85 protein-coding genes, 1 tRNA gene and 4 pseudogenes are annotated in these 113,204 nt (G+C 57.1%); 25 read left to right on the top strand and 65 right to left on the bottom strand.

All coding sequences use genetic code 11. The features are described 5' to 3' along the window. The 3 genes from DJ82_RS07035 to DJ82_RS07025 all read left to right on the top strand — a co-directional run. Positions 1 to 1,471, top strand: a 1,471-nt coding sequence (locus DJ82_RS07035; RefSeq protein ID WP_143420521.1) for a BGTF surface domain-containing protein, incomplete at its 5' end; no start/stop codon positions are given. 1,957 nt (positions 1,472 to 3,428) lie between these two features. Further along, the gene (locus DJ82_RS07030) at positions 3,429 to 6,698 is read left to right on the top strand and encodes a carboxypeptidase-like regulatory domain-containing protein (RefSeq protein ID WP_094581431.1); all 3,270 of its coding nucleotides are present in this window, start codon (positions 3,429 to 3,431) and stop codon (positions 6,696 to 6,698) included. 389 nt (positions 6,699 to 7,087) lie between these two features. Then, positions 7,088 to 9,631 (top strand): BGTF surface domain-containing protein, encoded by a 2,544-nt coding sequence (locus tag DJ82_RS07025; protein ID WP_094581430.1) that lies wholly within the window; start codon positions 7,088 to 7,090, stop codon positions 9,629 to 9,631. 186 nt (positions 9,632 to 9,817) lie between these two features. Here the strand turns inward: DJ82_RS07025 and DJ82_RS07020 are convergent, their stop codons facing one another. Beyond that, positions 9,818 to 10,087 carry a hypothetical protein gene (locus DJ82_RS07020; RefSeq protein ID WP_094581429.1) on the bottom strand — a complete coding sequence of 90 codons (270 nt, stop codon included), beginning with the start codon at positions 10,085 to 10,087 and terminating at the stop codon, positions 9,818 to 9,820. Positions 10,088 to 10,202: 115 nt separating this feature from the next. Here DJ82_RS07020 and DJ82_RS07015 point away from each other — a divergent pair, with 115 nt between their 5' ends. Beyond that, entirely contained in the window at positions 10,203 to 10,697 is a 495-nt protein-coding gene (locus tag DJ82_RS07015; RefSeq protein ID WP_094581428.1) for an HPP family protein, read from the top strand. A 62-nt stretch (positions 10,698 to 10,759) separates the two neighbouring features. After that, positions 10,760 to 11,227, top strand: a complete 468-nt coding sequence (locus tag DJ82_RS07010) for an OsmC family protein (protein WP_094581427.1) — start codon at positions 10,760 to 10,762, stop codon at positions 11,225 to 11,227. Between the two features lie 16 nt (positions 11,228 to 11,243). Here the strand turns inward: DJ82_RS07010 and DJ82_RS07005 are convergent, their stop codons facing one another. After that, positions 11,244 to 12,386: a zinc-dependent metalloprotease gene (locus DJ82_RS07005; protein ID WP_094557340.1), complete on the bottom strand. Its 1,143-nt coding sequence runs from the start codon at positions 12,384 to 12,386 to the stop codon at positions 11,244 to 11,246. A 117-nt stretch (positions 12,387 to 12,503) separates the two neighbouring features. Continuing rightward, positions 12,504 to 12,806, bottom strand: a complete 303-nt coding sequence (locus tag DJ82_RS07000; protein WP_141211973.1) for a hypothetical protein — start codon at positions 12,804 to 12,806, stop codon at positions 12,504 to 12,506. Between the two features lie 147 nt (positions 12,807 to 12,953). Between DJ82_RS07000 and DJ82_RS06995 the strand changes: the two genes are divergently transcribed. The 3 genes from DJ82_RS06995 (at position 12,954) to DJ82_RS06985 (ending at position 15,585) form a co-directional block, all read left to right on the top strand. Then, entirely contained in the window at positions 12,954 to 14,018 is a 1,065-nt protein-coding gene (locus DJ82_RS06995) for a M20/M25/M40 family metallo-hydrolase (protein WP_094522946.1), read from the top strand. 145 nt (positions 14,019 to 14,163) lie between these two features. Next, positions 14,164 to 14,238 (top strand) — tRNA-Glu (locus DJ82_RS06990). A 219-nt stretch (positions 14,239 to 14,457) separates the two neighbouring features. After that, complete coding sequence (locus DJ82_RS06985) at positions 14,458 to 15,585, top strand: site-specific integrase (RefSeq protein WP_094581426.1); 1,128 nt, start codon at positions 14,458 to 14,460, stop codon at positions 15,583 to 15,585. A 16-nt stretch (positions 15,586 to 15,601) separates the two neighbouring features. Here DJ82_RS06985 and DJ82_RS06980 read toward each other — a convergent pair whose 3' ends face one another. The 3 genes from DJ82_RS06980 to DJ82_RS06970 all read right to left on the bottom strand — a co-directional run bounded on the left by DJ82_RS06980 (position 15,602) and on the right by DJ82_RS06970 (position 18,259). Continuing rightward, complete coding sequence (locus DJ82_RS06980) at positions 15,602 to 16,984, bottom strand: site-specific integrase (RefSeq protein WP_094581425.1); 1,383 nt, start codon at positions 16,982 to 16,984, stop codon at positions 15,602 to 15,604. Positions 16,985 to 17,161: 177 nt separating this feature from the next. Further along, complete coding sequence (locus DJ82_RS06975) at positions 17,162 to 17,614, bottom strand: hypothetical protein (protein ID WP_094581424.1); 453 nt, start codon at positions 17,612 to 17,614, stop codon at positions 17,162 to 17,164. Between the two features lie 117 nt (positions 17,615 to 17,731). Further along, the gene (locus DJ82_RS06970; RefSeq protein WP_094581423.1) at positions 17,732 to 18,259 is read right to left on the bottom strand and encodes a sugar-specific transcriptional regulator TrmB; all 528 of its coding nucleotides are present in this window, start codon (positions 18,257 to 18,259) and stop codon (positions 17,732 to 17,734) included. A gap of 477 nt (positions 18,260 to 18,736) precedes the next feature. Between DJ82_RS06970 and DJ82_RS06965 the strand changes: the two genes are divergently transcribed. After that, on the top strand, positions 18,737 to 18,952 hold the full coding sequence (locus DJ82_RS06965) for a hypothetical protein (protein ID WP_094581422.1): 216 nt from the start codon (positions 18,737 to 18,739) through the stop codon (positions 18,950 to 18,952). Between the two features lie 149 nt (positions 18,953 to 19,101). On the opposite strand, the gene DJ82_RS06960 is transcribed toward DJ82_RS06965, so the two are convergent. Together DJ82_RS06960 and DJ82_RS06955 are read right to left on the bottom strand one after the other, a co-directional pair. Further along, positions 19,102 to 19,371: a hypothetical protein gene (locus DJ82_RS06960; RefSeq protein ID WP_094581421.1), complete on the bottom strand. Its 270-nt coding sequence runs from the start codon at positions 19,369 to 19,371 to the stop codon at positions 19,102 to 19,104. A gap of 54 nt (positions 19,372 to 19,425) precedes the next feature. Further along, positions 19,426 to 19,782 carry a hypothetical protein gene (locus tag DJ82_RS06955; protein WP_094581420.1) on the bottom strand — a complete coding sequence of 119 codons (357 nt, stop codon included), beginning with the start codon at positions 19,780 to 19,782 and terminating at the stop codon, positions 19,426 to 19,428. Positions 19,783 to 19,901: 119 nt separating this feature from the next. Here DJ82_RS06955 and DJ82_RS06950 point away from each other — a divergent pair. Further along, positions 19,902 to 20,102, top strand: a pseudogene (locus DJ82_RS06950) (CBS domain-containing protein); the annotation flags it as partial. 43 nt (positions 20,103 to 20,145) lie between these two features. Here the strand turns inward: DJ82_RS06950 and DJ82_RS06945 are convergent. Continuing rightward, on the bottom strand, positions 20,146 to 21,636 hold the full coding sequence (locus tag DJ82_RS06945) for an aldehyde dehydrogenase (RefSeq protein WP_198948030.1): 1,491 nt from the start codon (positions 21,634 to 21,636) through the stop codon (positions 20,146 to 20,148). A 177-nt stretch (positions 21,637 to 21,813) separates the two neighbouring features. Here DJ82_RS06945 and DJ82_RS06940 point away from each other — a divergent pair, with 177 nt between their 5' ends. From DJ82_RS06940 to DJ82_RS06925, 4 genes are all read left to right on the top strand, one after another. Then, complete coding sequence (locus DJ82_RS06940) at positions 21,814 to 22,953, top strand: substrate-binding domain-containing protein (protein WP_094581419.1); 1,140 nt, start codon at positions 21,814 to 21,816, stop codon at positions 22,951 to 22,953. Positions 22,954 to 22,994: 41 nt separating this feature from the next. Then, positions 22,995 to 23,990 carry an ABC transporter permease gene (locus tag DJ82_RS06935; protein ID WP_198948029.1) on the top strand — a complete coding sequence of 332 codons (996 nt, stop codon included), beginning with the start codon at positions 22,995 to 22,997 and terminating at the stop codon, positions 23,988 to 23,990. A 118-nt stretch (positions 23,991 to 24,108) separates the two neighbouring features. Further along, complete coding sequence (locus DJ82_RS06930; protein WP_158217286.1) at positions 24,109 to 24,783, top strand: ATP-binding cassette domain-containing protein; 675 nt, start codon at positions 24,109 to 24,111, stop codon at positions 24,781 to 24,783. Positions 24,784 to 25,094: 311 nt separating this feature from the next. After that, positions 25,095 to 25,898 carry a creatininase family protein gene (locus DJ82_RS06925; protein WP_094581416.1) on the top strand — a complete coding sequence of 268 codons (804 nt, stop codon included), beginning with the start codon at positions 25,095 to 25,097 and terminating at the stop codon, positions 25,896 to 25,898. Positions 25,899 to 25,932: 34 nt separating this feature from the next. On the opposite strand, the gene DJ82_RS06920 is transcribed toward DJ82_RS06925, so the two are convergent. From DJ82_RS06920 to DJ82_RS06835, 18 genes are all read right to left on the bottom strand, one after another. After that, positions 25,933 to 26,334: a PIN domain-containing protein gene (locus tag DJ82_RS06920; RefSeq protein ID WP_094581415.1), complete on the bottom strand. Its 402-nt coding sequence runs from the start codon at positions 26,332 to 26,334 to the stop codon at positions 25,933 to 25,935. Then, positions 26,331 to 26,588: a hypothetical protein gene (locus tag DJ82_RS06915; protein ID WP_094581414.1), complete on the bottom strand. Its 258-nt coding sequence runs from the start codon at positions 26,586 to 26,588 to the stop codon at positions 26,331 to 26,333. The genes DJ82_RS06920 and DJ82_RS06915 overlap by 4 nt, the downstream gene beginning before the upstream one ends. A gap of 69 nt (positions 26,589 to 26,657) precedes the next feature. Continuing rightward, positions 26,658 to 27,833, bottom strand: coding sequence for a PLP-dependent aspartate aminotransferase family protein (locus DJ82_RS06910; protein ID WP_094581413.1), 1,176 nt, complete (start codon positions 27,831 to 27,833; stop codon positions 26,658 to 26,660). Continuing rightward, on the bottom strand, positions 27,817 to 28,983 hold the full coding sequence (locus DJ82_RS06905) for an acyl-CoA dehydrogenase family protein (protein WP_094581412.1): 1,167 nt from the start codon (positions 28,981 to 28,983) through the stop codon (positions 27,817 to 27,819). The genes DJ82_RS06910 and DJ82_RS06905 overlap by 17 nt, the downstream gene beginning before the upstream one ends. A gap of 87 nt (positions 28,984 to 29,070) precedes the next feature. Further along, complete coding sequence (locus DJ82_RS06900) at positions 29,071 to 29,544, bottom strand: cupin domain-containing protein (RefSeq protein ID WP_241881451.1); 474 nt, start codon at positions 29,542 to 29,544, stop codon at positions 29,071 to 29,073. 428 nt (positions 29,545 to 29,972) lie between these two features. Further along, positions 29,973 to 30,356: a helix-turn-helix domain-containing protein gene (locus tag DJ82_RS06895; protein ID WP_094581410.1), complete on the bottom strand. Its 384-nt coding sequence runs from the start codon at positions 30,354 to 30,356 to the stop codon at positions 29,973 to 29,975. Positions 30,357 to 30,358: 2 nt separating this feature from the next. Beyond that, a complete protein-coding gene (locus DJ82_RS06890; RefSeq protein WP_094581409.1) occupies positions 30,359 to 30,943 on the bottom strand; it encodes an NADPH-dependent FMN reductase in 585 nt (194 codons plus the stop codon). A gap of 154 nt (positions 30,944 to 31,097) precedes the next feature. Continuing rightward, positions 31,098 to 31,898, bottom strand: coding sequence for an aldo/keto reductase (locus tag DJ82_RS06885; protein ID WP_094581408.1), 801 nt, complete (start codon positions 31,896 to 31,898; stop codon positions 31,098 to 31,100). A gap of 37 nt (positions 31,899 to 31,935) precedes the next feature. Next, positions 31,936 to 32,829 (bottom strand): RimK family alpha-L-glutamate ligase, encoded by an 894-nt coding sequence (locus DJ82_RS06880; RefSeq protein ID WP_241881450.1) that lies wholly within the window; start codon positions 32,827 to 32,829, stop codon positions 31,936 to 31,938. Between the two features lie 132 nt (positions 32,830 to 32,961). Then, on the bottom strand, positions 32,962 to 33,888 hold the full coding sequence (locus DJ82_RS06875) for a winged helix-turn-helix domain-containing protein (protein WP_094581406.1): 927 nt from the start codon (positions 33,886 to 33,888) through the stop codon (positions 32,962 to 32,964). 42 nt (positions 33,889 to 33,930) lie between these two features. Continuing rightward, positions 33,931 to 35,118: an MFS transporter gene (locus tag DJ82_RS06870; protein ID WP_094581405.1), complete on the bottom strand. Its 1,188-nt coding sequence runs from the start codon at positions 35,116 to 35,118 to the stop codon at positions 33,931 to 33,933. A 21-nt stretch (positions 35,119 to 35,139) separates the two neighbouring features. Next, positions 35,140 to 35,556, bottom strand: coding sequence for a DoxX family protein (locus DJ82_RS06865; RefSeq protein ID WP_094581404.1), 417 nt, complete (start codon positions 35,554 to 35,556; stop codon positions 35,140 to 35,142). A 607-nt stretch (positions 35,557 to 36,163) separates the two neighbouring features. Beyond that, on the bottom strand, positions 36,164 to 36,484 hold the full coding sequence (locus DJ82_RS06860) for an AzlD family protein (protein ID WP_094581403.1): 321 nt from the start codon (positions 36,482 to 36,484) through the stop codon (positions 36,164 to 36,166). Further along, positions 36,474 to 37,235 carry an AzlC family ABC transporter permease gene (locus DJ82_RS06855; protein WP_094581402.1) on the bottom strand — a complete coding sequence of 254 codons (762 nt, stop codon included), beginning with the start codon at positions 37,233 to 37,235 and terminating at the stop codon, positions 36,474 to 36,476. Before DJ82_RS06855 ends, DJ82_RS06860 begins: the two co-directional genes overlap by 11 nt. Positions 37,236 to 37,252: 17 nt before the next feature. Next, a complete protein-coding gene (locus DJ82_RS06850; protein ID WP_094581401.1) occupies positions 37,253 to 38,383 on the bottom strand; it encodes a citrate synthase/methylcitrate synthase in 1,131 nt (376 codons plus the stop codon). Next, a complete protein-coding gene (locus tag DJ82_RS06845) occupies positions 38,380 to 39,357 on the bottom strand; it encodes a glutathione S-transferase family protein (protein WP_094581400.1) in 978 nt (325 codons plus the stop codon). Before DJ82_RS06845 ends, DJ82_RS06850 begins: the two co-directional genes overlap by 4 nt. Then, positions 39,357 to 40,202 carry a DsbA family protein gene (locus DJ82_RS06840; protein WP_094581399.1) on the bottom strand — a complete coding sequence of 282 codons (846 nt, stop codon included), beginning with the start codon at positions 40,200 to 40,202 and terminating at the stop codon, positions 39,357 to 39,359. The genes DJ82_RS06845 and DJ82_RS06840 overlap by 1 nt, the downstream gene beginning before the upstream one ends. 153 nt (positions 40,203 to 40,355) lie before the next feature. Continuing rightward, positions 40,356 to 41,246 carry a helix-turn-helix transcriptional regulator gene (locus DJ82_RS06835; RefSeq protein ID WP_094581398.1) on the bottom strand — a complete coding sequence of 297 codons (891 nt, stop codon included), beginning with the start codon at positions 41,244 to 41,246 and terminating at the stop codon, positions 40,356 to 40,358. A gap of 887 nt (positions 41,247 to 42,133) precedes the next feature. Here DJ82_RS06835 and DJ82_RS06830 point away from each other — a divergent pair. The 3 genes from DJ82_RS06830 to DJ82_RS06820 all read left to right on the top strand — a co-directional run bounded on the left by DJ82_RS06830 (position 42,134) and on the right by DJ82_RS06820 (position 44,892). Continuing rightward, a complete protein-coding gene (locus DJ82_RS06830; RefSeq protein WP_094581397.1) occupies positions 42,134 to 43,552 on the top strand; it encodes an MATE family efflux transporter in 1,419 nt (472 codons plus the stop codon). 193 nt (positions 43,553 to 43,745) lie between these two features. Next, positions 43,746 to 44,399: a CPBP family intramembrane glutamic endopeptidase gene (locus DJ82_RS06825; protein ID WP_158217284.1), complete on the top strand. Its 654-nt coding sequence runs from the start codon at positions 43,746 to 43,748 to the stop codon at positions 44,397 to 44,399. A 220-nt stretch (positions 44,400 to 44,619) separates the two neighbouring features. Then, positions 44,620 to 44,892, top strand: a complete 273-nt coding sequence (locus DJ82_RS06820; protein ID WP_094581395.1) for a hypothetical protein — start codon at positions 44,620 to 44,622, stop codon at positions 44,890 to 44,892. Between the two features lie 19 nt (positions 44,893 to 44,911). Here DJ82_RS06820 and DJ82_RS06815 read toward each other — a convergent pair whose 3' ends face one another. From DJ82_RS06815 to DJ82_RS06730, 20 genes and pseudogenes are all read right to left on the bottom strand, one after another. Then, complete coding sequence (locus tag DJ82_RS06815) at positions 44,912 to 46,303, bottom strand: ATP-binding protein (RefSeq protein WP_094581394.1); 1,392 nt, start codon at positions 46,301 to 46,303, stop codon at positions 44,912 to 44,914. Between the two features lie 342 nt (positions 46,304 to 46,645). Then, on the bottom strand, positions 46,646 to 47,779 hold the full coding sequence (locus DJ82_RS06810; protein ID WP_094581393.1) for a serine hydrolase: 1,134 nt from the start codon (positions 47,777 to 47,779) through the stop codon (positions 46,646 to 46,648). Positions 47,780 to 48,229: 450 nt separating this feature from the next. After that, complete coding sequence (locus DJ82_RS15700; RefSeq protein ID WP_094581392.1) at positions 48,230 to 48,556, bottom strand: DUF5615 family PIN-like protein; 327 nt, start codon at positions 48,554 to 48,556, stop codon at positions 48,230 to 48,232. Further along, the gene (locus DJ82_RS06800) at positions 48,553 to 48,783 is read right to left on the bottom strand and encodes a DUF433 domain-containing protein (RefSeq protein WP_094581391.1); all 231 of its coding nucleotides are present in this window, start codon (positions 48,781 to 48,783) and stop codon (positions 48,553 to 48,555) included. Before DJ82_RS06800 ends, DJ82_RS15700 begins: the two co-directional genes overlap by 4 nt. A gap of 188 nt (positions 48,784 to 48,971) precedes the next feature. Continuing rightward, the gene (locus tag DJ82_RS06795) at positions 48,972 to 49,577 is read right to left on the bottom strand and encodes a hypothetical protein (RefSeq protein ID WP_241881449.1); all 606 of its coding nucleotides are present in this window, start codon (positions 49,575 to 49,577) and stop codon (positions 48,972 to 48,974) included. A gap of 60 nt (positions 49,578 to 49,637) precedes the next feature. Continuing rightward, positions 49,638 to 49,793: pseudogene (locus tag DJ82_RS15695) on the bottom strand (HNH endonuclease); the annotation flags it as partial. A 206-nt stretch (positions 49,794 to 49,999) separates the two neighbouring features. Further along, complete coding sequence (locus DJ82_RS06790) at positions 50,000 to 50,671, bottom strand: hypothetical protein (protein ID WP_094581389.1); 672 nt, start codon at positions 50,669 to 50,671, stop codon at positions 50,000 to 50,002. Then, positions 50,668 to 51,606: a hypothetical protein gene (locus DJ82_RS06785; protein WP_094581388.1), complete on the bottom strand. Its 939-nt coding sequence runs from the start codon at positions 51,604 to 51,606 to the stop codon at positions 50,668 to 50,670. Before DJ82_RS06785 ends, DJ82_RS06790 begins: the two co-directional genes overlap by 4 nt. 518 nt (positions 51,607 to 52,124) lie before the next feature. Then, positions 52,125 to 52,964, bottom strand: coding sequence for a hypothetical protein (locus tag DJ82_RS06780; RefSeq protein WP_241881448.1), 840 nt, complete (start codon positions 52,962 to 52,964; stop codon positions 52,125 to 52,127). A gap of 277 nt (positions 52,965 to 53,241) precedes the next feature. Next, entirely contained in the window at positions 53,242 to 54,186 is a 945-nt protein-coding gene (locus DJ82_RS06770) for a hypothetical protein (RefSeq protein ID WP_094581386.1), read from the bottom strand. Then, the gene (locus DJ82_RS14500) at positions 54,186 to 54,683 is read right to left on the bottom strand and encodes a hypothetical protein (protein WP_143420518.1); all 498 of its coding nucleotides are present in this window, start codon (positions 54,681 to 54,683) and stop codon (positions 54,186 to 54,188) included. The genes DJ82_RS06770 and DJ82_RS14500 overlap by 1 nt, the downstream gene beginning before the upstream one ends. Before the next feature lie 542 nt (positions 54,684 to 55,225). Then, on the bottom strand, positions 55,226 to 55,888 hold the full coding sequence (locus tag DJ82_RS06760) for a metallophosphoesterase (RefSeq protein ID WP_094581384.1): 663 nt from the start codon (positions 55,886 to 55,888) through the stop codon (positions 55,226 to 55,228). Positions 55,889 to 55,918: 30 nt separating this feature from the next. Then, positions 55,919 to 56,458, bottom strand: coding sequence for a hypothetical protein (locus DJ82_RS14495; protein ID WP_143420517.1), 540 nt, complete (start codon positions 56,456 to 56,458; stop codon positions 55,919 to 55,921). Between the two features lie 61 nt (positions 56,459 to 56,519). Continuing rightward, entirely contained in the window at positions 56,520 to 57,902 is a 1,383-nt protein-coding gene (locus tag DJ82_RS06755) for a hypothetical protein (protein WP_094581383.1), read from the bottom strand. Then, complete coding sequence (locus DJ82_RS06750; protein ID WP_094581382.1) at positions 57,899 to 60,148, bottom strand: AAA family ATPase; 2,250 nt, start codon at positions 60,146 to 60,148, stop codon at positions 57,899 to 57,901. Before DJ82_RS06750 ends, DJ82_RS06755 begins: the two co-directional genes overlap by 4 nt. 19 nt (positions 60,149 to 60,167) lie before the next feature. After that, positions 60,168 to 60,641, bottom strand: a complete 474-nt coding sequence (locus DJ82_RS14490; RefSeq protein WP_143420516.1) for a hypothetical protein — start codon at positions 60,639 to 60,641, stop codon at positions 60,168 to 60,170. Then, positions 60,641 to 62,656, bottom strand: a complete 2,016-nt coding sequence (locus DJ82_RS06740) for an AAA family ATPase (protein ID WP_094581380.1) — start codon at positions 62,654 to 62,656, stop codon at positions 60,641 to 60,643. The genes DJ82_RS14490 and DJ82_RS06740 overlap by 1 nt, the downstream gene beginning before the upstream one ends. Continuing rightward, positions 62,657 to 62,812, bottom strand: coding sequence for a hypothetical protein (locus DJ82_RS14960; protein ID WP_198948028.1), 156 nt, complete (start codon positions 62,810 to 62,812; stop codon positions 62,657 to 62,659). Positions 62,813 to 62,824: 12 nt separating this feature from the next. Next, positions 62,825 to 64,252, bottom strand: a complete 1,428-nt coding sequence (locus DJ82_RS06735; RefSeq protein ID WP_094581379.1) for a DEAD/DEAH box helicase family protein — start codon at positions 64,250 to 64,252, stop codon at positions 62,825 to 62,827. A gap of 185 nt (positions 64,253 to 64,437) precedes the next feature. Further along, the gene (locus tag DJ82_RS06730) at positions 64,438 to 65,304 is read right to left on the bottom strand and encodes a Dam family site-specific DNA-(adenine-N6)-methyltransferase (RefSeq protein ID WP_094581378.1); all 867 of its coding nucleotides are present in this window, start codon (positions 65,302 to 65,304) and stop codon (positions 64,438 to 64,440) included. A 143-nt stretch (positions 65,305 to 65,447) separates the two neighbouring features. Between DJ82_RS06730 and DJ82_RS06725 the strand changes: the two genes are divergently transcribed. Next, positions 65,448 to 65,648, top strand: a complete 201-nt coding sequence (locus DJ82_RS06725) for a hypothetical protein (protein WP_094581377.1) — start codon at positions 65,448 to 65,450, stop codon at positions 65,646 to 65,648. An 8-nt stretch (positions 65,649 to 65,656) separates the two neighbouring features. Here the strand turns inward: DJ82_RS06725 and DJ82_RS06720 are convergent, their stop codons facing one another. The 8 genes from DJ82_RS06720 to DJ82_RS14465 all read right to left on the bottom strand — a co-directional run bounded on the left by DJ82_RS06720 (position 65,657) and on the right by DJ82_RS14465 (position 78,716). Continuing rightward, on the bottom strand, positions 65,657 to 67,201 hold the full coding sequence (locus DJ82_RS06720; RefSeq protein ID WP_094581376.1) for a site-specific DNA-methyltransferase: 1,545 nt from the start codon (positions 67,199 to 67,201) through the stop codon (positions 65,657 to 65,659). Between the two features lie 129 nt (positions 67,202 to 67,330). Next, positions 67,331 to 70,234, bottom strand: a complete 2,904-nt coding sequence (locus DJ82_RS06715) for a DNA methyltransferase (protein WP_094581375.1) — start codon at positions 70,232 to 70,234, stop codon at positions 67,331 to 67,333. Positions 70,235 to 70,383: 149 nt separating this feature from the next. Further along, the gene (locus DJ82_RS14485; protein ID WP_143420515.1) at positions 70,384 to 71,403 is read right to left on the bottom strand and encodes a homing endonuclease associated repeat-containing protein; all 1,020 of its coding nucleotides are present in this window, start codon (positions 71,401 to 71,403) and stop codon (positions 70,384 to 70,386) included. A gap of 390 nt (positions 71,404 to 71,793) precedes the next feature. Beyond that, on the bottom strand, positions 71,794 to 74,730 hold the full coding sequence (locus DJ82_RS06710) for a DEAD/DEAH box helicase (RefSeq protein WP_094581374.1): 2,937 nt from the start codon (positions 74,728 to 74,730) through the stop codon (positions 71,794 to 71,796). A gap of 3 nt (positions 74,731 to 74,733) precedes the next feature. Continuing rightward, complete coding sequence (locus DJ82_RS14480) at positions 74,734 to 75,624, bottom strand: hypothetical protein (RefSeq protein WP_143420514.1); 891 nt, start codon at positions 75,622 to 75,624, stop codon at positions 74,734 to 74,736. Next, a complete protein-coding gene (locus tag DJ82_RS14475) occupies positions 75,621 to 76,625 on the bottom strand; it encodes a hypothetical protein (protein ID WP_143420513.1) in 1,005 nt (334 codons plus the stop codon). The genes DJ82_RS14480 and DJ82_RS14475 overlap by 4 nt, the downstream gene beginning before the upstream one ends. A gap of 318 nt (positions 76,626 to 76,943) precedes the next feature. Continuing rightward, positions 76,944 to 77,228: a hypothetical protein gene (locus DJ82_RS14470; protein WP_143420512.1), complete on the bottom strand. Its 285-nt coding sequence runs from the start codon at positions 77,226 to 77,228 to the stop codon at positions 76,944 to 76,946. 591 nt (positions 77,229 to 77,819) lie between these two features. Further along, positions 77,820 to 78,716 carry a hypothetical protein gene (locus DJ82_RS14465; RefSeq protein ID WP_143420511.1) on the bottom strand — a complete coding sequence of 299 codons (897 nt, stop codon included), beginning with the start codon at positions 78,714 to 78,716 and terminating at the stop codon, positions 77,820 to 77,822. A 746-nt stretch (positions 78,717 to 79,462) separates the two neighbouring features. On the opposite strand from DJ82_RS14465, the gene DJ82_RS14460 reads away from it, so the two are divergent. Beyond that, positions 79,463 to 79,657, top strand: a complete 195-nt coding sequence (locus DJ82_RS14460) for a hypothetical protein (RefSeq protein ID WP_143420510.1) — start codon at positions 79,463 to 79,465, stop codon at positions 79,655 to 79,657. A gap of 279 nt (positions 79,658 to 79,936) precedes the next feature. Next, complete coding sequence (locus DJ82_RS14455) at positions 79,937 to 80,251, top strand: hypothetical protein (protein ID WP_158217283.1); 315 nt, start codon at positions 79,937 to 79,939, stop codon at positions 80,249 to 80,251. A gap of 2,303 nt (positions 80,252 to 82,554) precedes the next feature. Here DJ82_RS14455 and DJ82_RS06695 read toward each other — a convergent pair. Continuing rightward, the gene (locus DJ82_RS06695; RefSeq protein ID WP_094581371.1) at positions 82,555 to 84,333 is read right to left on the bottom strand and encodes a DEAD/DEAH box helicase; all 1,779 of its coding nucleotides are present in this window, start codon (positions 84,331 to 84,333) and stop codon (positions 82,555 to 82,557) included. 509 nt (positions 84,334 to 84,842) lie between these two features. Between DJ82_RS06695 and DJ82_RS15250 the strand changes: the two genes are divergently transcribed. After that, positions 84,843 to 85,448 carry a helix-turn-helix domain-containing protein gene (locus tag DJ82_RS15250; RefSeq protein WP_241881447.1) on the top strand — a complete coding sequence of 202 codons (606 nt, stop codon included), beginning with the start codon at positions 84,843 to 84,845 and terminating at the stop codon, positions 85,446 to 85,448. Between the two features lie 123 nt (positions 85,449 to 85,571). Here DJ82_RS15250 and DJ82_RS06680 read toward each other — a convergent pair whose 3' ends face one another. Beyond that, positions 85,572 to 90,923 (bottom strand): homing endonuclease associated repeat-containing protein, encoded by a 5,352-nt coding sequence (locus DJ82_RS06680; RefSeq protein WP_094581370.1) that lies wholly within the window; start codon positions 90,921 to 90,923, stop codon positions 85,572 to 85,574. A gap of 67 nt (positions 90,924 to 90,990) precedes the next feature. Beyond that, positions 90,991 to 92,835, bottom strand: coding sequence for a helix-hairpin-helix domain-containing protein (locus DJ82_RS06675; protein WP_094581369.1), 1,845 nt, complete (start codon positions 92,833 to 92,835; stop codon positions 90,991 to 90,993). Between the two features lie 217 nt (positions 92,836 to 93,052). On the opposite strand from DJ82_RS06675, the gene DJ82_RS06670 reads away from it, so the two are divergent. Together DJ82_RS06670 and DJ82_RS06665 are read left to right on the top strand one after the other, a co-directional pair. After that, complete coding sequence (locus DJ82_RS06670) at positions 93,053 to 93,931, top strand: hypothetical protein (RefSeq protein ID WP_094581368.1); 879 nt, start codon at positions 93,053 to 93,055, stop codon at positions 93,929 to 93,931. A 155-nt stretch (positions 93,932 to 94,086) separates the two neighbouring features. Continuing rightward, a complete protein-coding gene (locus DJ82_RS06665; protein ID WP_094581367.1) occupies positions 94,087 to 96,381 on the top strand; it encodes a DUF5797 family protein in 2,295 nt (764 codons plus the stop codon). A gap of 42 nt (positions 96,382 to 96,423) precedes the next feature. Here the strand turns inward: DJ82_RS06665 and DJ82_RS06660 are convergent. The 3 genes and pseudogenes from DJ82_RS06660 to DJ82_RS06655 all read right to left on the bottom strand — a co-directional run. Further along, positions 96,424 to 96,597 (bottom strand): annotated as a pseudogene (locus tag DJ82_RS06660) (ADP-ribosylglycohydrolase family protein); the annotation flags it as partial. Between the two features lie 112 nt (positions 96,598 to 96,709). Next, positions 96,710 to 98,299, bottom strand: a complete 1,590-nt coding sequence (locus DJ82_RS14450; RefSeq protein WP_143420508.1) for a hypothetical protein — start codon at positions 98,297 to 98,299, stop codon at positions 96,710 to 96,712. A 112-nt stretch (positions 98,300 to 98,411) separates the two neighbouring features. Next, on the bottom strand, positions 98,412 to 99,455 hold the full coding sequence (locus DJ82_RS06655; RefSeq protein ID WP_094581366.1) for a transcription initiation factor IIB family protein: 1,044 nt from the start codon (positions 99,453 to 99,455) through the stop codon (positions 98,412 to 98,414). A gap of 215 nt (positions 99,456 to 99,670) precedes the next feature. On the opposite strand from DJ82_RS06655, the gene DJ82_RS14445 reads away from it, so the two are divergent. After that, entirely contained in the window at positions 99,671 to 100,570 is a 900-nt protein-coding gene (locus tag DJ82_RS14445) for a DUF5821 family protein (protein WP_143420507.1), read from the top strand. Between the two features lie 547 nt (positions 100,571 to 101,117). Beyond that, on the top strand, positions 101,118 to 102,362 hold the full coding sequence (locus DJ82_RS06645; RefSeq protein ID WP_094581365.1) for a transcription initiation factor IIB family protein: 1,245 nt from the start codon (positions 101,118 to 101,120) through the stop codon (positions 102,360 to 102,362). A 6-nt stretch (positions 102,363 to 102,368) separates the two neighbouring features. Here the strand turns inward: DJ82_RS06645 and DJ82_RS06640 are convergent, their stop codons facing one another. The 4 genes and pseudogenes from DJ82_RS06640 to DJ82_RS14440 all read right to left on the bottom strand — a co-directional run bounded on the left by DJ82_RS06640 (position 102,369) and on the right by DJ82_RS14440 (position 112,320). Then, positions 102,369 to 107,837: a pentapeptide repeat-containing protein gene (locus tag DJ82_RS06640; protein WP_094581364.1), complete on the bottom strand. Its 5,469-nt coding sequence runs from the start codon at positions 107,835 to 107,837 to the stop codon at positions 102,369 to 102,371. Positions 107,838 to 108,892: 1,055 nt separating this feature from the next. Further along, positions 108,893 to 109,537 (bottom strand): hypothetical protein, encoded by a 645-nt coding sequence (locus tag DJ82_RS06635; RefSeq protein ID WP_094581363.1) that lies wholly within the window; start codon positions 109,535 to 109,537, stop codon positions 108,893 to 108,895. A 297-nt stretch (positions 109,538 to 109,834) separates the two neighbouring features. Then, positions 109,835 to 110,046: pseudogene (locus DJ82_RS15570) on the bottom strand (hypothetical protein); the annotation flags it as partial. 1,860 nt (positions 110,047 to 111,906) lie between these two features. Further along, the gene (locus tag DJ82_RS14440; protein ID WP_143420506.1) at positions 111,907 to 112,320 is read right to left on the bottom strand and encodes a hypothetical protein; all 414 of its coding nucleotides are present in this window, start codon (positions 112,318 to 112,320) and stop codon (positions 111,907 to 111,909) included. Positions 112,321 to 113,204: the final 884 nt, after the last annotated feature.

Genomic DNA, 113,204 nt, shown 5'->3' with positions numbered 1-113,204 from the left:
GCGCGGTGACACGTCGCTCGCGCTCTGGCGGACCAGCGAGAGCGTCGAGTCCGACATCGCCGACGAGCTCGACGACGAGAACGAGAGCGCGACGGTCGAGCTGATCAACGGCGCCATCGAAGGCGACCTGGTCACGCAGACCGACACGATCGCCGTCGACGACGACGGCACTCGCAGCGACGTGCTCGTTCACCAGTTCACCGCCCCCGGCCTCGAGGGTCCGCTCGCGAGCGCCAGCGGTGAAAACCTCGGCAGCGTCGAGAGCACCGCCGCGCTCTACCAGCTGCTCCAGCAGGATAACGGCGAGTACGAGAACGGCAACGCCGCGGAGGATGACCAGGACCAGCTCGAACTAGTGTTCGAGCTGGATAACCCCGGTCCGAACGAGCCGACCACGTCCATCGACGCGAACGAACTCGCGAACGACGTCAGTCAGTCCGAGTTCTCGGACGTGTTCACGGTCGTCTACGACGACGAGACGGACACCCACTTCATCGTCACCGACATCGACAATCTGAACAACGCCGTTGACGACGACGTTCAGATGGAAGACGAGGACCAGTACGAGGTCCAGATAAACGTGCAGGACGCCCGTCTCCTCGACATCGTCGATGAGGACGACGAGGACGACTTCGAAGAGGAGTTCCTCGAGAACTCGGCCTCGTTCACGGTCGCAGAGGCTGACGGCGAGTTCGACAACGAGGACGAGATCCAGGTGACGAACGCCGAGGATCAGTCCATCACGGGCACGACCAACGTCGCGCCCGGGACGGAGCTCGACGTGCGCGTCCGCAGTGACGACGACGCCTCGACGAGCTTCATCCAGAACGACGAAGACATCGTCGTGACGCCGAACGGTACCTGGGAGGCGACCTTCGACCTCAGCGACACCGCAGTGAACGACACGTTCGAAGCCACGGTCCGTCAGGCGGCCTTTGAGGCCGAGTCCGACGGTACGGTCGTCGAGCAGGTTCAGGAGCCTGCGGTCTTCGAGGTCTCGGACCTGAGCCCGGCTCAGGCCACCGCGACGGCTGGCGACTCGGTCACGGTTTCGGCCACGATCGAGAACACCGGTGAAGCCGAGGGCACCCAGTCTGTCGCGCTCACGCTTGACGGCGACGAGCTCGACACACAAGAGGTCACCCTCGCTGGTGGCGACAGCCAGACCGTCGAGTTCACGGCCGACACGTCCGGACTCGAGGCCGGTGACTACGAGCACGGTGTCTCCACCGACGACGACGAAGCGACCGGCACGCTCACCATCGAAACCGAAGGCGGCATGGATGGTGACGACGGTACCGACGGCGAGGACGGTACCGACGGTGAAGACGGCACTGACGGCGAAGACGGCGGCGACGGAGAAGACGGTGGCGACGGCGGCACCGACGACTCCACGCCCGGCTTCGGCGCGCTCGTGGCCCTCGTGGCCCTCATCGCTGCTGCGCTCCTCGCTACGCGGCGTACCGAGTAACGCAGCAGCGATTCACCACACTCGCTAACTATCGGCCCTCGCGGGCCGACCCCTCGCGGCACCTCTTTATTACGACGCGCCGCTCGGCGAGCGACGGCTCACGAGGCCGCCGCCGAGACGCCGAACCCGACTACGGCCGACCGAAACGCGAACGACCGCGCGTCGACGCGCAGTGGTCCGGACGTTCGTTTCGACTCCGTGGTCTTTGGCGTCGCGAACCCAAGTAGTGAACCGTCGGTGTCTCCGGCCAGCGCGCGTCTCTCGGCCCGCGGAGTACCACCAGGCGGTTGTCGTGATGCCTGCTACACTTCCAGACACTGCGCGGGCGGCGTACCCACAGGGCCGACTCGGACCCGCCCGCGCTCGGCGTCCAACTGGAGGCGGGCCGGTCCGAGTCGCGAACGAGCTCTGTCGCGCCACCCGGCTCGGTGAAGCTCTTTTATTCGGCTCTCCGACGACGTCGCGAGGAGACCGATGCAGTGGACACGCGAATCTCCCTCTCGTGCAGGCCGATCCAGTTCCCGCGTGGACAGCGTTGACGTGGCCGCTCTGTTCACACGCGGTATCGACCGACGTGGCGCTCGGCGACTGTCGTCGATCGCGTGAGAGCCCGGGCGGCGGTCATCGGACATCGCTCGGCGGACTCGAGCGCGTGCTCGCGACGAAATCGGCGGCGCTTCGGCTCGCGGGGAAAGCTTGTTGACGTAGCATGCAGTAGATTTAGACGCCGTCTCGTCGCGTTATCGGGCCGATGTGCGGAACGCACGGCAACTCACAGACGACGGGGACAGCCTCTACCAAAGAACTAGGTCCCCGTCGCCTGAAGGGCTGGTTCTGCCCGGGCGGATATAGTCATGTCCTAATGTTAGCTGTTTCGGTCGAAAGCAGCCTTCAAACGTCATCTGAATTAATAATGGCGTTCTAATTCCTACGGGAATATCCCTACAAATCCGATCTTAGACGCTTTAGGGCCGTATTAGATTCTTATTACCATTAAGAACTTACAAATACGTATATTCCGCTGCTAAATATCGTTTGCAGTCCTCACGTACGCACGAGACCAAAGCGATACGAGTCGCTCGCTAACTACGTCTGCTCTGATCGGGTTGAGGTCGGTGAGCATTCGCTCCGCGTCGCGGGACAGAATCCGAGAGAGGACAGGTGGTAGGGGCTTGGGGGAGAGGGAGTCCTGTCCTCAGCAGGGACCATTGGTCCCTACATCGTGTTTCCCGTTCGCGCGGTGAAAAAGTTTCGATTCTTCGACAGTATGTCAAGCAGTAGCGACGGTTTCCACGCTCACCGATCGGTCGCGTCGCCATCCGAAACGCCCAGTCCGGCGCGAGGAGTGCGCTCGTGTGGGAGCTACGTCTCATGGCGTATCAGCAGTAGTTCGGCTCGAGAGCGGCGGCACTCTAGCAACATTCGACGAGACGTAACCGGAGGGCGGCAAAGCGAGGGGGTCCGAGTGAGCCCGACGCGACCTGCGCGTGTCGAGTGACCAGCAGGGCACCGCTGTGGTCCCCTATCCAAAAGACTGGCACGATGCCCCACTGCGGGCTCTATTTTATGTACTCGGCGCACCCCAGTAAGGATTTCGGGAGCGGGCTGCTCGGCCCTGTCAGTGACGTTCTCGATGCACCGCTCGTATGCTCGTAAGGTTAGTAATATCATATTTATCGCTGTTTGCAGTTAATTAACTGACAATAATACATATCCGAAATATAGTGTCTGAGGCCCTCTACTACCGTTTGGTAGGACTTAACACGGGGTGAGATAGACACAAAGTATTTACCAAGACCGCCACACGTTCTGAGTGCAGTACCCCTATCCGAGCGTGGGGAGCAAGTAGTCCGCAGCCGAGTCCGGTGGTGCCCTCGATGCGATGTAGGTCGAACGACGATCGGGCGACTGAGGTGAGGAGAAAGCTGCCGACGCGACGCAGACAACACAACACACAATGACAAACGACAATACACGCAAGAAGGCTAGCGCGGTCTTCTTCACAGCAGTCATGGTCATCTCCATGGTTGCAGTCGGCTTTGCGGCAGCGCCGGCGGCAGCTATTCAGGATGACTCTGGCTCCGTCACTGCGGACGACTCGTCCATCGTGGGCGTATCGTCTGCCTACTCGGCGGACTTCACTTCAGATGGTACAGCATTCAGTTATATCTCCGTTGACCTCGGTTCCGAGGCAGATACCAGCGCTGTTGTAAGCAATGATGACGCGACAGTCTCCGTTGCTGGCGGCGCTGCAGCGGTGTCTGGGGTCTCTGCAGACGGTGACACAGTCATCGTCGCATTGAGCAGTCAACAGACGCCGTCCTCTGGCGATAGTGTAGAGGTCACCCTAGGTGGCACCAACCCGGTCGTCAACCCTGACGTTGCCGGCGACTACACCGCTACGATCGGCATCCACGCTGATGACAGTGGTAGCCCCGCGGCCGCCGCTGACACAGAAACCGCTGATTACACGATTGATCCCGTAGACATCAGCGGGACTGTCACTGATACCGCCGGTCCTGATCCTGTTGAGGGTGCGACCGTGACCGTCACCGCGACCGGTGACGAGGCAACCACTAACAGCAACGGTGAGTACACCGTTACGGTAGGCGATATCTCTAATATCGACACTACCTCCAGCACTGAGGTCGAAGCTATTGCGGACGGCTTCCCGGCCGCTACGACCACCGCTGACATCAGTGGTGGGGATGCTAGTGCCGCTGACATCACGCTAGATGCCAGCGCAACCGTTACCCCGTCCTACACGCCCGACTCGGATCTGTACTACGCGGGTCAGGACATCGACGTTGATGGCCTCTACGGTAATTCCGACTACCAGCTCCGTGAGGTCACTGACCGGGACAGCTCCGACGGTTCCATCACCGGGAGCAGCCCCGTTGAGCAGTTCTCCTCGAGTGATGCCGGCGAGTACACCATCGACACTGGTGACCTCGAAACTGGTGACTACTTCCTCCGTGGTCCGGGTATCGACGACGAGGCAGCCACCGAGTTCGAGGTCTCCACCCAAAGCCTCTCGACTGAGTGGGACGAAGACGATGTCGAAGAGGGTGAGGAAGTCGACCTCGAGATCGATTCCAACCGCGGGACCTACTCGCTGAACGTCAGCGCGAGCGGTCTCGACGACACGGAGATCCAGTCGATCTTCACCGACAGCGTTTCGGACATCACCCTCGAAGACGAGGACGAGGAAATCGCGACGCTCAACAACGTCTCTGACGGTGACTACGCGGCTAACTTCACCGACATTGACCAGGGCGAGTACGACTTCGACTTCGAAGTGACCGACACCGAGGCCGCCGACACCGCCTCGATTAACGTCACTGAGGCCGAGGATGGCGAGGGCGACATCGCCGACTCGGTCGTGACTTCGCAGGGTGACGTCGCGGCCATCACCGTCGAACTCGACAACACCGACGAGGGTACCCTCGTGATCGGTAACGAAGAGGACGACGGCTACCAGGCCAACGTCACCGTTGAAGACGACGAGGACGACGAGGTTGTCCTTCTCTTCAACACGTACGCGGCCGGCTCCGGTGCCGACGCGAACGATGTTGTCTACACTGAGGACGACGACGCTAATGTCGAACTCGTCAGTGAGACCGACCTGAACGACATCCTCGACACGGGTACGTACGACGTGTCTGTCGGTCCGTACACCAACGACACGGACGGTCAGCGCTTCGTCGACACGGTCGAGGATCCGGACTCGATCTCCTCGCTCTCGATTGAGGAGCGGTCCGAGACGAGCCTCGCGCTCTGGCGCACCAGCCAGTCCGTCGAGGGCGACATTGCTGACGAGCTGGACGACGAGAACGAGAGCGCGACGGTCTCGCTGATCGAGGGCGCCATCGAAGGCGACCTCGTCACGCAGACTGACACGCTCGCCGTCGACGACGACGGCACCCGCAGCGACGTGCTCGTCCACCAGTTCACTGCCTCCGGTCTCGAGGGTCTCCTCGAGAGCGCTGACAGTGAGGACCTCGGCGCGGGCGACCGCACCGACCAGTTCTACCACCTGCTTCAGCAGACCAACGACTACGACAGCGAGAGCCGTTACTCTGACCTCGCTAACGGTGGCGAGGACCAGCTCGAGATGACTCTCGAGCTTGAGAACCCCGGTCCGAACGAGCCGACCACGTCCATCGACGTGAACGAGGATCTCGATGAGGGCCAGTTCAAGAGCGCCTTCACGGTCGTCTACGACGACCAGACGGACAACTACTACATCGTCGCGAACGCTGACGAGCTGAACAGCGTTGTCGACGAGGATCTTGAGGATGAAGACGAGTACGAGGTCCAGCTGAACGTGCAGGACGCGCGTCTGCTCGACCTCCTCGAAGAGGACGATGAGGACGACTTCGAGGACGCGTTCCTCGACAGCTCGGCTATGTTCTCGGTTGCGGAAGCCGAGGGCGAATACGACAACGAGGACTCGATCCAGGTCGCAGCGGCCGAGGATCAGTCCATCACGGGCACGACTAACGTTGCGCCCGGAACGGAACTCGACGTGCGCGTCCGCAGCGACGATGACGCCTCGACGAGCTTCATCATCAACGACGAAGATCTCGTCGTCACGCCCAACGGTACGTTCGAGGCGACCTTCGACTTCAGCGAGACCTCGGTGAACGACACGTTCACCACTGAGGTCCGCCAGGCTGCCTTCGACGCCGAATCCGACGGGACGGTCGTCGAGCAGGTTCAGGAGCCCGCGACCTTCGAGGTCTCGGACCTGAGCCCGGCTCAGGCCACCGCGACGGCTGGCGACTCGGTCACGGTTTCGGCCACGATCGAGAACACTGGCGGCCGTGAGGCAAGCCAGGACGTCGCGCTCACGCTTGACGGCGACGAGCTCGACACCCAGGAAGTCACGCTCGCACCCGGCGACAGCACCACCGTCGAATTCACGGCCGACACGTCCGGCCTCGACGCTGGTGACTACGAGCACGGTGTCTCCACCGACGACGACGAAGCGACCGGCACGCTCACCATCGAAACCTCCGGCGACGATGGCGGCGATGACGGTGGCGACGGCGACGACGGTGGCGACGGCGACGACGGCGGCGACGGCACTGACGGCGAAGACGGCGGTGACGGAGAAGACGGTGGCGACGGCGGCACCGACGACTCCACGCCCGGCTTCGGCGCGCTCGTCGCGCTCGTTGCCCTCATCGCGGCTGCGCTCCTCGCTACGCGGCGTAGCGAATAACGCAGCAGCGATTCACCACACTCGCTAACCATCGGCCCTCGTGGGCCGACCCCTTGCAGTCCTTCTTTATCGGACTCAGTTCCGGTAGCTGAAGCGTTACGAGTAGTCTCCGGTAGTCGCTACTGAACGATAGTCGCCGGAACGAATTTGTAATTTGTCCCGAATCGGGCGTTTGAAAGGCTGAAATCCTTTTGAAGGGCGTTTCCGTCGATCGATTCCCACAAAGTATTTACAAGAACCGGCCCGTGTTTCGGGCGGCGTACCCCTACCACGCGTTGTACGTGACTACCCGCGCCGAGTCCGGTGTGTACTCGACGCAGTGTCGGGAACGACGATCGGGCACGAGGCGACGGCGAACGCTGCTAACGCGACACGACAACACACCAATAATGACACACGACACGACTTATCGAGGGAAGGCGACTGCGGTCCTCTTCGCGGCGATCATGGTCGTCTCCGCGGTCGCGGTCGGCTTCGCGGTCGCTCCCGCGGCGGCGGCCGCTCCCGACGATGCGGCGACTCCGGTCGCCGCGAGCATTCAGGGCCAAGACGTACCGTTCCAGACCGGCGACGCCGACGATTACGACGTCGACGAGTTCTACACTAACGGCGGCACCGATCTCCAGGGCGACCTCCTCTGGCAGGGCCAGACCGTCGGCGTGACCGGTCTCGACGCCGACGCTGACGTCTCGCTCCGTGAGAGCCGGGACGGTGATACCGATTTCGTCGAAGAGCTCAGAACCGATGGGAGCGGGACGGTCGTCTTCGACACCGAGGACCTCGACGCCGGTGACTACTACCTCGACGGTGCCGGTGCGGACATGTCCCCCTCCGAGACCTTCGAGGTCGCGGTTCAGGACCTCGACACCGCGTTCGACGAGCAGTCGGTGCAGTCCGACGACGACGCCGAGCTCGAGATCGAGTCGAACCGCGGGAGCTACGACGTCAACGTGAGCGCCGACGGCGACCTCGACGACGACGAACTCGAGCAGCTTTTCGAGGGCGAGTTCGACGTCTCGAACGTCGACGACGACGACGAGATCACCCTCGAAGGCGTCACCGACGGCACGTTCGACGCCGAGTTCTCGGACGTCGACGACCTGTCGACGGGCGAGTACGAGTTCAGCTTCGACGTGACCGACACGTCCGCCGCGGACACCGCCTCGATCAGCGTGACCGAAGCGGGCGAGGGCGACCTCTCGCTCGCCGACGGGACGACGACCGTCGCGCAGGGCGACGTCGCCGAGGTCACCGTCGAGCTCGACGATACCGACTCCGGCTCGGTCGTGATCGGCGACTTCGAGGAGAACAACTATCAGGCCAACATCAGCGTCGAGGACGGCAACGACGACGGCGAAGTCACCGTGCTGTTCAACACGTACGCGGCCGGCCGCGACGACGGTACCGTCGTCGAGGCCGACGACGACGATGATGACGTCGACCTCGGCGGCGAGCGGGGCGACCTGGTCGACCTGCTCGACACGGGCGACTACGCCGTCTCCGCGAGCCCGACCGGGCTCGACGACGGCGACGCCGAGGACGCGATCGACGACGTGAGCGACATCGGGACGCTGCTCATCGAGGAGCGCTCCACGGGCGAGATGGTCCTCTGGCGCACCAGCGCCGACGTTCGCGACGACGTCGTCGACGTCCAGAGCGACGACGGCGAGGACGCCGCCGTCGAAGCGATCACCGCCGGCGTCGAGGACGACGTCGTGACGCAGACGGACACGGCCGCCCTCGGCGACCCGAGCGACGTGTTGGTCCACCAGATCGACGCGATCGGTCTCGAAGGCGCGCTCGCCGCACAGGGCGGCAGCAACGCGGAGGCGCTCGAGGAGTTGGCCTCGGCCGACGCCGTGTCGCTGACGTTCACCGAGCAGAACCCCGGCGCGAACCAGGAGGCCGTCGAAGCCGAGCTCGGCGACGAGCTCACCGCCGACGACCTCGACGTCGTGTACGACGACGCGAACGGCGAGTACTACGTCTTCGTCAGCGCCGGCGACGTCGGCGGCGAGGACGGCGACGAGTACGACGTCGACTTCACGATCGAGACGACGCTCCTGACCGACGCCGACGAGGACGACAGCGACGAGGAGATCGAGGACGCGTACGAGTCGGCCGACGCGGCCTTCGACCTCGAGGAGGCCGACGGGTCATTCGATCTCGACCCCGTCCAGGTCACGAACGCCGAAGACCAGAGCGTCTCCTGCGAGATGAACGTCGCGCCCGGCACGGAGCTCGCGCTCCGCGTCCGCAGCGACGATGCGGCGACGGAGTTCATCAAGAACACCGAGGGGGTCGTCGTCCAGCCGGACGGCACGTTCTCCGGTGAGTTCGACTTCAGCGAGCAGACCGTGAACGACACGTTCACCGTTTCGACCCGCAACTCCCCGCTCACCGACGAGCTGGAAGCTGACGGCGAAGTCGTCGAGCAGGTGCAGGAGCCCGCAGTGTTTGAGGTTTCAGACCTAGACCCGACCGAGGCGACCGCGACGGCCGGCGACTCGGTCACGGTCTCGGCCACGATCCGGAACACCGGCGAGCAGGAGGCCACCCAGTCCGTCGCGCTCACGCTCGACGGCGAGGAGATCGACAGCCAAGACGTCACGCTCGCCGGCGGCGAGGACACCACGGTGGAGTTCACCGCGGACACGTCCGATTTCGACGCCGGCGAGTACGAGCACGGTGTGGCCACCGAGGACGACGAAGCGACCGGCACGCTGACCATCGAAGCCTCCGGTGACGGTGGCGACGGCGACGACGGTGGCGACGGCGACGACGGTGGCGACGGTGACGACGGCGAAGACGGTGGCGACGGAGAAGACGGTGGCGACGGCGGCACCGACGACTCCACGCCCGGCTTCGGCGCTCTCGTGGCCCTCGTGGCCCTCATCGCGGCTGCGCTCCTCGCGACGCGGCGTACCGAGTAACGCAGCAGCGATTCACCACGCTCGCTAACCATCGGCCCTCGCGGGCCGACCCCTTGCGGTCTTTCTTTATTGGACTCACGCGCTCAGCGACAGCTAGCGTCGTCGCTCGCGACCGCACTGGCCGGAGAGTGACCGTCCGGGGACCGGCGATGTCGCCGATTCGGTCGCGTCGACCGCCACACTCCCTCAGCGCAGCCTGAGCACCGACAGCGCCGCTAAAATGAGCGGGAACACGGCGAAGAAGGCGAAGACGCCGGCGAACGTCCGCACGGCGATGAGCGTCGCGTCGCGCCAGCCGAGGCCGGCGAGGCGGCCCTCCGAAAAGAGGATCACCGCCGTCACGGAGCAGAACACGAGCGCCCAGAGCACGGCCCCGATCCGCCGGAGCTGCGCGTCGTCGACGCTCGCGGTCGGCCCGGCGAACGGGTCGCCGCCGCGGGGCCGCGAGTCGTCCATACCGACTAACACTCGCGGATTGACATATATCGTTCCGTTTGGTAAGTCGATTGTCATTCGGATTTATCTCTCGGCGGTCGAAACGCCTACGGCCCCCGACTGCGTCGGCGACCGTATGCAAGCGCGTGACCTGATGGAGGCCGAGGTGAAGACGGTCGCCCCCGACGACGACGTCGCCGACGCGTTCAAGAGGTTCGCCCGCTACGAGTTCAGCGGCTTCCCCGTCGTCGACGACGAGGACCGCGTGGTCGGCGTCGTCACCGAGTCGGACCTCGTCGACCTCTTCGAGCCCGACGACGAGACGCTGTGGATCCCGATCGGACTCCCCCCGTTCGTCGACACGCTCACGTATCAGGTGAAGGCCCCGTGGGGAGACCTCGACCTGGGCGTGGACATGGTCCGGAACGCCGACCGCCCGATTTCCGACGTGATGAGCACCGACGTGGCGACGGTGACTCCCGACGCTCCGATCGACGACGTGCTCGACCTGCTCGTCGGCGACGACCCCGACATCAATCGAGTTCCGGTCGTCGACGACGACGGCCGGCTCGTCGGAATCATCGCCCGGCAAGACGTCATCCGGGCGTTCCGCGACAAGCGACTGGCGTAGCCGGTCTCTGGACGTGAGAACGCTCCCCCGCGTTGATATCCGAGCGCCGCGTACCGACGCGTATGAGCGACACGTCCCAGCAGACCGCGACGTTCGACGCCCACACCGAACTGGAGGAGGGGACCCGGGTCCGCGCGGAGACCCGCCACTTCGAGTTCGTGATCGACGAACCGGAATCGCTCGGCGGCACCGACGCCGCCCCCAATCCGGTCGAGTACCTGCTCGGCTCGCTCGGCGGCTGCCTGAGCATCGTCGGCCGCGTCGTCGCGGACGAGATGGCGATCGAAATCGCCGAACTGACCGTCGACCTCGAGGGCGACCTCGACCCGGCGAAGTTCCAGGGCGCCGACGTCGACTCGCGCGCCGGCTTTCAGGAGGTCCGCGCGTCGGTTCAGGCGGAGCTGCGATCGCAAGACGGCGACCCGGTCGACGACGAGACCCGCGAGGAGTGGCTCGCTCGCGTCGAGCAGCGGTGTCCGGTGAGCGACAACCTCGGCGGCGAGACGCCGATAGCGCTCGACCTGTCCTGATCCGCGGCGTCGGCCGTCACGGGTCGACCCGCGTCAGCCACGCCTCGGGGTCGTCGAGCTCGGACGCGGTCGGGAGATGCTCGGGGCGTTCCCAGACGGCGCCCGCGGCCTCGATCCCTCGGGCGTCGGCGACGTGGCGGAAGAAGGCGGCGCCCCGCTCGTACTGGCGGCGCTTCATCCCCAGCCCGAGCAGGCGCTGCGCGAGCTGACGGATCGGCCCGCCGCCCCCGCGGCGCTCGTCGAGCTTGCGCCGCAGGTCGGCGTACTCGTCGTCGAACGCGCGGTCCATCAGCACCTCCGCGTACCCTTCGACCGCCGTCATCGCCGCCTGAAGCTCCGCGAACGCCTCCGTGTCCAGCCCGCCGATAGTCACCTCGCCGGCGGTGAGCCCTTCGACGCCGCGCTCGACGCGCGACTCGAGGTACTCCGGCAGCCACGGCGCCGCGCCGAACTCGGCCGCGTGCGTCACCTCGTGGAAGGCGATCCACCGGCGGAACCGGGGGTAGTCGACGTCGAGCGTCGCCGCGACGCGCACGATGTTCGGGTGGACGAAGTAGAGCCCGTGGTCCGCGTCCGGCTCGTCCGCGAGCAGCAGCGGGTCGTACTGCCCGAGCACGTTCCGCGCGAGGAAGCCGAGCGCGAACGCCATCGTCCCGGTGTTGGCGATCCGCGAGACGTCGCGCGAGAACGCGGCTATCGGACCGCCCGGGCCGCCGAAACCGTCGATTTCACCGGAGCCCCCGGCACCGCCGGCGCTCCCTTGCCCTCCGCCGAACGGATCCGGGACCCGGTCAAGCGGACCCTCGCTCGTCCAGTCGCCCTCTGCGGGCCGCCCGTCGCCGGGAGCGCTCGCCTGCCCCGTCGCCGCCGCCTCGATCGGCGCCATCACGTTCCGGAACGTGTCGACGCTCGCGTCGATCCAGTGGTGACGATTCTGCACCTCGATCTCGTCGGGCACGTCGAACGCGATCCCCGCGACCTCGCCGAGCCGCGTGCGGGCGTCGCGGACGTCGGCGGCGTACCCCTCACGCTCGCCCGGTGTGAGCGCGACCGAGCCGGGGTCCGTGCTCGCCTTCGCGGCCGCCGCGGCCCGGTCCCAGTCGACGACGCCGGTGCCGGACGCCTCGGAGACCGCGCGCAGGCTTCGGAGGATATCCATACGAAGGAGACGGGTGCGCGCCTCAAATCGCTTGCGTCGGTTCGGAGACGAGCGCCCGCGTTGGTTCGGCGACGAGCGCCCGCGTTGGTTCGGCGGCGAGCGCCCGCGTCGCTCCGGTCACTCGTCGCCGGCGATGCCCGACGGGACTTCGTCGTCGCCGCGGAGCTTCACGACGCCGACCGCAATTGCGACGAGCGCGGCGAGCGCGAGCAGGAGACCGGCGACCGATCGCGCCGAAACGCCGCCGTCGGAGTCGTCGTCGGTGGCGTCGGCGTCCGCCTCCGCTTCCGCCTCCGCCTCTGCTTCCGAGTCGGCGTCCGTCGCGGACTCGTCGCCCGCATTGAACAGGTCGAACGGCCCGATCTCGATGTCACCGTCGCCGAGGTGGATCTCCAACAGCGTGACTGACGAATCTGCCATATCCCGTCGTTCGCACGGCAACGATTTAGGCGTGGCGGCGCGGTCGCCGGCGGCCGGTGCGGTCTCGTCGCTCGCCCGCCGGACGAATTCGTTCCGACGAACGCGCGGACCGGCGCTTTCTTGCCCGGCGCCCGGTCACTCGCGTGCATGCACGAGAGCGGCCGGACGTTCCTCGACGACCTGCTCGCGACCGCCAGTCCCTCCGGGTTCGAGACCCCGAGCCAGCGGGTCTGGGCCGACTACGTCCGAGGGTTCGCGGACGACGTCTCCGTCGACGCCTACGGCAACGCCGTCGCCGTCCACCGGGGCGACCCCGACGCGCCGACGGTCGCCCTCGCCGGCCACGCTGACGAGATCGGGTTCATCGTTCGCGACGTTCTGGACGACGGATTTCTCCGGATCTCGCGGATCGGCGGCGCCGATCGCACCGTCTCGAAGGGCCAGCACGTCACGGTCCACGCCGACGAGCCCGTCCAAGGCGTGATCGGCCAGACCGCGATCCACCTCCGGGATCAGTCGGATGAGGAGTACGAGGAGATCGCCGGACAGTTCGTCGACATCGGCGCGACCGATGCCGCCGAGGCCCGCGAGCACGTCGAGGTCGGCGACCCGGTCACCTTCTCGACTGACTGCGAGGAGCTGGTCGGCGACCGGATCGCCGCCCGCGGGATCGACAACCGCACGGGGACGTGGGCGGCCGCCGAGGGGCTCCGCCGCGCGGCCGACCGCAACGCCGACGCGACCGTCTACGCCGTCTCCACGGTCCAAGAGGAGGTCGGTCTCCGAGGCGCTCGGATGGTCGGCGTCGACCTCGAGGACGTCGACGCGTTCGTCGCCGTCGACGTCACCCACGCCACCGACAACCCCGACGTCGACCGCGAACGCCAGGGCCCGGTCGAGCTCGGCGCCGGCCCGGTGATCGGCCGCGGGAGCGCGAACCACCCGTCGCTCGTCGCCCTCGCTCGCGACGCTGCGGAGGACGCCGACGTCCCCGTCCAGCTGCAGGCGGCGGGCTCCCGGACCGGCACCGACGCCGACGCCTTTTACACCGCGCGAGGCGGCGTCCCGTCGCTCAACGTCTCGATCCCGAACCGGTACATGCACACGCCCGTGGAGGTCGTCGATCTCGACGACCTCGACGCCGTCGCCGATCTGCTCGCGGCCGTCGCCGACGGCGCGACCGAGTCGGCTCCGTTCGCCGTCGACGTTTGAGCGCCGCGTCGTCCCGCGTTCTCGGCCCGTCAGTCTCGCCTCGGTCGGGAGACCCCGAGTCACGGTAAACCGGCGCACGGCACCGTCGAAACGGAACTGTTTTACAATATCCAATCGTATCTGAAAATGCGTTAAACAGGCGTGCGCTCTGGTAGTGTAGTCCGGCCAATCATATTGCCCTCTCGAGGCAATGACCGGGGTTCAAATCCCCGCCGGAGCATTTCACCCCGACGCCTTCTCCCGGTTTTCGCCGTGAACTAACCAGAGGTAAACCCATGTTCACGGGCAATTCGATTCGTAAGCCGTACCGAACCCGCCGCCGTCCGGCGATTCCGGGATCCAGTGAGGCATCTGCCCTCACTGGACAAAACCCGCTGCCGTCCGGCGATCGACGAAATCGAGGGGCAATCACCCGGGTTGTCGTCACGAGGGGCAGGCAATGAACGACGCCGACCGGGCAACCGACCCCTTCGACGACATCAACCTCGTTCCCAACACCACTGAGGACCTCCTCAACGAGCGGCAGTACCTGGACTATCGAAGCGAGCGCGAGCACTGCCTGGAGTGGCTGTTGACGTTCGGGAAAGAGCCGGAGAGAGCCGACGGGTACGCGAAAACGACGGTGTCGAACCGGGCGTCCCGGATGGACCAGTTCTACCGGTGGGTGTGGGAGCAAGAAGACGGGTACACGACGAACCTGACGCACGACCACGCCGACGGGTACCTGCGGCACCTAGCCGGCGAGGAGTCGTCGAACGCCCACAAGAACGCGTGCCGGAAGGCCGTCATGATGCTGTACAAGTGGCGGCATCACCGACGCGGAGCCGACGAGTGGGAACCCGAGATCACGTTCTCTCAGAAAAACCAGTCAACGACGCCACGAGACTACCTCACCCGGCAAGAGCGGACCATGATCCGCGACGCGTCGCTCGAATACGGCAGCATTCCGAGTCGAGACAACACGTACGGTGACGAACGCGACAAGTGGAACGCGTACCTCGCACAGCGCTTCCAGAAGCCGAAAGACGAGGTCACCCCGGAAGACTGGGCGCGGGCGAACAGCTGGAAGATCCCGAGTCTGGTCGGAGCCAGCCTCGATGCCGGGCTCCGCCCGATCGAGGTGGAGCGCGCGCGGACGACGTGGGTTGACGCCGAGAACGGCGTCCTCCGCATCCCGAAAGAGCAGTCCTCGAAGAACAGCGAGAACTGGGTCGTCGGGCTGCAAGACCAGACGGTGGAGATGATGGGTCGGTGGCTCGATCAGCGGGCGACGATCGATAAGTACGACGACACCGACGCGCCGTGGTTGACGCGGCAGCGTAACCCGTACCAGTCGGGGTCGCTGCGGAAGATCCTGCATCGACTCAGCGAGATCGCCGGCATCTCAACGGAGAACCGGCAGCTGAGTTGGTACGCGATCCGGCACTCCACCGGGACGTACATGACGCGCGAGGAAGGGCTCGCAGCGGCGCAGACGCAGCTCCGGCACCGGAGCCCGGAGACCACGATGAAGTACGACCAAGTCCCCGTCGAGGACAGGAAGAACGCGTTAGACCGGATGGGGTAACCGCGACGACACCGCGTCAGTCGTCGTCGCCGTTATCGAGGAGTTGCCTGGCGATCTCGGCACGGGCGTTGGTGGTGTCTTCCACCTCGATGTCCGCGTGTAGGGTTCCGCCGTCGGTCGTGGTGACCGCGTTGGCCAACTCGTCGGACTCTCGGGCCGGCTGTTGTGGCGAGGCCGATTGCGATGCGGCGCGACCCGGCTCTGCTTCCTCGTACGGGTTATACTCCGGGTCTGCCGCTGCTCGCTCTGCTTTCTGCCGTGTCGAATTCAGCCGCGCCTGCAATTTCTCAACCGGCGTTTGGTTGTAATCTCTCTGGGTGGTTTCCAAGCTATTGTGTCGCAGTTGGTCGTTTGATTCCGATAACTCGCCTTCCTCCGTTACGTTCCGCCCCATCGTCTTTCGGAGACTATACCACACGACTTTCCGCCCCTCGGTTTTGACACCGGCCGCCTCGCACAGGTTCCGGATGATGTTACAGAGACTCCCCGATTGGTACGGGTTCCCCTCTCTGTTCAGCCAGAGTTTGCTGCTCCCGTCGTACGCTTCGAGGTGCCGTCGTTCCCGCATCCATTCGCTGTTCGCGTCGGCGCTTTCGTCCGATAACGCGACCACTTGTTTCTCCCGCTGTTTACACGCGTACTCGGTCGGGATCGTGAGCGTCTTCGTCTGCGGATCGTACCACGACGTCTCCGCGTTCGCAACCTCAATCGGCGCTAATCCCGCGTCGTACCCGACCGTCACGAGCGAGTGGATCTTCGAGCTCCAATCCGCGTGCAGCCAATCGTTCCGCGTCACGTCCTCTTTCGGAAGCCCGAGCCGCTGTGCGACGAGCCCGTCAACCCGGTCGCGTTCCTCCTCGCTCGCGTCGTAGTACGAGGGGAGTGACCCGTACGACTCCGCCGCCTCCAGAATCAGCCCGAGTTCGCGGTACGTGAATCGGTACGCGGACTCACCGCGCCCGTCACTGAAGTTGATCTTCGGCTTCCACTCGGACGCCCTCGATCCATCGTGGTACCGCCACTGGAAGTACTTCTGTACCGCGTCACTGAACTCCCGTTTCGCCGACTCCCCGTACTCGCCGCCTTCGTCCCCGCTTCGCCGCTTCGTGATCTCGCCGCGGTCAATTCGATGCAGCAGCGTATGCGCGTCACTACCGTCGATCGTCGTGCGATCGCTCGGCTCAAGATACGTGATCGAGAACCGGTGAAACAGGTCGAGCCGGTCCATGTAGTTCCCGGCCGTCCCTTCACTGAGACCGATCTCCCGCCGCGGGTTATTCCCCTTCTCAAGCATCCACTCGTAGAACTCGTCGTACGCTTCTTGCACGGCCGGTGCGGCATCACCGAGCGCCTCTTCCAGTTCCTCGGTAATCGTGCTGGGTTGTTTCGCGTCTGTCATTCCTGGAGCGAAGCGGCATATTACAGGGTTATGTAAAAGCCTCTGCCTCATCCGGGATTTACTTAAAAAACAGTAGTCCGTACGTCCGGTACGCCCGGCTTCATTCGTTCGCGCCGACTCTCGGTCGCCCCTCGAATCGCCTGAGAACAATGAACTCTCCAGAACCGGCGGACAGCCTTACGAAGGCGTGTCCCGGGTCTCCCGTTCGAACCACGTCGCCGGCTCGGGAACGACGCCTGCACCGATGCCGAGCAGCAACGCGAAGTACCCGGTGAGCCCACCGAGCGTCACCGCAAACGCCGTATCGCTGTTACGCCGAGCCGCGAGTAGCGTCCCGACCAGGAGCGCGACCGGTGACCCGACGCGGACACTCGGTCGTCGCCACAAGCGAGCCGCGCGCGCCGGCCACCGCGCGAACACGCATTCGATGACGAACGCGACGATCGCGCCCCCGAGAAACGGCGTCGGGCGGACCAACTCACGCGGCGTCCGACCACTGCTCCGCCCGACACCCCAAACGACGAGCGCAATGACCGCAGCCGAAGTCGCGTCAGTAACACGTGTTGACACGCAGTGCTGTACGTCGTGTCGAACAATATCGGTGTCGGCGGACAGTAACTCGTCCGACATCGAGAGCGGATCGACACCCGACCGCCAGTGACCAACCGCAACGCGGAATACTCTCACGTCAGCATTTCGCACCGACCTACAGCACAAGCCGACTATCGTCACTACCTCGCTTTTCGGCTACCCGGACTCACACTCGCGGTCGTCAGTGGCTTGTCGCAGGGCGCGTTCACACAGGTCGCGCCGTTCCTGCGCGGTCGCCCAGTCACCGAGATCGACGTACACCTCGTCAATCGACCGCTCACTCGCCTCTGCAACGGCGACCGCATTGACTGCGGCCGGCGACGCAGCGTCGTACCGCTCCTCGTACTCGGAGATCCGCGTCGCCAGCTCCCGTACGCGGTCCCGCAGCTCCGCATCAGAGTGCGTCGCCGCCAGTTCATTGACGCGTCGCCAGTCGAAATACGCGTCATTTCGTTCGTACGTGACCAGGTCTCCGTCGTGACGTGTGACGATCCGTAACTCGGCGAACCAGGTCAGGTGTTCCTGCGCAGTCTCCGGATCACAGTCGGCGGCATCGGCGATCGCTTCCACCGACGTCGGCTCACGAGCCTGTAGAATCGTATCGTAGACCCGCTGTTCGATGTCGTCACTCGCGACGACGTCCTCGAACGGCGGCGGCCCATCGGAACCGTCCGTGCCGGACACACCCGGTATTGCGGCGCAACAGACATAATTCCCATTCCGAACGAGCGTCCAGACGGTCCCGTTGCCACCAGTCACCATCGAAGCGCGAATACGGCGCGCGCAGTCCGAGCCTGATTGATCGGCTAATCCAACGCCACTACCGGTGGACAGGCAGTACCCGTCAACAGTCCATCCGTCGCAGTCACACGGTGCATGAGCGCAGATGAATCCACAACGTACTGGTGAACTGCTTCGTACCTCCGCACCTGGTGTTGCCGCGACAAGGAATCTTGAACCGCCCCGGCCTCCCTGTCCGCTAGCAACGATTCAACGTCGTCCAGCGCATCGCCCACGTCATCAAGCCCTCTCACCGAACACCTCGTGTTTCACGACTCTCACACAGGTGTGTCGTGTACCGTACTACTATCAAACAGCCGTCGCAACCGACCTCGGAATCGGAATACAAATAGCCGAATAGCCGTAACGAGATATGTCTAGATGGCAGACCACAGGGGTTCCAACCACGTTCCCAGTCAACCGGTCGTCGTTCACGAGGACACCCATCAGAATGAGATTCCCGAGAACATTGACTCGGAGCTGTACACGACAGATCGCCCGGCGAACTCGTTCCACGAATTCACAATCGAGCCTGATGATGAGCTCGTTGAAGCACTTCGCAACAACGGCTACACGGTAGAATTCAGAGACCGATAACGAACGCGACCTGTTCTTTCAGCGACTACCGATCGCTCTGAAGAATACCGGTTTCCGTGCGCGGACGACGAGCGCTCGGCGACTAATAGGTACCACGCGTAGTTCCCGATGAGTTCACCGGCGTCACGATTTCCGGTCTGCTAAATACGTTACTCTCCCGGCTTCGTGGCTGTCCGTAGATTCTCTCGGTACTCTGCCCATGATTGGTACATCTCCACCCGTTCTTCTTCCGTCATCGCCTCGTGTTCGTCCGCATCGTAGAACGGGAGTTCCTCCTTTTCCGGCATTGCCATCACCTGTCCGAGCGGGTAGAGTTGCTCGTAGTAGTTCTCCAACACCCAGTCTTCCCCGTGTTCGTCGACGGCTTTCTGAATGTACGAGGCGGCTTCCGGGTACTCGTCAGCGAGTGATTCAATCATTGGATGGCAGGTGGTGGAAGGGATGGGTTGGGTCCGTGCGTCCACGGGTACTGGTCAGGCGTCGACGAATTCAGAGAGCGAGTAGTTCCGGCTGTCACTGTTCCATTTCCCGATCTGGATGAGCTCGAACGTCTCGATCGGAGCCTCGATCGCGGCGTCGATCTGCGTTTGAACCGGACCGGGGAGACTATCGACGCGAACCGCGGTCAGCGCGTGCTGCGTGAGGTGGTAACTTGTTGCGAGACTCGTCGGCGCGACGATGATGACGCTCGCCCCGTCGGCACCGTCGAGCGCGAGTTGGGCATCTCGATACTGGAGTACCGTCGCATCCAGCTCGCCGACGGGGAAGAGCCACTTCGCATCCCCGTACCCGACACTCGCTCCCGCCGACGAGAAATGCCCTTTGAGCATAACTAGATTATAATATATGTTTTCTAAGCATCAACCTTGCGGTGAGTGAGGGTGCCGACCGGTCGCTATCACGCGACTGTTCCCGTAATTTCACAACCGCGGTCGACACACACGCTCGTATGCCCCGCGACCGGTACGACTGTACCGCGGCCGAGCTCGCCACGCACTTCGTCGAACACCTCGATCACGACACGCCACCGAGCAGCGCCGCTGCGTGGCTCGCCGAAAACGGGTACGACGCAGCCCCGGTGTACGCCGATGACGATCCTGTCGGATTCATCCACAAAACTGACGTCACTAACGATCCCGGAGGTGATAGTGGATAAGACTGGTAGAGACCAGCTGATAGTCTGATGCAGCCGGTCAACGGGGTGACCGTACGTTTCCGTAGTCGACCGCCACCGTCTTGATCTGCGTCATTTGTTCGATGGTGTACTTGCCGCCGAGGCGTCCCTTTCCGCTTCGCTTGCCTGAGTGACCGCCGAAAGGGGGGTGAATCTCCCAGTACGCGCTGCTGTCGTTGACGTTCACGATCCCGGTCTCGACGTTCTCCGCCATGTAGTGCATGAGGTCCAAGTTGCTGGTGAAGACGCTTGACGTCAGGCCGAGGTCGATATCGTTCGTAATCTCGATCGCCTCGTCGTATTCCTCGAAAGTGATGATCGGAGCGATAGGACCGAACGTTTCCTCCTTGTTAACAACCATTTCAGGGTTCACGTCATCGAGAACCGTCGGTTCGTAGTAGAGATCTGTCCGTTGGTCTTCGGCGCGACGCCCTCCTGTCCTTGCCGTCGCACCGTTTTCGAGCGCATCCGAGACGTGACGGTCCATCTTCGCGGCCACACTCGGATTGTTCAGCGGCCCCATGTCCGTCTCGTCGTCAAAGGGGTCGCCGAGAGTAATAGAGTCCGCGAGTGACTCTAAACGCGCGGTGAACTCCTCGGCGACAGCCTCGTGAACCAGCACCCGCTCGCTTGCTGAGCAAATCTGCCCAGCATTCGAAAAGCACCCGAACGCCGTCGCCTCCGCGGCGGCGTCGAGATCAGCGTCCTCAAGGACGATGACCGGTCCGTTGCCACCGAGTTCTAACAAGCTCGGTTTTGTTCCAGCGGTTTCGGCGATCAGTTCTCCGGTCTCCGGGCTACCCGTGAAGCCGATCGCGTCAGTCCCGTCGTTGGCGACAACCTCGTTACCCACGACCGGACCCTCTCCGGTCACGAGATTCAACGCTCCATCCGGCAGGCTCGTGTCCGCAATGATCTCCGCCAGTTTGACTGCGATGACGGAGGTGCTGGGCGCTGGCACCCAGACAATTGCATTCCCCGTGGCTAACCCCGGAGCGAGGTACTCGGCAGGGATGTTGACGGGATAATTCCACGGGGTGATGACGCCGTACACGCCGTGAGGCTTCCGGATGGTGAATATCTGCTTATCAGGGTCCTCCGAAGGAATCACTTCTGTCTCTGCGCGCTTGACGTCCTCGGCGGCGTTACGGAACTCCTCGGCGCAGAGTTCAACTTCCACTGCGGCTTCGTGCAGCGGCTTGCCTTGGTCTCGGGACAGCCATGACGAGAGTTCGTCCGCACTGCTGTCGATGGCGTCAGCGATTTCGTGGCAGTACTTGGCCCGCTCGAATGCGGTTGTTGCCTCCAGCTCTGGCTGAACCTCGCCCGCAGCGTCAATGGCACGGCGGGCGTCCTCCCGGGACCCATCTGGAACGATACCGATTGGTTCGCCGGTCGCTGGGTTGGTTGCCTTGCGAACGGCGCCTTCAACGCTGCTTTGCCACTCACCGCCGATGAGCATCTCGAATCGCTGATCGTCGTTGTCTCGGGATTCGCTACCGAGGGGCATGGACCAAACTTCAGGGCCTGTAAGTATAAATCCCGACCGATTGAGCGAAGTTGAAGCGTTCCCGTCGTCACTCCCTGTGGCTCGCATCCACGTCCCCCCGACCGGTTTGGTATCAGACTTTAGGAAAGTGTATTTTCCCTAATTATTAATAGGATACGATAACCGTTAGCTCATGCCATGTCAGACCAACGCATGGTTGATCGAACACGGAGACAGTACCTGAAAACGGCCGCTGTGGCCGGGACTCTCGCCTCTCTCGGAGGATGTACAGGAAGCGAGACCAGCCCTTCCTCGCTTCAACTCGGCTTCTCCACGCATTTCACCTCCGGAGCCTGGGTGTCCGCTCTCGTCGACGGCACCGAGTACTACGCTGAACAAAAAGAGTTCGAGTACAACCTGTTCACGACGGGTGGGGAATCCCAGCAGCAGATATCGGACATGCGTCAAATGATAAACCAGGGGTACGACGGCATTATCCTGGTTCCATTCAACACCCAAGAGATCGCAAGCGTCGTCGAAGAGGCAGCTGCCGAGGACATCCCCGTATTTACCCTAGACATCGGGGCGGCAACAGAGGAGACGGCAATGCACGTCTCTTGGAGCGACGAGAACGCAGCGCAGCGGGCCGCCGAGCGACTGATCGAAGAGCTCCGAAACCAGCATCCCAATCGTGACGACTACCAGGTCCTCGAAGTTCGAGCGCCACCCGGACGGGACATCTCCCGACTCAGACACGAACCGTTCGTCCAGCGTATCGCAGAGACCGACGACGTCGAAGTCGCCGGGACCATCGTCGGCGACTGGGCACGCGAGGCCGCTGACCAGAAAGCCCGCGAATGGATTAACGCGAACGAAGCGCCTGACGCCGTCTATTCCGCAAACTTCGCAATGGGACTCGGGGCGATGCGAGCGCTCAACGAGCTCAACCTACGCTACCCGCAAGGACACGAAGACCACGTCGTCGCTGTGCAGCTCGACGGTTCCTCACAAACCCATCAGCTGATCAACGAGGGCTACATCGACGCGGCCATCGACCAGCCCGTCCACTACTACGGGCCGATCGCCATCGAATACTTCGAACGGTACGCCACCGGCGACGGCGCCGAAGAACTCCCGGACGTCGGCTCCGAGGTGACGAGCGACGACCTCACCATCGAACCGGCCGAACGGGACGGAACGATGCTCTGGGACGAGCCCCTCTGGGCGCCGGCGACGATCGGTGAATCCTTCGATCACACTCACTTCGTGGCGAACATGATCGAAATCACCGAAGAGAACGCAGACTCCTCACAGCTGTGGGGCAACAACTGGGGTTGACCCGACTCTCCAGTTTCACATACCTAATGCGTGTTATACCGATGAATACGGAAGAGTTGGATGTCGACGAAACGGTACTCACACTGCTCGACAACATGATTTGGCCGCTCCTCGTCGTGCTGTCGCTGGCCGTCGCAGTTCTCGTTCCACGCACGTTCCGGAACCTCAGATCGATAGAATTCATTCTGCACGGCGCCGTCGGACTCGGGTTCGTCACCCTCGCTGCCGGCATCTGCCTCATCGCCGGGTACTTCGATTTGTCCGTCGGCGCAATCTCCGGATTCGCAGCGATGCTCACGGGACTCGTCGTCGGGGGCGGCGGCTGGAACCTCATCAACAACGCCGCCGTCGGGTTCGCGCTCATCAGCCTGGTCGGCATCGCCGTCGGCGTCTTCAACGGGTACTTGATCGGGAAAGTCGGGATCAACCCGTTCCTCCAAACGCTGGCGATGCTCATCATCCTTGACGGCGCAACCGTCACGCTAAGTACCGTCACAGTCACCGGACTCCCCGCAGCGTACGTGTACCCGGGCAAACAAGCCTGGTCAGCCATCACCCTGCTGCTCATCGCGTTCGCCATCACCGGGACCGTGCTGCGGTACACATCGTTCGGCCAAGCCATATACGCGCTCGGCTCCGACGAGTCATCAGCCCGCGCCGTCGGCATCAGCACAACCCGACTGACTGTCATCGTCTACGGCATTAGCGGGTTCTTTTCCGCGATCGGCGGTCTGATGCTGACAGGGTTCACTGGCGTCGTCGCACCGACACTCGGCGACACGCTTCTGTTCCCCGCGTTCGCCGCCGCCGTCATCGGCGGCATCAGCCTCTTCGGCGGCAGAGGCAGTATCACCGGCGCGCTCGGCGGCGTGTTGCTACTGGGACTGATACAGTCAGCGCTCAACATCAGCGGCGTCCAGCCGGAACAGATACAACTCGCCAACGGCCTCGTGTTATTCACGGCGATCCTCCTGTACAACTCCCGCCGCGAACTCCGACAGCAGGTGCTCTCGACAAACGTATCTTCGGAGGTGTAACATGGGGCAACACGCATCTTCGTCAACCGACAGTGACACGCGGCTTAATGACGAGGACGCTATCGTCACGTTCGACACCGTCTCCAAACGATTCGGACGCGTCACCGCAGTGGATAACGTGTCGCTGAACATCGCCGAAAACGAGATCCTCGCGATCGTGGGCGACAACGGCGCCGGTAAATCGACGCTAATGAACATCCTCGCCGGAATTCACCGCCAAACCAGCGGCACCGTCAAATTCCGCGGCGAAACCGTCACGTTCTCCGACCCCAGCGATGCGCGGACACTCGGCATTGAAACGGTGTATCAAGACCTCGCGTTAATGGACGACTTGGACGTCGCGGCAAACGTGTTCATGGGACGGTTCCCGACCCGGTTTACAGTTGGCCCGTTCGACATCATCGACTGGCCCCGCACCTACGAGCAGGCGGACGACATCCTCCAGCGACTCGGGCAGGACCTTGACGTCCGATCTGAAGTCGAGTTCCTCTCCGGTGGCCAGCGCCAGTTAGTCGCCGTCGCCCGGTCGCTGCTGTTCGACCCCGAAATCATCATTTTCGACGAACCGACGAGCGCACTCTCGATCGCCGGAACCGAACTCGTCCACGACACGATGCACCAACTCCGCGACGAAGGCCACACGCAAGTCGTCATCAGCCACAACGTCGCCGACGTCATCGAACTCGCCGACAGGATCGCAGTCATGTATCAAGGACAACTCGTAGACGTCGTTGACCCGTCCACGGTCGACCGAGACGACCTCGCAACCATGATGCGTACCGGGCACTCGTAACTCACCCCTACGACGGCCGTCCCACTTCCAACTGCAGGATACCTCAGTCACGGTCTCAGCGCCGCCCCCGCAGCATGAACCGTCGGCCGCCACGGGAAAGCCAGCACCAATCACGACCAGCGTCACGGTACCCGTCGACCTCTGACGACAACCACCGACGCGAGCACCCACCCCTATCAATCGAACTCGTGACAGCGATGCCGCGCGGTCACATCAACCAGGAACAGGACACGCAGGTTACGCGGCAGCGAACTGCAGCGATGCCGAACATCACCGTACGCTTTTACCGACTCCCGATCCACCACTCGGCGATGCACTCCCTACTGGACAGCCCCAGCACGTGGGCGTCCCACACGGCCCGCGAAATCCTCGACATCGCCGACTCCGACGGGTCGATCGCCGTCATTCCAGTCGGCAGCACTGAACAACACGGCCACCACCTCCCGGTCGCCACGGACGCACTCCTCGCCGACGCGGTCGCGCACCTCGGTGCCGACCGCGTCACCGGCGATGTCCCGGTGCTCGTAACACCACCTGTGTGGAGCGGCTACTCCCCGCACCACCAGTCCTTCGGCGGCACAATCACACTCGGATTCGAGACGCTGCTAAACATGCTTGAGGACGTCGCCACATCCGTGCTTGACAACGGTTTCGACGCGCTACTCCTGGTGAACGGTCACGGCGGCAACAGCCCCTTGATCTCCGCGGCAACCAGCACCATCGGCGTTGCCCACCCAGACGCAGCGGTGCTCGGCGTCACGTACTTCACACTCGCCGCGCCGTTCATCGACGCGATCCGAGACAGTGACACCGGCGGAATGGCCCACGCCGGCGAGTTCGAAACGTCACTCATGCTGCACCTGTATCCCGACCACGTCAGGACCAACGAGATGGACGCCCGTCCGTTAGAAGAACCGTATGACCACGCACTCAACGACATGTTCGACGACGGGCAACTCTCGGTGTATCGTCCCTTCAACGCGTACACCGATTCGGGCGCAATCGGCGCGCCAGAAGCAGCGTCAGCAGCGAAAGGGCAAGCCCTCTACGAAGCACTCGGTGACGAGATGGAGCACCTGTTACAGCAAATCTACGACCGCCCCGCGCCCGGATAACAGACCTTCACGCGACTGGTGGTGAATCGAACGGTCAGTCGGGAGTGAGCGGCCGACGGTTGAGATCAGACAGTCCGTCGTACGCACGATCGGACCCGATGAGCACGCCGCCGTGGCGCGTCGCGGCGTGTGCCGCGTGAAGCGCGTCGAACGGCGTGAGATCGTGGTCATCGAGATACGTTGCCGTCGCAAGCAGCAGTTCCTCTTCCTCTGATGACGGCAGTGGGACCAAATCGAGCATGTTCGCAACGAGCGGTGTCACCTCGAACTCGAACCCGTCGTCTTCCGTGTACGCGGCGACGAGAAACTCCGCGTACGCAAGCAGCGACGTTTCGACGGATTCCTCGGCGAGGACCGCCTCAACTTCCTCGCTCAGCCAATCGTCAGGTTTCGCCACGGCGAAGAGAAAATCGGTCGCAACGTACGTCGCCGTCACGTATCCGACTCCTCCGCGGTTTCTCGGCGGGCCTCCTCCGCGATCGTCGCCCGCGCATCTTCACGAAGTTCATCAATATCCCCCCCCTCGAACGCCGGGCCCACGCTCTCACGGACCGCCTGTAGCGGATCGTCGTCGACGGGAACGAGCACGATTCGACTTGGCAGATCAACCACGCGGAACCGCTCGCCGTGACGATCCCGGAGATCCTTTGAGAGATAAATCCTCCCTCGATCATCAGTCTCAGTCGCCATACCTCTCCCCACGCGTGGGACAATAATCAAATTTTCCCAATACCACTATCTCCATCCCGTAGGATGTCATTACAACAGAGAAAGAGATTGTTTAATATCCTGAATTAAATCATTACTATCCTCAATACCTACTGGCATTCTGACTAACGAGTCGGAGACTCCCGCAGCACGGCGTTCTTCTGGAGAAATAAATGATGCAGACATCGTCCATGGATGGTCAACGAGGGATTCCACTCCGCCAAGGCTCACAGCTACGGTGAATACGTCTAATCCCTCGATGAAGGCCCTAGTTTCGGCTTCTGAAGCTTCCAATTCGAACGAAACGATTCCCCCGAATCCGTCCATTTGTTGTCTAGCGAGGCCGTGTTGAGGATGCGATTCGAGTCCCGGATAGTGAACTTCCTGTATCTTGGGATGGTCCGCGAGGAACTCCGCGATTGTCTGAGCGTTCGCTTCGTGTTGCTCCATCCTCAGTGGGAGCGTCTTCGCCCCTCGTAGCACGAGGTAGGCGTCGAATGGCGATAATGTGTTCCCGAAGACGTATTCTTGCAGCGTCGAAACCCTGTCTGCTATCGCCGGATCATCCGTGGCGACGGCACCGCCTGTCGAGTCACTGTGACCGTTCAGGTATTTGGTCGTACTATGAACAACCATGTCGGCACCCAGTTCCAGTGGTTGCTGTAAATACGGCGTCGCAAACGTGTTCTCCACGCATAGCGGGATTTCGTGCGCATCAGCGACGTCGGCCAGTTCAGCGATATCACACAGCTTCAACAGCGGATTCGTAGGAGACTCCATCCAGAAGAGGGCCGTATCTGATTTGATGTGCTCCTTGACGGTTTCAGGGCTTCTTGCGTCCACATATTCCACTTCGACTCCCAACACGTCCCCGAATAAGTCATCAAGAAGCAGCCTCGTGCCACCATACACACCGTCGAACGCTATGAGGTGATCGCCCGGGTCACAGAGCGCGAGAGCGGTCGTCGTTATCGCTGCCGTCCCGGAATTAAACGCAATAGCTTCTGATCCACCCGTGAGGTGAGCGAGCCGCGATTCCAATGCGTCCCGGGTCGGATTTCCGAACCGGGCATACTTGTATCCGTTTTTCGGCTCTCCAGGAGCCTCCATTTCGTGGTGTGTAGCCAAGTGAATCGGTGAAACCACGTCCCCCGAGAGATGCTGCTGTTCACCTGCCGTTTCACCTCGATGAACCGCTTCAGTTGCGAATTCAAATGTCTCGATCATGATTCGAATCCCACTTTGGATGATCGTCGTACACAGCCTCAGCGACTGAGTCTTTGTGGCCTTCGTTAGGTCCGCCAGCAATCGTCAGCAGGCGAGCGTCTCGGAGATACCGTTCCACGTGTGTTTCCGTTGTGTAGCCGATGCCGCCGTGAAGTTGCATGGCTTCGTTGGCGTTGTCTACGGCTGCCTGTGTCGCAGACACCTTCGCCATGCTGAACTCTCGGGTCGTGTCATGCCCCTGGTCAGCACGATCCGCTGCACGCAACGTCAGCAGTCGTGCGGTATCTACCCGCTGAGCCATCTCGCCAACTTTCCACTTGACGCCTTGGAAGTCACCGATGGGGTGGTCAAACTGCTCTCGTTGACTTGTGTACGCGACGGTGTCATCGAGTGCGGCGCGTGCGATGCCGACGCCACGAGCGGGCACATTCACTCCCGTCTGGAGCTTCGCGCGCTGGACGTATGCCTCTCCCACCTCTCCGACCCTTTGTCGATCCGGAACGCGAACATCCCTGAGGACCCCTCTCGGTGATTTTACCGTCTGAGAGCCAAGCGTATCCCAGACTTTCTCCACGTCGAACCTATCGGTTGACACGAGGAACGTGGTGATATTGTGTGGACGTTCACTCTCTGGGCCGGTCTTCGCATACGTGAGGACGTAATCGCCGCCTTGAAAGTTGGTGAGCCACTGCTTGTGTCCGTTCAGAACCCACTCGTCGCCTTCCCGCTTGGCGGTCGTCTCCATTTCCAATTTGTTACTCCCGGCGTTCTGCTCACTCATTCCGAGGACACCGACAGTATCGTATGAAGCCATCGACGGCAGGTACGTATCACGTTGTTCGTCGGTTCCAAACCGCTGGATGACCTCTGCCACGCCGAGATGTAAGGCCACTGCACCTGCGACGGGCATGAGTGCCGCAGCGAGTTCCTCGGTCATAAGCGCGAGTTCAATCATCCCTTCACCCATTCCACTGTACGTTTCTGGGATGGTGATCCCAGTGTATCCACGGTCACTTAGCTCATCGAGGATCTCGGTCGGATGTTCCTCAGCTTGGTCCAGTTCAATCGCCTGCGGTCTGATTTCGTCCTGTGCGTACTGGCGGACTTCATCTCGGAGTCGCTGTTGCTCTTCGGTGAGTTGGAATTTCATTGGAATGAATCACCTATCTCCATCGTAATACCGCGTGATTACACTTATTTGACATGGGTAGTACTTCGGGAAGTCATTTTATGGATGTTAGAACGCTGGTTGTTCGACGGTCTCGTTCCAGAATTCATCGCTAAGATATGCCGTATCGACTGCTTCTCGCCCGGTCATTTTGGCGAAGCGACCAAGGGTCCCCCAGAGAAATCGCTGAGCTGAGAACGGAATCGAAGTAATTCGTGTTCTCTCGTGGAGATATTCGGACATCAGAAGGCCCTGGAAGAGATCTGGCTCAGAATACGAATCATCACGTGAAAAAACGCCATCGTGGTCCATTCCGAAGAAAGTGAACTGTACCTCAATTGGACGAATCGAAGGTGTTTCTGTGTAAAAGGCGACGTAGTCGTCGGTGTTATTTCGGAAGTAGTGTGGTTGACCGGGATCTATCGTGATGTCCTCGCCCGGACTGAGATGGTGGCGCTCATCGTCTACGACTAGCGTTACTTCTCCACGTAGTGTGCGGAAGTACTCAGAATCATAGGGGTGAACATGCGGCGGCAGTTCCATACTGTTGGGACTGGCCCAGACGACCATCGCGGGATCTGAGGATCCATCTCGCTCGGGATATTGCGTAATTACGGACCAAAGCTCTGCAGCAGGGCTGGACGCTAATGGATACGGGGACTCTCGAAGTAATCGTGTCGCGGGGCCGTCAGCATCCAATTCTAATGCGGGGGCGTCGGCCAGTTTACCGTCCTTACCAAGCGGTCGGCCAGCTGTGATCGTCATCAAGAGTAACAGCGCTCCATCAAGGATTCGGGGCTGTTCTGTTGCGGAATCCGGTCTCTGACAGCGGTTCCGATAGAGTGGAGTCGTGCTATCAGTCGAATCGATTGGAACATTCCGCTACCCGATAGCGAAACGTCCGGATCGCTCCTGCTGAGGTAGTGTTGAATCCCCAATAGTTGGTTTTGTGTCATTGTGATAAATCTATTTCAAGTCTCGTGGAGACGGCTATTCGGCCCTTCAGGGGCTACTTCGCCCCAATCTTTGGCCCATTCATCCAGCTCCGCTAACACGTCAAAGAGGTCCTCTCCCTTTGTAGTGAGACCGTAGTAGACCGCGACCGGGGCGTCTTCCTCCATTCGTCGGGTGACGATGTCGTTGTCCACCAGTTCGTCGAGCGCATCGGAGAGGGTCTTCGAGCGTGCTCCGGTCGCTCGCTTGAGTTCGTTGAACCGTTTCTCGCCCTCTCTGAGGGCGTAGATGATGTTCATTCGCCAGGGAGTCCCGATCTGGTCGATGGCTTGGATGACTGGGCATGCCGATGCGTTCTGTTTCTCGATCTCGTTCTGTCGGGATTCAGTTTCAGCAGACATTGTTAATCGGCCGTGGGGGCAGTACAGGCAGTGGTTTTCTCGGGGTACGATTCGACGCCCGCGTAATCGACGAGGTCAGCTCCAAGTGTCTCAACTCGCTCAACCAGCGATTCGTCGGTTAACTCTCCGGCTTCGAAGGTGCTGTGAGCATTGGGGATTGCGACCTGATGGGGGAGTACCCAGGCGTTGAGCGTGCGGGCAACCGAGCGGAGGTGCTCCAACGCGGGCGTTGGGAATCCTCCGCCAGCGACAACCAGTAGACCCACTGTCGTTTCCTCAAACTCGTCGAACCCACAGTAATCAAGTGCGGTTTTTAGCACTGAAGAGTACGACCCGTGATATACTGGAGAGCCCAGCAACACGCCATCAGAATTTCTCACGAGTTGGCGGAGCTCTCTCGCATCCCCGGCATCACTCTGATCCGGGTCGAAGGCTGGCAGGTCTAATGTGCTGAGGTCCACGAGTTCGGTCGTGGCACCCTTTGATTCGGCTGCCAATAGCGCTTTTTCGAGCGCGTGACGAGTACGACTTCCGTCGCGCTGACTTCCACATAGGGCGACTATTTGTTTGGTATTAGGTACGTCCATTACCTACTGAATTACACAGTCTAAACCCAGTTAAGCGCTCGGTGGAACCTGTTCCAGTAAAATAAATTATACACAAGCTGCCCTAGCGGTGTCAGCTAACGGGTAATCGATGTAGATTCCGGTGATGTAATTCTGGGACGCCAACCATGGATCCTCAGTTCCACGGAGCCCCGTCGAAATCGACCTGGCGTGCTGTTCTGTCAATCGCGTCGATTCGTGCGATGTCGTCTCCGTCGAGTGTCAAGTGCTGTGCCTCGTAGTTTTCTCGAATGTGCGCCTCCGAGGTGGACTTCGGTATAACGACGATGTTCTCCTTCGACAGTAACCACGCGAGACTGACCTGCGCTGCTGTCGCCCCGTGTTTGTCTGCAATATCGACCAATTCGGGGACGTCAGTCACTTTCCCTTTTGCCAGTGGGGAGTATGCCACGAGATGATGGTCGTGCTTTTGAGCGTACTCCCGAAGTTTCTCCTGTTGTAGCAAGGGGTGGCATTCAACCTCGTGAGCGAAGATCGGAGCGTCAAGGTGTGTGCGTGCCTCATCAAGTAATTCAGTCGTGAAATTCGAGAGGGCAATGTGGCGAATCACGCCACGGTCGTAGAGCTTGTCGAATGCAGAAAGCGTCTCTTCAGAGTCGTATGCACGAATCGGCCAATGGACGTAGAGCAAGTCAAGCTCGTCAACACCAAGTCGGTCGCAACTCGCCCGAGCGTGTTCCAATACGTCGTTGTACCCGAGATTGCGAGAATGAACCTTTGTCGCCACGAACACGTCGTCGCGGCCAACGCTTGCTGAGGTTAAGGCCTCACCGACTGCACACTCGTTCTCGTACATTTCGGCGGTATCGACGTGCCGATAGCCGATATTTAGGGCCGTTTCCACGCTCCTGGCGCAATCTTCCGGTGTAGTATCGTACGTGCCGATGCCGATGTCGGGAATGTCATCAACCACCATTGGTCAAGGGTATGGGTACAGTTTTGAGATCGAGTGATCAGTCGTCGGTTCGCGGTATGCTACGGTCATCCTGGGCTAGAGCGGCCGCGTGCCGGGCTAAACCTGCTTCAATGGCGTCTGCAAACGCAGCGACGGCGTCTTCGCCGGCATCGAGGCTCAGGTATGGCTCAATGAGTTCGAGCTCCATCAGCAGGAATTCGCTCCCTCGTTCGATACCATCGACGCGGGCGTACGTGAAATTGAACGGGCTGATCCCTAGTTCCTTTCCTGCCGCTTCAAGGACGGCTTCGGCCTGCTCCACGATTTTATGCGACGGCTTATACGGTTCTGAGATTCCGCCATAATTCGGGTGAGCGCGGAAATCGTCACTAGATGGGACCTGTTTGGTGGCATGGCTGAAGCTGCCTTCGAAGAAGACGAGCGAGCGTTCGCCGTCGTCAATTTCGGGAGCGAACTGCTGAACGAGAACGTCGCTGTTCGAAACCAGGTCCTCCAACCGTTGCTGGTGGTTTTGGGCTTCGTCGTGAGACGTCCTCCAGATTCCGGCCGAGCTGGTACCGACAGCGGGTTTTACTACGGCTTCTTGCCAGCCATTGTATTCTAACACCGTCCTGAGATCGATTTCGGTGGTCCGTTCAATCCACGTCGTCGGGAGAATGGAAACACCGCTCTGTTCGAGATCGCGGAGATAGAACTTGTGGTGATTCCATCTGATTGTGTCGGCCGAGTTGAGTAGTACGACATCCGCGTTCTCGATACGATCTAGCCAGTTCTGGAAGGCATCCAGTTGGGTATGGTACTCCCAGCAGGAGCGGACGAGTACTGCATCGAAGCTATCCCACTCTACTGTCGAATCCGTCCAGAGAACTGACTCTGCCGAGAGGCCGCGATTGCGTAACTCCGTTTGTAATGCTTGACCATCCTCGGTCAAGTTTGGGGCTGTCTCACCGGTGACGATACCAATTCTGGGCGAGGACCGATATGTCATCGACTCATGAGACACGGTAAAATCACTAAACTTCTCGGTGGAGCCCGTTCCAGTAATTCTGCTTACACCCTATCGTCAATCCTTGGTGGTGACGGTGAACGACTCCTCGATGGTGAACGCCAGCGAGTCCGTTGCATCTGGAACCGACACTTCGACGCACATCGGATCTGTTTGCCGGACCGTGACGGCATCAGAGTCAACGACGAACCCGAGATCCCATAGCGGCGTCTCTTGGACGTCGATATCGGCTTCGTGAAGCTGGCCAGTGACTGCCGGGCGCGTCAGTAGAACAACGCCGACCGGAATGAAGCTGTAGAAACTGCATCGCTCGCAGTCAACCGCCACGACCGCAGGATGGTCGCGGGCGAAGTACTCGTCGTACCGGTCGAGTTGCTCGATAACACCGATGCATGCTCCCTGCTCGTGGACCTGACTGGTCAACTCACGGTCAATTGGGCCAGCGCAGAACGGACAGATGCCGTCGAGAGCGCACGACCAGATGAGTTCCGTTCGCCGGTTAAAGGCTGCAACGATGGCGTCGCTGTCGCGGTCAGCAATGCCACCGGGATCGAACGGCCACTCTAGCGCCCGGTTACCACAATCAGGACAACGAATTCGCGCGATATAATCGGTGTCGTATTCGAAGGTCAGTTGCTCCCCGCACTCCCGGCAGTCATCGTCTAATCCGACCGGCCCGACCGTTACCTGATCGTGAAAGACGCCACTCTGAATTGCATCAAGAACGCGGTGGCCAGGGTACTGTAGTTCGTAGCCGTCGTCGGTCTTAGCGACGAATTGATCCTGTAGCTCCGAGAGGTGGTAGGTGAAACTGCCCGAATCACGTTCACCCACTGTCTTCCGAAGCTCGGAGAAAGATAACGAAAATCCTGGGGCATCCCACAGCGCGAGTAGAATCTCCAATCGAAGATCGTGGCTCAGGGTCATGAACGCCGATTCAGCGTCAGTTGCGACCTGAGTTCTGTCAGACTGTTCACTAGCCATACGTGCCGAATCCTCACAGTCCAATATAAATATTGAGTCCGATCAGAAATCGACTGTGAGGATACTCAGTACTGCAGCCCCCAAGGCAGCTCCAACACTTCCGGAGAGAATCGTTCCCTGGTAGCCGATTGCGCCACCGAAAAGTGTGAACAGTGCCGGGCCAACAGCTTGACTTATCCCGATAGTCGTTGTCTGGAGACTCATCACGCCGCCCCGAACCTCGTCTGGAGCTAGGACACTAATCCTAGCGAATAGCGTGGGAGTGACGAAACCACTCCCAGCACCGAAGACGAGCAGTCCGCCGATTAGCAGCGGGGGAGTACTTGCGAGGGCCACCCCGAGAAACCCGAGTGCGTACAGGGCAAAGCCGGCCGTGAGCAGAGTCGTCGTCGAAGCTCTTGCAGCCAGTTTTCCGTTCTGCGTTGAGACGACAGCTGTAACCAATAAGACAGTGCTGGTAACGAGTCCAACCGTTGTGGGAGTGAAGCCGAACGCATCAGCGAGGTAGAAGGGCAGAGCAGTGTATAGCCCACCGAAGAGGAGGGTAAAAGAGACGAACATGATGCTGTACAGCGTGAGAGCTCCACGGGTCGGAATAAGACTGAGCGCCTCACGGACATAGCCGCGATCACTACTACCAGGTTCCGTCCCGCCATCGTCGAACGCGAATAGAACCAATGCCGCAACCGGCAGCGTGAACGCATACATGAGGAACGGCGCGTTCCAGGCACGGGATGTGAGATATCCTCCAATCACTGGATAGGCTGCCGTCCCGAGAGAGAGCATAGCCGACGTGACGCCCATGACGGAGTCATGCTGCCGGCCAGAGTATCGGTCGCCGACCGCGGTCATCGCAAGTGCAGCGAGGATACTCCCGGCGGCAAACCCCTGAAAGACACGAAGGCCGAGCGCGACTGCGAATTCGTTCGTGAATGCGATGGCGGTGCCAGCGAGTCCGAAGATGGCAAGAGCTCCTGAGAGGACGTACCGCCGACCAATGCGGTCGGCGAGAGCGCCGATGACCGGGGCAAGCAGTATCCCAGGGAGCGCGTACAGCGTGATGAACAGGCCAGCGCGAGACTGGGAGACGCCAAATACGGACTGAATCTCGGGGAGTGCCGAGCTGATTAGCGGCACGTCCATCGGCGTCATCAGTGTAGCCGCGAGGATGGCGACCAAGACCGGAGAACGCCATGGGACACCTACTGATCGCTCAGTACTCGGTGACATCTCGGTTATTCACCTCTATTATCAGAGTCCAACGCCCACTGCGAGAGGCCAGGCAATCGGAGAGAGCGCGAGGAAGACTAACGCGCTCCCGATTAGCCCGATATTTTTCAAGAAGTGAATCTGTTCGTTCTGCCGGTCCTGTCCTTCCATAGTCCAGAAGTCGTGCATGATGACCGTGATCGGGACAAGGAAGGCGATCACTGCCAGTGCGCCGACAGCGGGAAAGATGCCGGTGAGGATTGCGAGCGCGCCGGCGATCAGGCCGAAACTTCCCAGTGGAACGCTGATTGTTGCCAGCGGCACTCCCTTACTTTTGGCGTAGCCGACCGAGGATTCGAGGTCGAGTAAGTTTCCCAGCGCGAGGTAGCCAATGACGAGTGCGAACAGCACCCGACTGGCCAGGAACGCTGTCCCACCCAGTGCCGAGGAGAACACCATCAGGTATCACCTGCCGTACTGGAAGCTCGTGGGTTACTGTTCGTCCATGCGTTTCCAACCGTCGCGGTTCGAATGTCTTCTGCTGACATCGTCGCAAGAGGTGATACAACTGCTTGATAAATATATTTCAGGCAAATTACACTATACCAGGTTTCTCGTGCTAAACCACGGGTGAGTAACGAGATTATAGACTACCTCAGCGACAAGTTGAGACCACTCCAATTCCTTTGATCCTATTGATTTCAGGGGTCTTAAGCCGTAGCGACAGTCAATAGCTGGATACGCCCCCGAACATCTCTGCTATTTTATAAGGAATATGATGGAAAACGCGGGTCCACATATCTGAGGGCCATAGCGCAATTGTCAGGTAGATATAGGCGCTAAGTCAGGACCAATCGTTATCGGTGACACAGATCACGGTCGAGTTGGTACCCACACTGCGGATCACAAACCCAGCGACGTCAACCTCAACCGAGATACACCCGTGATGTTCGGTGTATCCGCACCAGATATGAGCTCTGCCGAAGCACAGGAGCGAATCACATACGCGATGAATGCTGATGATGGCGCCGTCGATACGGCACATGAACTTCCAAGGAAGGATCTACTAAACGGTGACAGCACCACTTCCGCGGATAATGAGAAGCGTGCCAACACCGACGACCATTGCGAGCAGAACGCTCTCCGTCCTGTGAGCGACAACGAGCACAGCGATTCCGGCCATCCATTCACTTGGGCCCCCCTCCAACAATCGAACAACCAGTATTGCAACGAGGATTCCACCAGGAAGGGCGTCGAGCGCATCTCGCACTGACTCGGACGGCTCAACTCGGTCTAGTGCCCAAAATCCGCCAGCCTTGGTCACGTACGTGACGATACTCATCCCAAACACGACTGTGAGCGCGGACACCGACACCTCACCGAACATTACGCGTCACCTCGGTCAGACTCGCGGCAAGTCCGCCCGCCAGAATATACCAGCGACCAGGCAAAACTGCATCAACGCTGAGGGCGACAACGGCAGCTACAATCCACGGGGTGAGGGAACTCCGCCCCTCCCAGAAGCTGACCAGTAACGCGAGGAAAATCGCCGTCAGGACGAAACCCAAGCCGTAGGCTTCCGGGTTACCGATACGACTGCCAGCAGCCGCGCCAATAGCGGTGCAGGCGACCCAGAAAACCCAGATTGCCAATCCACTTCCCAGTAGAAACGCTCCGCGTCCGTTACCATCACGGAGATCCTGAATCGTGAGTGCCCAGTTCTCGTCCGCCATGAAGAAGAGGCTCGTATACGCCTGTCTAGAAGATAGCCGGGTAAACCACGGGCGTAACGACGCCCCCATCAGGAGGTAACGGAGGTTCACCACCAGCGTCGTTCCGACTCCGGCGACGACGGGAATCGGCCAGTCCCACAGACCGACTGCGATGAGTTGTGCCGCCCCTGCCAACACGGTCGCGCTCATTACCACGGCAGTGAGGAGACTCAGACCGGCCTCACGCGCGAGTACTCCAAACACGAGGCCGTAGGCACCGACTCCGAGCGCGACGGGAACGCACGTGACGAAGCCAGCCCGGACACCGTTCCGAGAAAACCCTACCTGTTTGCTCTCAGTCTCCGCTGACATATCCTCATCGCCAGCCGACGAATCTTCACCTGATTCCGTGTTCGTTTGAGCCATATTTGATATTCACCACGTTACCGTTCATCAACTGGTGTCCACGACCGTTGTGTGTCACCGATGTAGTGAGAAGAAGGTCGGATCAGCCGATTGTCATCCAACTGTTCCAGTGCGTGAGCCATCCAGCCACCGACCCGGGAGACAGCGAACGTGGCCGTGAAGAGGTCTTTCGGAATACCGACGCCGTCGAGTAGGATGGCGGTGTAGAACTCTACATTTGTCTCTAACTGCCGATCAGGCATGTGTTCCGATAACAGGTCAGTAGCGATATCCTCGAACTCTTGAGCAGCATCGAAGAAGTCGGCGTCGCCGCCTTCGATGTAGAAGCGCTTCGCAGCTGATTCGAGTACAGCTGCCCTCGGGTCACGTGCGCGATACACGCGGTGGCCGAATCCCATCAGGCGCTCTCCAGCGTCCAGCGTTTCGCGGACATGCCCTTCTGCATCGCCTGTTTCATACACTTCCCGAAGCATTTCCAGAACCGGACCAGGTGCACCCCCGTGGAGGGGGCCCTTGAGCGTCCCGACCGCAGCCGTCGCCGCAGAGACGAGATCCGATCCTGTAGAGACGACCACGCGTGCGCTGAATGTGGACGCATTCAATCCGTGGTCGGCGACAGTATTAACATAGGTTTCGAGCCCGGCAACTTGGGCTTCGGACGGTTCCTCGCCCGTGAGCATATAGAGGTAATTCGCCGTATGTCCCAGGTCGTCGCGGGGAGTGACCGGTTCTTTTCCCTGACGGTATCGCCAGTACGTCGCTACAATAGTGGGAAAAACCGCGATCACTCGTCGGACGTCCTCACCTTGACCTTGCTCTGTAACGCCGAGGTTCGCTGCGGCGACGCCCATCCGGAGGGCATCCATTGCCGGCTTCTCCTCTCGGGCCGCACGCCGGAGAACAGCCTGAACCTCCTCACTAATCTGTCGGTGTGACGACAGCTCGTCCCTGAAGTCGGTATATTCCGTCGAAGTCGGTAGCCGGCCGTTCAGCAGGAGGAAGACCGTCTCCTCGTAGCGCGCGTTATCGGCGAGTTCGTCTATTGGGAACCCTCGAATGGTCAGGTTCCCCTGTTCACCGTTGATCTGACTCAGGCGCGTTTCCGCAACAGCGATACCTTCCAGGCCGGGGTTGAGCGCATCAGTCATGTGTTTGCCTCGTTAATCGCAGTAGGTTCGTTGGATAACTCGCCTCGTTCATGCGGGGTTTCCCAATTCAGTTCGGGCCCTACCGGGACGAATCCGGTTGGATTGATATCATCGTGACTGCGATAGTAGTGTTCCTTGACGTGGTTCATGTTACAGGTCTTGGGAACCCCATCCGTTTGGTAGATGTCTCGGGCGTAGGCCCAGAGGTGGTCGAAGTCGATTAGCCGACGGACGTTACACTTGAAGTGAGTGTGGTAGACAGCGTCGAACCGATACAGCGTCGGGAAGAGAAAAACGTCTGCAAGGGTGAGCTGGTCCCCAACGACGTATCGGCGAGTGGAAAGGATCTCGTCCCATCGAGACATCGCATCAAAGAGTTCCTGCACGGCCTCTTCATAGGCGGCCTGCGAGTCGGCGAATCCGGCCCGGTAGACGCCACTGTTGATCGAGGTGTGGATGTCTTCGATAGCCTCGTCGATTTCCTCTCGGAGGGACTCAGAGTAAAGATCCCTCGATTTCGACGCGTAATCGCCGAACTCCGTGGCGAGCATCAGGGAAATCGCTGCTGACTCCTCGTGGACGATAGTGTCGGTTTCCCGGTCGTAGAGGATGGGAACGGTCACTCGGCCGGTGTAGTCGGTGGCAGCCTCTTGGTAGACCTCATAGAGAGTGTCGTGGCCGCGTACCGAATCCGGGGTACAATTCGCCTTCTCTGGGGAGAACTCCCAGCCTTGTTCGTGGCGGACAGGATCGACGACGTCTACTGAGATCACGTCTTCGAGACCGAGTAGACGCCGGGCGAGCGCCGTTCTGTGCGCCCACGGGCAGGCCCGGGAAATGTAGAGGTGGTACCGACCTGCTTCTGCGGGAAACTCGGCATCTCCGGAATTCTCGACGTGCTCGTCAAAGGTGTCGTGAACGTACTGGTCCCGCGTGGCATCGGGTTCCCACTCACCGTTGTGGAGCAGTCCCATCAGCGATCCCCTCCGTTATTCGAATACCAGAAGAAGCCATTTCCACGGGCTTCACGGCGAACAGATCCGTCATCGACGAACGATTCCAGTACCTGTCGCGCTTTCCCATCATCGAGTTCATACACTTCAGCGACTTCCCGCGTCGCAACGGGTTCGTATTCGGCGATGAATTTCGGCACCGGCGGGGTGGATGACTGTTCCAAGGTAGGGTCGACTGTCTTCAGTGCGGCCACCAGTTCCTCGAACATCTGGAACCCGGATACCTGCTTTTCACCGGCTGGTCCCTCGATGTGATACGTCGGGAACGCCCGAACTCCCGCTTGGCGGGTTCGAGAAAGATCCTGCTCGAATGCTGTTTGAGCAGTTCCGTTATCCAGTGCCGTCGTGAACTCATCGACATCGAGGCCGACTGACTCTGCGATTTTCACCTGCTCTTCTCGGTGGTTGACGTTACGGACCTGAGTCGCATACACCTCACGAAGGCGGCGCAGATACCGATTCGCCAGTTCGGTGTCCTGTTGGCGTGCAGCGGTGAATGCCTTGCTTGCGGGGTACGTCGACTGTGCTGGATCAGTCTCGAAGATCTGCGTATCGACCGGCATTCCGTGAATTCGAGACGCTTCCTCCCAGTGTGGCGCAACATCACTAGGTTCTGCGATGTCGTTGGCCGCGTCGTAGAACTCGTCGAAATCTTCCACTAACCCGCCCATGACGTATCTGAACTCTACCTGGTCTGCGAGTACGGTTCGGAGACGCCGAATGATGGGTTCTGAACCCCAGCACCACGTACACATCGGGTCGGTAAACTGGGTTATCGTTGGTCGCTCCGTGTCTGTTGAAGACATATGAACGGCTACAACCCGCCGGGGAATATATTTCAGGCAGAGTACAATAAATCAGGTTTAGTACGGGAAACCGGGTTACTTCTGGACTCAAGCTGGGCATCAGTACAGTCTCACGACGGGACACTTCCGAATAATCGCTCGACGAAACGGGCCTCAATCGAGAACAGTAAGATCGCCGTCCACAACGAGTTCCAGCTCATCACCACCCTGTTCAACGCAGAGTGCTATTTTCCACGGGTCTGACGAACGAATATCTACGAAGCGGTCAGTCATCGCAAACTCTAATTCCCAGGTGGGCGTCGTCGTGACATCGAGATCGCGCTCTTGGAAGAAGGCAATCAGCGAGGAATTGTACAGGAGTGAGAGCCCGACCGACATGTACTGCTGGGCACCGCAATGGTCGCATGACCGGTGAACGAACACGTCTAATTGTTCGGATCCGGGCACGGCTAAATCGTCACCGATCAAGAATTGGGTGCGGAGTTCGTTGGCGCATATCGAGCAGACGCCCTTCGAGAACGCTAGAATCCGGTGCCTGATGTACTGGTCCATCCGGTTCAGTAAGGCATCATGGTCACCCTCGTCAATACTCGGTGGGGCCGTCGTATCGGAGTACTCCTGGCCACACTCAGAACACAGGATAGTAAACCGCCGGTCGGCGTATCGTGCCTCAATAGGCGCATCACAGTAATAACAGTCAACGCCCACTTTGAAGTCCTCAATGTAGGCTTCCCTGGTGTAGGTGCCAGCGAGAATCGTCCGGTACAGCGTCACCGCCCTATACCGTAGTCGATAGCCGTCTTCAGTTTTGTCGATGAACGGGCCGACCAACTTCTGGAGGTGATAATTGAACTGGCTCGTTCCGATGTCAACGCCGGATTTCGAGTACAACTCTGAGAACGATAAAACCGGTCTCGGGCCTTCTGTGCCCTGTTCGTCACCTAGTGTCCGGATGATTTCCGCACGGTACTCGTTTCCAAGTATGGCGAATGCCTTCTGTGACGTAAGGCTGGTATCGGCTGTCCCTCCGTCGGATATGAGCATATACCGTACGGTTGACGGGTCAGGAGTTATCTTTTCGGGAGAGTTCTGTAGAGCAGTCAGCAAAGGGGTCCCGATAAGCTTGAAGATATAGATGAATCTGCTGCGCTCGTCGTTTAAACAACTGTTTCTGTCTCACAAATCCTCTTATCCGCCGCCAAATGTGGTATTTGTAGACCATGAAACGAAGGGAATTGCTCGCTCTTACAGGTGTCTCGATGGTCGGATTCGCAGGCTGCTCAGGCAGTGCTCCGGATCAAGGAACGCAGACCACCTCGTCAATTCGGCTCTCCGAGTACGAGTGCCCACCGCACGGTAGTAAAGCCGAAACAGTTGTCTGCTCACATACGGTTGATCCGGAAGCTGCAAGTGTCTATCTAGTCCCATCAAATCCTACAGGTGCTAAATCACCAAACGAAGTCGATCTGACGCTTCACAATAACTCATCTACCGAACTGGAATTCAACCCATATCAATGTAAGATTAAGAAGAAATCCACCGCCGGATGGAAGCCAATTGAGGCACGGTCGTCCGGTAATGGGCGACTCACTCTCCTGCCCAGTGGAACTCAGAAGTGGACGTTCGGAGAGGTAGTAGAGTTCATCAACGCGACCGCTACTGTGGGCCCGGGAACATACACAGCGGGTATTCGCGTCCCTCATCCCGAGAATTCGAGTTGGATACGATGCCTTTCATTGTTCCGCCTCGGATAATCGCCAGGAGGCGTGTGGGATAACCTCACAGCGGCGCTTAACCTCGATACGAAGTACACATTGACGCGTGAGTACTAACCGTTTACACGGACTTACCCCGCTACACTTAGTGTAATTTTAATTACGGAAGCGAGTTTTAGCGGCCTTATTAGTGGTTCTATCGCCTGTTTTACTCCTATGTTCGAACTGTCAAGTGACGAGGTTACTTCCAAACCTATACACCGCGTTCTGGCGTTGATGTCGATTCCGTTGTTGGCTCAGAACGTCGTGGAAGTGGCATCGCTCGTAATTGATCTGTTCTGGATCGGGCGACTCGGTGGTGACGCAGTGGCCGCTGTCGGTCTCGCCGCGCCGCTATTCAGTCTCCTGCTCATCCTCGTCATTGGCGTCCCCTACATCGGGACGATGATACTTGTTTCGCAGCGCGTAGGAGCCGACAAAGAAGGCGCAGCCCAACGGGCGACGTTCAACGGTGTCGTCCTCGGAGCAGTTCTGAGTGTCGTCATCGGAGGCGGTGCCGTCCTCGCCACACCGACGCTCGTCGGATTCCTAACTATGATTCGTCCCGGTCCAACCCCGGCAAACGTCGTCGAGCTTACAGTGACTTACATCCGAATTCTCGCGCTTGGCCTCGTGTTCGCCGCGACCAGCGACGCAATTGAAGCCGCTTTCGTGGCTAGGGGTGACTCACGAGCTGCCCTGTATATCAGTATTGCTACCGTCGCCACTATCCTCATCGCTGATCCCGTCTTGATATTTGGTCTCGGGCCGGTCCCTGAGATGGGGATCAGCGGGGCGGCGCTCGCCTCTGTACTCGGATTCGCCGCAGGACTCGTACTCGCCGTCGCGTTCGTTCTACAGGGGCGTAGCGGAGGAGTGTTGTCCCGGACGGCGACTCGCATCGATCTCGACGAAGTTCGAGCGCTCTATGACCGCGGGTTCGCACCGGCCGCTCAACAGGCGAACCGCCGCATCGCAGAACTCGTGATGGTTGTTATCGTGTTTTTCACAGGCGGTCCCGTCGCACTAGCTGCATACGCGGTCGGCACACGCGTCTTCTCCGCAGCATCCATCCCCGCGCAAGCGTTCCAGTCGGCGACCCAGAGCGTCGTCGGCCAGAATCTTGGTGCCGGGAAACCGGAACGTGCCGCTGATACCACTCGGGCTGGCGTAGTGATCCTCGCGGGAGTTCTCGGCCTCCTCGCCATCGTCCAGTGGGAGATGGCCAGTAGTATTACGAACGTACTCGCACCGGAACTTAGCGGCGCAGCGTTCACCCTTGCGGTCGATTTCCTACGACTCTTGGCCCTCAGCTATCCGGCCTACGGCACGATGTACGTTCTACAAGGCGGATTCAATGGTGCCAGTCGAGGAGAGGTGAGCTTCCGCTCGTCAGTACTCCAGTACTGGGCAATCCAGATTCCATTGGCAGGAATCGCTGCAGTGCTCCTGAAGACCGGAGTTATCCCAGTATTCGGCGCTATCACGGGGTCCCACGTCTTAACCACGGTGATTCTCGCAGGCTACTACCACATACAACGCGATACGCTGTTCCACGACGCAGCTGACAACGTAGCTAATGGCTCGGCTGATTAACCAGAAATTCGTTGATACTACCGCACCAATCAAACAACTTTCAAATGATGACTGACTCTAATTCAAGCCAAAATAGACCGGATCCCCACCACCGGCAAACGATTCAAAACAGATGGAGATGGAGTGAATCATGGTACCCAGAGCAATCTTGAACGGGCGGCCCCAACGTAACTCGGCGGCACTTAGTGACCGTTTGCCCGTTGGGATCATCGCTGCGGCACTCCCTGTACCGTTAGCTATCGGTATCGGGCTGGTCTACCAAGTTGTCGTCCCCGGAGCAGAGTATGGTGTTGTTGGAAAAAATGTCAGCTATGGCCTCGCTTCTCTGTTGACGATTACCGGTGTATACTTCCTATTTAGCCCGGCAGCGCGAGCGGTTGCGTTCCGGTTTGACCGCCCGAGCAAGGATGAACTGGCGTGGGCGCTGCTTGGTTTTCCAATTGGAATAGCGTTGTATCTCGGTTCAACCGCGGCGACCCAAGCTGCGGGACTCACGATGAGTGGCTACGTATACTCCCTTTCTGATCCAGTTGTTGTCGGAGCAGTCGTCTTCGGCGCGGTATTGGTTTCACCATTCGTTGAAGAGGTTTTGTTCCGTGGTGTGGTGCTCGGGGCGTTGCTTGGGCGGGGCGTCCACCCGGTAGTAGCCGGTGGAATGACCATTCTCACGTTCGGGCTTATTCACGTCGCGTTACTCGGCGTCGCAGGGATAATCACGATGTGTGCGTGGGCAATTGTTCCGACGGTAGTCCGACTGCGCTTCGATAACCTGAGTGGGGCATGGCTCGTACATCAACTCAACAATATTTGGGGGTACATCATCGTCGTCGCATTCGGTCTTGGATGATATCCGGCACTTCAGCTTCATTCTCGTCTCCTCGCCAATGGTAAGCACTTGACTTTCCGCCCGCAGCGGGGAGCAGCTGAAAACTGATAGCTCCGGTAGTAGTCAGTATACAACCCCGATCTACCGACCGTTTCGTTCGACTTGACGTCTGAACAAGCGTATTTCAACAGAACCGTCGGTTGGGGCCACACACTTACCTGACCGCTCTCACCTACCAGACATGCCTGGCACCAACGACGACTCGAACGCGGGGGAGCGACCATACCCGGATAGTATCGAAGAGACGACGCAAGGCCATCCCGAGGACGAGGACATGGATATTATCGGCGAACCCGATCCGAACGCAGGGGAACAACCGTACCCGGATGATATCGAGGAGACGACACAAGGACACCCCGACGAGGACGACATGGATATCATCGGCGAACCCGACCCGGATGCAGGGAAGCAACCGTACCCGGACGACATCGAACCAACTGACGGCGGTGAGTGAACCACACGCCCCCTCGCGCTCACCGGTTGAGCGCGCCGACGACGTCGTCGATCGTGAAGAGCCGCACATCGTTCCGTCCGGCGGCGGCTTCCTGAACGCTGTCCGTGAAGCCGCCCCGAGAGAATAACGCGTATTCGAGGGTTCGCGTCCCACCGCCCGACGGCTGCCACCGGAGTTCCTCAACGTGCTGTTCAAGTGACGCTAGCGCGCCGTAGTCCAGCGGTGCGTCCTGATACTTACACTCCCCGACGACGATCGTCCCGCCGTCAGTAAGTCCGACAACGTCGATCTCGTGGTCCTGATACCACCACTGCCCGACATCGACGATCGGCGTCTCACCGTACAACGTCCACAGCGCGTCACAACACAGTTGCTCAAACGCCGGCGCGATGAAGTCGGCCAACTCAGGTTCGACGAGTCCGTCGTACGCGTCGTCGCCGAACTGGTCGTACCGGTCCGCGCTCCCGTACAGGAACCGGAACCAGAACCGGAACAACGGGTCGCGCAGCCGGTACTGGCTTCGTTTAGATCGTTCGGGTTTCTCAGTCACCGGGACGTGCCGGTTGATGAGTCGAAGCCGCGACAACCGGTCCAAGTACGTCGATAACTGGTTGTACTCGATCCCCGTCGCACCGGCGATTTCGTTGCGCCCGGTCGCGCCGCCAGCGATCGCTTCGAGAATCGAGAAGTACCGCGTCGGCTCCGTCAGCTCCATGCGGAGCACGTACTCCGGTTCGTTACGCAGCGATCCGTGACGAGTCAACACCGTCTCCTGGATGTTCTCACCGAGCGACCGGTCGGCGTCAAGCTCCTCCAAGTAGTACGGAACCCCGCCGAACACGCTCCACGCGCGCACCGCCTCGTCGGCCGTCGCGTCGTCCGGCAGAAACGCTGTCGCGGCGTCGAACGACAACTCACGGATGTCGAGCGTCAGGGACGTCCGCCCGTACAGCGGACTGTCTCCGAGCAGCGTCGCCTCCTCCATCATGCTGATCGACGACCCGACCAGCACGAACGTCGTCTCCGACTCATCGAACTCGTGGTCGAACAACGCCTGTACCACGGACGGAAGGCTTTCGTCCTGCTCGATCAAGTACGGGAACTCGTCAAGGACGACGATCGCGTCCCGGTCGCCGAGATACCTGAACAGTCGCTCCCACTCGGGACGAATATCCTCGATACCGGGAAACACCTCTGCCGCAGCCGCAACGAACTGCTCCAGTTGGAGGTCTCGCGTCTTCTGGCGCGCCTGATAGAACACGGCGTTATCCCAGTCTTCAAGCGCCTTCTTCACGAGGCTCGTCTTTCCGAGTCGTCGGGGCCCGTACACGACGGCGAGCTCAGCGTTCTCCGAGTCAAACAGGCCGTGAAGCCGATCCAACTCATCCGAACGATTGACGAAGCCAGTCATACCACTCACTCAGCGCGCACCGAATAAAAATACTCTGAATAATCATATCTCAAAGTATCGTATTCAAGAGTATCATCTCAAGCAGTAGCGAGCAGCGACAGGCGACCGTCTCTCAATAGCTGGTGGGCAGCTGTTCACCCAGCACCGCGAATAGCTTTTCACAGCAAACACGCCGAACACATTCGCAACGGACTCCCGGTCACACCTGCGGTCGAACGGCGTCTGTCGAGCTCGTCTTCCACGCCGTTACAACGCTACTGTTCGGCCGCCCGGCACGACTCCGTCACAGCACCGTTCGCGGCGAACCGCCTCCGACTCAGGAACACGGCCGCGTTGAACCCCTTACTCGTGGAGCGCTAATCGGACGGCATCGGACATTCCACTGACGCGAGCGGCATGCTCCCACGATTCCTCGCGGATGCCGTTGGTGACGTATGCGAAGCCGACGTTCAGTTCCGGGTCACCCCAGCCGAAAATACTCCCGAGCCCGGCATGACCGAACATCCGCTCGCGGCTGAACGATCCGAACATGTCATTTGCTAATCCGCCAGTCCAAAACCCGAGCGCATACCGGGCCGGTCGCGAGAGTGTTCTGTCAGACTCTGTTTCGGCGTGGGTCCGAGTCGCTTCGGCAACCGTCTCCTCATCGAGCAGGCGCGTGTCGTCAAGTTCACCGCCGTTGGCCATGCACGCGTAAAACCGCGCCATGTCTCGCGCAGTGCTAATCCCGTTTGCCGCCGGGATAACAGCCCGTCGAACAGCTTCGTCGTTGAACGCTGCCGCGGATTCGGACGCCGGGATACCTAACCCCTCACCGGGGTCGCGGCACCGATCGAACATCTCGAATCCGGCGAGGGTAGCGACATCATCCTTCTCGTCCGGGCCAAGTCCGATCGACGAGCGGTCCATTCCTAACGGGTCAAACACGTGTTCAGCGACATACTCATCGACGTGCTGCCCGGACAAACGGTGAATGAGTTCACCGACGACCCAGCCGTAGTTGAACGTGTGATACGCCGGTTGCTCGCCCGGATCGAACACCGGATCGATGTCTTCCATGGCCTGAACGACTGCGTCCCAGTCACCCCATTGTTCGGGCTGGTCGTCGAAATCGCCGAACGGAATCCCGGCAGTGTGGCTCAGCACCTGTCGAATGGTGATCTCGGCTTTCTGCGTCCCGTCGTCGGCGAACCCGGGCCAATGCTCGACAACCGGGTCGTCGTACGCGGCCACGCCTTGCTCAATGAGTTGATGCAGGCCAACGCCCGCGTACGGTTTCGTACACGAAAAGATGAGATGACGCGTTTCTGCAGTAGTTTCATTCCCATCCGGACCGGTCGTCCCGCCGGCGAAATCCACGACGAGATCTCCGTCAACGTAGACCGCGAGTTGCGCGCCGTGATGCAGACCGACATCGAGGTGACGGTCAAATTCGGCTCGAAGCTGCTGTCGATCACCATCGGTGAGTGCTACCATACCACTACTTACAAACTACTGACAATAAAGATTCGGTCAAACACACAGCTCACTGCCTCCACGCTCTCCACCAGCACACACACGTCCTACCAAGTACTGACTGGTTCACCAGAGCCGGGAACCACTCCCCAGCCGCTACATCGACCCGTCCCCGTTCAACAACTCACATCGCTCTACACCGCATGCGGCTCCCCACCCCACATCTCCACGCGACCTAAGTCACCGTCCGGCACCTCCACATCACTCCACGCCGCCACGACTGCTCCCACCTCGTTCGACTCGGCATCACGTTCCACTGGCCGCCCACCACGATCGAATCCATTTGAACCAACCGATCGATACCTCTCCTGAGGATGACCACTCGGATTTATCGAATGCTCCCGAACGAACGCGTTTCACACCATCCACCGCTCAGTATCGGCGATCTCCTGTCACGGAATGACTGATAGACTACACGTACTGAATCGACTGGTCGTCTTCGGATCGGTTCTGTAGGTGCTCATCAACGACTTTCACGACATCGCCTATCTGCCGTCCCGCCTGCTGTACGTAAATCACGCCCCGATGTTCCAGCCCCTGGCCTTCGACGAGCGTCAAAAAATCGTCATCGAATGTCAGGAGCACCCACTCGTTTGCGACTGCGTACCGCAACTGCTCGCGGTCTGGGTCACCAAGCGTGCCTTCATCTCGGGCGGTGTGAACCGTCCACCCGCGTCTGCGGAGCCCGTCAGCAACCGGCAGCCAAATACTCTCGTCACAGTACAGCGGCCGTGTCATACGGATGCCGGTTCCGACGACGCCGACCGGAAGTCATCGATATGATCGTAATAGTACGCAAGCGCCCGATGCACATCACTAAGACTACAATCAGGGTACAGCTGTGTAATCTCGTCAGGATCGTACCCGCTGTGTTCGTACGCCGACGCGATATCTTTGACACGGATTCCCGTCCCCTCGATTGTCGGCGCACCGTCACTGTGTTCAGCGTCCTGGACGATTCCCATACTCCAAATTGCCCGTGCACTAACTTGAAACACGCGGGTAAACAGGTCATCACCGGGTTTCCAGTCACACACAACCCCCGTTTCCGCCCGATTCTACAGTCACTCGAAGACCAATACCGTAGTTCCCGTATCCTACCCACCAGTTAACACAACAAGCACCTCTCAATCGACCACAACCGACTGCCCCGCTACATCGACCCGTCCCCATTCAACAACTCACTCACATCCCCGTACATCTCATCCGGCTCCCCACCCCACGTCTCCACGCGACCCAGATCACCATCCGGCACCGCCCCATCATTCCACACCGGCACACCGTCCTCGCCCTCGCTCACCTCATCATCACTGCCGGCTGGCCGCCCACCACGATCGAATTCGTCGAGCGGAAACGCGTATGCTGTCGCCCTGTACTGCTTATGAAACGTGTTCCGCCGCGTCACCCCGAACACCGATGCGACTAACTCCCGGTCACACCCGCGGTCGAGCGCACGCCTGACGAGCTCGTCTTCAGCGCGTTGCAACGCTAACGCGCGGTCGCCCGGCACGTACCCCCGCGCCGACTCATCCACGTCTTCCGGGAACCCCCACGCTCCCGTTTTCGCATCCTGATCGACGAGCTGCTCATCACGCCCCGCCACCAACCGGTCTAACCCCATCAGCACCCACAAGCGTTCTCGCACCGCCGTTTCCGAGAGCAACACTTTCACGCGGACGTACACGTCACGGAACGGCGCCGGCCCAACCTCATCCAACACGTCCAACAGCAACACGTCATGCGGCAACAACACCCGCATATCCGCCTCCGTCAACGGCACCGGGGCGTCGGCCGCGATCGGCCGGTGATGAAACCAGTTGTGACACGCCCGGCACGTCACCGCTAAATTCACCGGATCATCTTCCGGCACGTCACCCGGCTCCCGCTCAATATGATGGACATGCAGCACTGCGATCCCGCGCGGCGGCCCACGCGCCCCGCACCACTGACACCTGTTCCCCCTAGTACTCAGCATCAACGCGCGCGTCCCTGCATCCACCGTGTCCGCCCCGCGACCCCACCGCCTCACAGCCGGCCCTCCACAGCCCCTCGCACACTCACTTTCGATACGCCTCGCACACCGCGTCGCGTTCGTTGCTCACTCATTAGGTTCGTCAAACCGCGTTCAGTTCCCGCGCTCCCCAGCACTCCATGGCGTATCGCTTCAAACCGGCCGCGCCGCTACCCGTCGAGCACCGTCGGCGTCAACGACTTGAGTTTGAAATCTGATTTCGAACAGTACTGTTCCGCAAGCAGCGTCAACGCCCGCGTCCGCAACGTATCCACTGCGTTATGCTGCACTAACGCCGTCGTCCGCCCCGCCGTAAACGCCGTCACCGCCTCCGCACTATCCGTGAACGGATCCGTCGCGTTCACCCCGTCACCAATCAACGCCGCGTACGCCCCCACCAAATCATCGCGCGACTCCCCATCCCGCGACGTGTTAAACAGCTTCTCAACGACTGGGAGGACGTCCGCGTACGGTACATCCTGAAACGGCCACGCCACCCCCGTCACCGCTAACCTGGTTCGAAGGAACGGTAAATCAAACCCGCCGCGCCACCGCTCCCCATTGTACGCCACCACCAACACATCCTCCCCGTTAATCCGCTCCACAGCGAACTCCCCGACCGCCCGCAACAACCCCGCCTCCGACGCATGCACCGACACTGACACGGTTTCATCAATCGCGTCACCCACCACCGCCCCTACCGCCTCACCGTCAGTATCAGGATCGCCCCGCACAAACACACGACACCCGAGCGGCAGTGCAAACCCCACCACCGTCACCACGTCATCCACGTCAAACCCCGTCGTCTCAATATCAAACGCCACCACTTCCAGTGCCGTCACAACTCCTCACCTCGTCCCGGCACCCGATCCTCACCACCCGCCCTGACCCGGAACTCACCGAACCCGAACCGCGAGTGCGTCCCAACACGCGTCACACCATTCCTCGCCGTCCCGACCGGGTCCAACCCCGTGTACGGTACCACGTGCCCGTGATCCACGGTTGCAAGATCGAACACCCCGTCACCCGTCACGAGTCGTTCACCACGCCGCCGCAACCCATCCCCAGTCACTGCTTCTGCTGACCGCGACTCGCCCCACCACGACGGCACCGACTGCCGATCTGCACCTGAAACCTCGCTTTGCAGCACGAACGGCGACAACAATTCAACAGTGTACGCGTCATGCCCGCGTAACCCGTCGAACGACACGTCATCAAGATCCACGACCAGAGTGTCCGCCACCGACAGCTCACCAAACCCGTAATTCCGCTGCCCCCCAACTTGGATGCCCTCAAGCACGTCCGTCGACACTGGCAGTACCGATTCGTCGCCCGGGGCGTGCACGTAGCAGTGCAGGAACCACGGGACGCGGCGCTTCGAATTCCGATGATGGTCTGGCACCCCGAAGAACGATTCCGGGGCGAACGCCCACCGCCCACCGTGCGTTTGTACGTCCAACGTATTCTGTGCGTCTCTGGGGCGTGAGTCCAGCAACCACCGGTGCGCCGCATCCCGATACAGGAACAAATCCGCGTACGCCTCTACCTCGGGTAGTGACCCGCCGAGCTTCCCCGCATACCCAGGCATCGAATGCGCCGCCGGGAACGCCCCGTACTCGCACGGAACAAACACGCCGTGACTCACATGCACCGCGCCCCGCGTCGCATCACTCACCTGGTCCGCGAACGCGTTGAACAACGCATTCCCCGACACGTGATACGGCCGCCCCGCATACGGCGACTCCACCTCGAACAACACTTGCTGAATGCGCGTCACGCAACCACCCCACCGTTTCCACTCCAAATAATGACACGATCACACACCACACGACACGGCCACCCCACACACCCTGTTTCCACTGTTCCACACCTCGAACGCGATCGAGACCCCACACACCCCGTTTCCAGTGTTCCCAAGCGCCCGTCAGACCAGTCCTGCACACACCCCGTTTCCAGTGTTCCACCACACCCACTGGCCGACACGGAGCGCACGAGCCGGCACGCCACCACGCGCCCCACCCCGCACCCACCGACCGCGGAAACCACGCCAGTCACGAGCTGTCCCACCACGAACACCCCGGTGACCAACGCAGCCTCACCACGCGCCCGGTACCGCGACTGCGAGCCCACCACGACCCGCAGCCCGCACACCGTCCCGCGCACCGTCGCCCCCAGTCGACGCACCACCGACCACCCCACCACGAGCACCGCGTCCGCGCGCAGCGACCCACCACGGACCGCCGCGCGCCCTATTGCCGTCCCCCCGCCCATCCGGATCAACCGCTCCTCACCCCGTCACGCACTCAACCGCAGCACCACCGCCACGACATCCTCCACGTATTGGAGTGCCGTTGAGAACGACCGGATGCGACGCACCTGCGAATCTAGGACACGCAGCCACTCCCGATCGAGGTTCAACGGGTGTTCCGTCAACCGCGACCACGTCCCCGCAAACGACCGGACCGGCCCCGCACCCATCGACGCCACCGCCCCCGACACCGGCGGCTCACCCGTCACCCGCACCGCAAGTTCCGACGTCCACAACACCGTCCGGCACGGCACCACCACCTCCGCGGCTAGCGCCGCCGGCACCCCGTCACCATCCAACGGTGGGCGACGCTCCGGCCGCTCCGCAACAATAAACAGGTCATCGAACGCGTGCCCCGCCCGGTAATTATCCAGCAACGCCGCCACCAGCAACGTGTGGTATTTCAGCGACGTGTACGGGAAATACACCGACTCGTTGAACCGCGACGCCACGTCACTCATCAACCACGTCGCGTGCAGCCGCTCCAGATCCGAACACCCCGGCACCACCAATTCACACACGTCTTCCAGGGGTGCCGGAACCTGGTCTGGTGGCGCGACCGTCGCTCCCGTCACTAAGGAGAGGCGCGCTGGCGACGCGTGGTTCTTGACTGTTTGCTCCGGCTCCCCCTCCGGGCGGCTCAACAACGCCGCGTCCCCATCCGCACCGCACGGCACCGACTCATTCACCCGCACCCCGCACACCTCCCGATCAGCCACAGCATGCTGCTTCCCCCGCAGTTTGTGGATGTCGTGTCGGAACGCCGCCACCAACGCACCCGACTCACCATCACCAGCAGGCTCCTGAGCGGACTCCGTCTCCGTCACGTCCCATCACCCTCCCTACCCGACTCACTCTCACCGTCACCCGACGCGTGCTTACCACGACCCTCCCGGATACTCTCAGGCGTGTCCTGCACCGGCTCCGTCGCCGTCGACGGCGGCCGCGGCTCATTCAACTCCCCATCCAACTCCGCACCGCCCTCGCCTTGCGCCTCCCAATCAACCGGGTCCTGCACCGGCCCTGTCGCCGTCGACGGCGGCCGCAGCTCATCGAGACCATCTTCTTCATCATCACCGTCGCCCTGCTCGTCACTCGGCCCCGTCACGCCGCATCACCACCCGGACCCGACACGTCACCATCACACCCCGCCACACGCGCCTGTAGCGCCGCCACGAACTCTTGGCGTACTGACTCCCGCCACACATCATCCTTCCACTGCATCCCCGACGTCACATCCTGCGCGCGATTATACACCCGCTTGATCTCTGCGTCCGAGTACAGCGGGTTGATGACGCGCGCATCAACCATGCCCGCCCCGAAATTCCGCGCGCCACCGAGCTGCAACTCGAACTCATCACTGTGCGCATCCAAGTAATCGACCGCCTCCACGAGCAACCCAACGTACTCCGGCTTCAATTCTCGAAGGGAGAGTTTCCACGTCCCCACCAAGTTCCCGACAACATCCCGGGACGCCATGCGCAGCGGTTGCCCGTCATCCTCCGCATTCCGCGAGCGGACTTGGGTGTTCAGTTGGCGGTAGTGGGCTTCTGCTTCGCCTTGGAGCACGTCCACTTGCCGGCGGATCGGCGAAAACCCGATCGGTCTCCGGACAAGGCGACCTGCACGGTCGTTAAACCCGCCGAACAAATCGTACAGCATACAGCCGGCGTCGCCATCCACGCACGACCCTTTCTCGTGATACCCGGCATCGAGATCGCGCTCGTACACGTCCTCGAGCATGTAGTCCCCGTTCGCTGCGCCCGGATGGCACGCCGTGCCGCCAGCCGCTTGGACAACGCGCTCACACCCGTGCCGCAACCACCCTGACAGCGGGAACGGCGACACCATCCCCCCAATCTGATTCTGCGGATCATCCGCCTCATACCGATCCGCCGACGCATGATGTCTGTCTGTGACGATCCCATCGCCCGGCGCGAGCAGCGGGATTTCAAGACCCACATACACGTCCGGGAGTGTGAATTCCTCCACGTCGTCCGGCAGCGAGAACTCGTAGTCGAGGTGTTCGGTGTCGAACGTCGGCACCATCACCGCTCACCCCCATCCGCCCGCATGTGTTCCCGGACAGCCGCCAACAGTGGAGTCGGGCCATTACGGCGCTCAGCAGTCTCAGTGTACTCAGTGTTCCCGTCACGCGACGCATCACCCACCGTGCGAGCCGAGTTCGACGACGCCACACTCACCACCACCGGCGACGGCTCAATGAACACCAACCACGACGACTGCGTCGACACATCCGTACAGAGACCGACCCGGCCCGTGACGACCAGTTCATGAACACCACGCGTAAACACCGACGGGTGCTCATGCACATCCGCCCCACACATCACGTACCCAATCTCAAAAAACGGGTTGCCAGCCGCCCGGAAGGCATACGCCGTTAAATCGTCGCCTTCCCGCAGCTCACACCCGCATACCTGACACATCGCGGCCCCTTCCCCGAGCGCAATCTGTTTGTTTTTTGATATATCTTCAATTAACTGGTCACCGACAACCTCTTGATTCGGGGGATTTGAGTTTTCCATGGGTTATCACGTCCAGTGTGAAACCCAGTCCGAGTGTCCCTAGCACTCGGGCGTTTCTCGAAATTAACGCCCCGTTGGGACTGGGCTTCCACACCATCTCTTACATAGTGTAATGGTATAAACTTTTTCCATCTCTTTCATAAGAGATGGATTTCAACCCATCACCTACATAGGAGATGTATACAAATTAGGCGTCGTGCCCGGAAAAGATCGTGAGGAAGAATCTGGAAAGTATACTACGAGCTATGCCGATTCTGAATTCATAGAAGCCGTTCAGCAGCTCGAAGGAATGGCAGGTACATCAGAAATTGCCGAAGAGGTTGGTTGTACTCAGCGGACCGCATACACACGACTCAAATCACTGGAGGATCAGAATAGGATTGAGAGCCGTAAGGTAGGGAGTTCATTACTCTGGAGTCTCTCTGAGTAGTTTACCCATTACGGATATAAATTTACAGATTTCTGACAGGTCTATAGTGATATCCTGTTGATTGCCTCACGTATCATCTCGTAGTTCAGAAGACGCGTTAGGCCGATCTCAACTACTCCCCGACATACAATCTTCGAGCGTTATCGTTCGGAATTGGGGTTTTAGTGAGCTGCTGTGTGTAGCAATCGATGTCGTATACCACTCGTTTGAGTGAGACTGAAACTTTATTAAGATCTACAACTGCATAGGCTGCTCGCGGATCTCCGTCGCGTGGTTGTCCGACACTCCCGGGATTCACAATGAGCTGATTGTCGCCCACATGCTTTGCAGCCTGCTTGTGGGTGTGACCGAGTACGAGAATCGATTCTCCATCCAAGAGAGACACATCGAACGCTGACTCTTCGGTATATTGGAAGTGGCTCTCCGGATGGCCATGAACTACGCGAAGCCGATCGTCGAACAGCAGCAGTTGGTGTGGAAGCGCTTGGAGCCACTCTTTCTGCGATGGGGATAGCACTTCTGCTGCGTATTTATCGCTCTCATGGAAATACAGGTCTTCGAAGAGGGATGCATCGTGATTTCCGAGCACCGAGTGGCATTGCGCTTCCTGGATCCGCTCAACACACTCGATGGGCCATGGACCGTATCCGACGACATCGCCTGCGTTCACAATCGCATCAACCGTTGGCATATCCGCAAGCACTGCTTCAAGCGCTGGGAGGTTTGCATGGATATCGGAAATCAGGCCGACAGTGTTGATATCGGATCCCGTCATATAGAATGCCCTCCCGAGCAAGAGTGGCCGTTAGAAATTGAATTCATCATTTATTTCATCAAGGATGGAACCTTCCTCAGCCGTGTCGATGAGGTGTGTTCCGTCAGACGGTTCATTGTTGTCTAACTCTCCAGTTTCGCTTTCGTCGTGATTGCGCAGTGCATTCTCATACGTACGCTCGACAGAAATGTCTGCTACTGGTGGGTCAGCTACCGGCTCCGGACTGACGCTTTGACCGAGGTGGTGAACCTTCGTTTCTTCTGTTGTTACAAGCTGTTTTTGTAATTCACCCTCTTCTGCCTTCCATACAAGGCCTCGAATTCTATCCAGAACATACCAGTCGTCGATCCGCCAGTCAACACCTAGCGAGTGAGCTGCCCAGACATTGAGTTCGATTGCGTTCCCATTTCGGTCATATACTGTTACAACGGGCGCTTCACCGGCGAGTGGTGTCTCCCGTACTGACCCAACCCGGACTAACAGGGGTTGGTCGAGATTACCATTTGGTACTGTGGCGATGGTCCCGTTCAAGTCTCCAATATTGATGTTTTTCATCGGTTCTGATGGCATGGACTGATTCGCAGTTCCATCCGCAAAAAGAGCCCCCTTGATGATCTACCCACACAGTAACTTATGGTTGACTTGAGTTATCGCCCGACTCGATCAGTTCGCTCAGAACCGTCTTGAGACCCGAGTCAAGCTCTCCAGCTTGAAGGATCGTAATCGGTTCGTCGTGCTGATCCGCAACGGACGGCGTTTCCTGCTCGAGATCCTGGACAACGAGCAGGCCGTTCCAGCCACTCCCGAAGTATTGCGGATCAGTGTCTCCTCTTTCCCCAAAGACGAACTCCTCGTTCACACGCAAGAAGGCGAGATACTCAAGCGTCTCCTTGATTCCAGTCCGGATGGTCTCCTCCCGCGTGCTATGTTTGATTTCGGCAATGAGATATTCATACTGAAGCGGGTCGGTCTGTTTTACCTCAAGTGCTAGTACGTCAGGCCGACCAGTGTGATTCCGAAACTGTTTGTCGAAGTAGTTGCTCGCAACCGACTGCGCGGTTTGTTGGACCTGTTCTGCGCGAGTAAGCTTGCGGTCGTCAGGATCGACTTCAGTGCGGAAGGAGAGGCCACGATCATCCCCGGAATCATCGTGATACACGACGATTTCCCGATCCCCACTGAAGCGGGCAACCTCATCTCGGCCCCGTGTGATCGTTTGGAAGACGGGCGGGGTATCCTGAAGGTCTTCGAGCGTGGCGATAAAGCGGAAGAGGACGTACAGCTCGAAGAGCTTGGCCTGGTCATCAGGCGTGATTGCCGTCTCAGTCAGGAGCTGCCGAAGCTCCTCTGGGTGACCATTGTGAAGCCGCTCGCGGGCTCGAAGAAGCGCGGCAGCGTCACGATAGATTGCTTGCCGAGCGTTCGCAGCGGTCGTAAGCATGCGCTCAGTTGGTTCGTACGCGTCCGGCTCACGAATTCGTCGAACGTGGACGTTGCGGTCGACCGTGCGCTGAACGTCATCGATGAGCGACCGGTTATCGTGCCAGCGGTCGGCGACCCAGTCATACTCGGCACGGAGGTATTCATCTGTCTCCCGGAGTGTCATGTAGATAACCGAGAGCAGTTTCTTCAAGACGAGATTCTCGGGGATATCGTAATTCTCTGACCGATGTTCAGTGACGAACAGCGAGCGATCATTGGGATTCGTTGCGTACCGTGTTTTCACGGTAGCGCCCCAGTTGATGTGGCCGTCAATCCCCCCGCGTTGGGTCCGGGCAACAGAGGTGGTCTCGGTGCGGACGTTACGAATGCGTTGTGAGAGTTGTTCGACGAAGTCGATCACCCCTGGCTTGAGGAGAAAGTGGAGATCAACGAGGAGCTCGTAATCCTCGAACCGCTCATCGAGCGCTTCAAACTTGAGTGACTCCGCGAGCTCCCGATGTGGGAACCCGCCGTTCATGGCGTACGCCAAGATATCCTCGGTAAGCCCGTCGATGATCGCCTCGCTGTTCATGCATCACTCAACGTGACTTGGAGCATATCGCGGGCAGCGGCCGCGAGCATATCTCGGTCGACCGCGTCAACGTCCGCGATATGTGCGACAATCTTGGTGCGTTCTGGAACCCCCTCCAGTTGCGGGAAGATGTAGCTGATAACGGCCTCGGTGAGCGGTGTGGACAGTTCGTTCGCGGACGTGTGGCGGGCTGTGATGTACGCTAAGAGATCATACACGATGGCTGGGCCGATAGCGCGATCCTCGACCGCGTGGTTGGTGTGCGTCCAAACGCGCCCGACTGCGCGGCGTTGGGCCTCCGACGGGTCCAACCCATCCCAGGCAGCAACGTACTGGTCCATGATGTCCATGAGTGCGTCGTAACTCTGCTCATCATCGCCGTGCGGTAAGTCTGGGGCCGGCACACGGATGAACGCAAAACGCCGCATGAACGCGTAGCTCATCTCGTACAGCGAGGTTTTGTCGTACGTGTTCATAGTGGCGAAGATCCGCCACGCGTTGGGCACGGCGTACTGATGAGCCGCAGGAACTCCTTCGAGCTGGTTATTGGTGAGCAACTCAATCTCGCGGTTGTTCCGTGTATAGGGGAGTTGGACGGATTGGCCGGACAGGAGTGTGAAGAGTTGGCCGAACGCTTTGTCGATATCTGCGCGGTTCAGTTCGTCAATGATGATCGGTTCGTTCGCTTGCGTGCCGTTGGTGGTGTCTTTGAGTCGGTTCAGGATGATCCCCGGTTTGAACGCAAGATCGCCGGTCGCGTCATCAGCTCCCGTTTCTGTCGGCATGTACCCACCGACGGTGTCGAAGGTGGACCAGTCGGCTGTCGCGGTCGTCAACTCCGCGCCGGAGTAGAGATACGGATACTGGTCGGCGAGCGACTGGGCGGCGCGGTCGGCGATCTCGGTCTTTCCGGTTCCGGGTGGTCCAGTCAGAATGATGTGGTCACCGGCCTGAAGCGCTGCTTGGATCTGTTCGATGATGGTTTCACCGAGCTCATCCGGGAAGTATAGCCCATCAAGGAGTGACTCCGTGTCGAGATCTCCGGTAAACGATTTGTGGATCGCAACTGGGGGGACTTCCTTGAGATGCGCTGTGATAGCGTTCACGAGTGTACGGCCAGGTTCCGAGTCGGCCGTCGTATCGAGTGGCTCCTGGATACGGTGGCGAGGAAAGCCAGTCTCTGCGGTCTCATTGCAGATTTTGTCCGCCGTCTCGAAGGGCATTCCGTTGGCCGTCAGGGCTGTGAGATCGGCGTTTGCCTCCGTGGTGTCCTTGCTCAGGATGGATCGTGAGAACTCGATGTCCTCGATATCGCCAGTAGCGTAGAGTCGGTCGAACGTCACAAGATAAGGGAACGACTGATCTTTCGGCGAATTGGGTCGCTCATCGTACCACCAGGATTCGTCTTGGGGTTTAGTTGTTAGCGCACCGATGATGCCTGCACCGAGAATACAGCTTGCTTGTTCGTCGAGTGCCTCCCACGCTGGCTCGCTGCGAGAGTGGAAGAGCACGACGTCGCCAGGCGACAGATCCTCCCACAGTCCGTGGTCGGATTCCCCGAAGGCGAATGCAGCGTACTCGTAGGCCGTGAGCCAGTTATCCGGTGGTGCTGTCAGTTTGTAGATGCGGGCATCTGTCTCCTGAATGTGCGCCGCAAGGGGATGATCGGGATCGATACCATCTTGCTTGTAATTGCGTCCCTCTATCTCTGTTTTCTCGATCCAAATGGAAGGGTCGTCCTCATCGCCGGACTCCCTCGAATCCTCGAGTCGTGTCCGGACGACTTCCGTGACACTGTCGTGCTCCAGGAGTCCGTCGATGTACGTCTGCTTGTACTCGGGAAAGAGATTAATAACATTTCTCGTGGCGAGCGTTTTCACCGCTTCGAGATTGGCATTGGAAACTTCCGCAAATCGCTCCCAATTCTCTCGGTATATCGAATTAAACTCATCTTGGACAGTATCACAGAAGACGATCCACTCGAAGTCATAACCTGGGACTGAGTGAGGTGTCGTGTCCGCGGGAACGATCTCTCTCACTTCGAAGACTGCTCCAATTCCAGAATCGTCTGAGACGATCCGCGCCAAGACAGTATCTCCTACCCGGAAGTCATCCGGTGAGACGTCGTCTGTATCCGTGAAGCCGAATCGGGGAGTGGCGTCTTCGTCACCGGTCTTGTGACCGAGACAATCGTCCCAAACTTCTGAATCGATATTGAAAACCCAAGTGTCTGTATGGCGAGTCATGTGATAGTCTCGCTATTTGCTATTCCGCGGACGGTTTGAGGCTGCTGATTTCTCTCTCAATTTCTTCGAGTACGCCAACCCGCTCCTTCATCTCATCTTCATTGCGATGGTCTTGGATGAAGTCTACGAGGTTATCCAAATTATCACCTGGCTCATCAACGACTTCCTTCTTGATGAGGCGGGCACCACCAGCACCGTACCGGCTCAAGACATCAAATTGGTCGTGGGGATCCAGAATAACTTCCGGGTCCTCAGTCACGGCATAGGCTAAGGATGCAGCAATCACCGACAGCTGACTATCTTGGCCAATGTAGTTCCACCTGATGTAGTTATCCTCACCTGGATCTTCGACCGATCGATCTTTGGCGTACCCAACGCTTGCCGCAAAGACCAGGAATCGGACGCGGGAATCGAAGATGGGCGAGTCGCCATCAGCGAGTTCTTCGAACGCTTCGTTATTTTCGTATTTGAATGTGAGTCCACCTGAGGACATTAGTAGTCACCTCCAGTTTTTCTGACTAGGTCAGTGTGTTCATAGTTCGTGTCAGGGTCTTCTCCGGGGTCGTGGTAATCTAGATAGTACCGCTCACCAGCAACGTGCTCCATCTCACTGGCAACCTCCTCACTCCACTGAGCTTGAGTTACCATGACCACGACTTGCTGCGCCATTTCCGGAAGCATCCGGCTCACGCGCTCCTGGTACGTCGGGTCCAGCGAACCGAAGGGTGAGTCCATTATCATCGGGTAAATGCCACCCTTGAAATACGTGGCATCCTCGTCAGACTCATATCGCTCCCGGGCCAGTGAAATCAGAGTTGCGATGAAAGAGAGGCTGGCCACCTGCCGTTCCCCTTGTGATTGCGCGACTGGAATCTCCGACGTTTCGCCGACGTCTTTTAAGATCTGTAGAGTATAATTATCTGAAATCTTTGCATAGTAATTCTTCGCAATGATATCCTGGAATATTTCGTTCACACGTTCGTTGACGTTCTGACGAACCTCATTCTGATACTGCTGGAAGAGCGTTGATATTTGGCTTTGCAGGTAGGCCGCCGTCTGGGCTCGTTTTCGAGCCAGTTGTGCTTTCTCGTTCTCCTCCTTTGCTTCGGCGATCTCGTCTTCGAGTGCCTTGCGTTTGTCTTTGAGTTCCTCGATTTCCGAATTCAGGTTTCGGATTTTCTCTTCGTACTCCCCGATTTTCCCAAGAAGATTACTGCGCCTAGACTCAAGATCGGCGATACTCTCCTGTTCTTCGTCACTCAGCTGAGAGCTGATTTCGTCAAGGCGCTCCTGGACCTCCTGTTTTTTATCAGCCTTCTGCGCCCGTCTGCTCAGATGGCGTTCGATCTCTGAGTATAGCTTCTCCTGATCACCACCTAGCTCACTCAGTCGACCTACGATCGACATCGCCGTCTCTTCAATTTCTGTCGAGCCTGCGCGTTCACGCCATCCCCTCACTTCTTCGTAAGGGTCAGTACCCTTTTTTAGCGGGCGGCCACAGATACATTCATTCAGTTCAAGCAAGTCATCCACGAAATGAGTCTTGATATCAGAAGGAATCTCACCTTTCTCTCGCTTCTTTTGAAGCATTTTACCTGTCTCTTCGACCGCAGGCATCGCAAATGGTAAGAAGCCACGTTCTGAGATTTCGCGCGCAATATCGTCGTTAATGGCCTCGATGTCTGAATCGACATCCACGAGTTCCTCTTCCAACTCGTCGCGCTCTTTCTGGAGTTCTCGGCTTCCCTCGAGCTGACTCAGTCGGTCTTCAATGTCCGAAACTTCATCTTCCGTTTCGGATTTCGATTGTCGATGGCTTTCCAGCGTATCCTCTTTGGTGGTGATTTCTTGAGTGATATCCTGTTTTTCACTGATGAGGTTTGAGAGCTCTTCACTCCCCTGTTCCTGAGCAATTTGCTCATACTTTTCGACCGCGTGCTCAAGATGTCTCGTAGAGCGTTCCAAAATAGACAACCCCATAATATTTCGAATGGCTTCCTGTATCTTTTCTTGTCCATCGATAGCAGACAATTCGTCGATGGTCTCACCATCAAAGAAGAATATCTCTTTGAGGCGCTCAGGCATGATCCGATTGAGCATAGTACCCGGATTCGATCTTGTTTTCAGATTACCGTGTTCGTCGGTGAACTCTAGCCGAATCTCGCTCGACTGTTCGACAGCAGAAATGCCCTCACGTTTGCTGAATTCCTTGACACGTGTTGCTTCGTACTCAGTTCCTTCGTGTTCAAACTCAAGTGAGACACTGACCGTGACACTGTTACCAGGGTTAACTTCTGCGACGGCACGCTCAGACACGAGTTTATCAGGCTTAGGAAGAGAGATGTTATCGTAGAATAACCAGGTAAACGCGTTCAGGAGTGTCGTTTTCCCGGAGCCGTTCGATCCGTGGATAACCGTCACGTTCTGGTCCTGGTCTGTGGAGAAACGAATGGATTGTTCCCCATAGAACTGGCGGAAGTTCTGTAACTGAAGGGTTATTAATTCCATTTATTTAATTTCGTCTTCGATGATAGACTCAATATCGTCATTGATGCCGATCGGGTTTCCCATGTGTAGTTTGTCTTTCTCCGCCTCAAGGACTCGGCGCATCATCCGGGTAACTGTCTCTTCGTCAACGCCGTCTGGAAGGTCCTGACTACTCATTATAAGGAACCATCACACATCAAGTAGGTTAAAATCTTTCTTTAACTGACGTATGGATCCGGTGGAGGTCGGAATGCCTGGGATAGATGCGTCCGGGTGATTACGAGCTGATGCAGCAAAGGTACTCACACGCTGGAGTTCTTTCTGAACGAGGTTTCGCTCAAGAGAAAAGAGCGAATCTTCACCTGACTTCCGGACCTCAGTCGGAGGCGCAACGACGAAGTCATGAATTATCGCGTGGTCCTTATCTGCGTGAGTCCGAAGTATCCGTCCACGGCGTTGGATAAATTGACGTGGATTAGACGAACTTGCGAGAATAAACGCCGTCTGTGTCGCTGGTACGTCGACTCCCTCATCAAGACACCGTATGGCGACGAGAGCTTGTAAAACACCAGTCTCAAACTCATTTAACAGACGTTCACGCTCCTTCTGGTCCTCTTCATACGTGAACTGGTGGATTTTGAGTCCCAGCTCATTCCCCATGAGCTCAGTGATCGCTTCCAGTTGCCGTCTCGTTTCTTCGCCCTCTTCTCCAACATTCCCATCACCACTGTAGATGAGTGTATGGTGTAAATCTTCGAGGCCAGTCTCAATGAGTAACTCTCTGAGCTCTGGGATCTTATTGGCCGCAGAACCAACCAGTCTCGCACGTTTGAACAGTAGCTGCTTGAGTGTTTCATCTGCTTGCGAATCCGCGTCACCGATATCACCGCTCACAGCTGCCATCCGCTTGCCTATCGATCGTGAAAGCGCGAGGTACTCTTCCTGTTCTTCCTCAGTCAGCTCGATGATGTGAGGTATGTAGTAGTATTCAGCGAGATAGCCGTTTTTGATAGCTTCCTCAAGTCCATACTCGAATACAACTCCGTTCGAAAAGTAACTCGTTAGTGCCTCTGTCCCTTCCTCATCATACCACCGCTGTGGGGTTGCAGATAACCCTAGTCGAGCCCGAATATTTTGGGGGAGCGACGATCGAAGGTGTGGGGCACCCATATGATGGACTTCATCTACGATGAGCATCGTGCGAACCCCGTTGAGACGGCCGATGAGATCCTGGAAGTGGTCACTAGAGAATGTTTTATGCGTCGTTATGACGGCGAGTGTATCTCTGACACCAGAGTTATATTCAGTGATTTGGCTAGCCAACGAATCTGTCCAGCGGGTTCGTGATTGATACGCGAGGATAGGTGAGGCACCGAAATCATTCATATCGGACTTCCACTGGTCCACTAAATGTTGGTACGGGGCAGCAACGATGAGAGCTAATGAGTCGTCTTGGAGTGACGCAAGCTGGGATGCTGCCAATAGCGAAGTGACGGTTTTGCCTGTTCCCGTCGCCATATTCAAGATTCCCTGTCCTGAGCTATTTGCCCATGCTTGTACGGCTTTATCCTGATATTCACGCGGTTCGAGCCAATCTGGTTTGGACAATGCTGCCATTCGATTGAGAGTTAATGAGTCATATTGATACTTATAGTGTAGTGTGCTCTCCTCGTCTTGTCCCGTATGTCACCGAAATGTCCCAATTCGCCTTATCATAATGTGTTCAGCATGCCGGACTTTCATCTAACTAAAATACACAAATCTATTGAAATATGAGTAGGATAGGACTTATTCAGATTGTATTATATATAATTCTGAATGTTTTGCTGTTGTTGTTGTTCCGGAGGAACGTTGGTAATAATAACCTCAGCGACATCGCCGCGATTGTTTGCATCGCTGTTAATCATTCTAGCAGCACTGACGTAACTAACGGTAAAATCCGGGATATCATCATACAGTTCCCATACTGGTGGGGAGTTCGATATTACAACATGGACATCATCTTTGTCCAGTCTGACTGCAAGATCTCGAAGCCGCTCTTGATCGGATTTACTGAAGCCATCTGATTGGTATTGAGTGAAGTCAGCGGTTTTTGAGACCGGTTCGTATGGAGGGTCAAAATAAACGAGATCTTTTGATGTAGCACGTTCAGCAATATATGTAAAATCATCATTGTAGATGTTAATGTTATCAAGAATAGCACTTGCAGCACGGATTTGTTGTTTCCGGATAAAATCCGGGTTGCTGTGCTCCCCAAACGGTACATTGAATCCCCCAGACTGGTTTTCTCTGTAGAGTCCGTTATATCCGGTGCGATTGAGATACAGCATAAGACTGGCTTCTTCAACTTCCTGGTCTACAGACCGCTCATCAAGAGCATGTAACTCATTGAATCGGTCTCGGGCATCGTAATAATAGTCCTCTTCATACAAGTGGCGCTGGTTCTCTTCGATAAGTCGCTCTGGATGATCCCGAATAATTCTGTAAAATGTGATGAGACGACGGTTTAGATCGTTTATTGATCCGGTTGTCGGTTCTAATTCGAAGAAGACAGCGCCACCGCCGATAAATGGTTCATGATATTGGTCGTATTTAATCGGGAAACGAGAACGAAGATCGGAGAGGAGTTGTCGTTTTCCACCTACCCATTTGAGAATCGGTTCTGCCATTCACTCAAATCTACTCTCCGTACCGAATAAATCCAAGGTTCTCCTGATTGCTACGGGCAGTACTACTACCGGCACGCCTGAGAGGGATGACTGTTTGAATACCCCGCTACTCTTTTGCGGATGCTCACGTATCTTAACGCAATATGAGCGAATCAACGTACGATACGATGGATATGTACGAAGAAAAAGCGATGATGCTGGTTGAACAGTTGATTGAGAAGGGTATCGTCGAGATGCCACCCGACGAGCCAATCTTGGTACATGTGCCAACAGGAGCTCAATTTAGTTCAGCGCAGAATCTAGCATATTACCATTCTGGGTGGAAAGCAGGAACTGCTAAGTAACAGCCGTGTTAATCGAACGATTCCAAACCTGCTTGGTGGCCCGCTTGCTCTTGTCCCCGATCTTCCATGGGGTTCTCGACTTGAATATTGAGGTTCGAGACGAGTGGAGGGCGTGTTTTTGACCAATACTGTAACCAGTCGTTACTAGCGACGCAGTCGATCCAGTCTTCGATTTCCATGCTGGATTCGGCCCAGTTGTGTTTGCCTTGGTAGAGGTACACCTTCTCATTAAGGAGTGTGGGTGGATCAGTACGTAGTGTATCCAGATATTCGTTGACCGTACTGAACGTAGGATCAAAATCAACGCCATAGTAGTCGCCAGATCCCTTGTCTTCTGAAAGCATTCCCTCTATTGCAGCGTCCATTGATACGTCATTGAAATCCTCTGCCGATTCGCAGACAAACACAAGGCTGGCTGCTGGATCTGCGTCCTGATCAAACTGAGTGGGGTCGCTGGTAGTTTGAATAAATTCGATCTGGCCGTCACGGAGGCTGTTTCTATCGGTTGTGATCAGTTCCTTGTAGAGTTCATAGGCATACTTGTGCACGCGTAGCGTGTAGATCTGCTCTTGCAGGAGTGCTTGCTCGTCTTGGAGCGTTGATTGGACACTACCAACTTCGCGCAGTGCAGTGGGGCGGACATGATCCTCGTAGTAGTCGATGTACTCACTATTGAGTTCGAATCCGAGTGGTTTCCGGCCAAGTGCCTCTGCGATAGCGAGGGTTGTGCCAATCCCAGCGAAGGGATCGAAGACAACGTCACCAGGATCAGAGGCGAGGTGGACAATTCGTCGAACAAGTCCCTCAGGGAACGGGCTCGGATGGTAGCTGACTTTCGGTCCCCACTGGCCCTGTTTCGGGATCGGGAATTCCCAGACGTTGCTCGGAACAATCCCTTTTGGGCTGTATCGTTCTGGGTAGTTCACCCACCACTTTTTGAATTCGTCGGGATCAGTAATGCGGATTGCGTCTTTGTTGTATGTGAACTCATCTGTTTTCGAGTACATGGTAATGTGCTCGTAGACGTTCCGCAACCTGCCTTTCTGATGCCACGGACGCGTACGAAGTTTGTCCCAGATGATGTTATCCTCCATACGCCAAGACTCAGGTAATGGGTCGTGCAGTTCACCACACGTTTGACATACGAGCGTCCCGTTACCGCGGTTCCGTTGAAGATGACCGCTACAGTCTGGTTCAAGACACGTTTTATGATTTTGGAGATTTTCGAGTTCGTCAGCGATATCGAACGGTAACCGTACGACTCGACCATTAGTTTTGTACGTGTCTGTGATTATCCACAGTGTACAGTCGTCAGCGGCAATCTCGTAACACTGCTTGTATATTGACCTGATGTCGTCAAGGAATGATTCGTAGTTTTGCTGACCGACCTGTTCATCGTGATCTCCGTAGTCAATCAAATCTGCGTACGGCGGGGAGGTAATTATCGTATCGACAAGGCCATTGACATCCTCAAATTCGGCTTCCAGGCGTGATTTCAGCTCCCGTGAGTCATGCTGATAGATGCGAAAACGAGAGTCTGGCTCGTCGGTCATTTACTCGTCAGTGAGGATGGCAGGACCACTGATAAATGAGTTGGTACTCTGTTCTTGAATCCCTAAGGTGACGCTGTCTTCTGATAGAGGATGCGAAAACTATGAGACTGCATTCAAACTCTTCCCTGGCTACTCCGATTTAATCACCGACTCGATTGATTTACCGGATGGCTGGGTGAGCTGGAACTCGTGGTTGCCGGACAACGGTCGAGAAATAGTATCCATCGAGTGTTTGGGATGGTTTACTTCGAGACCGAGGTTGGTAACAATCGGTGGAGTTTCATCGTCGGTATATTGTTGCGTCCACTCTGCACTGTTCTGTGTCATCGATTGCCACTCTGAGAAAGTGGTTGTCTCCGTGTACACGTAGTGCCGCCCGTCTTCGTACACAAACAAGTCATCTGGCAGGTGTGTGTATGTACCGTCTGCGACTTCAGTCGTGAATTCGTCGGTCGTTAGTACAATAGGGCGGGCTTTCACGCCAAACCCGGAGCAAGGTCGCATTGTTGCAACTTCTTCAGCAGTCTCATGATACGTAAGCGCATCACGAGCTGTTGTTTCTTCATCGACAATTAACACGATATCGACTTTCCCGTGCGTGTCAGGTGCAACGGATTGATATCCGAGTTCTCGACTTACTAAAAAGACCGTATGCACATCGAGTTGAGCTGGACTGGAAAGTCCGAGTTCCCCGGCGAGTGTCCGAACCAAATCGCGTGCATACTTCGTCTGACGTAACCCGCAAATTAGTCGATCTAAGTCCTCCTGTGTGGCAGTTGGCTCTACTTTCTCTTGTGTCTCGAGATGCTCTCGAAGCTCTGGATACGCGTTACAGTATTTTTCATTGAGCTCTATTCCAATTCCGTTTCGCTCCATGACCTCGGCCTGTGCGATGGTGACACCCGACCCAGCAAACGGGTCCAACACCACGTCACCTGGATCCGTTGACAGTGTTAGCATTCGCTCAACAAGTGTAGGTGGGAACGCGGCCGGATGGTCGAACACGTCTACATCACCGGTAAAGGAACCGCGTGTCGGTGGTTCAAACTCCCATATATTCTCGGGGAGCTTGCCACGCGGATGATACCGCTCGGGGAAGTCTGCCCACCATTGTTTGAAATCGTCTGGATGCGATTCGCGGATTCGGTCCATCTTCAAATCGAAATCGGGATTTTTGCTAAAACAAAGAATGTATTCGAACACATTCCGGAGCCGCCCTTGCTTAGTGTACGGGAGTGCCTTGTTTTTGTTCCAGACGACGATATCTTGTAGGATCCACGAATCGTTATTCTGTATAGAATGACCGCAATGCGGACAATTTGCTTTGCGACCCTCCACCATGTCCACACCCCGTAAGAGGGTACTCTCACAGCTTGGACATTCTATACCGTGATCGAGGTTTTGACAGACTCTGGCGATATCAAACGGGAGCTGAACGATTTCTCGATTCCGCCGAAATGTGTTGACAACGATCCACAGCGATCCGTCCTGTTTCGTTAGTTTATATACATCGTCGAACACCTCCCGGAGTTCATTGAGGTACTCCACATACGAGCCGTGCTGACCTACTTCGTCGTCGTCATCTGAGCCATACTCTTTCAGATCGTAGTATGGTGGTGACGTGACAGTCGTATCGAGGAGTTGTTCGTCACTCTCTGTCGTATCTTCTTGGTAGGAACGGAGCTCAGAGACAGCACTCCGTGCATCCGCATTATGGAGCCCGAATACGTTTGAATCGCTGTCAATTGTTGTAGACTGACTGCGGATTTTAGTTGTCTCATCTTCCTCTTGTGTCGTATCTTCTCCGGATGCCCCGCCGGTTGAAATCCGTTTCCCGTACTCACGCCCTTCAGGAAGGAATTCTTCGGTAGACAGCTCAGATTGAACCTCTCTCCATAATTCGCTGTTCGTATCTAGCCGAGTTTTTTTATTATCTGTTGGCACCTCGTCAGTGTCGCCTATCGGTATAATTTGGAGTGTCCCTCCAAAGTAATTATACTGGTTATTGCGTGTGAGATCAAACACGTCCTCAAATACGGAAGTCATCAAGACCCGACCATTTGCATAAATATCGATACCCTGTCTGTTCTGACTTGGGCGGTATCTATACCGGAATTTTCCGCTTTGTGTGAGTAAGTTCGGACACTTGTCTTTAGCACGGTCTGTCATCGCGTCAATATCCAGTGTCCCGGACTCGTACTCTACTCTGTATTGCTCGCCCCTCGGGGTTGTAACCTCAAATTCGTGACTCTTCTTTTGTGTCTCATCAGAGTATATTGGCCAGATCGGAACTACATCGAAACACTCTCGCTCATTTGTTTTGAGGTCGTGATAGCTCACTACAATTCGATTGTCCTCACGTGCGGACAGTAACCGCCGAAAGAGGGTGCCTAGTCGCTCACGGACGTATTGGACTTTCTTGTCGAGTGAGTCTGCTGACGGCCAAACATCATTATCAAATTGGGCCCTGGCACAAGTAGCATGAACACGTGTCCCGTGATCTGCTTGATTTAGTTCAGAAATATTGTCAGGAACTCCGATTTCCCAATCGTTGTCACTCCCACTGGAAATGGGAAGATCGCCCGTAATGGGTCCATCAACACGCAAACAGTCGCTCGTATTCGTCTGTGTTACGAGGGTAAATTGATTTGTATCATTTTGAAGCTCACGCTGTTTGAGAGACTCCTCAAACCATGCGAGGCTGGCTTTGAGACCCCATCCAACATTATTTAGAATCCCATCTGAAATCTCTTTATTTCCGGTTCGAAATACATGGTTTTGGAGCTGCTCACGAGTAATCCCTGGCCCATTATCTGATATATAGGTCGTGACTGTATCTTCGCCACGCACAAACGTCAGCGAGATTGTCACCTGTTCATCTGGATTCTCAAAGTATGACTCCTCATCGACAGATGCCGCAACTGAATTATCGATGAGTTCCTGTAACGCGTCTAAATATGTCTCGTGTTGCTTTGCCATTCCTGAGGCAAGCATTTCCAGCTCAACAGCTGATTCACATGTCTCACTACTCATGAATCGGAGCACACCTGCTGAAACGAATGTTAGATACCATTCTACGTTCTTGTCGACACCTCTATCTGAGAGATCTTTAATCTATATGATTACAGTCGCTCGCTCTATGTTATCAACACTTTAGTCCTCATATAGAAGATACTAATCAGTTAGATAGGGTCGTCATCGTCACTCGATAACAGCATATCCTCTAGTGTTTCTTCAATCACGCTATGCATTGAATCTTGTTCCTCAGTATCTCCGTCGTCATCGTCTTCGGGAATCCTGCCATCTGTATTCCTATTATCTGTACTGTCGGCTGTTCCACTATCTTGGACGCTAGGCCGCTCTGATGGGTCCAAACCAGCGGCCTCGAGTGCATCACTCCATGATCCAAATCGCAACGTAGCCAATCCCGGGGAAAAATCGACGTGCTTCCCGGTCTCTGTGGTGGTCGGCGCGTGCCCCAATTTCTCAGCGACAAGCCGGATCCCATCCAGAATTTCGACGTTCGTATTTGACCGGGCGCTCCAATCCGGCATCTCAGCGGGGTCAAATCCCGCGGATTCAAGTGCAGCATCCCACGACCCGAACGACGCCCGGTATTCGTCCGCTGGATACTTGCCGTACCCTACGACCAGTTCCTTAGTGGGTGGCTCATTAATGATGTCGGCAAATAACCGAATCTCGCTTAGCATCTCTGACTCATCGATTTCTGCCGATCCGTCGAAACTTGGCCGGTCTACATCTGAAATGAAAGCATTGGTCTTGACCGATTTTCCTTCGGGCGCATCTGCTTCATCGATTTCGTCAGATTCTCTGAGTTCGGCGTCTGCCTCATCAATTCCCTGCGTTACCGCAGGATCGGATGTAGACTGCGACGCCGACTTCGTCTTCGGGTTGGATTCGATGTCGTCCGCCTCCTCAACCGGTTCAGTAGCTTCCTCGCCGTGAAAATCCTGTATCGTCACATCATCCGGAAGAATCCCAGCCGCTTGACACGCGTTGAACAAGTTGCCAAACTCCTCTTGGTATCGCTGATACGGATACTCGCCGCGCTCGTTGATCTGGTCCGAATTTGGTAAATGACCCAGCTCCTGCGTGAGTTTGACCAGGGAGATCACCAAATCTCGTCGCTGTAGGTCCGGTGCTGTTTCTTCCGTGTCTGGGCTGTCCTCGGACTCGTTCACGTCTTGGTAAATATTCTGGTGGTGTTGGGTAAACTCCTCCGCTCTGTCTAACGCTTGGATGTACCCATTACTGTACCGTCAACATTGTTGTTTAAACTGCGATCTCAAGTAGTAACGGAGCTCGCTATCTTTAACTAATTCTCGCCGATCTCGGTAGACCACAGTCACTTTCCTCGGCTTATTCGCATATCTGGGCTTATTGAAACGCTCTTCACGTCTATAGATTATTCGAAGATATAGCTAATGAGTAGGTGAGTATCTCACTGTCTGGTCAACTGCGGCTGTTAGCTCAATAGCGCTCCCAGCCGAGCAGAGACTTGATCTGCCCGTAAATAACCATTCTTGACTTAGGAATAATAGTCCGATGTACAATCTGTGCTTCGTGGGACGTCAGAACAGGTCATCATAATTCGCTGGATCATCCACCAGTGGATTCTTTTCATCGTTGTCGTCATCCCCTGAGTTGTCTTTAGCCTGTCCAAGCGCGTCTGGCCCATCGACGGTTCGTAAGAATACAGGCCCATTCTGAAGCACGGTGATCAAATGGTTATGACGATTTACAATAAGGGTGCCTCCACCCTTCTCTTGAAGCATAAAATCGATAGTCTGTTTGAACCCGCTCACATCGAGATATTTCCGGTCGTTGCCTCGTTTCTCGAACAGCTCTCCCTGGCTTGAGACGCTCACTTTACGAACCGGCTCACGTGGGCCATCGTACTGGTCACCCATCTCAAGTTCGTCCGGGTCTGGAACGGTCTCTGGTTCCGGGCGGGGCGGATACTCTTCGGGCGTTGCATCTCGGATTCGTCCCGAAACGTAGCCCTCGTCCGGGTCTGACTCCCAAACCTTCTGCTCGACGTGCGCGCTGGCCAGCTCTGTCTCCCAGTCGTATTCCTTGAATATCCGCTCGTCGATCGTATCCCTAGCATAGAGAACATAGAGTGTGGATTGCTCGTCAGGGTTATCACCGGTTCGTAGGATCCGGCCTAATGTTTGGATCCGCTGGCGAATGCTACTGCTTGAAACCCGGACGATCCCAACGTCTGCACTGGGAACGTCGACCCCTTCGACCAGCGCCTTCACACTCAACATCACGTCTGCCATGCCGTCTTGTCTGAACCACTCCATCGCAATGTCATTCCAAATGTCTCGGGAGTGGCCAGAGTGATACATCACAGGCCAGTAGTCAGGGTCAGCGAATAGCGCCTCTATCTCCTCGTCAGCGTCTTTCAGCCCCTCGAACTCCTCATATAACTGTGTTCGGTAGTTCTCTGCATCCTCAGCCAGCTCTCCCGTGCGTGGATTCACACCGCGCTGCTCAAGCGGAGCGATCAACTGCTCCAGTTGCTCAATACGCTCCTGAAAGACGATCGTCTTATCGTCATCTTCGACGGCATTCCGCAGCAACCGGAGTGTAATCGCCTGCCTGGCAGCGGCGTTGTCAACGAGATCACGCCGATCTTGCGTGTATTCGAAGTAGTCTGTTATTGCGGGTGTCGGTCCCTCGACCTCCTTCCGGAGCATCTGCAGCTTCTGGGAAAATCCACCCGGCAATTCGTACAGTCGGTGTTCATACCGCTGCTGAATGTCTTTCACCGCCGCAGAGACCTTCTCTGAGAGGCGTTTGTACTGGTTCCGCTCCTGCGGGGCGAGGTCAAATCCGATGTATTTGATTGAAAATTCCGGGATGAGATCTCGTTGAATCCCCTCATCGTAGGTCAGTTCGTAGTAGATGTCACCCAGTTCATTTAGCAACAGCTCGTCGTCAGCAGTGCGCTCGCTTTCTCCGCGAGAAACTGCTGTTGCCGACAGCCCTAGTGAGGCTGAACGTGGGTAATCGAACACGTTAGAGAACTTGTCGCCGGTATAGCGATGGCACTCGTCTGCGATGAGTAGGTGCTCCGGTGTCCCTGCCTCCTGGAGAATCGTCTTGAGGTAGTCGTTCTGGACGGCACTGTTGACGATACTTACCAGAACACGACAGTCATCGAAGTCGTCCTTGTTGCCGGCTCCCGCCCACCCCACGTCATTAACAGGGACATTCAATGTGGACACGAGCTCGACCAACCACTGCTGCATGAGCACTTTCGTTGGAACGATGACGGTGGCTACCCGATCAGAATCACCAGCGAGCCACTTTCTGAGGACGTCCAATGCCATGACGGTCTTGCCCGCTCCAGTGACTACCTGAGCAATCCCCTGTTTTCGTTGGTACTCTCCCTCAGAGGCAAACCACGCAGTAGAGGCTTCAGATTGCCAATCGTACAGCTCGAATGACTCCGAGAAAGCGTAGTCCGGCCGGGTATTGTCTTCGAGTAACTGAAGATCGGCTCGTGAGACTCCTGATCCAGCCGCAACCCGGACCCGTCGTGCCTCCGTTTCCGTTTCTGCCTCCACAATTCGTTCCAACACGCTCGTAGACAGACCGCTTAGCGAGTCATCCTCGAAACTCTCGAACCGAGCCCGTACCTCGTCACGGAGAGACTTCCGTCTCGATCTGAATTCTCGATACTTGTCCCTGCGCCTGAGTTCACTCCCAGTCTCTCCCTTGCGCGTTTCCTGTTTTAGATAATCCTGCCAGAACGTCTCGTGCCAGTTATTTCGTTTCTGCCATCCTCCTGCCTCGCGGTACATGTAGTATTTCACGAGATCCCGCTTGGCGTCTCTATCGGGTGGTTCAACCATCGGCCCTTCACGTCGGAGCCGGCTCTCCAAGGTGCGAAATATATCGGTATCTCGCAGTCGGCGCTTGTACCGATCAACCATGTCTTCGCTGGTTGTCTCTAGTTCATCGCTCGTCGACTCAAGCACACCCATCAATTGGAGCAGTTCTGGATACCCGCGGAGCCCGGCATCGTTGAACTCGTATCCTTCATTTTCAGACAGCCGACGTTGAATTTCGTTCTTGTTGAGACTACCCTCAGCGTCCGCAACTGTCCGAAGTACGCGATCCAGCCCCTCGATACCCTCTGGTCGCTTTCCCATTGCGACCCACCGGCGCTTGAGACACTTCCAGACACACTCAGAGAGTGGGAGATTACCGTCAAGCAACTCGTCGGCGAACGGTGACGGGTGAAGAATTGTCTCGTCGCCAGAGGTATCGCGTGACAGGGCCCCAACCTGGACATAGGCACCGACGATTCGCTTGATATAGGACTCTGTATACCGTTCGCCGGTATCTGGCTTCACAATCTGAGACTGACATTGCTTTACGAACGCCGGCCGTGCGACTGGCGAATCTTGCTCGAACGCCGTCTGGACGATCGTCCGATATCGCTGTCTGTCGGCCTTGAGCCCGAATATCGCCGGCGGAAATCGACGACCCATCGGTCAGTATCCTCCAGCCTCTTCACGACTCGCATCGACGTAATACCCTTCATCAGTCACCACAGGCTTCGGAACCGTCCCATCATCGAATTCGGAGAGGTGGCCAATGTATAGAGGAAGATGGCCTTTAGATGGATCGCCATCTCCTGTGACTTTTAGACGTCGTTCAACGAGCCGCTTAGCCGCTCGTTTGCCATTACTGTTTGCGTGTCTCCGCCATTCATCGTAGACCTGTTTAACCATTTCAGCCTCACCCGGCGGCACTTCCTCCCGAGGAACATTCACGTAGACGTGCCCGTGTTCGTTGATGTACAGCCGACCTGCGATCCTTCGATACTTGGCGTACTTATTGATCAGGTCCCGGTGTTCAAACGCTGAATAAAATCGGTGATTCTGCCACGTCCATATGAGCCGATCATCATTGCTGACGCTCCACCGTTCACCGTGGTTGAAACTGAACCCGCTCCAGACCCAAAGATCCCGATCAGGTAACGACGGGTTGTTCTCGATATCGAAGTCGAGATCGCCCTCTAATTTGCCGAGATAGACTGGGATCCACCCACTACTGACGGGTGCTTGGTGACTGTATCTGTACTCATCCGCGTTGATTTTGGTGAGAACCTCTCGATCTGCAGTGATACGGATGCTGCCTCTCCCACTACCCCGTGACTTTCCTAAGGATTGTAACCGATCAAGTAACCCACTCGGTGGGTTGACGTGAACGACCAAGTCATTGTATTTCCACTCAACCACTGTACCGTGATTCCGCGAGTCAACGATACTGTACTGTGACCCCCGATATGGACCGGGATATGGCTGTCCGGGTTCTATACTCACGTCCTTGTCACCGGCGATAGGGACCGAGATTGTCTTATCAGCCAGCTGGGCGCTCATGCTGAATCCTGTCGACTCGGACTCTGGCCGTCCATATCCTCCACATCCTCCATAATCCAATCAACAGGGTCGTCATCGAGTTCGGGAGGCTTCTCATCCTCTCCTTGTTTAGGATTTTTTTCATTCCCGCCGCCTCCTGCCCCCGACGTATTCCCTTCTTTGGTCGAGTCTCCAGAATCTGTGTCTTTACTGACTTTGTGAGCGCTGGTCGATCGGGTCTCTGTTCGACCGAGGTTCTGTGCCCAGCTGTTGAGTGACTCTTCTTCCTCAGCTGAGAGTCTGTCTGTGAGTGACGGAGGATCGTTCACCTCTATCTGGTAGTCGTCAAGTGAGCCGATATACACGGGCAACATCTCCACGTCACGGTCTTTGCGGAGCTTGATTATATTGCGGACGACCCGCGGAAGCTCATTGAATTGCTCCTCGACCTTCTCTGGCGTGGGATGCAGTGGAATGAGTGTGATAACGTCTCCCCAGGGGAGTACTCTGAAGGACCCGCCATCCCGTTTGTAGCGTTGAAGACTTTGTTCGATATCGGTCGGAAGTCCGTTGGGAACGGGGTGGCGTTTATGTGATTGCCCACTGTGCCACCAGAATCGATCGCCAACGAACGAGTATCGACTGCCGTCGTAGACACTCGGCCACAGATCACCTGGCTCCAATCCATCTGGCTGGAGATCGACGCTAAACTCCTCTGCGCCGTCCGGCACTAATTCGCCGTCAAGTTCGTCGATCCTTCCGAGATAAATTTGCTCGTACTCGTCACCGTTTTCGACCCTGGTTAATACGTCACCCGTCTCTGTGACGTGGAACCGGCCCCCGATCCGTTTGTGGTCTAGCAATCGATCCACTATCTCTTCCGGCGAAGGATTTAGATGTAGCCGGTCTGTCCCCTGATAGAGTTGCCACCAAACCTCTCCGCTTGGACTTGCCTGCAGCGATAGCCCCCGATAATGATGCGGCCACTCGTCGCCAACAGACAAGTCATCCTGGCTTGGCATGAATTTAAGCTTGAGTCACGGCTGATTTAGTCGTTACGCTAAAATTATCAGAGATTGTATGTTACGACGCTGACTCGCGGTTTGGGCACGCTTCGCCTTCCAGTGGGTGTGTGCCCACGGATCAAACCTGCGAGAGTATGGACATCCCTGAGTGGTCGATGTTGGTGGCTCTACACGAAATCCCGGGCCCGACGGGAACCGACTAGGATAACTCGCATCAGCCTCAAACTCCCCTGCGAGAAGGCCGGGCGATTCCAAGAAAAGAGAGGTTCTTTAGAGGGAAGTATCAGATAACTGCGAGTGAGTCGTAGAGTTAATTTACTCCCACACGTTTTCGTACTCACAGACGGCTTGGAAGTAGCTTGGTTCATCAACGACTGGCCGAGGGATAAGGCCGTCATCGAAGTCGCTAAGCTGCCCGAGGTGAATCGGGAAATGACCGGTAGAGGGATCATCCTCGCGGCTCGTGGCAACAAGCCGTCGATTGACGAGGCGGAGAGTGGCAGTGTCACCTTCTTCTTCGGCGGTTTCCTTCCACTCTCTAATTGCGTTCCCGACCGCGGTTTGTTTTCCTGGTGAGATACCGTTTTTCGGGATGTTCACCCAGACGTGGGCGTTTTAGTGATATAACAGTCGCCGGCTGTCTCTCGGTACGTTTCGTATTTGCTTACGGTTCGGGTGGTCGAAATGCTGATTCGACCGTAATCTCTCCATTTCCAAATAGGTCCGTCTTGGCTGCGCTCCCAGCGTTCCCCTGGTGAACGGAATCCCTTCACACCTTGACACTGTTTTTCGCAGCGGAGTTGTTTGGGTCTGAGTCGCTTCGTCGAATCGAGGTGCCGGTGAGTTTCCCGACGTACACGGGTTCCACTCCGTTGTTGATGGGGGCTTCGTCCACGTGTTCGTAATCTCGGCTTTTTTTTTGATTTTCGTGAGACTTCGTTGTCAGCGGTAACCCTGAAACCCGTACCCGCCGGTTTTCCCGAGGAGAACGAGTGCACGGGTAGCCAGTCCGGTGGTTTGTGTAAATGTAGAATCTCGTTGTTCCCACTGAGTACGGCATAAGCAATAATCATCAGTCAGAGACGAGACTGTATTTCGACCCTCGTAGAGAGGCATGGTTTCCCTGGTTTTGAGCGTGACCGTTGTTGATTTTGCGTGGTACGGCTCGTCGTTCTTCGGTTAGTCTTGTCTTCATTGTGAGTCCTCCGTATATTCAACACTTACCACGTCTAGCGCATCTGCAAGCGAACCGAACTCTTGCTCGTAGTATTCAACTGGATATGAACCATGCCGTTGCACATCGTTTCGAGACATTCGCTCACCGCCGTCCTGTTTTGCGTCTATGAGGTCAAACAACAGCTCTTCCCGATCGATATCATTAGCAGGGGTTGGATTTGCCGTCGATTCGCTCGGTGTGTCGGCTGTCTCACTTTCTTCTCCATTCTCTTGCGATTTCTTCTTGTCATTATCAGATGTGTCCGACTGATGGCTTCCACTCTTGATGTCATCAACAAATTTGTCGAACACGTCGTAATCGCCGTCTTCATTCGGATCCGCATACAGCGTCCCGGTTTCACCCGACGAGGATTGTATACCGCCAAGCGGGTCGCCTTGGGTGGTCGAACGATCACGACCGGCTTCCTGGCGTTTGTGGTTCGCCTCTGATTGGTCGGCGCTAGAGACTGTGCTCTCTTCTTCAGCGGGCGTCCGGAGGGAGTCAATGTCGAATGCCCTGCTGATCTCAAGCGGATCGACTACCCTCCGTGGGTCCGGAATCGGTGGAAGTTCAACAAGGTCTGTTAATGGCCCGTCGTGTGTTTCACCGTCTTCGAGGAGTGTGCCAACGGCGTCCATCGGAATTCTGGCTCGACGGAACCATTCCTCGACGTGCCCGGCATCGAAACAGTGGATGTCGTGTTCGTAAGCAGCGGCGAGGGCCCTGTCGGTGAAGGCTTGGTTGGTGACAATTGCGAGTTCGGATGGATTTCTGCCGTCTTCTAGACCAACCTGGCCATTGCGTAAGGCGTCGATATGGGTTGTGTCAACAGCCCCTGACGGGGTTGAGACAATACGCAACGCGACAGTCATGTGCTGTCGATTCCACACGAGATCGGTTTCGGCCTGTGAGGTCTCAGGCGGACGTACCGTGTTCCCATCGAACTGTTCGAGCGCAACCCCGATGAGTCGAGCAGCTTCGCGGTTCGAGACGTATTCCAGATCGTAAACTGCGAGTTGTTTCGTTACGTCTTCACGAGGCTCTGCGTCCGTTGCTTCGGGTTGTGACAGGTCAATCGATGCCCCTGAGGTGTCCTCGGAAACTGACGTGCTATCGACGATGCGCTCGACGCGCTACAACGGGATGTCGTTGAACTCCCGTTCTGCGAGATATTCAGCAATACGGCTCGGTTCGATGTTGCTCGCTACGCCGTTTGCGACGGTGGCACGAACACTCTCCGGGTCGTACCAAGAGACAGACTCTTGCGTGTCACTCATAGTCGCCCCCCGGAGAGCCGGGCAAGCAGCCCTGTCCGATACTGTTCAATAATCTCTCCTGTATCGCGTTCAAGCACGATGAGCTCATTCGACCGCATGAGCCGCTTCCCGTGAACGACGACGTACGACGAATTAATGCTGATCTGCATCGAGCGGAAGCTAAGTGAATCCGGAAGTTTGGCCTCAACCTTCGGTTGAAGTGACTCATCTTCGGATAACTCGTGGCAAGTGCGACATTTCCCGTTATCTACAGCAGCCGTAGAGATCGGTTGTCGACACGTGTTACAGGTCGTTTGGTGTTCTGTACACACGGCTTTCTGTAGCACCGGATCGGTGTGAGCGTGTTCGGAACACAGGTTCGCCTCATCAACAACGCACTGTTGAAGGTGATTCTGGCACCGAGGCTGATTGAGGTCCGATTCGTCGTGACAGACACTGCAGGAGGCGATGTGCTCGTGACAGTGCCAGTCCTCGTCGTCGACGCAGACAGTACTATCTGCTGCACAGACGGGACTGTCACAGCTGCCACAACGTGAGTGATGGTCTGCACAGAAACTCTCGTGACAGTGGATACAGTCTGCAGTGTCCGAGAGACATGCCGTCTCACCGCATGAATCACAGGTCTCTCGATCGGTGCGACAGACAAGTTCACCACAATTAGAACACTCCTCTAAGTGGTCCGTACAGAACGAGAAGTCGCATTCTGCGCAAGTGGCTGAATGAGCGACGCAATGAGGTTCATCACAGCCAAGACACACTTCGGTGTGGGACGCACAATGTGGTTCGTCACAGATAGTGCACGTCGTTGCGTCATCGTGGCAGAGCAGATCTCCGCAGTACGCACAGGTCTTCACGTGCTCGTCGCAAACGCCCTCACCACACGTGTCACAGGAGACGATGTGGGACGCACAGTGTGGTTGTTCGTCGACAGTACACGTGGTTTGATCAGTCTGGCAGAGTACTTCGTCGCAGGTGGCACACTTTGCTTGATCCTCCTGACAGACTTGCTCGCCGCATCGACCACAGGCATCCAAATGACCGGGAGTGAATGGATTTTCGCAGTCAGTACATTCTGCAACATGGTTCAGACAGTGGACTTCGTCAGTATCGCAGCTGATGACGGAGTGTGACGGACAAACCGTGTCGGAACACACAGCGCATGCTCGAGTGTGCTCGGCACAAACGGTCTCATCAGCATGTGCACACGTAGCTTGGTGGTGATTACAAACGACACCATCACAGTAACCGCAGTCAGTAACGAGGTCAGCACAGTAGGTCTCCTCGCATTGAGCACATGTGTGTGAGTGGGTGTTACAAAGAACGGCGTCATGGTCTGTACACCGGGACTGATCATCCGGACAGAGAGTGTCTCCACATGTATCGCACGTCTCGCTGTGTTCCGGACACAGGTCTGCCTCGCACGAATCACACCTCTCTGCATGAGCATCACAGGTGACACTGTCACAGATACTGCACTCGATGCGGTCAGTTCTACAGACCTCGTCACCGCAGGTGGTACACGATTCGAGATGATCAGTACAGAACGGTTCGGTACACAGGTCACAGGCGTCAGTGTGGGTCGGACAAGCAATATCGTCACATTCTGTACAGAGAGTAGAGTCATCAGCACAAACGATGTCATCGCAGATTCGACACTCTCCACGATCAGTTCCACAGACTTCCTGCCCGCACGTGTCACACGACGCTAAGTGACGCGTCCCAAAGGAGTCTGAGCAGACTTCGCACGTACTGCTGTGCGTAGCACAGAGGGCCTCATCACAACCAGCACAGTCCACGACATGGTCTGTACAGATCGTATCCCCGCAGGTACGACAGGTAGTGGAATCTGTCGTACACACACTGCGGTCACAGGTGGCACACGTTGAGAGATGGGCGCTCCCGAATTGATTCGCGCAGATCTCGCATGGTTCAACTGATTCAGCACAGTGGTACCCGCCGCACCCGTCACAAGCGATGGCGTCGTCGTGACAACGAGTATCACCGCAGGTTTCACACGTCACTCGGTCATCCGAACAAATCTCAATCCCACATGCAGTACACGACGAGAGGTGATCGCTACAAAGCGTGTCTGCGCACTCATCACAGGTGCCTGAATGAGTGTCACAGTGTAGGTCGCCGTCAACACGGCACTGATTGAGTTGCGAGTCAGCGTGGAACGTCCCGCAACTGGTACAGTCTTCACCGCAGGCCAAACACGTTGCGTGGTTGGTCACAGCGCATGTTTCGATGTGGTTGGTACACACCGCTTGGCCGCATGCTTCGCATACTGACCCACACTGGTGACATTCGACGCGACCGCACAGCTCACAAGCAGCAACTGGCGTGTCACAGTCTGGACACCCGGTCGCACCGCACTCCGCACAGACGTTGAGACAATCGGCACAGATAACGCTCCCGCACTCGCACACTTGCGGGCGAGTGTGTCGATCGAACGCCGCATCACAGGTCGCACAGTCGAATCGGAGAACATCCCCGGTTGCGGGTGCGTATCGGGCTACTGCAGTACCTGAGCGTTCTCCGTCGTCAATAGAGAGTGTGAGGCTCCCGACGTCGTGTGAGAGCAAGGTCATCCCAATAAGAGAAGTGTTTACGGTGACATCGTGCCGGTTGACCATGTCCTCTATCTCCTCTCGCTCGCGCTTATCGAACGACTGCTCTCGTTGTCGTAACGCGGAACCGTGGAATTCGTCTGCGAGTTCTCTCCGTCGCTGGTTGTACAGCTCACTGATCTCCTTTGACCGAGTTGCTGCGGCTTCTGTGGCTTCATCAAGCAACTCAGCCGCTTCGTCCTCAATTCGCCGTTCAACCTCCTCAACCGCCGTTGCGTACCGCTGTTCTATTGTGCCGGGCGATGGCGTAATATCGCTTGTTTCGTGAGAACGGTTGAGGGTGCTAGTATGTGCCAGTAACCGATCGGTGAGATCGGGTTGTGAACTCCCGTTTGCCAAGTCCAGTGTGACGGTTTCAAACCGTTCCCGGTGGAACGACGAGACGCTCTCCATTTCGACCAGAAAGTGAAAAGCGATAGCATCTGCGGTCTGTTCTGGGTTGAACTCGTCAATTGTCGCTGTCGTTTCGGATACGTCGAGAACATCGGGGAGAGTGACTTGCATGTCGGCCGCTGTGAGATACAGTTTCCCGACTGAGATCTCCTGTTTTACCAGTTCGAGCAATTGATTGAAGGCGAGAGAGCCGGGTTGGACGAGAATCTCATCACGACCAGGTTGCTGGTCTTTCGGGTCAAACACCACGGCGACATCACGAGATTCTGCGAGGTTAGTAAGCGAGTCTGGGAGCGTAACGTGCCATGTGTCAGCGTTGCGTCGGTTGACATCGCCACCGTACGCTTCAATAGTTGTCGCAGTGAACCGGCGGACTTCCAACCGGTTGAGCGTACTCACACCATCAACGCTCATGCACTCTCACCGAACTCGAAGCCCTCGAACACACCGCGGTTGAAATCGTTCATTTTCTCCGCCGCGTCAGTGTTCTCTTCGAGGTCAACCGCCATCTCCTCGAAGTTGTTTTCGAGTTCAACCTTGGAATCGGCGTTCCGTAACTGTTCGAACACGTCTCGCTCGAAATCAGATCCGGACTTTTCCATGCGCGAAAGGATATCCCGGAGCCCACCAATAGACTGGTTGAACAGGTCGATTTTCCCGAACAGCTTATTCAAGACGTGTTCTTCGATTGTTCCTTCTAGCGCCATATTGAAGACGTGGACCTCGCGGTTCTGTCCGATCCGGTCAACTCGCCCGATGCGCTGTTCGACTTTCATCGGGTTCCACGGCAGGTCATAGTTCACTAGCACGTTACAGAACTGCATATTCCGGCCCTCACTGATCGAGTCAGTGGCGACCATAATACCACCCTCTTCTTTGAACTCTGCCACCTTCCGCTCCTTCCCCTTGCTGGAAAGATCGCCATTCACAATATGGACGGGCAGGTCTAACCCGCGAACACTGTCCGCAATCGCGTCTTGAGTCGCACGGAACTGCGTGAAGACAATTGCTCTGGTTGTCCCGATTTGATCTTGGATCGTTTCGATGACGTGCCGAAGCCGTTTCTGCTTGGTCGTCCGATCGATATCATCAACGATTGACTGAATGTCTCTCAGCGCGCGCCGTTCACTTGACGAGAGAGTCTTTTCTTTGTCAGCTAACCATCGATCAATCGTCTCATCGACCGCATATGGGCTCGACACTACTTCTTTCTGCAGAGTGAACAACACTAAATGCCGAGCACCGGCACTAGAGTAGTTCGATCGGACATAATCCGTGACAGCGTTGTATAACTCCATTTCTGCTGCCGATGGCTCGAAGACGTTCGTGTGGACATCCCGGTTCGTGAAGTCGATTTTCGTCTCTTCACGACGGTTACGGATCATCACACGGTTGAGTTTCTCTTGTAGTTCCTCGCTACGCTTAATTTGAGCGTCATCACTATCAACGACGTACCGGTCGTCGAACTGTTGTCTGGTGCCGAGTATCCCCGGTCGAATCAGATCAATAATGTTGTACAGGTCAGAGATATCGTTTTGAATCGGTGTCGCGGTCGCAAAGAACGCCTCCCCGTAGCTGAGTTCATCCATGAGTTCGTACCGCATCGTATCTGCGTTGCGAACATAGTGCGCCTCGTCGAGAACAGCAACATCCCAACGACGTGATAGAACATTATCTCTGTTGATTTTCGATTTGGCGGTGTCGACGCTGGCGATTATCTTATCATGCGCATCGAATCCTCGGAACTCTTCATCGTAATTACAAACGAAGTCTAGGCCGAACTTCTCGTCCAGTTCTTTCTGCCATTGTGGTGCTAACTGTGCGGGAGTCAAGATGAGGAAACTATCACGGGTGTTTCGGAAATCCATTTCTTTGAGAACCATCCCGACTTCAATGGTCTTCCCGAGTCCAACTTCATCAGCGAACAACGCCCCACCGCTCATTCTAAACAGCGCACGGTGAGCGGCCTGAAGTTGGTGGTCAAGTAGCTTGATCCGATCTTTGATTTCCTCAACCGAAAGCAATTCTTGTTGTCCTTGTGCGATTTCGAATTCCCGAGCTTGGACGTTGAGAAGATGGCTCGTCACATTCGCCGTATCGGTGGAGAGCGCCTCTAATGCAGTTGAGGCGTCGTCTGTAGAGTATGTTAGCTCCGGACTAACTCCAGTGTTTGACCCCTCTTGTGACATCTACACAGACAATCTAGCACGTAGAGGATAAAGGCCTCGCTGTGATTATCAGATTATATTGATACCAGATTGGCTGGCATCCTGTTTCGGTATCCGTCTTTAGTTAACGAAGAATCGCGGTACGACGGTAGCTTATTGAGACTTCTATTCGAGAGTATGAGGAAGTCGTTATCGTACACAGATTCGTCTTACTACAAACACTACCCCAGCTGACAAGAAGCGCTTGAGGACGCAGGGATCAGTACGAAAGATTGCCGTTCGTCAGATACTCCCCAGACTACCTCCGAAACAGAGTCCGACGATATCATCGGACAGATTATGACGGAGTTCGAAAATATAGCTAATGAGTAGGTGAGCACTAGTTGTATTGAGACCGTTATCCGACATGTTAAGAATTGTATCACTGAATCTTGACGAAAGCTGCGTGGTGAATGTTCTATTATTTCGTAGACATCACCAGAGCCGCCACGATACCGGATTTTTATGTTTTTTACATATCAAAGGTAATTATGGAGATTCCGAGTGGGGACAGTATTAGAGCAGCACGGAAAGATAATGGACTGACCCAGTCCGACCTAGCCGAACGAGCTGATGTCTCTCAACCACTCATTGCTCGCGTTGAGTCAGAAGACGTTGACCCGACTATTGACACGCTGTACTCTATTGTCTCGGCGCTCAATAACTCATCATCAAATCTGGAGCAAGAAGAGGTGCAAATCTCTATGCCCTCCGTTCTAAAAGACGCTCGAAGCCAAGCGGGGTATACTCAAAGAGAACTAGCGAATATTGCGGATGTTTCCCAACCACTCATTTCTCGAATTGAGCGGCAAGACGTGAATCCCAGAGCATCCACTCTCCGAGAATTGTTTAGTCATCTAGATTCTCAGGTGGATTCTGGTTCTGAGGAGCCATCTATGCCGTCCAAGATCGAATCGGATCTATTCGAGAAAATCGAATCGGAGTTTGAAAAAATGCGAGATTCAACATCGCAATCTACCGTGCAGGCAGGGGAAAGCAGTAATGACAGAGATAGCAGTCAGTGTAACGAGTGCTCCGTAGATATCAGTATGTATCAAAATCCAAATTACTGTCCTAACTGTGGGAGTGAGCTCTGAGCTTCGATAGCCACCCTGACTGTGACGTTTTGTCTGTTGAGTATCCATCTTTAATTAAGCCTCACAGCTTGGTTGCGTAGCGGTAGCGAGCGTCTCTTGTAATATCGGTCGTTGCTGGCGGTGTCACTCTGATTCGGAGTTAGAAAGCCCGTCGAAATCGTTCATGATGTCGCTAATAATGCCGTCGTCGTCAGAGTCCGTGCCAGTGCTCTCATCACCGCTGGTGGCCTGATCGTTATCTCCAGTGTCCCGTGCGGTTGTCCCCCCACTCGTCGCTGTGCTCGCGCCGGATCCCGTCTTCGTGACGTCGGCCTGGTCTGCGGTGTCTGTGCCAGTCGGTGAACGAGTGGGTTCGGCTTCGTCGAATGCTTGTTCGATGGCGGCGGTGTAGGTGTCGAAGTACGTGGCGTAGGTGGTGGCGGAGACGTGCCCGTGTTCGTTCATTTCGGTGGTGGTGGGGCGGTGTCCGAGGTTGTCGGCGACGCGGTGCAGGTCGTCGATGAGTCGGGCTTTGTTGTCGATGCCGGCTGAGTTGAGGGCGTTCTGCCAGGATCCGAATACGCGCGTGACGTCGTTGACCGAGTGCTCGGTGGTGTCGCTGACGTCGCTGGCTTTGAGCGGTCGGTCGATCGTCTCGGCGACGTGTTGTATCGCGTCGCGGAGGTCGCTGCGACTCGGGGTGCCGCTGCTCCCACCTTGGCTTCTCCCGCTGCTCGAAGCGCTCTTTTCACTGCTTGTACTGGTGTCCCGGGTACGTCCGAACGTCGGACTCGTATCGGCGCTCGATTGTGACGGCGGGTTGGTGTGCGGATTGGTGCCTGTCACGCCGGCGTCTGCTGGCGTGAGGCGGAAGTCTTTGGTGCTGCTGAGTTGGTGGCCGGTGCCGGTGCTTGTGTCCCAGCTTTTGTGTCGTGCTTGCTCGATTGTGTACGTGTCGCCGACGGTCCAGTCGAGCGAGAGGTCGTGCGTGCTCCAGATGTCGAGCGGGACTTCGGTGCCGTCTGTGAGTGCGAGTTTGAGGCGGACGTCGCGTTTCGATCCGGGGTTCGGGTCGTGGTCGAGGACAGTAACGGTGAGTGTGTCGACGCGGCCGTCGGGCAGGGTCGGGCTGTCCGGACGCATGTCGGTGTCGGGCGGTGCTGGGCGGTCGGCGTCGGGGTATGCGGGAAATTCGTCGAGGAGTTCGATGGCCGTGTTGAGTGTGTCGGTGCTGGCGATGGCGACGGGGAGCGGCGTGTTCGAGTCGGGGGTGACGGGGACGGCGTGGTCCCAGTCGTCGATCGCGTCGCCGAGTAAGTGCTGGATGCGGTCGTCGACGGCGGCGAATTCGACGTGGTGGAAGTCGGTGACGCGGTCGCCGTCGCCGTGGGCGTCGCGGTACTCTTTGATGCTGAAGTCGTTCCGGTCGCGCTGTTGAATGCCGTAGTTCGGCGCGCCGGCCGGGCCGCCGCTCCCCCAGTGGTCAGCTACGGTCTCGGCCCACTGCTCCATCGGTGCGGTGCCGTCGGTGTCGAGTTCGCCCGCGAGTTCGGTTACCAAGTGTTGGAACCGGTCGAACGCGACGTACAGCTCGGCGAGTTCGTTCGCGGGAAGATTGTTTGTGGTACTCGAATCGACTGACTGCGGTTGCTTCTCGGGACTCGTTGCAGGCGTTACAGCCTCGTCGTTCTCGGTAGTCGCGGCGGTTGTGTCATCACTGGTCGCGTCGGTGTCTGTGAGTCCGGCTTCGACGAGTGCGGCGTCAACGCTTCCGAACGCGTTGTCGTACTCGTCCGGGTGGTGGTCACCGACGGAGTACAACAGTTTCCGGTCGATGGTGTTCCAGTTGTCCGCGAGCTCCTGCAGTTCAGCGATGAGGTCGTCGTGCTTATCGGTTGGTGTCGATTGGTCGTCGTGCTCATCGGCTGGTGACGATTGGTCGTCGTGCTCATCGGCCGGTGACGATTGGTCGGCGGTGACTTCTTTCACCGTGTCTGGGTCGGCGATGCCGGCTTCGACGAGGGCGGCGTCGACACTGCCAAACGCGTCTTCATATTCGTCTGGGTGATGGCTGCCGACGGAGTACAACAGTTTCCGGTCGATTGTGTCCCAGTCGTTTGCGAGGTCCTGCAGTTCAGCGATGAGTTCGTTCTGCTCATCGGTTAGTGTTGATTGAGCTTCGGTGACCGCCTCCACCGTGTCTGGGTCAGCGATGCCGGCTGCGACGAGGGCGGCGTCGAAACTCCCGAAGACGTCGTCGTACTCGTCCGGGTGGTGATCGCCAACGGAGTACAGTAGCTTCCGGTTGATGGTGTCCCAGTCGTTCGCTAACTCTTGCAGTTCACTGATGAGCTCGTCGCGTGTGGAGGTCTCAGTAGTTGTGTCCGTGGTTCCTGTCTGAGAATCAGCGGTACTGGATGATGTGCTGGTTGTGTCTGAGGTGTCGGCTGTATTGTGCGTGGTGCTGGTATCGGGGTCCGTGGGGTCAGGGTCAGCGTCGGTTGAGGCGGGTGTGGACTGGTCTCGGTCGTGGACGCCGGCGACGGCGAGTGCGGTGTCGAAACTGCCGAAGTGTTCGCCGAGTGTGGCCGGGGTGTAGTGGCTGTGCGTGGTGATGTCGTTCATCGTCGGCACGCCACCTACTTTGTCGGCGACGCGTTGCACGTCGTCGATGACGCGTTGGTCGGCGTGGATGTCGGCAGCGTGCAGCGCGTCACCCCACGAGTCGAACGTGTCCGTGTACGTGCTGTGCGTGTCGACGTCGTCAGGTGTTGGGTACCCGTCCACAACGTCGTCAACGCGGTGCAGTTCAGCGCGGAGGTCGGCTTCGTCTGGCGCTACTCGGGCGGCAGAATCGCCGTTGGAGTCGGTTCGGGTGTCAGCAGCTCCGGATTCATCGGCTGTGTGTGCGGTGAGGATGGTGTGAGCGGCGTCTGGGAGCGTGAGTGTGACGGTGTCCTCATCAGCGGGGATGTCGCGGGTTTGGTTCTGGTAGCCGGCGCGGGATACGAACAGCGACGGGTTACTGCCCGACGCTGGCGGTGTGATGGTGACGGTGCCGTCCGCGTCGGTGATACTCTCGGTGGAGTCGGTAGTGGTTTCGGCGATGACGGCGGCGTTCCGGATCGGGGAGTCGTCGGTGTCGGTGACCGTGACGGTGACGTCCGTCGGGGTGGCGTCGGTCGTGTCCTCGGGTTGCTCCGTGGATTCGGTTTGGGTGACGCTGTCGTGGACGGGCATCGCGCCTGGGGTGAGTGATTCGGGTTGCCAGTACGTTGTGAGGACGGGCTGGTCGCGCGTGTCGTCGAGTGTCGCGCTGATCTCGTCGATGAGTTCGTCTAACAACTCGCGGGCGACGTCGTCGTCAACCATGTCGCTCGTGTCGCGGTCGTCGGCGAGGGTGGCGCGTGCGCCGGCGGTTTCGAGTTCTCGGAGGATGTGACTGGTGGTGTCGGTGACGGCGACGAACCCGGGGTGTTCGCGGAATCGGGAGCCGAGCGCGCGGAATTCGGCGGCGCGGCGGAGGAGTCGTCGACCGTCTTCCCCGGGGAGACGCGCGTTGGCATCGCCTGGTACGGTGACGACGTGGTAGAAGTGCGCGTGCTTGTCGCCGGTCGGGTTCCGGAGGATCCGGCCGATGCGTTGAATGAGTGACGCGTTCACCCCGCCTTTAGCGAGGTTCACCGCGACGCCGGCGTCGGGCAGGTCAACGCCGACGCCGAGCACGTCACCGGGTCCGACGAGCACGCCGGCATCTGCTTGTTTGAACGCCGTGATCGTGTCGTACGGCGCGGCTTCGTCTTTCGTCGGCGTGTACACGGTGTCCGCGTCGAACCACTCGGCAAGGTATTCGGAGACGGTGTCGGCTTGCGCGTAACTCTGTACGAGGACGACGGCTTTTCGCTCGGGGACGTGTTCGGTGAGGAGCTGCCGGATCGTGTCGTGCGGCGGGTTCAGTTGCCAGCGTTTCGGTCGGCGGGAGAACGCTGCGGTGGTGAACGTGTCGAACGCGTCCGACTGATCCCGCGCGTCTTTCCCGTCTTTACTCTGTGCGAACGACCGGAGGTCACGGAGCGTTTCGAACGTGTCCGGCACGGTCGCTGGGACGTCGCCGGTGAGTTCCTGCGGCGTGAATTTGTGCGCGCCGGTGTCGTATGCCGGTGTCAGCGTGGTGGTCGAGTCTGCGACCCCGGCGAGCGTGTCCCCAGAGTTGCTCGCGGCGTAACACACGTCCCACCGGAAATCCGCGATGACGTTCTGCTTGCGGGCTTCGGTGATCCCGAACTCGATACATTGTGCGAGGTTCGCTTCGAGCGCGTCTTTGACGCCGGAGTCTCCGAGCCACTCGTCGTCGATCGACCCGGACATCGCCAGGACGCTGTCGGCGTTCGTGGTGAGGTCGTCGAATAAGTCGCGCCACCCGCGACTGTCTCGCCGCCCGCTGCTGTACCGGTGGGCTTCGTCTAAAATGACGAGGTCGTAGTGCAGCCCGGGGTCGGCGGCGAGGAGTTCTTGGGCAGTGCGGAATTCGATGTCACCCCACGCTAGTTCGATGCGGCGGTCACCGTCGCTGTCTGTTTCGGTGCGGCTCCGCGGGATGTTCAGGTGTTCGTCGAATTCGCTTTGCCACTGTTCGAGGAGTAAGTCCTGTCCGGCGACGATAAGCACGGTTGCGCGGCCTGTCGCTGATCGTGTTGCTGCCGGGATGTCAGCCGTGTCTGCAGGGTGTAAGTCGCCGAACAGGTGTGCGATGGCGGCGAGGCCGAGCACGGTTTTCCCGGTGGCGGTCGCCATGTTCACGTACCCGGTCGTCCCGTTGGCGACCCAGTTTGTGATCGCGCGTTGCTGATGGTCCCACAGCGGCGTCACCATTTGCGGTCTATCGAGGTGTGTTAACAGGCTATCCCCGCCGATACTGTTTCCAGTGTCTGCGGTGATTGAGTCGATGAGAATATCTGCGTAGTTCGTCACAGCCGGGTCGGAGAACAGTTGATACAGCAGGTCAGCGACGGCTTCCGGTTGTTGGAGTGGCTGGCGAGATAATGTCTCGTCGCCGTGTTGCGTGATGAGTTTCTCGATGAGCGCCTCGGTTGCCCGGTTGAGATCCCCGAGTTCGCTGTCGTCTAACCCGAGTTTCGTGAGTTCGACGCGCAGCTCGTTCAGTCGGAAGGCTAGGTCGCCGATATCGCTTGCGTCGTGCTCGCTAATGAGCTGCGGCAAGTCTGATTGGGCCCCGGTGAGTGCTCGCAACCCGTCGACGTAGTGCGGGCCGCACGCGGTGCCGAAGTCCATGCGGCCGATCGTCGCTCCCTGATCGAACGCGGAGTCAGTGGTTCCGAGCGCGACGCCGTACGTGACATCGATCGCGGCCCGATCAATTTGTGACGGCCAGTCGCCTTGCGTCAACGAGTCTTTGGCGAGCCGCGCGTCGTAGAACTGCTCGTCAAGATCCGTGTACGAAGTGCGATCATCGACCTGATTTTTGAACGGATCCATTATCGAGGGTGAAAACTGTCTGCCATACTGTCAGTAACCGGTAAATAAAACAGTATCGGCGGTGCCGCTACACGGTCGTCACGTCAGCGTCCGGTGCCGAATCGCGCGGCGTGACGGTCACGTCTGGTGTTGTGCTGACGGTTACGCCTGACTCACCGTTGACCGTCCAGCGCTGTCCACGCACCTTCTCGAACGCGTACCACGCGCCCGGTTCCCAGTCAAACTCACTCACGTGCCGATTCCACACGTCGAGTTGCACTGTGTCGCCGTCGCTCGTCTCCGCACGGAACACGTGCCGGCGACCATCCTCCGTCAGCTGTTCTCGAATCCGTAACACGACTGGGGCGGTGTGCTGTGGCGTCTCGTCGATCCCGTCTGCGGTCCGCACAACTGAACGCGACTCTTCCGGGTCACCCGCCGGATCGCTCGGACGTTCCGACGCTGCCGACCCCTTGTCCCCGGGATTGTCCGTTACTGTCGCCGGTGAATCGACTGTATCACCCGTCTCCTCGCCCGTTGACGACGCTGTTTTAGTCCCCGGCTCAGAAGATGTGTGCGACGGTGCGGACGCGGACTGCGCTGCGAGATGCTCGGCGACGGCTTCAAACTCAGTAACTTGCTCGCGCAGATGCATGACACGCCGCTCTAGTTCTGGCGCAGTGACATCATCCGGGAGCCGGGCGAGCGCATTGTTTCCGTCTTCGACGATCGACTGCATGATGTCTTCGGCTTCCCGGAGTTCGGACGTCTCTTTGAGTGACGAAACCCGCTGTGTCAACGTGTCAACCTTTTTCTCCGCCTGCTGCACCTCCCGTTCATGTTCAAGCCGGTCCGTGAGCGACTCGACAGACGCAATCCGGCCGTCCAACGCCGCTTGTTCCTCTGTGAACCACTGCTCGTTCGCTGTCTGCCCGATCTGTCGAGCCGACCGATACACAGCGTGTGCGTTCTCGCACGCTTCCAGTCCTGTCTCGATATCCCCGGTTTCGACTGCCTCCTGCGCGGTTGTGACGTGTGCGTCGCCATCAGCGACAACCTCGTGATACTGCGCTTCAGCTTCCGTCGGAACCGTGTCTAACCGGTCTTCAACGTCGTTCACACGCAGCCGCAAATCACGGTCGCTTGATAACGTGGTGAGCGCGTCTCGCGTCTCACGCACTGCAGCACGCGCTGCCGGCAACCGGACGTTCGCCTCGGCAACTGCACCGGTCTCGACTAGTGTCTCGATCCGATCGCACGTCGCCTCAAGTCCAGCGACTAACCGAGCTTTCTCACGATCCGTATACTGTTCTGTCGTGACGGTATCCACCCCGTCAGGCGACGCTGCGTCGTCTGAGAGTGCAGCGCCGTTCGTGGAACCACTTGCATCCTGCTGCGTCGAGTCACTCGTGCTATTCTCTACGTATCGATCCTCAACGGACACGATGAGACGCGCGGCGAGCGCTGTCCCGATCCCATCGACATCTGTCAACTCCGCTTTCGACGCTGCGAGAATGTCGTTGGCGTCCTCATACCCGGCGGCACGCAACGCCGTCGCTTTCTGCTCCCCGATCCCCGGGAGCTCCTCCACATTCGGCACTCTAACACTGTCCGCGCCGGGAGACTCGCTGTCCGCCGTGTCAGTAGACGTTGACGACTCCGTATCAACAATAGCGACCGCAGCAAAAAACAAAATCGTTGCAATCACGAGTGACTGCCACACCGGAATTCCAACGGGCCACGTGACGAGCAATAACACGACACTATCCCATCCTGACGCGACCGGCAGAACCGTCGAGACAGCACCAAGCCCCCACCCAATAACCGCAACCCCGACACCAATAAGATACACTACCATACCGAACCCGCCCCACACGTCGCTTTGCGTGACCAACGCAATCAGAAGCAACACCATCGCCGCAGTCAGCAACATACCAACCACTCACATATCGACATCAAATAAAATAGGGCGCTTCCAGATTTCAGAGTCGACTACCGCGTTCGTCGCTCAAATCCTCTCACTGAGCGCAAGAACAAATATTTGTGAGATTGTTTCAACCTGATGACTGAATATTGAGAACGATGAATCAATCGAAAGTGCCAGTGAGCGAGAGGTTGATTTCATCATCGTTCAGCTGCTTGAGATCTCGATGGATTTCAGGCAGTGGCTTGCTAGTCAAGCCGTCCCCGATCTCGAAATCAGTAGCTACCTCGGGAGTGTCATACACGCTACGTATGCTGGTGAAGGGGAGTCTGATATTGAATTCGGATTTCGGTCGGTGTCGGGAGACCGGCACTTGGTCTTGATCGAAGACAAGATCGACGCGAGTAAGCAACCGGACCAAGTTGAGCGATATTTTAATCGCGGGCAATATTGGGTTGATCGTGGGTCTTGGGATTCGTTTACTGTCTGTCTGTTAGCACCGGAAAACTACGTATCGGCCGAAAACGAAGCGGAATTCGACTCGATCATCCGTTACGAGGACGTACTCGACTTTCTTGAAGATGCTACCCATGATAGTGCGGCGTTCTTTTCGAAAGTATTCGAGTCGGGGATGCGGAGAGGCAGCTCTCCTACAACCGACGCGTTCGCTGTACTGCGTTCCGTCGCCGACCAATTCCAGACGCGGACCGAAAGTCCAGACCTTGTACAGACTGTTGATCTGGAAATACGAGTCGCCTTCCGATCGACGCATCCGCAGCATCCAGATGTCGTTCAGTACGACGCGTATATCGGTGAGACGGGTGAGAGTGGACGGTCAACCGTTCGATTGCAGATTGCTAGTGTTGAGGGGTTGACTGACTCGGAACGAGAGGCTCTCAAATCAATCGCCTCTCAACACGTTGACGCTCTATCAGACTACGAGTCGTATCCCCATCGCAAAAAGAACATCATCAGTACGAAGGTTTGGCACGAAGACGCCGTCCAGGATCCGAAATACGACTTGTATGTCGATGCGATTGTCGATGAACTCATCACGCTTTCCGAGACCTATCATCCGCTGTTCGTGGAGAAGTCTATTGACTGAGTAGCTTTGTTGAAACCCTCAGTAAGAGACATATCACGTCTTGTTACGGCCAGTACAGAGGACTCACGAATAGCTCAGTACAGGAGACTCACCGATCGCTCAGTACAATGAACCACGTCAGCAAGTATAAGCGATTGCAGCAATGAGGTCATAAAATGAATAGTACTAAATCTGATATCGCTCACGGTCAATATCTCGCGGAGATTGAAGTTTCTGTTCTGAACCGTGCTGATTCAACCTCCGATGTTGGGCTATTCGAAGTTGAAGACACTGATGGCAATCAGTTCGTCGTCGGCGGTGTTGCTGACCGAGTAAATTCGCTGGCGGTTGAGGAAACGTATCGCATAGAACACGGACTGGGTATTAACCCCAATTTTAACCCCCGCGAAACGTTCTCAAATCAGTTCAAGAAAGCCTCTTCTCACGACTGCCCCCAATGTGGCTCGGAGTTGATTTTCAAGCCCGGTGTCGAATCGCTACCAAACGCGGTCAGCAGGGCGCTCGACCAACAAGGACGCAAAGGTCTACACATCGTGGTCACCGAGGAGTCGGAAATTCACCGGCTTTCAGACAGGGATGATTGGCGACCGTTTCGAGAGTCGAACCGAAGTGTTCGGACCCCTCAGCACCAATATCGATGTACTGAATGCTCACTCTCGATCCCCGAAAGCGAATTAGGTCGATACCTCGCACATGGCGGGAGAGCAGTCGAAGACGACGCAGACGAAATGCACATTCTGAATTCGCAGGCGGCCAGCACATCAGAATCGCTCGGGATGGCTACCGGTGGTGCCAAGGATATTGATAACTTCCGGGACAATATCTCCGAGGGATATCTGCCTGACGAAGACGCACTCACGACTGAAGGGTTGTTTTACGATTACTACTTCGACACAGGCGATGACCGCGACGACAAGGACAGTCTCTTCTACCCATCGTACAGCAGAGCAGTAACCAACCACCCACACACAGATCGGACCGAACACTACCTGACCGTCGGTCTCAATTCCACAATCAGCGTCGAAGACTTTGAACGCCGTCAACTCAACCTAATCGCTGTTCTTGACGTCTCTGGATCGATGGGCAGCCAGTTTGACCAGTACTACTACGATGAAACCGGCCAGCGTCGGTCAGTGGACTCACCATCGAGTGAGACGAAAATAGCCGCTGCGACAGAATCTCTCGCAGCCCTCACCACGCACTTGGAGGCAGACGATCAGCTCGGGGTCGTCCTCTATAACTCGCAGGCCCACGTCGCCAAACCGCTCTCGCTCGTCGGAGAGACAGATATGGACGCAATCCGTGACCACATTCGTGATGTGTCGGCTGGTGGTGGAACGAACATGAGTGCCGGCCTTGAGACCGCTATTGATCTCCTCGGTGAACACGAGGAGACAGATGCGACACAGGTCGAGACTCGAATCGTATTTCTGACGGACATGATGCCGAATACTGGTGCCACCGGGAGGAACACAATCACCGCGACGGTTGAGGAAGCGGCGGCGCGAGGCATCCACACGACGTTCATCGGAATGGGACTCGATGAAAATCCGGATCTCGCGGAATCGCTCTCCAAAATCCGAGGGGCAAACCACTACTTTGTCCACTCAGCTGCAGAGTTCAAGCAACGACTCGACGACGAGTTCGAGTATATGGTCACGCCGCTGGTGTTCGACCTCCAACTAGAACTGGACGGTGATGTCGAGATCGACGCCATCTACGGGAGTCCGAACGCCGAACGAGCAGCCGGTAAAATCATGTCTGTCTCAACGTTGTTCCCATCACCAACGACCGATGGCGAAACCCGGGGCGGAGTCATATTGTTACGCTTTGATGGCTCTCCCTCTGAGGCGATGGAACTTGTTGCTAGTTGGGAGGAAATCGGCGGGACCATCGAATCGGATCGAGTTCACATCTCAGCCGCTGCTGAGTCCCCAGAGCATTTCGAGACGAGTGGGATCAGAAAAGCAGTGTGTCTCGCCCGGTATACCAGTACGCTTCAAGAATGGATTACCGCTGTACAAGGTGGGGACGACTGGACACCGATGAACGGGCAGCGACAAGGACAGTGGGAACGAGACTCCGAACCGCTCCGCGTCCCGGACCAGTATCGAGAAAAGTTTCAGACGATTCAGGCCTACATCGACGAGACAGCAGATGATATCGATGACGAACTTGGACAGGAAGTTTCCTTACTCGATACCCTCATCGAGCATCAAATCCCACAGCCCGAGCATGACTTGTCTGACCAGGCGTTAGACCGTCTCAGCGACCTCGTCGAGTTGGCACCGACATCGAACGGTGAACTGGCAAAGGCTTGGGGAGTAAAGACTGGTGCTGAAGTCCATGCCTATCTCACATCCGAATTTGAGGGCTATTATCAGCGCGACCAAAACCGTATGCTTCGGCCAACCGAGGAGGCTACAGAGTTAGTGCAAATACAATCGTAATTGTCAGCCACTTTTAGTCACGGTCGAACTCAAAGACGGACATCACGCCACCTCCACGAGTTGAGCTACCAGGGTTTCGAGGTCGTCGGTCTCGTCGATAGCACTCAGCCACCGATACGGAAGCTGTGACGCTCCGAACCGCGCGCCAGCGACCACACCAGTAATCGCCCCAATCGTGTCCGTATCACCGCCACGATTAACGGCCGTCACAAGGCTGATTCAATTTTCACTTGGAGAAATTAACGCAGCTTTTGTAGTCGATATCCTCTGAATTCAGTAGGTCGCTCGAACCGCTCATCGTGAATAGTAATTAAGATCGTACTTATTTTTATATCGTATATGTTTCATGAGCAGTTGACTCATGTTTGGTGGCGGTGAAGGCAGGTGTGGTGCTGAGCGTGACGCCTGCACCGTTAGCTACTGTCCACTGTTGGCCGCGTATGTTCTCCAGTAGATACCACTCGTTGAACTCCCAGGTGTCTTGATCACTGTGTCTGTGCCAGACGTCGAACTGTACTGAGTTTCCTGTGATTGTCTCTGCGCGATACACCGTCCGCCGTCCGTCTTCGGTGAGTTCCTCGCGTAACCGCAGCACTACCGGGGCGGGTTGACGCGCACGATCGATAATTTCCTTTGTATCGCGGATAACTGCGGTCGTCTCCCTGGATCCTTCGGCCGTGCCCACATCGGGAGGGGCAGTGCCGTTTGCTGACCGGGGTTGCTGTGCCGCAGTCTCGAACTGTTCGACTCGGGTTTCCAACGCTGAAACGCGAGCCTGTAACGCGGGATCCGTGATGTTGTCAGGAAGCGCGTCAAGTTGCTCAAATCCGGCTTGTGCGGCTGCCTGTAGTTCGGACTCACACTGAGGATCGTGTGAAGCTCCGTCCGTGTTAGCGACGGTCGCAGCGAGTGATTCGATTGTTGCTTCTGCCTCCTGAATCTCGTTTCTCACATGTAGCTGCTGCTCCAGTCGCCTCACGGTTTCGACCCGATCTTGAGGTGTTTCCTCGGTATCGCCACGGAATTTAAGCTTGGAGCGATCGGCAATCGCTTGAGCGTCCGCGTACGCTGCCCGGGCGTCCTGACACGCACGAAGCCCCGCTGTGACGTCACCGTCCGCTACGGCAGTGGTGGCCGTTTCCACGCACGAGTCACCCTCCGCGATGCGGTCCGTATACGCCGCTTGCAGTGCCGATGTGATATCGGCAAGTCTCGTCTCAACGGCGGTGAGCCGCTCGCGGAACTGCTGGTCTCCCGACTCGGCCGGAATGAGCGTCTGGACCTTGGTGAGAGCGTCGTGGACTGTGTCACGTCGGTCCGTTGCTTCCGCGAAGGCTTGCTGTTCTACGAGCGTTTCCGCCTCGTCGCACGCAGCTTCGAGTTTCGCAATCAGCCGCTCGACCTTTGCGGGGTCTGTCGACGTGCGGCGTGTCGCAGTCCCTGACGCTTGAACTGGTTCACTCAACCGTGAGATCGCGGCTTGGACGAGTTCCCGTAGTTCACTCTGATCAATCACCCTGACCCCCGAATGTTCAGTAACACGCTTCGTCCGCTCTGACAGCGGTGTGACAGCGCTGACGAGAATCGAATGCGGAACGGAAGACTCCGTGTGTGCGGCGGTCAACTGGTGTAACGCCGTGCGGCTCGGTTTCCCCGCACGGATCGTGTGAATCGGGTACTCAGAAGTGCCTTTCCGAATGACGGTGTCGAACGCGTCATGCCACGACTCTACCGGGATGACGGTGTACTCAAGGACTCTGAATAACTCTTCGACGAGCGTTGTCAAGACACGTCGGTCTGTCCCTCCGTGCAGGTACGCGGTAAACGCTGACTCGCTCTGAGCCGCGTTCTCATCGAACACCCTTGCTATTCCAGGATATTGACGGCGGTATGCAGCTGGGAATGTCCGCTCTTTCATATTACGCCGACAGCTGAATCTGGCCGTGGCTCACGCCGTTTCCAGTCACAGAGCATCGTACCAGGATCTGTTCTCGGCGTTCCCGGACGGTGTATAAACACTCATTCTGCGCTTACTCTTGGTCGGGCTTACTCGTTTGCTTGGCATGCTTGACCCGGAAATTTTTCAGTTCGACTTGGCTCAAGACGGACCGTAACTGTCGCGCTCGTGTGGAGATCTCCTCCGAGTCTTCGTCGGTGTACTGAGACAGCGTCTTGAGCTTGATATCCCCATTCATCAATCGACTTGCACGCCGGAGCGCTGCAAGTCCCCACAGCGTCGCCTCCTCGTCAACGGGGTACTCGTCCGTCCGTGCGTTTTCGATCAGCAGTTCCGCGAGTTCTCTGGTTACCGAGGTGACCTCGCTCGCATCAGCGACATGGTCGATAACTGCGATCGGGTCAGCCGGGAGCGGTTCAGCTTGTCGCAACCCGGCTCGTTGTTCTTGATACCGGTTTCTGATCGTTACTTCGGAGACGTTCGCTATGCGGCTGATATCCTGTTGCGTCCGTTTCTCGCCGACGTCGAGACACGCGTTGTACACGGCGGCAGCGGCCCAGCCGGACGGGCTTTTCCCGCTGGATAACCCTGACTTTTCGGTGATTTCGATGATCTCCCGTGCTCGCTTGTTGACTGCGTCAGTCACGTCGAGCGCGCCGCAGTACCGGTCCACGTACTGTTCGCTGCCGAAGAACGCTGACGGGTCAAGCCCGACAGTACTAGCAATATCTTTCGACCGCCGAAGCAGTGCTTTCCGCGTGACAACGGTCTCGTCAGCAGCGACGAAGTCCGTCGGATCTAACGGGACTTCCGTGACTTTGACTGCGCAGTACAAACACGATGCGGCGATTAATTCGAGCGCGGTCCCGATGAGGTCTCCGCGCTGGTTGCGATACTGATCGCGCAGGGATTTCGCAAGCTCAACTGTCGCTGCAGGGATCTCCAGCTCGGCTGCTAACTGGTCGGTCCGATCATCAACGATCGCTGTTTGCCGCTCAGCAGATACCGACTGTCCGAACGTGATGTTCTGCTCAATCTCTGCTGAAGATGTGGAATCGACATCACTGAGAACATCTGAGAGAATATCGTCAATTTCCTCAATAAACTCATCACTCATGTCTGGTATACATACTGATGTGAGTCAATAATGGTATCGACTCACCCATGTCCCCTGGTTTCTGACATGCTCAGAGCTACTAGTTGCAAGCTGGGTTGGTCGTGACATCTTGACTCTTCTATTTTTCTTTCCATGTTTAGAATGGCGCTGTCATTCGTCTCCCATGGGTCCAATAGAGCATTTTATACAGTTACGTTGAGGTATTGTTATTCACTATGGATACGATATCAGTCGACGGATCAGACGGGGTGAAAATAGTGATCTCGAATGACATTTCTGTGGCAGAATTTGCTGAGTGGCTTATTACGTCTGATTTGAGCGGCATGGAGATTTTGGTGTCGAAGACAACTGCTGATAATCTTAGAAGGTCATTTCCTTTAAATTCGAAGCTTAAAGAGATACTTGAACAACACAACGCGACCCTCTACTTGACTGAGGAGCCCTCGTTACCAACTACTGTTATCGACGGGAACCAAGCACACTACTATGTTCGAATGGGTAGTGTTAGGAGGTTCGTTAAGCTCTCTGATGACGAGATCGGATCAATTCTCACTGACGAGTTCGAATCACTTCTTGAATCTGCATCTCGTGTTGATATAGATACTCCTGTTTGGTCAGAACTTCTCGCAAAACTCGAATCTATTGTCGGCTTGCAAACCCGTTCCGAATTTGAACATCTTATTGAAGCGGCCAAACTTGAGGAGATGGATTCACTTGATGCTGTGTCGGTGGCACTAATAGCTGCGGCCCAGAGTGGAGCTCTCAGTTACGATTTAGGAAAGTGGGCCGAGGAGACGGGTGTCGCAAGCAAGGCAACTATTTCGAGGCGGAAAACGGCGTTAGAAACAGATGGTGTAATCTATACGGAAAAGGTCCCAGTTGAGGTCGGTCGTCCGAGACAGAGACTCCTTTTAGCCGACGATATTAGTGCTGTACGTATTGATACCGCCGAGGTTGATGTATCTCGAAAAAAACCTACTGAACCGCAACTAGCGGAGGATAAATCAGATCCAACTACTGTGTCTGAGCAGGGAAATCAAAAGCAAGAATCCGATCAAGATGAGATAATATCTATAATCGAACAAGAAATTCAAAACGTTATCAGCTCAGAGTGATACAATATTCTCGTAAATCGTTGAAGATTGGCGTGGAGTTACCTGTCCCAGTTGATTCAAGCTCGTTGATCGCGTCCAGGGCAATCCCACGTAATTGAGTTAATCACCGTACTCGTGTCACTTACTGTGGATTTTAATGAAGTCAAACATCTCTATATTTGGAATTCTCTCGTGAGTCAGTACAGCTCAGATACGCCACCAACCGCTTGCTCTAACCGCCACGTGTTGCTCAACACCTTGCTTTTGTTGTCGGTGCCGCCGGTGGTGAGGATTTTGAGGTGGTAGAGTTGGTATTTGAATTGGAAGTGGATCCCGGATTTGTAGATTGTCGAGTAACCGAGCAGGGACTGGTCAATATCTCCGTCTGCGATGAGAATGTCCTCTCGTCGACTGTGGGTTAAGAACACTTTGACGGCGAATGGTTGGTTGGTGGATGTGGCTTCACACGGGGCGTCAACGCGTGTTGTGTCATGGGTTGGATGGTGATCGGTTGGAAACTGGTTAGCGAAACGCACAACAGGGAGGCTGTCGTCTTCCAGAGTATCGAATGGATCTTTTGCCGTCAACTGTCGCTAACGGGGACCGTCTCACGCTCCGTATCACGCGTACTGCTGAGGGGCGAATAGTTCCGTCGGATAGCGAGTGCCGGTTGTTTGTCTCTGGAGACACAAACGAGCTTGAGGAGATCTTGGGAACGAGGGAATGGGTTGAGGCTGACGTGACGGTGACGTCGTGTAAGTGGGCTGCTGGTGACGGGTCGGACATGTTGTTCGTCTCTCTTAACGGGCTTGAGCCGATTGAAAATCCTGGAGATGCATTGAGTACTGGTGCTGAATCGTCAGAAGTTGCGGCGACACCTGATACATCGACGGAGTCTGAGGGTGGTGAGGCAAAGTCACGTGATTCTTCAAAGGCTGATCGGCCGTCACAGTGTGTGGGGTCGTCTACAGATGCGGTCGATGAGGACACAGAGACTCCTGGTGAGACACTCGGTGGTGAGAACGAGCCGGGGAGTAGTGTTGAGTCATCGGCTGCTGATACGGATATTGAGGATGTGCCTCCGGCGAGTGTCGATGAGGCGGCTGCGGTTTCGGACGGTAAGCACAGAGAGATCGATTGGGACGGAGATGCGCCGCTCGACACGGATTTGCTGCAGCGGATCGTAAACGGCGGGTACCGTGTGCCGACCGCGGAGGAACATGTTGAGTTGGATCACGGTGAGCGGACGGCGATCGAGATTACCACGGCGCTTGTCGATCTTGCGAATAATCTGACTGTGTCAGCTGCGGTGTGTTACTGTGCTGGGGAGTTGTATGCGGACGCGATGCAGCATGATTTGATTCGCGGGAAATCAAAGCTCGTGACGGCGGCGGCGTCAGTGCGACTGGCTACGTTGATTGAGGAGGAGCATCGCCCGTTGGCTGCGATCGAAGCGGCGTCAGATGGCGAGGTGTCGACGAAAGAGATCGCGGATAAAGAGCGGCGAATGGTTGCTGAACTCGGTCTCGATCCGACGCTTATGCTTATTCCGCCGCAAAAGTACATCCCGTACTTGATTCATGCGCTCGGTGTTGAACCGAGTGCGTCGATTGTGTCGGATGCGCGGGAGATTGCCGTTCAAGCGTCTAGTACTGGGAGCGGGTCGAGTCCGTTGTCGACGGCCGCCGCGGCGGTGTACGCTGCTGGATTACACCACGAAAACGAGAAGTTCACGCAACAGCAGGTTGCGGAGGCTGCGAACACGTCGGAAGTGACGATTCGGAATAATTACAAGGAACTGTCGAACCCGTAGGAGAGTTCAGCGGTCGATTGACTGTGTGAGGGCGTAAAGGTACAACGCGATGAGGAAGGCGCCAAAGAAGCCTTCGACCGCGCCGAGGAACCGCGTCCAGATTGAGGTGACGCTCACCCCGCCGAACACGAGTGTGGTGAAAGCTTCAAAGCTGAGCAGCCACGGGCCGAGTGGATGTGTGTACAGGGCACTGTGGTTGCCTCCGACGCTCGGGGCGACGAACGGGACGGTTGCGAATACGGCGCCGAAGATGCCGATGACGGCGAAGGATGTGCCGACGACGCGCATGGGTGACTGTCCGTAGTTTGCCGTGTGACGAAGCACTCGATTTCCGACCCAGCGACGTCTCCGGTTGGCTTCGCGGTGGGTGCGTCCGCGGTGTCGTAACTCGCGGACGAAGAACGTGCCTTCAGAGAGTGAATCCCCGACTTGGGCGGCGCCGTTTTTTGCGTTGAGATACGTGGTTTCTAACTGTGATGCCGTCGGGGTGGCGGCGTCGCCAGTGTACACTTCGAGGCGAGCGTTGGGATCTCGTAACGTGGTGTGCTCGGCGAATTCGAACCCGTCGAAACGGGTTTCGACGAGCCGGAACGCGCTGTAATCAGGAGGGTGTTCATCGGGGCCGCGGATCCTGATGGGACCGAGTGTTGCTTTGGTGAGGTTGTAGGTGACGCCGGCGTCGGCGGCGTGAACGATTTCGCCGCCGGTCAGTGTTGCGCCGTAACAGTTGATTTCGACGTCCTTACCGTGTGCGTGGGTGAAATGCGGGGCTGCGAGTGTGGCATCGCAGAATGTGGCGCCAGCGACGAACGTGGTACGGTCGAAGTACACGGCGGCGGTAAATGCGGCGTCGTCAAACGATGCGGGTTCCTCGAACGTCGCTGCGGTCAGTGTTGTGACGTCCTCGAAGTGTGCTTCAGTGAAACTGGCAGTGCCGCCGACACGCATGTCGGTGAATGTGCAGCGGTCGGTGACCGTCGCGCCCGTCATGTCAAAATCATCGGTGACGGTCACGTCGTTGAACGTTGCCGGTCCGTTCAGTTCAAGCGTAGTGAACGTTGCTGTGCCGCCTGTCACGGTTATCTCGTTGAAATCGGCGCTTTCGTCGATCGTTGCTTCGTCGAACACGCAGCCTTCCTCCAATGTCGCGTCGGCGAATGACACCGTTTCGTGGAAGGTTGCGCGGTCGAATCGACACTGGCCGGTGACCGTGGTGTCGTCGAATGTGGCTGTGCCATCGACTGAGATTCGCGTTGCAGACAGCGTTCCGGAGACTGTTGCACCGGCGGTGCGTATCGAGGCGTCGAATTGCGTATCATCGAAGACGAGTCGGCCGGCAACGGTGATGTTCTCGAATGACGCGTTATGCTCGAAGACGGCTTGCGTGAACGTCACTGCGTCTCCGACCGCTGCATCGTCGAAGTTAGCGGTCTCGTGAAACGCGGTGGTGTCAGCGTCGAGGCGGGCATCGATCGTGGCGTGGAAGAACTGAGCTGCTTCGTCGAATTCAGCACCGGCGAAGACTGCGTCTCCGCCGCATTCGATCCCGTCGCGGCGCGCGGGGCCGCTGACGCGAGCCTGTTCGAAGCTAAGATTCCCAGTGATTGATGCGCCGATGAACCGTGCGGCCGCGTGGAAGCGCGCGTCCTCGAACGAGACGTCGGCTTGGTTTTGCTGGTCAATCTGTGTGAACCGAGCGACATCGCCGAACGTCGCTGCGGTGAACGAGACCGTGTCGGTGATCGTTGATCCTGCGAGGGTTACTTCGCCGTCGAACGCGGCGTTGTCACCTGTTAGTGGGCCGTGACTGTCGATCGCTTCGAGGTTGGTGTCACCGGTGACGCGGGCGTCTCGCAGGTCGATACCGGCTTCGAAGCGCGTGTCGGTGAGTGCGAGTTGCCCGGTGACGGTCGCGTGTCGGGCGGTGCAACGGCCTTGGACGGCCTCGACTCCTTGTAGCGAGATTTGGTCGGTGCAGGTGATTGCAGTGAGTGAGAGCGCGCCGTCGAGAACGCCGTCAAGGTCAAGTCGGCCGTTTACGGTTGAGTCGGTAAACGCCAGGTCTGCGCGGACGGTCACGGAGTCGAACTCGATGTCACCGTGGAAGGTACATGTTGAGAAACTGCACTCGTCGGCGAACCCGGCGTCTTCGATTTTGACTGGGCGGTGGAAAATAGAGTGTGAGATACTGCAGGCGCCGTGCACTGTTGCTGGGGTTGCGCTCGGTCCTGGACTGTCACCGAGGAGTCGCACGTTATCTTCGAAGGTGACGTCCGTGAGTGATAGGTGTCCGAACGTGGTAGCTGTGAATCGGGTTTGCCCGGTTACTGTGACGTGTGACCAGTCGAACTGGTCGATGCGTGACCGTGCGCACTCCACGATGTTTTGACAAGTGCTGTCTGTAAGTGCGACGGTGGTGAGACTGGCATCCGTTATTTCAAATGGACCAGCGAGCGTTGATCGGCGGACAGTGAGGGCTTCTGTTACGGTGGTGTTTCGGAGTCCAAACAGTTGGTTGAATCGTGATTGATTGACGGATACGTCGCTGTGGAATGTTGCACCGTCGAATCGGCATTCGAGCGTGAACGTGGTTCGGTTGAGTCTGAGGTCTTGGTGAAATGTTGTTTCGTACCCGGTTGCGTGGCCGGATACCGTGCAGTTCGAAAAATGAACTGGAGCGGTGAATGTCGCTTCACCGAGCGCGAATCCGTGGTCGAACTCGGATTGTGAGATCGTGGTTTTCCCGGTGAAGTGACCGTGCCCGAAGCGCGGTCGACCGGATAACGTTGAGCGTTTGATCGTGACTGTCCCGTCGACAGTGGCGTGGACGAGCGACAGTTGGTCGTCGAGTTGTGCGTTGTCGAGGTAGATGGCGCCGTCGATGGTCGACCTGTCGAACCGGATTGGTTGTTGTATCCGTGTATCGGTGATGGAGACTCGATCGATCGTCGCGTGTTGAAGATCGATTGGATAGCGGTGCGATGATGTGAGGTCGTGTCCGGATGTCGTGATCGCGGTCAGTGAGGCGCCGTAGAATTGCAGGTCGTAGCGCGTGACTGCTTCTTCAAGCGTTTCGTAGAACCGTTTTCGTTCGAGCGTCTCGTCCGTCGCGCTACGTGGGGTGTGAAAGATACAGGTCTCGTTGCCGTCTTCGCAGTCGTGCGGACAGTACCACTTCCCACCGTACAGTGATCGCCGGTGGACGTTACTCGTCCGGTCGTCTCCGGCGGCACACCACGCATCGATATCGAGGACGAAACCACACTGGTTCTCGTCACGATCGATGATCGATGCGGCGCCGCTGTCACGCAGCTCAGTTCCCGCTGGGGGTGTTTCAGTCGGTGAATCTGAAAAGGCGACCTCGTCGGTGATGCCGAACGTGTGGGTGGTGTCGGCGGTGCGTTCGTCCGTCACTGCGTTACGATCGGTTCCTGGTGCATGGACTGTCTCGCCGTCGACAACGGCCTCGTCGTCCCCCCAGATAATCACGCTGGCTGCGATCCGCTGGATGCGCCGCGTGATTCGTGTTCGCAGTGCTGGACCGACCCCGTGAACGCGTAGTCGGACGTGTGAACCCTCAAGTGCGAGGTCATCAAGCCGGTCCCACACATCGTCATACGCCGGTGATTCTCGGAATTCGAGTGTTCGGGTTACCACGGACGGTCCAGAGAGATCCCGCTCGTCCACCGCCGGTACACCGGTGGAATCGAACGATATCACGGTGTAACCACCGGAATGCCACTGGTCAGCGAAGCAATCCTGATCGAGCGGCGGCGCTAGATCGCCGCTGTACGCGAGCACCCGATCGCCGTCTAGTTGGTGATTCGGGGCTCCACTTCCCAATAGTAACGCGGCGGTCTCGTCACCGATCAGGGGCCCGATTTGTGTCAAGTTCCAGTCAGCGGTGTCGGCCGGACCGGGGGGGCTCACGGTGGCCGTGGACGCGATGACCCCGAACCCGTGATCGTTGTCCGGCTGTATCTGAACGAGGTCCTGATGGAAGGTATCTGCTGCTGCACCGTAGATCGATAGCGGACCTACATCGGTTGCAGTCGGTGTGAGTCGATGGAGGAGGCCGTCGTCCTCAAGCGTTGTAACCGCCTCATTTTCGGTGGGTAGTGTGTACAGTAACGGAATGTCTGCGGCAGCGAGACGGGATAGCTGGGTGTGGCACCGCTCGATCACGGACTCTGAAGGGTCAGGTACAAAGAGCCGTCCGGTCAGCACTACCGCGTTGACGCCCGCCTCGATGGCTGTCGTAACGACGTTTTCAAACGCCGTTCCGATCCGCCCGGACGTTGCGTCAGTAAGTGGTTCCCGGCCGAGATCGACGGTGCCGAGATGAACCAGCGAACCGGTCGTTGACGTGTTCGCTGCCGTTTCTCCCTCCGGTGTATTTTGCTCGCCACTGGTTTCGCCGACTGTTTCAGCGGTCTCGGCACCTGCTCCGATCTCCGATGTGGCCACATCAAGCAGAGCATCGATAGAGTGGTTCCGCGGCACTTCCGTGACACCAGGTGGAAGGTCCCGATCGCCGTCCCACGACCAGGCACGAGCGTCGAACGCGCCAGCCGTTTCGAACAGCGACTCGATGGTCTGCCGGTCGGTGTGATCGTCAGTGTAGATCGTTACGACCGCCCCAGCCACGTCGAACTGATCGAGGTCGCTGCCGATCTGATCTATCGATGAGCCTGGCGGGAGCGAGACGCAGAACGTTTGGAACGGTCGAACGTCTAGTGCGTGTGTTTGGGTAGTGATTCCCGTGCTGGTGACGTAGAATTCCGCGACGACAGGGGTGTCCGTTCGATAGCTTCGCGTAGTACGTTCTGTCGCCCCGGTGTAGTGTGCTGAGAGTACCTCGTCATCATACTTGGTTGTGTAGTGGGAGTGCCCGAGCAATGCGAGATCGAACGACACGTTCGAGTCGCGTTGGAGCGCGTACAGCGTTGTCTCGCTGTACTCCGGGCGTCGGGGTGGCGTGACCGACTGGTGAAGCGCTAAGATCGGGGTGGTGTCGGTTCCTGGCAAGTCGAATGTGAGGTCGGGTGACTCCCACCACTCGTTGTCGTGGTAGTCTAACCCGTATAGACTCACATTCCTACAGGCTCTCGGCTCCCGGCCGAGGTGGAGTCCGAGGTCAGCGGCGACAAGTGACTCTGCCCAGCCTTGCGGGTGCCCTGCTGGCGTGATATCGTGGTTTCCAAGAACAAAATAAAACGAGATGCCGGCGGCGGATAGTTCTTCTAACGACGAAATAACGCTCTGTGGTAACTCTCCGTTAGGGGCCGATTCGTGTGTGATATCGCCGGTGTGAACGACACCGTCAACATCCTGGTCGATCGCTATATCGATCGCTTCGATGAACGCCTGCTCGAAGTCTTCCGCTCGACGTGTTTGTCCGTAAGCGACGTAGCCGAGATGAGTATCGCTGATATGCAGAAGCTTCGTTTCATCTTGTTCCTGAACTCCGACCATCTGGATGTAAGCAAACAAACATTCACTCTAGTAATAAGTTTCGTACTCGACATACCCTGAAGCGATATCAAACGCCGGCTGTGATCGGTATTGCTCTTGACGCAACCGCGAAGTCTCAAATCATAAAGAAAATAAACGTCGGCGGTTCACTCTCGGTACGCATCATTCAGCGACGTTTGAACTATATGAGTACCGCAGTATCGACCGCTTCCGAGGGAACGGTACTGGGATCTGAGCACTTCGTTTGTCATCTGAGTAGCACCGTTTTGATGTATAAGCTGTTCAGCAGTACCATCGTAGTATTGAATTGCGAATATTTCGTATATATCTGGAAGTTTTTTTGATCATAAATAGTGATTTAAAATACGAATTAGAGGCTGAATCATTATATCACCGCGCGACATCAACCGGTAACTCTAACGGCCACTTGTTACTCAGTAGCTTGATTTTTTATCATCTGTACCACCGATAGTGAGGATTCCGCGTTTGTAGAGCTGGTATTTGATTCGGAAGTGCATGCTGGGGTTATACACTTGGATCGGTCGGCATGGACTCGCTGAAGTCGCCGTCTGTGGTGAGCACGTCTTTGCGGCGCTGCCGAGTGATGACCACTTTGATAAAGAGTGGTTAGTTGATGTGTATGTGGTTTGGAGTGTTACGTCGGCGAGTGTCGCGTTACGGGTTCTCTGTTGGTGGAGGCGTTTGGGCACGGTGATGATCAGCCGAGCCGGCTGGTATTGGATGGCGACTGAGCATGCGAGCTGTGCCCATCGCAGGGCGAGCTCGGTGAACCGTGTTCGACTACCGGTCTAGGTGTCGAACTCGGCAAGTGCAGCCGTGACACTGCCGTGCTGGTCGCGGGCGAAGCGAACGACTTCTGCGCCAAGGTGGGCGAGGGTGTCACCGAATCACTGGTTGATTTTGAATCTATATGTTCGTTTCTATCGTTCCAGATACAATGGTGTGTGTCCGGAACTGTAGAACGAAACCACCGAGCCCGCCCAGATGTACAAGTTTGCCACGCTTGCCGGGTGGAGTGCCTGTCAGTAGACGGGTTATTGGAACCCGATTGGTCGAGCATCTTCTTTGGTCTGGGTTGCTGAAGGGGAGGTGTGATCTTCGTTGTCATCGTTCAGCGGGGGGATGGTGGATGAGAGGAGTTCGGCGACGGTCATTTTTGTTTGCCTGATCTGGTCTATTGCGTCGCGGTATTCCGGGTGTCCGAAGTCTGTGCGTTGCGGGAACACGCGGTCGCGGACTAAAACGCCGTTCCAACGATTCTGTTCGCCGTATTCGAGTCGAATCACGTCTGGTGAGCCGGGGCCGAGTTCGTCTGTGACCGTAGTTTTGAATTCGTTTTCGTGCTCTTCGGCGACTTGCAGATCCGTTTGGATCGTCTGGTTGATTACCTGTTCTTGTTGGTCGCTCGCTAGCGAGACGAAATTGACGTCGGCGCGTTCAGAGAGTTCGTCTGCGGTGTACTGGGATTGTAGTCGGGAGACGAATGTGTATGGACACCCGATGGTGAACCGCGGTTCGTTCGGGACAGCGCGGAACATAACGTAGTGGCCGTCGGCGAACACGTCCAGTCCGTGCCGGGCGTTGTCGTCGTCGCTGGGGTAGGTGTTCTCATCAATTTCGTCTCCATTCGCGTGGGCTGCCGATGCTAACGTCCCAATCGCATCATACAGATCAGACATCAGTGTACCCGTATCTACCAGATACCGTGACAAGAAATTAGTGACTGTCAGGAACCACCAATTGCGAAGTATGTCTGTTCATCGAGCTATTATTCACCGTCTCAAGTTGCCGGCCTTACGCTGTGAGATCGGCCGCCTCAGGAATTGTGTCAAGCTTTTGCTCTGGGGATTTGCTGATTCAGTGCTTGATAACACGGCCGTCGACCTGGTGGAAGAGCGGAGGTATTGTCGCCGACAGACCCAAACACGAGTGATCACTCGGTAGCGGCAGCAACGACAACTGCGGGAGTAGGCGAGATCACCGGCAGTCCACTCGACAGCCACGGTTGTACCGGCAGCCGGATAACCGAGTGACAGCGTTTCTTCACTAGTCGGTCAGTCTCATCGACGGGTTGGGTCGGTGCGGGATCACCACCGATCAACACCTGGAAGGCGTCAACGTTGCGACGAACCTCATCGACGTATCGGAGCGTCGTTTCTGATCCATCGTCCTCGTCGATGACAAATCCGACTTCGTACGGTGCTACATACCGGGTTATTCCCGGGTAAAAATTCAAAACGCGTCAATTTGGTGAGCCACGCATGCGCCTCGTCCTCGGTTGAGCGTGATCCCGTGTGGGAGGCGCGTAGTTGAACAACAGTTAGAAATCGTAATTTCTGAAATTGTGAGTTCTATCTGCGTGGAGCGAGGATTAACAGTTCCGAACGATTCGTTGATCGGGACGCCGAACTCGATCAACTCATGGCCTGTAGACACAGTGGTGGAAGCGGGCGAAATATCGATGTCAGAATCTCTCAGTTAGTCAGTGTTATTTGCGTCAGTCTCGGGGCAAGAATACCTGCCACCGTCGCAGGCGTCAGAACACTCCACCCAAACGAGAGCGATGAATCGAGCCTTGAAAACGTAGCTCTAAGCGCTCAACTCTGATTCAGAGGTCTCGAAGAGGTATTGAGGATCGGTTCAGACTGCTCTTCGTCCTCGACAGCACTTAGCAGCTGCTTCGCTTGTCGGAGTGGCAGTCTTTCCCCGATGGGTCATCAGCCTCTAACGCTTCGTTGAGATACGTGTCCACGCGGTTGCGTTCTATTTCATCGCTTCGTAATCGGGCGGTTTGATAAAATGACTCACTTCGAATCGTTTCGAGTAAATATCATTTAGTGTATATATGACAACTTATACAGGATTAGATCCTAAGCTAAGCTTCAGCGTTCAACAAATAATTCGACGAGGTGTATGCTATGGGCGTGTATTCTCGGCTCCTTTGAGATCTTATTCTTCTGGGTATGTCTTCATCTGTCTGGTCGATGAGTACTAAATGTGTCAGGGCAAAAATCCGTATAAATTTTATGGATGCATTCATAAGTATTAATGTAGGGAAGCTACCAGAACGGCGGCTTGTTCGAACGGAACTATTTTTATGAATCCGAACGAATATAATGAGATACCGGTGTCCAGACTGTAAGGAACAAACCTAAGCCCGCAGCACAGGCGGATTGGAATGGTGGACGGTAGTTCCAAATGGACATTATTTCTATGGAGCGATGTACCTATTCAGGAAAATATCGGTGTCCCGACTGTAAAGACACGAACCTGACCCCTCAAACGGATGGAATTGAGGACGGTGGGCGGTGTTCGAACGGACACTACTTCTACGAACCGGGTACCTATTCAGGAAAGTACCGGTGTCCCGACTGTAAGGATACAAACCTGACCCCTCAAACGGATGGAATTGAGAGCGGCGGGCGATGTTCGAACGGACACTACTTCTACGAGCCAGGTACCTATTCAGGAAAGTACCGGTGTCCTGATTGTAAAGACACCAGCCTAACTCCACGTACTGACGGAATTGAGAATGGCGGACGGTGTTCTAATGGACATTATTTCTATGAACCGGGTACCTATTCAGGAAAGTACCGGTGTCCTGACTGTAAGGACACGGCACTTACCCCAGAGACAGGAGGGATCGAGAACGGTGGACGGTGCTCAAACGGCCATGAATTCAACTCTCCGAGCACATACAGTGGGAAGTACCGATGCCCAGACTGTAAGGATACAAATTTAACCCCTCAATAAATACTAACGTTACTGATTCTATATTATTTTAGCATTATATGTAGTTACTTAGGTTGACTGCGACTGGGCCAAGAAATTATAATTTGAGTATTACAACAGAGACAGCCACTTATTTGTGTGTACGGGAACTGATAATGAGTTAGATCGGATCCTAAACGGTAGGAAACTAGAAAGATTGCCCGAAGTATGGGATTAATGCGCCACCAATAACGATGGCTAAGAACACAGCGAGAACAATTAAGGATTGAAAGAGTTGTATTTCAACTGACCCATACAAGTTCTTATTAATTGGATATTATCCGGTTGCTACGGTAAGTGCTGACCCCAACGCGATATCATATGGCGCAGCCAGATACGTCGCTATCAGTGCTGCTGTCTCTACAGGAACACGCGGCAACACTGTCGAATCCACCCCGTCACTTTCACCGTACGTGTCCGGCCGTGAGGGATTCTCAACAAGCGACGCTAGCCGTTCGCTTACAACCCGATGCTGATCAACACGGAGCGTAATCGTTGTTGGTGTGTCGTCGAACTGCTCTTGATACCACCCGACAAGCTCCGGTAACCCGGTCCCTAAGAACTCTCCCGTGATTTGTATATGCGTCGGTGCCGACTCCCAGGGCGTCTCCCAATGTAGCTCCCACTCCTGTGTGTCGACAGCGTTGACAGCGTATTCGGTAAACCCGAGCTCGGACGGGTCATGATACACCTCCCCTGCTGGTGCGTTTCTTGGTTCAACAAGCCGTCCCGGTCTCAACCGTGGCGTATCTCGGTCGCTCTCACTCGGTGATACTCCGTCAGCAGCCAAATTAACGTGCCCACGACGCTCAACCAACTCCTGAATGTATGCTCCATAGTTTCTCGTCGGATCTTGATAGAACGCAATACAATCACTCCCACTTTGGATATTGTATAACTCAAATGGACGTAGTCGGTCCGTCAGCCCACTCCAAATCGCTTCCCGGTGTGCGAACTCACCGCCTGAACTGAACCATCTCCCTGGCGTCGCAAACGGCGAATCTGTAATGATATGACTGCCACGAGGCGGTTCACTGCGAGCCGTCACCACCGCATCCACATCATACTCGTCGATATACGCCTGCACATCTTGCTCAGAAAGCGTTCCGTACGCCCACAAGTTCCAGCGTGCCCCACCACTACCCGACGACCACACATCTGACGTCGTCACACTCATGCCAGCCTGTTCAAGCGCACCAGCAAGCTGCAGCCCACGCCGCTTCTGCTCATCGTCTCGCAACACCTCAATCTGATACTGCGTCCCGTCCAACGCAACTTGATGTAACTGCACTTCACTCTCAATATCCGTGGGTGGCATCGGTGTACACCCATCACTCCCGAGACACCCCGCCAACCCGAACACTCCCGCACTCACGCCAGCAAGCAACGCCCGCCGAGAACTATCCATACATAATCACCTATCTACCACTATACACCAGCAGTGTATTGTCTGCTTGGGAACAAATACACACCCTGATCACTCACTCTCATCAGACCCACCACTACCAGTCTCGGCGTCGGCGGTGTTGAGATAAGGTCGAAGGGTGAGGCGGTCAAAAGATCGAGTGGTCTATG

Source organism: Halorubrum sp. Ib24, from assembly GCF_002252745.1.
Taxonomy (GTDB): domain Archaea; phylum Halobacteriota; class Halobacteria; order Halobacteriales; family Haloferacaceae; genus Halorubrum.
This window is presented reverse-complemented; position numbering and strand designations above follow the sequence as displayed.

Coding starts and splice junctions, on each gene's coding strand:
- DJ82_RS06900 (WP_241881451.1), bottom strand. CDS start 29,544: ATGGAACTGCCGCCGCATGTTCACCCCTATGATTCTGAGTACTTCCGC.
- DJ82_RS14960 (WP_198948028.1), bottom strand. CDS start 62,812: ATGAGTAGTCAGGACCTTCCAGACGGCGTTGACGAAGAGACAGTTACC.
- DJ82_RS06710 (WP_094581374.1), bottom strand. CDS start 74,730: ATGGGTCGTCGATTTCCGCCGGCGATATTCGGGCTCAAGGCCGACAGA.
- DJ82_RS06800 (WP_094581391.1), bottom strand. CDS start 48,783: ATGGGAATCGTCCAGGACGCTGAACACAGTGACGGTGCGCCGACAATC.
- DJ82_RS06730 (WP_094581378.1), bottom strand. CDS start 65,304: ATGGCAGAACCGATTCTCAAATGGGTAGGTGGAAAACGACAACTCCTC.
- DJ82_RS06680 (WP_094581370.1), bottom strand. CDS start 90,923: ATGGATCCGTTCAAAAATCAGGTCGATGATCGCACTTCGTACACGGAT.
- DJ82_RS06935 (WP_198948029.1), top strand. CDS start 22,995: ATGAATACGGAAGAGTTGGATGTCGACGAAACGGTACTCACACTGCTC.
- DJ82_RS06845 (WP_094581400.1), bottom strand. CDS start 39,357: ATGGGACTGCTCCACAACGGTGAGTGGGAACCCGATGCCACGCGGGAC.
- DJ82_RS06995 (WP_094522946.1), top strand. CDS start 12,954: ATGCACGAGAGCGGCCGGACGTTCCTCGACGACCTGCTCGCGACCGCC.
- DJ82_RS06830 (WP_094581397.1), top strand. CDS start 42,134: ATGTTCGAACTGTCAAGTGACGAGGTTACTTCCAAACCTATACACCGC.
- DJ82_RS07025 (WP_094581430.1), top strand. CDS start 7,088: ATGACACACGACACGACTTATCGAGGGAAGGCGACTGCGGTCCTCTTC.
- DJ82_RS06810 (WP_094581393.1), bottom strand. CDS start 47,779: ATGGTAGCACTCACCGATGGTGATCGACAGCAGCTTCGAGCCGAATTT.
- DJ82_RS06815 (WP_094581394.1), bottom strand. CDS start 46,303: ATGACTGGCTTCGTCAATCGTTCGGATGAGTTGGATCGGCTTCACGGC.
- DJ82_RS14445 (WP_143420507.1), top strand. CDS start 99,671: ATGGATACGATATCAGTCGACGGATCAGACGGGGTGAAAATAGTGATC.
- DJ82_RS14475 (WP_143420513.1), bottom strand. CDS start 76,625: ATGCCAAGCCAGGATGACTTGTCTGTTGGCGACGAGTGGCCGCATCAT.
- DJ82_RS06670 (WP_094581368.1), top strand. CDS start 93,053: ATGGATTTCAGGCAGTGGCTTGCTAGTCAAGCCGTCCCCGATCTCGAA.
- DJ82_RS14495 (WP_143420517.1), bottom strand. CDS start 56,458: ATGCCATCAGAACCGATGAAAAACATCAATATTGGAGACTTGAACGGG.
- DJ82_RS06755 (WP_094581383.1), bottom strand. CDS start 57,902: ATGAACAGCGAGGCGATCATCGACGGGCTTACCGAGGATATCTTGGCG.
- DJ82_RS06635 (WP_094581363.1), bottom strand. CDS start 109,537: ATGTCTGATCTGTATGATGCGATTGGGACGTTAGCATCGGCAGCCCAC.
- DJ82_RS06740 (WP_094581380.1), bottom strand. CDS start 62,656: ATGGAATTAATAACCCTTCAGTTACAGAACTTCCGCCAGTTCTATGGG.
- DJ82_RS06885 (WP_094581408.1), bottom strand. CDS start 31,898: ATGGTGGTTGATGACATTCCCGACATCGGCATCGGCACGTACGATACT.
- DJ82_RS07015 (WP_094581428.1), top strand. CDS start 10,203: ATGCAAGCGCGTGACCTGATGGAGGCCGAGGTGAAGACGGTCGCCCCC.
- DJ82_RS06925 (WP_094581416.1), top strand. CDS start 25,095: ATGCACTCCCTACTGGACAGCCCCAGCACGTGGGCGTCCCACACGGCC.
- DJ82_RS07020 (WP_094581429.1), bottom strand. CDS start 10,087: ATGGACGACTCGCGGCCCCGCGGCGGCGACCCGTTCGCCGGGCCGACC.
- DJ82_RS06855 (WP_094581402.1), bottom strand. CDS start 37,235: ATGGCTCAAACGAACACGGAATCAGGTGAAGATTCGTCGGCTGGCGAT.
- DJ82_RS06890 (WP_094581409.1), bottom strand. CDS start 30,943: ATGGACGTACCTAATACCAAACAAATAGTCGCCCTATGTGGAAGTCAG.
- DJ82_RS14450 (WP_143420508.1), bottom strand. CDS start 98,299: ATGAAAGAGCGGACATTCCCAGCTGCATACCGCCGTCAATATCCTGGA.
- DJ82_RS06915 (WP_094581414.1), bottom strand. CDS start 26,588: ATGGCGACTGAGACTGATGATCGAGGGAGGATTTATCTCTCAAAGGAT.
- DJ82_RS15700 (WP_094581392.1), bottom strand. CDS start 48,556: ATGACACGGCCGCTGTACTGTGACGAGAGTATTTGGCTGCCGGTTGCT.
- DJ82_RS07030 (WP_094581431.1), top strand. CDS start 3,429: ATGACAAACGACAATACACGCAAGAAGGCTAGCGCGGTCTTCTTCACA.
- DJ82_RS06640 (WP_094581364.1), bottom strand. CDS start 107,837: ATGGTCGGAGTTCAGGAACAAGATGAAACGAAGCTTCTGCATATCAGC.
- DJ82_RS14465 (WP_143420511.1), bottom strand. CDS start 78,716: ATGACTGTCGCGTTGCGTATTGTCTCAACCCCGTCAGGGGCTGTTGAC.
- DJ82_RS07000 (WP_141211973.1), bottom strand. CDS start 12,806: ATGGCAGATTCGTCAGTCACGCTGTTGGAGATCCACCTCGGCGACGGT.
- DJ82_RS06725 (WP_094581377.1), top strand. CDS start 65,448: ATGAGCGAATCAACGTACGATACGATGGATATGTACGAAGAAAAAGCG.
- DJ82_RS06695 (WP_094581371.1), bottom strand. CDS start 84,333: ATGTCACAAGAGGGGTCAAACACTGGAGTTAGTCCGGAGCTAACATAC.
- DJ82_RS06860 (WP_094581403.1), bottom strand. CDS start 36,484: ATGTTCGGTGAGGTGTCGGTGTCCGCGCTCACAGTCGTGTTTGGGATG.
- DJ82_RS06715 (WP_094581375.1), bottom strand. CDS start 70,234: ATGAGTAGTGAGACATGTGAATCAGCTGTTGAGCTGGAAATGCTTGCC.
- DJ82_RS14490 (WP_143420516.1), bottom strand. CDS start 60,641: ATGTCCTCAGGTGGACTCACATTCAAATACGAAAATAACGAAGCGTTC.
- DJ82_RS06840 (WP_094581399.1), bottom strand. CDS start 40,202: ATGTCTTCAACAGACACGGAGCGACCAACGATAACCCAGTTTACCGAC.
- DJ82_RS06945 (WP_198948030.1), bottom strand. CDS start 21,636: ATGCCCCTCGGTAGCGAATCCCGAGACAACGACGATCAGCGATTCGAG.
- DJ82_RS06770 (WP_094581386.1), bottom strand. CDS start 54,186: ATGGTGCCGACGTTCGACACCGAACACCTCGACTACGAGTTCTCGCTG.
- DJ82_RS06965 (WP_094581422.1), top strand. CDS start 18,737: ATGGCAGACCACAGGGGTTCCAACCACGTTCCCAGTCAACCGGTCGTC.
- DJ82_RS06735 (WP_094581379.1), bottom strand. CDS start 64,252: ATGGCAGCATTGTCCAAACCAGATTGGCTCGAACCGCGTGAATATCAG.
- DJ82_RS06665 (WP_094581367.1), top strand. CDS start 94,087: ATGAATAGTACTAAATCTGATATCGCTCACGGTCAATATCTCGCGGAG.
- DJ82_RS06760 (WP_094581384.1), bottom strand. CDS start 55,888: ATGACGGGATCCGATATCAACACTGTCGGCCTGATTTCCGATATCCAT.
- DJ82_RS06820 (WP_094581395.1), top strand. CDS start 44,620: ATGCCTGGCACCAACGACGACTCGAACGCGGGGGAGCGACCATACCCG.
- DJ82_RS06655 (WP_094581366.1), bottom strand. CDS start 99,455: ATGAGTGATGAGTTTATTGAGGAAATTGACGATATTCTCTCAGATGTT.
- DJ82_RS06895 (WP_094581410.1), bottom strand. CDS start 30,356: ATGTCTGCTGAAACTGAATCCCGACAGAACGAGATCGAGAAACAGAAC.
- DJ82_RS06645 (WP_094581365.1), top strand. CDS start 101,118: ATGGATCTTTTGCCGTCAACTGTCGCTAACGGGGACCGTCTCACGCTC.
- DJ82_RS06865 (WP_094581404.1), bottom strand. CDS start 35,556: ATGGTGTTCTCCTCGGCACTGGGTGGGACAGCGTTCCTGGCCAGTCGG.
- DJ82_RS07010 (WP_094581427.1), top strand. CDS start 10,760: ATGAGCGACACGTCCCAGCAGACCGCGACGTTCGACGCCCACACCGAA.
- DJ82_RS06940 (WP_094581419.1), top strand. CDS start 21,814: ATGTCAGACCAACGCATGGTTGATCGAACACGGAGACAGTACCTGAAA.
- DJ82_RS06960 (WP_094581421.1), bottom strand. CDS start 19,371: ATGATTGAATCACTCGCTGACGAGTACCCGGAAGCCGCCTCGTACATT.
- DJ82_RS06975 (WP_094581424.1), bottom strand. CDS start 17,614: ATGTCGGACGAGTTACTGTCCGCCGACACCGATATTGTTCGACACGAC.
- DJ82_RS06675 (WP_094581369.1), bottom strand. CDS start 92,835: ATGTTGCTGACTGCGGCGATGGTGTTGCTTCTGATTGCGTTGGTCACG.
- DJ82_RS06870 (WP_094581405.1), bottom strand. CDS start 35,118: ATGTCACCGAGTACTGAGCGATCAGTAGGTGTCCCATGGCGTTCTCCG.
- DJ82_RS06875 (WP_094581406.1), bottom strand. CDS start 33,888: ATGGCTAGTGAACAGTCTGACAGAACTCAGGTCGCAACTGACGCTGAA.
- DJ82_RS06720 (WP_094581376.1), bottom strand. CDS start 67,201: ATGACCGACGAGCCAGACTCTCGTTTTCGCATCTATCAGCATGACTCA.
- DJ82_RS14480 (WP_143420514.1), bottom strand. CDS start 75,624: ATGAGCGCCCAGCTGGCTGATAAGACAATCTCGGTCCCTATCGCCGGT.
- DJ82_RS14500 (WP_143420518.1), bottom strand. CDS start 54,683: ATGGAAAACTCAAATCCCCCGAATCAAGAGGTTGTCGGTGACCAGTTA.
- DJ82_RS06905 (WP_094581412.1), bottom strand. CDS start 28,983: ATGAAATTCCAACTCACCGAAGAGCAACAGCGACTCCGAGATGAAGTC.
- DJ82_RS07005 (WP_094557340.1), bottom strand. CDS start 12,386: ATGGATATCCTCCGAAGCCTGCGCGCGGTCTCCGAGGCGTCCGGCACC.
- DJ82_RS06910 (WP_094581413.1), bottom strand. CDS start 27,833: ATGATCGAGACATTTGAATTCGCAACTGAAGCGGTTCATCGAGGTGAA.
- DJ82_RS06750 (WP_094581382.1), bottom strand. CDS start 60,148: ATGACTCGCCATACAGACACTTGGGTTTTCAATATCGATTCAGAAGTT.
- DJ82_RS06985 (WP_094581426.1), top strand. CDS start 14,458: ATGAACGACGCCGACCGGGCAACCGACCCCTTCGACGACATCAACCTC.
- DJ82_RS06795 (WP_241881449.1), bottom strand. CDS start 49,577: ATGCGGGTGTTGTTGCCGCATGACGTGTTGCTGTTGGACGTGTTGGAT.
- DJ82_RS15250 (WP_241881447.1), top strand. CDS start 84,843: ATGGAGATTCCGAGTGGGGACAGTATTAGAGCAGCACGGAAAGATAAT.
- DJ82_RS06850 (WP_094581401.1), bottom strand. CDS start 38,383: ATGACTGATGCGCTCAACCCCGGCCTGGAAGGTATCGCTGTTGCGGAA.
- DJ82_RS06955 (WP_094581420.1), bottom strand. CDS start 19,782: ATGCTCAAAGGGCATTTCTCGTCGGCGGGAGCGAGTGTCGGGTACGGG.
- DJ82_RS06835 (WP_094581398.1), bottom strand. CDS start 41,246: ATGCTCATATCCGACGGAGGGACAGCCGATACCAGCCTTACGTCACAG.
- DJ82_RS06980 (WP_094581425.1), bottom strand. CDS start 16,984: ATGACAGACGCGAAACAACCCAGCACGATTACCGAGGAACTGGAAGAG.